This is a genomic window from Microbacterium sp. SA156 (assembly GCF_049065455.1).
Lineage (GTDB): Bacteria > Actinomycetota > Actinomycetes > Actinomycetales > Microbacteriaceae > Microbacterium > Microbacterium barkeri.
Map to the genome: position 1 here is coordinate 1 of NZ_JBAKGU010000014.1, position 99,071 is coordinate 99,071.

Below are 99,071 nucleotides of genomic sequence, written 5' to 3' on the forward strand. Positions count from 1 at the left end.
TTGTGTTGTACGTCGCAGACCTGGGGCGGGGAACCTTCCGGCTCAACCTCACCGCTTGGCGGCGACAAGGGAATACATTACGCCGAACCCCCACCCCCAGCAAACCCACCCACCACCCGGGCGTGTCGCAACCCGGAAGCACGGCCAGCCGGTCCCTGTTCCGCCGAAGGGCGCGCCTCCTCACGGAGACGCGCCCTTCGGCGGAACGCTGGATGTCAGGCGTCGATGAAGACGCCGGCGAGCGCCTTCTTGCCGCGCCGCAGCACCGAGACGCCGCCCGGGAGCGCGCCGTTCACCGTCGCCTCTTCGGAGTCGACCTTCGCGCCGTCCACGGATACGCCGCCCTGGGAGATCGCGCGACGCGCCTCCGATACCGATGACACGAGCCCTGTCTCCACGAGCGCCTGGGTGACGGGCGTGCCTGCCGCGAGCGTCGCATGGGGCAGTTCACGGAGCGCGGAGGCGAGGGTGCCCGCGTCGAGAGCACCGAGATCTCCCTTTCCGAACAGAGCCTCCGACGCGTCGATAGCCGCAGCGGTCGCCTCTGCCCCGTGCACGGCGGTCGTCACCTCGAGCGCCAGCCTCTTCTGCGCCGCACGGCGGAACGGCTCGCTCTCCACGAGAGCTGCGTACTCCTCGATCTCGGCCCGCGTGAGGAATGTGAAGACCTTCAGCAGCTTCACGACGATCGAGTCGTCGGCGTTGAGCCAGAACTGGTACATCGCGTACGGGCTGCACATCTCGGCATCGAGCCAGATCGCGTTGCCCTCGCTCTTGCCGAACTTCTTGCCGTCGGCATCGGTGATGAGCGGTGTGCCGATGGCATGCACGGACGTGCCCTCGACGCGGTGGACGAGGTCGGTGCCGCTCGTGAGGTTGCCCCACTGGTCGGATCCGCCCGTCTGCAGCACACACCCGTACTCGCGGTACAGCTGCAGGAAGTCCATCCCCTGGAGGATCTGGTAGCTGAACTCCGTGTAGCTGATGCCGGATTCCGAGTTCAGGCGCGCGCTCACCGAGTCCTTCTTGAGCATGGTGCCGACCCGGAAGTGCTTGCCGATGTCGCGAAGGAAGTCGATCGCGCTCATCGGAGCGGTCCAGTCGAGGTTGTTGACGATCCGCGCGGCGTTCTCGCCGTCGAAGCTCAGGAAGCGCTCGACCTGCGCACGCAGGCGCGAGACCCACCCGGCGACCGTTGCGCTGTCGTTGAGAGTGCGTTCCGCGGTCGGCTTCGGGTCGCCGATGAGGCCCGTTGCTCCGCCGACGAGCCCGAGCGGACGATGCCCGGCAAGCTGCAGCCGCCGCATGGTGAGCAGCTGCACGAGGTTGCCCAGGTGCAGGCTCGGGGCGGTGGGGTCGAATCCGCAGTAGTAAACGATCGGGTCGCCGCCGAGGAGCTCGCGCAGAGCATCCTGATCAGTCGACACGTGGACGAGGCCACGCCACACCAGCTCGTCGAAGACGTTCTCGAACGTCGGGTCGTTCGCCTGCACGGCGACAGTGGTCACTGCGGTCACGCGTCCAGCCTAAACGGACGCGGGACCTGTCCTCACAAGCCGAGCGCGTGCGCGACGGCCTGCGTCCGTGCGACGAGCTCCGCGCGCTGCTCGGCCACCCGCTCGGGAGCGGTGCCGCCGACACCGGCGCGCGATGCAACCGATCCCTCGATCGACAGCACCTCCCGCACGGCGGGCGTGAGGTGCTCGGACACCTCGGCGAGGAGCTCGTCCGTCGCGTCCTCCAGGCCGATCCCCCGCTCCTCGCAGGCGCGGACGAGCGCACCGGAGATCTCGTGGGCGTCGCGGAACGGGACCCGCTGCGTGACGAGCCACTCCGCGACATCCGTCGCGAGCGAGAATCCCTGCGGCGCGAGCGAGGCCATCCGCTCGGTGTCGAAGCGCAGTGTGGCGACCATCCCTGTGAAGGCGGGAAGAAGCACCTCGAGAGTCGCGACGGAGTCGAACACCGGCTCCTTGTCCTCCTGCAGATCGCGGTTGTACGCGAGGGGCAGCGCCTTGAGCGTCGCGAGCAGGCCGGAGAGGTTGCCGATCAGGCGTCCCGACTTGCCGCGCGCGAGCTCGGCGATGTCGGGGTTCTTCTTCTGCGGCATGATGCTCGAGCCCGTCGAGTACCCATCGTCGAGCGTCACGAAGCCGAACTCGCGGGTGTTCCAGAGGATGATCTCCTCGGCCATGCGCGACAGGTCGATGCCGATCTGCGCCGCGATGTAGGCGAACTCGGCGACGACGTCGCGCGCGGCCGTGCCGTCCATGGAGTTCTCGGCCGGCCGATCGAGGCCGAGTTCGCGGGCGACGAGCGCGGGATCGAGACCGAGGGTCGACCCGGCGAGCGCCCCTCCCCCGTACGGCGACACGCCCGCGCGGGCGCGCCAGTCGCGGAGCCGCTCGAGGTCGCGCACGAGCGGCCATCCGTGTGCCTGGAGGTGATGCGCGAGGAGCACGGGCTGGGCGTGCTGGAGGTGCGTGCGGCCCGGCAGGATGGCCGACGGGTGTGCGTCGGCCTGCGCCACGAGCGCGTCGATGAGCTGGACGAGCTCGCGCGCGATCACACCCGCGTGATCGATGAGGAACAGGCGGATGAGCGTCGCGATCTGGTCGTTGCGGCTCCGGCCTGCGCGCAGTCGGCCGCCGAGCTCGGCGCCCACCTCCTCGAGGAGCGCCGTCTCGAGGGCGCCGTGCACATCCTCATCCGCATCGCGCGGACGCAGACGACCACTTCGCACGCCCTCGGCGAGCGCGTCGAGCCCGGCGTGCATGCGCGCCGCCTCGTCGGCGGTGAGGTAGCCGGCGGCCTCGAGGGCCGCTGCGTGCGCGTGCGAGCCGCGGATGTCGTAGAGCGCGAGCTGCCAGTCGAAGTGCGTCGATCGGCTCAGCGCCTGCAGCTCGGGGCTCGGCCCCCCTGCGAAGCGTCCGCCCCAGAGGGCTCCCTCGTTCGTCCCACGCGTCTCGCCTGTGCTCACCCGTCCAGCGTACTGAAGCGCCAGGACCCGCTCCGACCACCGTCCATGTCTCGCCCACCGCGGGAAAGCCCGTCGCTATCCCACCGCGAGTGAGACACCGCGACGGGACGAGGGCACCATGTCTCGCTCGCCGCGGGAAAGCCCGTACCTATCCAGCCGGTAGTGAGACACCTCGACGAGACGAGGGCACGATCGTGCGGGCGAGCCAGGCGATGCCGGCCTCGAGCGGGCCGCGCCCGACGAGCAGCGACCACAGGCTGCAGCCGACGATCGTCGCGACGGTCAGGGGCCAGAACGGCTCGGTCGCGCGGAACGCCACGAGATCCGACCCGAACTGCAGGACGGTGGGCTCGGGCTGCAGCAGCGCCCACGCGACGAGCTGCGCCGCGTATGCCGTGAGCGGCATCGAGCCCATCGCCCGCAGGGGCCACGCGAGCCAGCGGAGCGGTGTCCTACACACGAGGAGGCATACGCCGATGACCGCCACGGCGAACCCGCCGGAGCCGACCGCCTCGGCGACTCCGCTCGAGTGCGCCGCGTCATCGAGCACGTGCGCCCACACGCTCTCGGGTTCGGCGAGCGACCTCCAGCGGCCCAGCACCCCGTACCCGATGACGGCCGCGGCCGCGCCGCCGAGGACGAGCGCGAACGCCGTCCGCGGCCGACCGAGGCGGAGGCGTCCGATGGCGAGCCCCGCCGCGACGAAGGCGAACCACAGCGCGAACGGATAGTGCCATCCGGTCAGCTGCGCGATGAGCTCGCCGGAGGGCGATTCCCACCCTGCCCATCCGTCGATCGTCCACACCGCGAACGGCGCGATCAGCGCGACCGCGGCGGCGATCGCGAGCAGCATCGCGGGGCGCATCCGCAGCACCGGGAGCGCGAGGAGGAACAGGATGCCGTATGCCGGCAGGATCACGAGCACGGGCGTGTCGAGTGCGACCAGGAGCAGGCCGATCACCCAGATCGCGATCGCCCGCACGACGATCCGGCCGCGCGCGACCGCCATCCGCTCGCCGTCGACCGGGGTCGACCCGCCCGTGACGAGCGCGAGCGAGACGCCGGCGAGCGTCGCGAAGAGGATGGACGAGCGGCCGTTGACGACGTCGATCCAGGTCGCGGGGTCACCCCAGGCGAAGGACGACGTGTCGAGCAGGTGGGCGGCGAACATGCCGATCACCGCGAGGCCGCGCGCGAGGTCGATGCCGGGCGCGCGGCCGGACCCGTCCAGCCGAGCCAGACGGGTCCGGATCCAGCCGGTCAGTCCGCCTGGCGCAGCAGCCAAACGAGGAGGGCCTTCTGCGCGTGCAGGCGGTTCTCCGCCTCGTCCCAGATGACGCTCTGCGGGCCGTCGATGACCTCCGCGTCGACCTCGTAGCCGCGATCGGCGGGGAGGCAGTGGATGAAGATCGCCTTGTCGTCGGCGAGCCCCATGAGCTCGGGCGTCACCTTGTACGCGCCGAGGTCGCGCAGGCGGGCGAGCTTCTCCTCCTCCTTGCCCATCGAGACCCAGGTGTCCGTCACCACGACGTCGGCACCGGCGGCCGCCTCGAGCGGATCGGTGAAGAGGGTGAGCGAGCCGCCGGTCTCGATGCCGATGCGGTCGGCGTCCATCACGATGTCCTCGCGGGGCGCGTAGTCGATGGGCGATGCGATCCGCACGTGCATGCCGGCCATCACGCCCGCGAGCGCGTACGAGTGCGCCATGTTGCTGCGGCCGTCTCCGAAGAACGACAGCGTGAGCCCGCGCAGCTCGCCCTTGTGCTCGCGCACGGTGAGCAGGTCGGCCAGCAGCTGGCACGGATGGAAGTCGTCGCTGAGAGCGTTGACGACGGGCACCCGCGTGCCCTTCGCCATCTCCTCGAGGCCCTGCTGCGCGTACGTGCGCCACACGATCGCGGCGACCTGGCGCTCCAGCACGCGCGCCGTGTCGGCGGGCGTCTCCTTGCCCCCGAGCTGGCTGTTCGCGGTCGAGATGATGAGCGGCGTGCCGCCGAGGTCGGCGATGCCGACGGCGAACGAGACGCGCGTGCGAGTCGACGACTTGTCGAAGATGACCGCCACGGTCTTCGGGCCGGCCAGGGACTTGTCGGCCCAGCGGTCCTTCTTGAGCTCGGCCGCGAGCTCGAGGATCTCGGCCTGCTCGGCCGGCGTGATGTCGTCGTCGCGCAGGAAGTGGCGAGTCATGCGTGGGTCTCCGTCGGGGTCGGGATGGTCGCGGCGACGGCCGAGAGAGCCTCGCCGAACAGGGTGAGGAACTCCTCGATCTCCGCATCGCCGATCGTGTAGGCGGGTGCGATGCGGATGACGTCCGCATCGGGGGCGTTCACGATGAGGCCGCGCTCGTGGGCGGCCGCGCGCACCTCCGCCGCAACCGGCGCGGTCAGCGTGATGCCGATGAGGAGGCCCTCGCCGCGCGTGCCCGAGACGAGCGGGAGCTCGGCGACGGCCGTGCGCAGCTGAGCGCCGCGCGCGGTCACGTTCTCGAGCAGCCCTTCGCTCTCGATGTAGCCGAGCACGGCATTCGCGACCGCGCTGGCGAGCGGGTTGCCGCCGAACGTCGAGTTGTGGGTGCCGGGATAGAACAGGTCGCTCGCTGCGCCGAACGTGATGAGGGCGCCGAGGGGGAATCCCGCGCCGATGCTCTTCGCGAGCGTCACGGCATCGGGGACGATCCCCTCGCGCTGGAAGGCGAACCACTCCCCCGTGCGGCCCGAGCCGGTCTGCACCTCGTCGAGGACGAGGAGCGCGCCGCGCTCGGTCGCGAGCTCGCGAGCCCTCGCGAGGAAGCCGTCGGGCATCGGGACGACGCCGGCCTCGCCCTGGATCGGCTCGACGAAGAGCGCCGCGATCGAGTCATCGAAAGCCGCCTCGAGCGCCTCGAGCGTGGCGTCGATCGAGCGCACGCCCGGCAGGACGGGCTCGAACGGATCGCGGTAGGCGGCCTTGGGGGTGATCGAGAGCGCGCCCATGGTGCGGCCGTGGAACGCGCCGTTGAGCACGAGGATGGTCGACTTGCCGGTCTTCCCGCCGTGCAGGCGGGCGAGCTTGATCGCCATCTCGTTCGCCTCGGTGCCCGAGTTCGAGAGGAACACCCGTCCGTCGTCGCCGGTGCCGGCCAGACGCTTCAGGCGGGCGGCGAGCTCGAGCTGCGCGGGGCTCGCGAAGTAGTTCGAGATGTGCGCGAGCGTCGCCGCCTGCTTCGACACGGCCTCCACGAACACGGGGTGCGCGTGGCCGAGGCAGTTGACGGCGATCCCGCCCAGGAAGTCGAGGTAGCGGCGGTCGTCCGCGTCCCAGACATGCGAGCCCTCGCCCCGGGTGAGGAGCGCGAGGCGCCCGCCCAGGCTCATGAGATCCCGCGATGCGTCGTCCTGCCAGGTGCTCATCCGACCACCACCTCCGTTCCGATTCCCTTGCTGGTGAAGAGCTCGACGAGCACCGAGTGCGGCACGCGCCCGTCGATGATGGCGGCCGTCGGCACGCCGCCGTCGACCGCGTCGAGGCATGCCTGCATCTTCGGGATCATGCCCGACTCGAGCTTCGGCAGCATCTCGCGCAGCTCGTCGGCCTTGATGTGCGACACGAGCGAGTCGCGGTTCGGCCAGTCGGCGTACAAGCCGGGCACATCGGTGAGGACCACGAGCTTCCGCGCGCCGAGCGCCACCGCGAGCGCGGATGCCGCGGCATCCGCGTTGATGTTGAGCGTGTGACCGGGGTGGTCGAGGTCGGGCGCGACACCCGCGACGACCGGGATGCGGTCGGCCTCGAGCTGGTCGATCACGGGAGTCGGGTCGACGCGGACGACGTCGCCCACCCGGCCGAGGCTCTCCTCGACCCCGTCGATGACGACGCCGCGGCGCCGGCCGCCGAAGAGCCCGGCGTCCTCGCCCGAGACGCCCACCGCGAACGGGCCGTGCGAGTTGATCTTGGCGACGAGCTGGGGGTTGATCTGGCCGGTGAGCACCATCCGGACGACCGAGATCGCCTCGGTGCTCGTGACGCGGTAGCCGCCCTTGAACTCGCTCGGGATCGCGAGGCGGTCGAGCATGCTCGAGATCTGCGGCCCGCCGCCGTGCACGACGACGGGCTTGATGCCCACGTAGCGGAGATACGCGATGTCGGCCGCGAACGCGTCCTGGAGCTCCTCCGAGATCATCGCATTGCCGCCGTACTTCACGACGACGATCTGATCGCGGTACTCCTTGAGCCACGGAAGCGACTCGATGAGGGTGGCCGCCTTGAACTCGGCTTCCTCGGGGCTGGTGTCCTGCAGGTCGATCGGTGTCATGAGGAGTACGCGCTGTTCTCGTGGACGTAGTCGTGCGTGAGGTCGTTCGTGAGGATGGTCGCGGTCGCCTCTCCCGCGTGCAGGTCGATGAGCACGTGCGTGTCGCGCGGTGCGAGATCGACCTCCTCGCGGGGGCGGTCCGGGCCGCCCGCGCTGCACACGCGGACGCCGTTCATCGAGACGTCGACCTGGTAGGGATCGAACTCCGCGGAGGTCGTGCCGATCGCCGCCAGCACGCGGCCCCAGTTCGGGTCGTTGCCGAAGATGGCGGCCTTGAAGAGGTTGTTGCGCGCGACCGAGCGGCCCACCTCGACCGCGTCCTGCTCGCTCGCGGCCCCGACGACCTCGATCGCGATCGCATGGCTGGCGCCCTCGGCGTCGGCCTGCAGCTGCCGCGCGAGGTCGGAGCAGACCGCGGCGAGCGCGCTCGCGAACTCCTCCGGGTCGGGGGTCACGCCCGAGGCCCCGCTCACGAGGAGCGTAACCTGGTCGTTCGTCGACATGCATCCGTCGGAGTCGAGCCGGTCGAAGCTGACGTTCGTTGCGGAGCGGAGGTGCGCGTCGGCGGCCGCCGCGTCGAGCACGGCGTCGGTCGTGAGCACGACGAGCATCGTCGCGAGCCCGGGAGCGAGCATCCCCGCGCCCTTCGCCATCCCTCCGATCGACCATCCGCCGCCGCGATGCACCGCGGTCTTGGGAACCGTGTCGGTCGTCATGATCGCGCGTGCCGCGTCGTCTCCGCCGCCGACGCTGAGGGAGGCGATCGCCTTCGCGGTGCCGTCGAGCACCTTCGCGCGGAACACGTCGTCGCCCGTGCCGATGAGGCCGGTCGAGCAGACCTGGATGCCGACGGCTCCGACGCCGAGGAGCTCCGCCGCGCGCTCCGCGGTCTGGTGCGTCGTCTGGAAGCCGAACGCGCCCGTGAAGCAGTTGGCGCCGCCCGAGTTCAGCACGACCGCCTCGATCACGCCGCCCTTGATCGCCTCCTGCGACCACAGGATCGGGTTCGCCTTCGCCCGGTTCGAGGTGAACACGGCGGCGCCGGCCTTGAGCGGCCCGCGGTTGACGACGACCGCGACGTCGGGCTTGCCTGTCGACTTGAGCCCTGCGGCGACTCCGGCCGCCTCGAATCCTGCGGGTGCGGTCACGCTCACGGCGCCACTCCGTTCACGGTGAGAGCGCGGCCCTCCGGCAGGCCGAGCGCGATGTTCATGGACTGGATCGCGGCGCCCGCCGTCCCCTTTGCGAGGTTGTCGACGGCGGTCACGACGACGACCCGGCCGGCCGCGCGGTCGATCGCGAGGCCGATGAGGGCCGTGTTCGCGCCGAGGACGTCGGCCGTGCGCGGCACCTGTCCCTCGGGCAGGAGCTGCATGAAGGTCTCGCCCGCGTACGCCTGCTCCCACGCGTCGCGGATCTGCGCGTCGGTCGCGCCGTCCGCGATGCGCGCCGTCGAGGTCGCGAGGATGCCGCGGGCCATCGGCACGATCACGGGGGTGAAGGAGATGCGGATGTCGCCGGTCGCGCCCGCGGCACGGAGCGCCTGCCGGATCTCGGGGATGTGGCGGTGCGTTCCCCCCACCGCGTACGGGTTCGCCGTTCCGAGGAGCTCAGCGCCGAGAAGATGCGTCTTGAGGCTCTTGCCCGCGCCCGAGGGGCCGACCGCCAGGACGCTCACGATGTCGGACGGGTCGATGACGCCCGCGGCGACGCCGGGCGCGAGGCTGAGACTCACGGTCGACGCGTTGCACCCGGGCGCCGCGATCCGAGTGGCCCCGACGAGACGCTCGCGCTGCTTCGCGCCGCCGACCGGAAGCTCGGGGACGCCGTACGCCCAGGGCTCGTGGAAGGCACCGCCGTAGAACGCGTCCCAGTCCCCCTCGTCGACGAGACGGTGATCGGCGCCGCAGTCGATGACGAGCGCGGCGTCGCCGAGCGCGTCGGTGTACTGGCCGGATTGGCCGTGCGGGAGCGCGAGGAAGACGACATCGTGACCGGCGAGGATCTCCGGCGTCGTGTCCTGCAGGGTGAGGTGCGCGAGCGAGCGGAGGTGCGGCTGATGCTGGATGAGCGGCTGGCCGGCGTTCGAGTGCGCGGTGACCGTGCGGATCTCGACGTCCGGATGTTCGGCGAGCAGACGGAGGAGCTCTCCGCCGGCGTAGCCCGAAGCGCCGGAGACGGCGACCGAATACGACATGACTTCTACCTTATTGTCCGTGGGCGGGGGCCGGAGACGGCGACACCGGCCGACGGACCGCGCGCAGGCGCAGTGTCTCGCGGTGTCGCCTAGATTCGGCGGCCGCTGCGACGTCGGGGCGCGACGAGCGCGCTCGGAGCGAGCGTGCGCGAGGTCGCGGGCGAGGTCATGCCGACGACAGTACCACGGAGCGGATGGTCGGCTCGTCAGTCAGGCAGGTCGGCGAGCGTGGGCGTCGTCCATGAGGGATCGGGGCGCCAGTCGCGCCACGCGGGGTCGAACGGCCAGTCCCCGGCCGCGAACGACGCGATCCTTGCCGCGTTTCGCGGCGATCGGGGCAGAGTTCGCCCCGTTCTGCGGGAACCTCGTCCGACATCCGCCTCGTTCTGAGGCAACCGGCCGGGCGTTCGCCGCGTTCCGCGGCTGGTCTGGCGATGAACGCCGAATCGCCCGACCGGCTCGTGAGGCCCCGCGCACGCGCACGCGCGCGTCTCGCGACCCGGGCCATCCGCGCCCGCGTGCAGATCGCAGCATCGGCGCGCCGCGGCATCTCGGATGCGGCGAGACCCCGCCAGGAGCGGGGTCTCGCCGTGCACGCGCCGTCTCAGTCGCGCAGCTGCGCGCCGAAGCGCTCGCTCGCGACGGCCACTCCGGCGAGCTTCGCGTCGGATGCCTCGGCGGCGGTGAGCGTGCGGTCCGGTGCGCGGAAGCGCAGCGCGAACGTGAGGCTCTTCGACCCCTCGGGAACACCCTGACCGCGGTAGTCGTCCACGAGGCGCAGCGACTCGAGCAGGGAGCCGGCCCCCTCGGCGAGCGCGGCGCGGAGCGAGGCCGCCGGCAGATCGGCCGGGACGATGAGCGAGACGTCCTGCGTCGCGGCGGGGAACGTCGACAGCGACTCGGCGACGACGCGATCGCCCGCGCGATCGAGCACGGCGTCGAGGTCGATCTCGCCGACGGTGACCCGCCCGACGAGGTCGGCCTCGTCGGCGACCTGCGGGAGCAGCTCGCCCACGTACCCCACGACGTCGCCGAGCACGGAGAGCAGGCCGGTGCGGCCCGGGTGCAGCGCCGCGCGCTCGCCCTGGACGACGTCGATCTCGACGCCCGCGGCCGCGGCGATCAGCCGGACCGCGTCGAGGGCGACCTCGAGTCCGGCGGCCTCGGCCGCGCGACCGGGCTGCTTCGGCGCGATGCTGCCCGCGAGCAGGAACGCGATCCGGCGCGGCTGCTCCGGGATGGAGGCGTCGATCGCGGCGAGCGTGGTCGCGTCCGGTCGCACGGCGAGCGGCGGGATGGTGTCGGTCCCGTAGGTCATGCCGGGCTCGGGGAGGAAGACGGTGCCGACCTCGAAGAGCGCCAGATCGGTCAGACCGCGCGCGAGGTTCCGGTGCGCGGTCTGCAGCAGGCCCGGGATGAGCGATCGGCGCAGGTACGGGGCCTGGCCGTCGAGCGCGTTCGCGAGCCGGACGCTCGGCAGGCGCTCTCCCGACGCCGACCCGTGCAGGTCGTTCTGCTCCTGCGTCGTGAACGGGAAGGCGGGGGTCTCCACGAAGCCCGCGGCCGCGAGCGCGTTCGCGACGCGGCGGCGCCCCTGCTGCAGGGGCGTGTAGCCGCGTCCCGACGGCGGAGTCGGGAGGATCGACGGGATGCGGTCGAGCCCGTGGATGCGCGCGACCTCCTCCGCGAGCGTCCACTTGTCGGTGAGATCCGGACGCCAGGACGGCGGGATGACCTGCCATCCGCCATCGACGGCGGCCACCTGGGCGCCGATCATCTCGAGGGCGCCCACGATCTCGTCGTCCGTGTAGTCGACGCCCACGATGCCGGGCACGAAGGCCGCGGGGAGCTCGATCCCCTCGGACACCTGCTCGGCGTACAGCGCGCTGCCCAGCTCGTCCGCCGTCCCGCCTGCGAGCTCGACCATGAGGTCGACCGCGCGCTGCGCCGCCGCGTACGGGATGGCCGGGTCGACCCCGCGCTCGAACCGACGCGACGCATCGCTCGACAGCTTGTGCCGGCGCGCCGTGCGCGCGATCGAGACCGCGTCGAACGTCGCGGCCTCGATGAGGACGTTCCTGGTGTCGTCGCCCATCTCGGTCGTCGCGCCGCCCATCACGCCGGCGAGGCCGATCGGGCCCGACTCATCGGCGATGAGGAGGTCCTCCGGGTCGAGCGTGCGCACCTGGCCGTCGAGCGTCTCGAGCTTCTCGCCCGGCTCCGCTCGGCGGACCGTGATGCCGCCCGTGAGCTTGTCGAGGTCGTAGCCGTGGATCGGGTTGCCGAGCTCGAGCATGACGTAGTTGGTGATGTCCACGAGGATGCCGAGCGAGCGCACACCTGCGAGCGACAGCCGCGCGATCATCCACGGCGGCGTCGGCTTCGATGTGTCGACGTCGCGGACGACCCGCGTGACGAACTCCGTCGCGCCCACGCGCCCCCGGATGGGCCGCGTGTCGACGACCGACACCGGGAAGCCCTCGCCCGACGCGACGTCGGCGAGCTCGGCGGGGTCGCGGAACGCCGCGCCGGTGGCGTGCGCGTACTCGCGTGCGATGCCTCGGATCGACAGCGCGTAGCCGCGGTCGGGCGTGACGTTGACGTCGACCGCCGCGTCATCGAGGCCGAGGAGGGCGATCGCGTCGGCGCCGACCTCCGGGTCGAGGCCGAGCTCGACGAGACGGAGGATGCCGTTGTGCTCGTCGCCCAGGCCGAGCTCGCGCGCGGAGGCGATCATGCCATCCGACAGGTGACCGTAGGTCTTGCGGGCCGCGATCGGGAAGGGTCCGGGCAGGACGGCGCCGGGCAGCGTCGCGACGATCTTGTCGCCGGGGAAGAAGTTGCTCGCGCCGCAGACGATGCCGCGCGGCTCCTCCTCTCCGACGTCGACCTGGCACCAGCGGATCGTCTTGCCGTTCTTCTGCGGCTCCTCCTCGAAGGAGAGCACCCGGCCCACGACGATCGGGCCGGTCAGGTCGAAGCGGACGACATCCTCCTCCTCGAACCCGACGCGCACGAGCGCAGCGAGGACGTCCTCGGGGGTCGCCTCCTGCGGAAGATCGACGTACTCACGCAGCCACGAAAGCGGGACGCGCATCACACCACCATCCCGAACTGCTCGCTGAAGCGCACATCGCCCTCTGCCATGTCGCGCATGTCCTTCACGTCGCTGCGGAACATGAGCGTGCGCTCGATGCCCATGCCGAACGCGAACCCGCTGTAGACCTCCGGATCGATCCCCGCCGCGCGGAGCACGTTGGGGTTGATCATGCCGCAGCCGCCCCACTCGATCCAGCGCGCGCCGCCCTTGAAGGTCGGGTGCCAGAGGTCGAGCTCGGCCGACGGCTCGGTGAACGGGAAGTAGTTGGTGCGCAGGCGGGTCTTCGCCTCCGCGCCGAACAGCTGCCGTGCGACGTGGTCGAGGGTGCCCTTGAGGTGGGCCATCGTGATGCCCTTGTCGACGACCAGGCCCTCGAACTGCGTGAAGACAGGCAGATGCGTCGCGTCGAACTCGTCGGTGCGGTACACGCGGCCGGGGCAGATGACGTAGACCGGCAGGTCGCGCTCGAGCATCGAGCGCACCTGGACGGGGCTCGTGTGCGTGCGCATGACGAGATGGCGCTCGACCGGGTCCACGAAGAACGTGTCCTGCATCTGGCGCGCGGGGTGGTCCTCGTCGAAGTTCAGGGCGTCGAAGTTGAACCACTCGTGCTCGAGCTCGGGTCCCTCCGCGATCTCCCATCCCATGCCGACGAAGATGTCGCCGATCTGCTCCTGCAGGAGCGAGAGCGGATGGCGCGCGCCGGTGCGCGTGCGGCTCGCGACGGCGGTGATGTCGACCCGCTCGGCCTCGAGCCGGGCGGCCAGCTCGGCCTGCGCGAGCTCCTCCTCGCGCGCGGCCAGGGCCTGCGTCACTCGTCCGCGTGCCTGCCCGACGAGCTTGCCGAACTCGGCCTTCTGCTCCTTCGGCACGCTGCGCATCTGCGCGTTGAAGGCGGCCAGGGGCGACCCCTCCCCCGCATGCGCGGCGCGGGCGGCTTTCAGGGCCGCGGTGTCGGGGGCCGCGGCGATCGCGGCGAGCGCGGCCGCGACGGCTGCTTCGACCCCTTCGGGCGTGATCTCGGGAGCATCAGACACGAGAGTCGAGTCTAGTCGGCCGGTCGCCGTGCTCCGCCGCGCTCAGAGCGCGGGCGAGGGCGCGGGATGTGCCCGGCGATCGGCGCATCCGCACCGCGAGCTCCTCGTCCTCCACGCTGTCGAAGGCCGCTCGAGCGGCCTCGACCGCAGGCAGCGCCGCGGTGGTCCAGCGGTAGAGCGCGTCGATGAGGTCCTGCAGCGTTCGACCCAGGGCGCTGATGCGGTACTCCACCGCGACCGGCCGCGTGCTCAGCACGACACGGTCGACCATGCCGTTGCGCTCCATGCGGCGCAGGGCCGTCGTGAGCGACTTCTGGGTGATCGCGGGGATCGCCTGGCGCAGCTCGCTGAAGCGCCGCGGTCGCTCGCAGAGCGTGTCGAGAATCCGCAGCGACCACTTGTCGAGGAGCTGGTCGAGGAGATCGCGGTGCTCTTCGGCGAGTCGGAGCGGGTCGGTATCCGGCATGAAACCTCGTCTCGTTGAAGTGCCTTCTCGGCGGTGAGTACACAGGAGATCCCTGAACGGAAAGGAATCGTGTCGTGACTGTAGAACTGCTGACTCCGGAGGGGATGTTCCAGCCCGTGCCCTACCACCACGTCTCGGTGAGCACCGCGTCGCGTCTCGTCCATGTCGCCGGCCAGATCGCGCGTGACGAGGCCGGCCGCGCCGTGGCGCCGGGCGACCTGGCCGGGCAGCTCGCCCATGCCCTCCGCAACACCGCGCGAGGTCTCGCCGGCGCCGGTGCCACCTTCGGTGACGTCGTGCGCCTGCGCTTCTTCGTGACGCGGTGGACCCCGGAGTCCTATCCGGCATTCATGGAGGGCATCGAGCGGGTCGCCGATGAGCTCGGGATCCCGCAGCCGCTGCCGCCGCTGTCGGCCATCGGGGTGGACTACCTGTTCGAGCCGGACGTCCTCGTCGAGGTCGAGGCCGAGGCGATCCTGGACTGAGCCCCGCGGAGCACGGCGCATCCGGTCGCCGTGCTCCGTCGCGCTCAGAGCGCGGGCGGCTGCGGGCCCCACGACGGCGCGTACATCGCCACGCCCTCGTAGGTCCAGTTCCGGTCGCCCTCGCGCAGCTGCCGCGCCTCCGCGGCATTCGCGGTGTAGAAGTGCTTGCGGAACTTCGCGCTCCAGAAGCGGTGCACCGGCACCGTGTCGCGGTTGGCGGAGGCGGCGGTGCAGAACCCGATGCCCTCGTACGTCCAGTTCCGGTCGGTGGTGCGGACCTTCTGCGCCTCCTGGGCGTTGGTCGTGTAGAAGTGCGATGCGAACGACGACGACCAGAAGCGGTGGACGGCGACCGTTCCGGCGCGGCAGCTCCCGTTGGACACCGGCCACACGCGGAAGTCGGTGCCCTCGTACGTCCAGTTCCGATCGGTCCGGTGGAGCGTCTGCGCCTCGGACCGGTTCACGGTGTAGAAGTGCGCGTTGTCGAACTTCTGGCTCCAGAAGCGGTACACCGCGACGCTGTCGCGCGGGTCGGCCTTGCCGCCCGACCCGCCGCCCGTGGGACCGAACCAGTCGGTGTAGTAGTTGTAGAAGTTCCGGTTGCCGTACGACGCACAGGGGTCGGACGAGGCTCCGTAGCCTGCCGCGAGCGACGCCGCGTTCGGCTGATAAGGCGTGTAATAGTACAGCGCGGCGGTCGCCTTGTTGGCGATCTGGACCGGGCCGGATCCGCAGCTCGCATTCGGGTGCCAGCGCACCTGCGAGGTCTTCCCGACGGGGTACCAGTTGAAGTACGGGTCCTTGGCGTACCGCTGCAGCTGGTACGCCGCCATGTACACCTGGTTCTGGAAGCCGAAGTACCGCTCGTCGCACGACGCGCCGTCAGGGCAGGCGTAGCCCATCGCGATGTCGTAGCGCCAGTCGCTCGGCCAGGTGTGCGTGACGAGGCCCTGCTCCTTCTGGAGCATGACGAGGAGCACCTTCTCGCTCACGCCGCACGCGCGGGAGACCTTGGAGATGATGGTCGCCGCCGACTCGCCCGATGCTCCCTGATACGTCCCGGCGCAGTACGCGTTCGCCTGCTTCGTCGCCGTCCGCTGCGCGAACTCCTTGAGGCACGTGTAGTCCGGATGGCAGTTCGGCACCTTGCCGTTGAGGAACGACTGGATCTGCGCGGCCGACATCGTGCCCGAGGTGTACATCTTCGCGTCGCTGATGAGGTTGCCCGCATTGAAGCCGGCGAGCGTCGCCGCGTCGACCGCGTCGTCCTGCGCGGAGTACTCCCCCGGGTCCGCCTCGTCTTCCGTGGGCGATCCGAGGTAGTCGCCGTCCTCGGGCGTCGGGATGTCGGCGACATCCGTCTCAGCGGCCGCGGAGAGCGCCGCGGAGCGCGGATCGGCGACGGGAGCGGCGACAGAGCCGGCGGCGGGAAGCAGGGCGATCGCGAGGGCGGCCGCGATTCCGAGCGCGACGCGACGCAGAGGGCTCCGGTCGGAGCGCGATGTGGGGAGAGGCACGCGGCCAGTATTCCAGAAGCGGGCCGCGTGCCCGATGCGACGCCGGCCGACGGGCGCCGTGCTCAGGCCGAGCGGCCGCTCGTGCCCTCGCCGAAGGGGTCAGCGCCCTGCTGCGCGATGACCGACGTGACCGTCGCGTCCTCGTGCTGACGCGGATCGGGCGCGCCGCCGCGGACCTTGGGCGAGCTGCTCATCCGCTTCTCGGTGTACCTCGCGATGCCCGAGAGGATGAGGCAGAGGCCGATGTAGATGGCCGCGACGATGATCGTCGCCGGGACGATCGGCGAGTCGAGCGGTGCCCGCGAGCCGATGAAGCGCGCGAAGAACAGCAGCTCCTCGTACGTGATGATGAAGCCGAGGGCCGTGTCCTTGAGGGTGACGACGAGCTGGGCGATGATCACCGGCATCATCGCGCGGATCGCCTGCGGCAGCAGGATGAGGCGCATCACGCCCGACTTGCCGAGTCCGATCGCGTACCCCGCCTCGCTCTGCCCCTTCGGCAGGGCGAGGACGCCGGCCCGGATGACCTCCGCGAGCACGGAGCCGTTGTACGCGATGAGCGAGATGACGACGACCCAGTAGTTCTCCATCCGGATGCCCACGACCGGCAGCCCGTAGTAGAGGAGGAACATCATGACGAGCACGGGGACCGCGCGCAGGAACTCAGTCACGGTGGCGATGGGCCAGCGGATCCAGGCGTGGTTCGACAGGCGGCCGATCGCGAGGAGGAAGCCGAGGATGAGCGCGCCGACCGCCGCGAGGCCGAACGCGGCGAGCGTCCGTCCCGTGGCCGCTGCGATCTGCGCCCACACCGCGGTGTAGGTGAATGCCTCCCACTTGGACGCCGTGAACTGGCCCGTCGCCGCGAGCCGCCACACGAGCCATCCGATCACGGCCGCGACGAGCACGATCGTGAGGGCGCCGATGATCCGGTTCCGGACGATCGCGCGCGGCCCGGGGACGTCGTAGAGAACGCTTCCGCTCATCGCGACACCGTCCAACGCTTCTCGAGCGCCCGCTGCAGCCACGACAGCAGCATGACGAGCGCGACGAACACCACCATCACCCAGATGATCACGACGAGCTGGTTCTCGCCGCGCTCGCTCATCCAGTCGCGCAGCGACCCGAGGTTGAGCACGGAGAAGCCGGCGGCCACCGTCGTGTTCTTGAGGAGCGCGATGAACACGCTCATCATGGGCGGGATCACCGAGCGGAACGCCTGCGGCATGACGACCAGCGTCATGACCTGCCCGAAGCTCAGGCCGATCGCGCGCGCCGCCTCGGCCTGCCCCACGGGCACCGTGTTGATGCCCGAGCGGATGGTCTCGGCCACGTAGGTCGCCGTGTAGATCCCGAGGGCGCAGATGCCGAGCAGCGTGTAGTCCATCCGCACCCCGAGCAGGGGCGGCAGCGCGAACGAGAACCCGAAGAACACGAGGGTGAGCGGCGTGTTGCGGATCGTGTTCACGTACAGCGTGCCGACCGCCCGGGCGATGGGCACGGGCGAGACGCGCATGGCCCCGACGATGATGCCGAGGACGAGCGCGAGCAGCCCGCCGCCGAAGAAGAGCTTGAGGGTGCCGAGCAGCGCCTCGCCCCACAGGTCGAGGTTGTCGGTGATGACGCCCACGGTTCTCCTTCCAGACGATCAGCGTCGAGGGTGCGGGCCGGGGACGCCGCCCCCGGCCCGCGCGGGATCAGTCGACCTCGGGCTGCTCGGCGACGACGCCGGCCGGCTCGAGGTACTGCTCGTACAGGGCGGTCCACACGTCGTTGCCCTCGGTGAAGAGGGTGTTGATGTGCTCCTGGAGCGCCGTGTCGCCGTCGGCGATGCCGACGCCGTAGCGCTCCTCGCTGAAGGGCTCGCCGGCGAGCTTCAGCTCGTCGGGGCGCTCCTGGACGTAGCCCGCGAGGATCGCCTCGTCGGTCGTGATCGCGTCGACCTGGCCCTGGAGCAGGTTCTCGACGCACTCCGAATAGGTGCCGCGCTCGACGACCTCGCCGCCGTACTCCTCGCGGATGCGCTGCAGCGGCGTCGAGCCCGTGACCGAGCAGGTGACCTTGTCGACGAGGTCGTCGGGTCCGTTGATCGAGTCGTCGTCGGCTGCCACGAGCAGGCCCTGGCCGGTGATGAAGTACGGCCCCGCGAAGTCGATGAGCTCGTCGCGCGCGTCGGTCATCGAGTAGGTGCCGACGTAGTAGTCGATGTTGCCGTTGATGATCTCCTGCTCGCGGTTCGCCGAGGGGATCGTCTGGAAGTCGATCTGGTCCTCGCTGAAGCCGAGCGACGCGGCGATCCAGCGTGCGATGTCGACGTCGAAGCCCGTGCGCTCGCCGCTCACCGGGTCCTCGTAGCCGAGCCCCGGCTGGTCGTTCTTGACGCCGATGACGACCTCGCCGGCCTCCGTCATGCGGTCGAAGGTCGGGCTGCCCTCGAGCTGGACGTCGCTCGCGACCTCCCAGAGCGCCTCGTCGCCGCCGTCGCCACCCGCGTCTCCGCCGGTGCCGCCATCACCCGTGGGCGACCCGCTGTTGCAGCCGGCGAGGGCCAGCAGCGCGACGGCCGCGATGCCGACGCCCGCGATGTTCCGGAACTTTCGCATGTGATTTCCTCTCTCGTGGATCAGATCGAGTCGCGTGCGCGTGGCCGCGCGACCCCGGTACGTCACTGGGTGATGAGCTTCGACAGGAAGTCCTTGGCACGGTCCGACCGGGGATTCGTGAAGAACTCCTCGGGCGTCGCCTGCTCGACGATCTGCCCATCCGCCATGAACACGACGCGATTCGCGGCCTTGCGCGCGAATCCCATCTCGTGCGTGACGACGATCATCGTCATGCCCTCGCGTGCGAGACCGACCATGACGTCGAGCACCTCGTTGATCATCTCGGGGTCGAGCGCGCTCGTCGGCTCGTCGAAGAGCATGACCTTCGGATGCATCGCGAGAGCGCGTGCGATCGCGACGCGCTGCTGCTGGCCGCCCGAGAGCTGGGCGGGGAGCTTCGACGCCTGCTGGCCCACGCCGACGCGGTCGAGCAGCGCCCTGGCCTCCTTCTCGGCTTCGGCCTTCTTCATGCCGCGGACCCGGATCGGGCCGAGCGTCACGTTCTCGAGGATCGTGAGGTGCGAGAAGAGGTTGAACGACTGGAACACCATGCCGACCTCGGCGCGGAGATTCGCGAGCGCCTTGCCCTCCTTGGGCAGCTCCTTGCCGTCGATCGTGATCGTGCCGCTCGTGATGGTCTCGAGGCGGTTGATCGTGCGGCACAGCGTCGACTTGCCCGAGCCGGAAGGCCCGATGACGACGACGACCTCGCCCTTGTCGACGGTGAGGTCGATGTCCTTCAGGGCGTGGAAATCTCCGTAGTGCTTCTGCACGTCCTTGATGACGACGAGGGGCTCAGCCATGGGCCCACCCTAGGCGCACTCTGAGCATCGGCTGAACACCGACGCGGGAGCCTTTACCGAGTTGTAACGGGTCGACGGCGGCTCAGCCGGCCGCGCGCTGCGCGAACGCGGTCTCGTAGAGGCACACGCTCGCGGCGGTCGCGAGGTTGAGCGACTCGGCCTTCCCGTAGATCGGGAGGCGCAGCGCGCCGTCGGCGAGGGCGAGCGCCTCGTCGGCGAGCCCGCGCGCCTCGTTCCCGAACAGCCATCCCATCGGGCGAGCGAGCGCACCGCTCTCCCGCGCCGCGAGGAGGTCGTCGCCCTTCACGTCGGCCGCGAGGACGGCGAGTCCCGCGCCCTTCGCGCGCGTGATGACGTCCTCGAGCTCCGCGCCGACCGCGACCGGCACGTGGAAGAGCGACCCGGTGGTCGAGCGGACGACCTTGGGGTTGTACGGGTCGACCGTGCGGCCCGTGAGGATCACGGCGTCCGCGCCCGCGGCATCGGCCGCCCGGATGATCGTGCCCAGGTTGCCGGGATCGCGCACCTCCTCGCAGATCGCGATGAGGCGCGGCTCTGCCGCGAACACGTCCTTCAGCGCCGTGGGGTTCTGCTTCGCCACCGCGACGAACCCCTGCGGCGTGACCGTGTCGGCCATCGACTCGAGGACGGGCTCGGTGACGAACTCGATCTCGACGCCCTCGTCGATCAGCTGAGCACGGAGGTCGGCGTGCTTCTCGAGCGCCGTCGGCGTCGCGAAGAGCTCGACGATCACGTCGGGGCGGTAGGTCACCGCCTCGCGCACGGCCTGCGGCCCCTCCAGGAGGAACAGCCCCGTCTCCTTGCGCGCGACGCGCCTCGCCAGCTTCGCTACGGCCCGCACACGCGGCGACCGGGGATTCTCCAGCACATGTCAAGTCTAGGGACATGACAAGAGGGCGCCCCTCACGGGACGCCCTCCTGCGGAGATCGTGTCAGATCACGCAGCCGACTTCGGCGCGTTCACGTCGCCCGGCAGCGCCTTCTTGGCGACGTCGACGAGCGCGGCGAACGTGGCGGGCTCGTTCACGGCGAGCTCGGCCAGCATGCGGCGGTCCACCTCGACACCCGCGAGGCCGAGGCCCTGGATGAGGCGGTTGTAGGTGAGGCCGTTGGCGCGGCTCGCAGCGTTGATGCGCTGGATCCACAGGCGACGGAAGTCGCCCTTGCGCTGGCGGCGGTCACGGTACGCGTAGACGAGCGAGTGGGTGACCTGCTCCTTCGCCTTCCGGTACAGACGCGAACGCTGTCCGCGGTAGCCCGAGGCGCGCTCGAGGATGACGCGACGCTTCTTCTGCGCATTGACTGCGCGCTTGACTCTAGCCATTCTTCATACTTCCTAACGAACGTGCGTCGCGGTCAGCGACCGAGGAGCTTCTTGACGACCTTGAGGTCGTTGCCAGAGATGACCTGGTCCTGGTTCAGGCGGCGGGTGCGGCGGCTCGACTTGTGCTCGAGGTTGTGACGCATGTTCGCCTGCTGCTTCTTGATCTTGCCGCTGCCGGTGATCTTGAAGCGCTTCTTGCTGCCCGAGTGGGTCTTCTGCTTCGGCATCTTCTTCTTTTCCTTACGTCTGCGCCCCACGGGGCGACGTTGTGTGCAACCCGCCGCGGCGGGAAGTTCTCGGGACTACTCCCCGGCGGGAGCGGCCTTGGCCTCGCGCTGCGCCTGCTTGTTGGCTGCGCGGGCGGCGTTCTGCTCGGCCTTCGCCTCCGACTTGTTCTTGTGCGGAGCGATCACCATCACCATGTTGCGGCCGTCGATCGTCGGGCGCGACTCCACGGAGCCGAACTCCGAGACGTCCTCGGCGAACTTCTGCAGCAGGCGCACGCCCTGATCGGGACGCGACTGCTCGCGTCCGCGGAAGAGGATCATCGCCTTGACCTTGTCGCCGGCCTGCAGGAAGCCCTCGGCACGCTTGCGCTTGGTGTCGTAGTCGTGCTGGTCGATCTTCAGGCGGAAGCGGACCTCCTTGAGGACCGTGTTCGCCTGGTTGCGGCGTGCTTCCTTGGCCTTCTGGGCGGCCTCGTACTTGAACTTCCCGTAGTCCATGATCTTGACCACGGGAGGACGAGAGTTGGGGGCCACCTCGACGAGGTCGAGGTCTGCCTCCTGCGCCAGGCGCAGAGCCACCTCGATACGGACGACGCCGATCTGCTCGCCTGCCGGGCCGACGAGTCGGACCTCTGGCACGCGGATGCGCTCGTTGGTGCGGGGATCGCTGATGCGGAACTCCTTGGGTGCGAGATTCGAGCCTCCGCAGCTGCGAGGGTCGCGGCTGCGGGCGGGAGAGTCTTCAGCATCCACCCGAGCACGACGACACGCATCGGCTCGACACCCTGATCGACTCGCGCAGACGCGAGCGGAGTGTGCATGACCCGGTAGCCTGGAACGGCAAGCGCGGGTGGGAACTGAATCCTCTTTCGTCCGGAGAGCACTCCGGAGCCCGCAGAAGTCTAACAGAGAGCGGACCATGAGCGCCATTCCCGCGGACAACTCCCCCTTCGACCCCGAGCGCCACGCGCGATGGGAGGAGCAGGAGCAGGCGTCGGCGGCGACAGACGCGGTCCGCGACATCGCCGACGTCGCGGCCGTCGAGGTCATCGCGTCCGGCTGCGTGCACCTCATGAGCGCCGCCGCCGTCAAGCTCGGTCTCGCCGACGCGCCGGACGCCGACGACCTCGTCGATCTCGACGAGGCGCGCAAGCTCATCAACGCCCTCGCGGGCCTCGTCACGGCGGCGGCGCCCGAGATCAGCGACATGCACGCGCGGCCGATCCGGGATGGCCTGCGCTCGCTTCAGCTGCGCTTCCGCGAGCTGTCGACGATCCCCGACGCCCCCGGCAAGGGGCCGGGCGAGAAGTGGACGGGGCCGGTCGTCTGACGCCCGACGCGGCGGCCCCACGTCTCAGGCGGCGTCGAGTTTGACCTGGAGCGAGTCGACGAGCACGGCGATCCGGTCGTCGGCGGCCCAGCGACGCGCGAGACGCTGGAGGACGGCGTCGAGCTCGGACCGGTCGAGGCCCGCGATGAGCTTCAGGCGCACGATGAGCTCCGGGCCGGCGAGCCGTGCGCCCGGATCCCCTGCCTCCACGCCGACATCGACGACGGCGAGCTCCCCCACCACGCTGTCCTGCAGCCCGAGGAAGACGTCGGGATTGGCCGGGGCGGGCTCCCACCCCTGATCCTGCGCGATCGCCCACACCGCAGGGCGGCGCACGACGAACTCGGTCGGGCTCGTCGGGTCGAGCACGATGAGGTCGGTGTCCTCGCCCGCCGCCGAGAGCGCAGCGCGCGTGCCCGCAACCGGGATCGGCCGCGCCTTCGGGTCCCACGCGGACATGGTGTCGACGCAGGAGAAGAGCGGAAGCACCTTGCGCCCGTCTGGCGCGGCCACGGTCACGATCGAGAGCTCCTGGGTCTTGTCGACCGTGAGGCCGTTCGGCCCGACGCCCTCGTCGCCCTTCTCCGCGACGAGCGGCACGAGCACGCGCGCCGTCCGCAGGGCGTCGACGACCGCGCGCTGCGAGCCGGACCCGGCACGGAACGACGTCAGCGCCTCCCACAGGGCGGGATCGGCTGAGCCGTCGTCGCCTGCCGCCGGGTTCGGCTGGAACCGGCGACCCTCCCAGGGGACGCCGGCGGAGTCGGCGGAGTTGTCAGTACCCCGCGACATCCAGTGCCTCGGCGAGCGTGAACGCACCGGCGTAGAGCGCCTTGCCCACGATCGCCCCTTCGACGCCGAGCGGCACGAGCTCACGCAGCGCGACGATGTCGTCGAGGCTCGACACGCCACCCGAGGCGACGATCGGCTTGGGCGTGCGCTGCGCCATCTCGCGGAGCAGCTCGATGTTGGGGCCGCGCAGCGTGCCGTCCTTGGTGACGTCCGTGACGACGTAGCGGCTGCAGCCGGCCTCCTCGAGGCGGTCGAGCACCTCCCAGAGGTCGCCGCCGTCCTGGGTCCAGCCGCGCGCGGCCAGCGTCGTCCCGCGCACGTCGAGGCCGACCGCGATCGCCTCGCCGTAGCGGCTGATCACGGAGGCCGTCCACTCGGGGTTCTCGAGGGCCGCCGTGCCGAGGTTGATGCGCTGGGCGCCGCTCTCGAGCGCAGCCTCGAGCGAGGCGTCGTCCCGGATGCCGCCGGACAGCTCGACGTTGACGCCGCGCATGTGCTTGATCACCTTGCGCAGGATGCCGGCGTTGCTGCCGCGGCCGAACGCGGCGTCGAGGTCGACGAGGTGGATCCAGTCCGCCCCCTGGCTCTTCCAGTTCTCCGCGGCCTCGATGGGGTCGCCGTAGCTCGTCTCCGAACCGGCCTCGCCCTGCGTCAGGCGGACGGCCTTGCCGTCCGCGACGTCGACGGCGGGGAGGAGGGTGAGAGCGGGAGTGGATGCGAAATCGTTCATGTCACCTCGTGCTCGCAGGCATCTCCTGCCGACGCACGAGTCAAGAGACTAGACCCGTGCCGCCCCCGACTCCAAGTCGACGCGGCTCAGCCTGCGCGGCGCAGCCCGTCGACCCAGTTGCGGAGCAGGCGGATGCCCGCCTCGCCCGACTTCTCGGGGTGGAACTGCGTCGCGCTGAGCGGTCCGTTCTCGACCGCGGCGAGGAACCGGCCGCCATGCGTCGCCCACGTCAGGACGGGCTGCGGGAACGGCGGATCGACCTCGAGCTCCCACTGCTGCGCGGCGTAGGAGTGCACGAAGTAGAACCGCTCGGACTCGAGCCCCTGGAAGAGGCGCGAGCGCTCCCCCGCCTCGACGGTGTTCCAGCCCATGTGCGGCACGACCGGGGCGTCGAGCTCGGTCACGGTCCCCGGCCACTCCGCGAGGCCCTCCGTCTCGACCCCGCGCTCGATGCCGCGGGCGAAGAGCACCTGCATGCCGACGCAGATCCCGAGGACGGGGCGCCCTCCCGCGAGGCGGCGCTCGATGAGCTCGCCGCCACGGATCGCGTTCAGCTGCTCCATGACCGCCTGGAACGCGCCGACGCCGGGCACGAGCAGCCCGTCGGCCGCGAGCACCGCCTCGCGGTCGCGCGTCAGCTCGACGTCGGCGCCTGCGGCCTCGAGCGCCTTGACGGCGGAGTGCACGTTGCCCGACCCGTAGTCGAGCACCGCGACGGTCGGTCGCTCGTCGCTCACAGTGCGCCCTTGGTCGAGGGAATGCCCTCGACGAGCGGATCGAGGGCCTTGGCCTGACGGAACGCGCGCGCGAAGGCCTTGTACTCCGCTTCGGCGATGTGGTGCGGGTCGCGGCCGTTCAGCACGCGGACGTGCACGGTCAGGCCCGCGTTGAACGCGAGGGCCTCGAACGTGTGGCGCACGAGCGAGCCCGTGAAGTGGCCGCCGATGAGGTGCTGCTCGAAGCCCGCCGGCTCCCCCGTGTGCACGAGGTAGGGACGCCCCGAGATGTCGACGACGGCCTGTGCCAGCGCCTCGTCGAGCGGGACGAGGGCGTCGCCGTAGCGCGAGATCCCGGCCTTGTCGCCCAGCGCCTCGCGGATGGCCTGCCCGAGCACGATCGCCGTGTCCTCGACCGTGTGGTGCGCGTCGATGTGGGTGTCGCCGGTCGCCTTCACGGTGAGATCGGTGAGCGAGTGCTTCGCGAACGCCGTGAGCATGTGGTCGAAGAACGGCACGCTCGTGTCGATGCTGCTCCTGCCCGTTCCGTCGAGGTCGAGCTCGAGCTCGATGCTCGACTCGCTCGTGGAACGGGTGCGGCGCGCGGTACGGGTCATGCTCCGATTCTACCGGCGCGACCCGACCGGGCTCCTCGCGCGCTCAGCGGCCGATCTCGGCGAGCGCGTCGAGGAAGGCGCTCGTCTCGTCCTCGGTCCCCGCGGTCACCCGGAGGTGTCCGGGGATGCCGATGTCGCGGATGAGCACGCCGCGGTCGTAGAGCGCCTGCCAGGTCGCGTGCGGATCCTCCACGCCGCCGAACAGGACGAAGTTCGACCACGTCGGGTACACGGTGTAGCCGAGCGCCTCGAGCGTGGCCGAGATCCGGTCGCGCTGCTCGACGATCTCGTCGACCATCGCGAGCATCGTGTCGGCGTGACGCAGGGCCGCGGAAGCCGCCGCCTGCGTGAGCGCGCTGAGGTGGTACGGGAGGCGGACGAGGCGGAGGGCGTCGACGACCGCGGGGTCCGCGGCGAGGTAGCCGACGCGCGCGCCCGCGAACGCGAACGCCTTGCTCATGGTGCGCGAGACGACGAGCCGGGGCCGCCCGGGCAGCAGCTGGAGCGCCGAGGGCACGTCGCGCGGCGCGAACTCGCGGTACGCCTCGTCGACGATGACGATGCCGTCGGTCGCGTCGTAGACGGCTTCCACGACGTCGTTCTCGAGCGGCGTCCCCGTCGGGTTGTTCGGTGCGCACAGGAACACGACGTCGGGCCGGGCCTCCGCGACCTGCGCGGCCGCGCTCTCGGGCGTGAGGGAGAAGTTCGCCCCCCGCTCTCCCGACACGAACGTCGCGCCGACGCCGCGCGTCAGCAGCGTGTACATCGAGTAGGTGGGGGCGAAGCCGAACGCCGTCCGCCCCGGTCCGGCGAACGCCTGGAGGAGGTGCTGCAGCACCTCGTTCGAGCCGTTCGCGGCCCAGATCTGCTCGGGCTCGAGCCCGTGCCCGAGGTACTCCGCGAACCCTTCGCGGAGCGCCGTGAACTCGCGATCCGGGTAGCGGTTCACATCCCGCAGCGCGAGGGCGACCGAGTCCGCGATGTCGTCGGCGACCTCGTCGGGGATCGGGTGCGTGTTCTCGTTGACGTTCAGCGCGACGGGCAGCGGCGCCTGCGGAGCGCCGTAGGGCTGCTGTCCGCGGAGGTCGTCGCGCAGGGGGAGGTCATCGAGAGAGACGGTCACCCGTCCATGCTAGAGCGCGCGACGGACTCACTCGCCCGTCGAGTAGGCGGCGGGGATGGCGATCTCCTGCCCCGCGGCGATGTCGCTCCCCGGGAGCTGGTTGAGGTGCAGGATCTCGTCGACGACGTCGCGCGGGTCCGCCTCGGGGGCGACCGCCTGCGCGATGTCCCACAGGGTGTCGCCCGCCATGACCGTGACGGTGTCGAAGGTGCCGGCAGGCGCACTGTCCTCGCGCGAGGCGAGGGCCGCGCCGCCGCTGAGCACCCCGAATCCGATCGCCGCGACGAGCGGAGCCGCGGCGAGCGCGGCGAGGACCCGGCGGCCGCGCACCGTGAGGCGGAGGCGGGTCGAGCGTGCCGGAGCGGAGCTGTTCGTGCGCATGGCGGTTCCTTCCTGTAGATCACTTCGAGTCCGTCTGCTCGGCCGGGAGAGACGGACCCGAAGTGATGTTCCGAACCTATCTTCGATGTGGTCGCGGTGTCAAGAACTCTCTTCGAACGGGTTTCGCGACTTCTGCGAGACACGCTCGAACAAATCTCCCGGAATCCCGTCGAGATCCGCTAGCGTCGTCCTGACGGGACCACCACATCACGCACCTCCGACATTCGAGCGGGGCAGCGAAGGAGCACGACATGACGGATGCGGGCACGCGCGAGGAGAAGCCGCGCACGCGGCGGCGCAAGAACCTGAGCGACAAGCAGCTGGCCATCCTCGAGGTCATCCAGCGCTCCATCCAGCACAACGGCTACCCGCCGAGCATGCGCGAGATCGGCGACGCGGTCGGACTGAAGTCGCTCTCGAGCGTGACGCATCAGCTCGGGCAGCTCGAGCTGAGCGGCTACCTGCGTCGCGACCCCGGGAAGACCCGCGCGATGGAGGTGCTCATCGATCTCCCGGGCTCGGCGGCGGAGAACCCGGCCGACTCGGGCCCCGCGGTCGGCGACGCCGCTCTCGTGCCGCTGGTCGGCCGCATCGCCGCCGGCGTCCCGATCACGGCCGAGCAGCAGGTCGAGGAGATCTTCCCCCTCCCCCGACAGCTCGTCGGCAAGGGCGAGCTCTTCATGCTCAAGGTCAGCGGCGAGTCGATGATCGACGCGGCGATCTGCGACGGCGACTGGGTCGTCATCCGGTCGCAGGGCACGGCGGAGAACGGCGACATCGTCGCGGCCATGGTCGACGGCGAGGCGACCGTCAAGACGTTCCGTCAGCGCGACGGCCACACCTGGCTCCTCCCGCGCAACTCGGCGTTCGAGCCGATCCTCGCCGACGACGCTGTGGTCCTCGGCAAGGTCGTCGCTATCCTGCGCGCGGTCTGACGGCGCACACGAGGAGGGCGGGAGCCGGTCGGCTCCCGCCCTCCTCGTGTGCCGGGAGCGAACCGGCGGTCAGGAAGCCGCGGTCTCGCGCAGCGCGACCCCGGCTTCGCGCAGCACCGCGAGCACGGTCTCGTGCTCGTTGAAGGCGTAGAGGTGGATGCCCGGGGCCCCGCCGGCGAGCACCGCGCGCGCGAGGTCCGCCGCGTAGGCGATGCCGATCTCCCTGCGGCCCTCGGGGGTCGGCTCGACCTCGAGCGCGATCGACAGCTCCGACGGCAGGGGCTCGCCCGTGAGCTCGAGCATGCGCGCGAGCTTGGCGGGAGAGGTCACGGGCATGATGCCGGGGAGGATCGGGATGGTCACGCCCGCGGCCCGGGCGCGATCGACGAAGCGCAGGTAGTCGTCGGCATGGAAGAAGAGCTGGGTGATCGCGGCCTCGGCGCCGGCCGCCTGCTTCGCGAGGAGCGCATCGAGGTGCTCGAGCGGATGGCGCGAGCGCGGATGCCCGTTGGGGAAGGCCGCGACGAGCGTGCGCGCACGCGGGGCGCGGTCCACCCGCACCGCCTCGGGAACGCCCGGGATCGTCGTCTCGCCGTAGGGAGCGCGCTCGGCCTGCACGCGGTGGATGAGCTGGACCAGCTCGGCCGAGGTCCGCAGGTCGCCCAGGAACGCGTCGTCCTCGTCCTTCCCGGCGGGCGGGTCGCCGCGGATGGCGAGGAAGCTGAGGATGCCCGCGTCGAGGAACTCGCGGATGAGGGCGCTCGCCGTCGCGTAGTCGTTGCCGACGCACGTGAGGTGAGCGAGCGGCTCGACGTCCGTGTTCTCGCGGATCCACCGCAGCACGCGCAGCGACGCACCGCCCGTGGAGCCGCCCGCGCCGTACGTGACGGAGAGGAAGTCCGGGCCTGCTGCGGCCAGGCGGCGGATGGTCTCCTCGAGAGCCGCGGTGCGCGCGGGCGTGCGCGGCGGGTACAGCTCGAACGAGAACGGCGTGGCCGACGTCGCCATGTCCTTCCTCCGTGCTCTCCGGTCGCCGCGGCGATCCCCTGCCGCCGCATCCGGCCTCTCCTCTCCCGACCGTAGTCGCCCGCGCGCGGGCGCGGGAGCATCTGTGACGCTCCGTGTCGGAACGTCGCCGGTTACCGTGGAGGACATGACGCAGACGCTCCCGTTCGGCTCGTGGCCGTCGCCCATCGCGGCGTCCGACATCGCGGGGAACTCCCCGCGCCTCGGCGACGCGCGGTTCGTAGGCGGCGACGTCTGGTGGGCCGAGGGCGTCGCGGCCGAGCGGGGGCGCACAGCGGTGCTGCGGGCGAGCGACGGCGCGAGCGTTCTTCCCGCGCCCTGGAGCGCGCGGTCTCGCGTCCACGAGTACGGAGGCGGCGCGTGGACCGCGGCCGACGACGGCGCACTCCTCTTCGTCGAGCAGTCGGATCAGCGCGTGTACCTGCGCACGGCCGATGCGGAGCCCATCCCGCTCACGCCCGCGGGCACCGGCATGGCGTTCGGCGACCTCGTCCTCGCGGAGGGCCGACTGTGGGCGGTCCGCGAGACGCAGGGCGCCACGGGGGCTCCCCGTCGCGACATCGTCGCCATCCCGCTCGACGGCAGCGCGGCGGAGGACGCGTCCGCGATCGTGAGCGTCGTCGCAGGGAGCGACTTCGTCGCCTACCCCGCACCGCGCGCTGGCCGGCTCGCGTGGATCGCGTGGGACCATCCGGACATGCCGTGGGATGCCGCGGAGCTGCGCGTCGGGCGCATCGAATCGGATGGGCGCGTGCGCCGCTGGACAACACTCGCCGGCGGGCGCGGCGTCGCGGACGGGCAGGAAGTGTCGGCGCTGCAGCCCGAATGGGCGGCGGACGATGAGCTCCTCTTCGTCGCGGACCCTCCTGCCGCGCCCGGCGGCCCTGCCCGATGGAACCTCCGCCGCGCCCGGCTCGACGCGGCCGGAGGCGCCGTCGTGGAGCCGCTCCTGCCTTCCGACGCCGACACGGGCGGGCCGCTCTGGAATCTCGGGACCCGCTGGTACGCGCGGCTCGAGGACGGTCGGATCGCCGCGGTGCAGACGAACGGACGCGACCGGCTCGTGCTCGTCGATCCCGGAACGCGGGCGGTGACGGAGCTCGAGACGCCGCTCGGGCAGATGCTCGTCAAGGACGTCGACGGCGCGCGCCTGCTGCTGTCGGGCGCCGGCCCGCGGACGCCGGGCGGCATCTGGCTCCTCGACGTCGACGCGCGGACCTTCGCGCCGGTGCGCGGCGGGGAGACCGACCTCGACCCGGCGTGGATGCCCGAGGCTCTGCCGCTGTCGTTCCCCGGGCCGCGCGGGGATGTGCACGCCTTCGCATTTCCGCCGACGAACCCGCTCGCGACGGGCCCCGAGGGCGACCTGCCGCCGTATCTCGTGCTCGTGCACGGGGGCCCGACCGCGCACGTCTCGGGCGACCTCTCCCTCGCGGTCGCGTACTTCACGAGCCGGGGCATCGGCGTGCTCGATGTCAACTACGGCGGATCGACCGGCTACGGGCGCGCGTACCGCGAGCGCCTCAAGGGCGGATGGGGCGTGGTCGACGTCGAGGACGTCGCGGCCGCCGCGCGCGGCATCGCCGAAGCCGGCATCGCCGACCCCGCGCGCCTCGCGGTGCGCGGAGGATCGGCGGGCGGATGGACCGTGCTGTGCGCGATCGCCGACACCGACGTGTTCTCGGCCGGGATCAGCCGCTACGGCGTCGCCGACCTGCGGATGCTCGTCGCCGAGACGCACGATTTCGAGGCGCGCTACATCGACGGCCTCGTCGGCCCGCTCCCCGAGGCGGAGGAGCTGTACGCGAGGCGATCGCCGCTGTCTCGCCCCGAAGCGCTCCGCACGCCCCTCCTCATCCTCCAGGGCGCGGACGACCCGGTCGTGCCGCCCTCGCAGTCCGAGGCGCTGCGCGACGCGCTCGCGGCGAACGGGGTCCCGCACGCCTACCTGCTGTTCGAGGGCGAGGCGCACGGGTTCCGCGGGCGCGAGGCGATCATCCGCTCGTTCGAGGCCGAGGTCGCGTTCCTCGGCGCCGTCCTCGGGTTCGAGACGCCCGGCGTGCCGCCCCTCGAGATCGAGGGCCTGTCCGACCCGCGGGGTACGGTCTGACGCGATGGAACTGACAGCGCTCGTGCTCGCCGCGATCGGCGGCGCCGACCTCATCCGCGCGGCAGCGCCGGGCGCGCGCCTGCGCACGGCGGGCGTGTCCGCCGTGCTCGTCGTCTGCGCGCTCGCCGGCGCGGCGCTCGGCGCCGATCCGCTCGCGTCGCTCGTCCTGGCGCTGGGCCCGGTCGTCGCCGCGCTCGGCTGGCTCGCGACCATGCGCGCCGACGACTCTCCGCTCGGCTTCCTCCCGGTCGTGCTCCTGGGCGGCATCGCCCTGACGGCGATCGTCGTCCCGCCGCCCGCGGTCGCCATCCGCGTCGAGTGGGGGCAGGGCGAGGGCCTTCCCCTGTCGCTCGTCCTCCTCGCGGCCGGCGGCGCCCTGTTCCTGCTCGAGTCGGCGAACCGGGTCGTCCGCACCGCGCTGCGCACGGAGGACGTCCCCGCGGACGGCGACGCCGCCCCGTCGCGGCGGCGGCGCATCTTCGGCCAGCGCGGCGAGCGCGACACGGCGGCGCCCGACCCTCAGGACGTGCACACGCTCCGCGGCGGACGCCTCATCGGACCGCTCGAGCGGATCGTCGTCGGCGGCCTCCTGCTCGCGCACGCCTACCCGGTCGTCGCCGCGCTCATCGCGGCCAAGGGCATCGTGCGCTTCCCCGAGATCTCCCGCGACCGCGAGCGCGGCACGCAGGCGGAGTACTTCCTCGTCGGGAGCATGGTGAGCTGGGCGCAGGCGCTCGCGATCACCGCCCTCGTGTGGCTGGGGTCCGCCGCGCTCGGCTGAGCGAGGCGGACCCCGCGCTCACCCCGCGCTCGAGAAGCGCTCGAGCTCGGCGGCGAGACGCGGCGACACGCGCGCATGGACCCGCGTGCCCCCGGACTCGTGCTCCTGCTCGAGGAAGAGGCCGGTCTCGTGGATGGCCGAGATGAGATCGCCGCGGTCGTAGGGAATGAGGGCGCGCACCTCCACGGCGGGAACGGGGAGCGCCGCCTCCACGACGGCGCGGAGCTCCTCGATGCCCTCGCCCGTGCGGGACGAGACGAACACGGCGTCGGGCTCGAGACCGCGCAGCACGAGGCGCGCGTCCTCATCGATGAGATCGGCCTTGTTGAACACGATGATCTCGCGGATGTCGCGCGCGCCGACATCCGCCATCACGTCGCGGACGGTCGCGATCTGGCCGGCCGGATCCGGGTGGTGCGCGTCGACGACGTGCACGATGACGTCGGCGTCGGCGACCTCCTCGAGCGTCGAGCGGAACGCCTCGACGAGCTGGTGCGGCAGGTTGCGCACGAACCCGACCGTGTCGGCGAACGTGAACACGCGCCCGTCGGATGTCTCGGTGCGCCGCACGGTCGCGTCGAGCGTCGCGAAGAGCGCGTTCTCGACGAGCACCCCCGCGCTCGTGAGGCGGTTCAGAAGCGACGACTTGCCCGCGTTCGTGTACCCGGCGATCGCGACCGACGGGACGGTGTGCCGCTTGCGCTCGGAGCGCTTGGCGTCGCGCGCGGGCGCGAAATCCCTGATCTGCTTGCGCAGCTGCGCCATGCGGGTGCGGATGCGGCGGCGATCGAGCTCGATCTTCGTCTCACCCGGTCCGCGCGAGCCCATGCCCGCTCCGCCCGCGCCGACCTGTCCGCCCGCCTGTCGGCTCATCGACTCGCCCCAGCCGCGCAGACGCGGCAGGAGGTACTCGAGCTGGGCGAGCTCGACCTGGGCCTTGCCCTCTCGGGTCTTCGCGTGCTGGGCGAAGATGTCGAGGATGACGGCGGTCCGGTCGATCACCTTGACCTTGATGACGTCCTCGAGCGCACGCCGCTGGCTCGGGGCGAGCTCGGCGTCGGCGATCACGGTGTCGGCGCCGGCGGACATCACGATGTCCTTGAGCTCCTCCGCCTTGCCGCGCCCGATGTAGGTCGCGGGGTCGGGATGCGGGCGGCGCTGCAGGACGCCGTCGAGCACGGTCGAGCCCGCCGTCTCGGCGAGCGCGGCGAGCTCCCGCAGGGAGTTCTCCGCGTCGACGAGCGAGCCCTGCGCGTACACGCCCACGAGGACGACGTTCTCGAGACGCAGCTGGCGGTACTCGACCTCCGTGACGTCCTCGAGCTCGGTGGACAGACCGGCGACGCGTCGGAGTGCGTGGCGCGCCTCGAGGTCCCACTGGTCGCCGTCGGTCGTCGACCCGGCCGCGGTTCCCGCATCCTGCAGCGCCTGCGCTGCTCCGAAGATGCGGACGCCCGAGCGCGCCTCCGCGTGCGAGAGCACGCGATCGACCGGGTCCGTCGTCGGATCGGTCTGCACGTCGGGATGGAAGGTGTCGGTCAAAGGGTGCCTTTCGTGGTGGTGTGCGCTCCGCGGGCCCGGGTCGGCGTGCGTCCGGGTGCGATGAGCCCTACAGGATACCGCGCGCGGGGATCGCGGGACAGGCGGTTGCGGGAACGAGGGTGTTGCGTGCGACCCGGATGCCTCCGGTAATCTCGAGGATCATGGGGGACCACTACTTCAGCGCGCATCCCTCCGCCCCCGAGCAGCTCCGTCGCATCCGCGTGTCCCTCGCCGACCGCGACGTCGAGGTGACGACCGCGGGCGGGGTCTTCAGCCCGGATCACGTCGACAGCGGCACCCGCGTGCTGCTGTCGAACACCCCTGAGCCTCCCGCCGGCGGCGACTTCCTCGACCTCGGCGCCGGCTGGGGCCCGATCTCCCTGTCGCTGGCCATGCTCTCTCCGCGCGCTCGGATCTGGGCGGTCGACGTCAACGAGCGCGCGCTCGATCTCGTCCGTCGCAATGCCGATGAGCTCGGCCTCGACAATGTCAACGCCGTGCTGCCCGAGGATGTTCCCGACGGGATCTCGTTCCGCACGATCTGGTCGAACCCGCCCATCCGGGTCGGCAAGGCCGTGCTGCACGAGCTCATGGAGACGTGGCTCCCCCGACTCGCCGAGCGCAGCGATGCCTACCTCGTCGTGCAGCGCAACCTGGGCTCCGACTCCCTGCACCGCTGGCTCGACGCCGCTCTCGACGACCGCTTCAGCGTCCACCGCCACGCGACGGCCAAGGGCTTCCGCGTGCTCAAGGTGCGCCGACACGGCAGCCCGGCGACCGGAGCCGTCGAGATCGCCTAGCCGCGCTCGGGCGGCAGCGCGGCGCGCGCGGCCGTGACGACCGCCTCGCGGATGGCCGTGAGCAGCGGCGACCGCAGGTTCCACTGCTGCCAGTAGAGCGGGACGCGCAGCCGCGGCTCGCCCAGCTTCACGAGCAGTCCCGTCTCGATGCCCGGCTTCGCCTGCAGCGGAGGGAGCATCCCCCATCCGAAGCCCAGCCGCACGGCGGCGGCGTAGTCCTCGGATGCCGGGACGTAGTGGCGGGGCGGCCGCGACGGGTCGACGCCGCGCTCGCGCAGCCAGGCCGACTGCACGTCGTCGGCGCGGTCGAAGTCGATCAACGGCGCGCCCGCGAGTGCGCTCGCTGTGACGCCGTCGGGGAGCCACCGAGCGACGTAGCCCGGCGTCGCGACGGCGTCGTAGATCGTGTCGCCCAGGGCGGTGACCGTGCACCCCGCGATCGGCTCGCGCTGCGACGTGACCGCCGCCATGACGGTTCCGGCCTCGAGCAGCGCGGCCGTGCGGTCCTCGTCCTCGCGGCGCAGCTCGAAGGCGACGTCGTGCGTGCGGGTCACCGGCTCCAGCCCCGGCAGCAGCCACGTCGCGAGCGAGTCGGCGTTCACCGCGATCGGCACGCTCATCCGTCCGGGCCCCTCGAGCCCGAGCGCGACGCTCGCATCGTGCGCAAGCAGCCCGTACTGCCGCGCGAGGCGCACGACGACCGCGCCCGCCTCCGTGGCGCGGGCGGGCTTGGAGCGGACGATGAGCACGCGCCCGAGCTGCGCCTCGAGCGACCGCAGCCGCTGGCTGACCGCCGACGGAGTGATCCGCAGCGCGCGAGCGGCGCCCTCGAGGCTCCCCTCATCGACGATCGCGGAGACAGTGCCGGCGAGTTCGGGCGAGATTTGCATAAGCAGAGCTTAACGAGCGTCAGAATCGTTAGATCCGCTTTTCGCTTCTCGCGGCGGGCGCGTAGCGTCGAGAGCATGTTCAGCGCCCTGCTCGCCGGCTTCGGCCTCTGCCTCTCGCTCATCGTGGCGCCCGGTGCGCAGAACGTCTTCCTCCTCAAGATGGGCATCCGCCGCCAGCACGCGGTCGCACTCGCGGTGACCTGCTTCCTCAGCGACGTCGCGCTCGTCGCGGCGGGCGTCGCCGGATTCGGCGTGGTCGTGGAGCACCTGCCCTGGCTCTTCGACGCCGTCAAGTGGGCGGGCGTCGTGTTCCTCGCGGGATACGCTCTCGCGGCGGGGTGGCGCGCCCTCCGGCCGACGGGCGAGACGCTCGCGGTCGCCGAGGAGCCGGGCGTCGACCGCGAACCGGAGTCCTCGGCGGGACCGCGCACGAGCACGGCGACGATCGTCCGTCCGCGCACGGCGACCACGGCGCTCCTGCCGGCCGTCCTCGCGTGCCTCGCGATCACGTGGCTCAACCCGCACACGTATCTCGACACCGTGCTGCTGCTGGGCTCGATCTCCGCGAGCTACGGCGACGCCCGTTGGCTCTTCGGCCTCGGCGCGGTGCTGGGAAGCGCCGTCTGGTTCGCCTTCCTCACGGCGATGGCGCGCGTCGCGGCGCGCTGGCTGCGCTCCCCGCGCTCGTGGCGCGTCCTCGACGGAGCGATCGCGGTGATCATGGCGGCGCTCGCGACGACGCTCGCCTTCGCCTGATCAGGCGAGCGCGACGGTGCCCGAGAACACGAGGGTCGCCGGTCCCGAGAGCGCGACGTGCTCGCCCTCCTCGGTCGGGAACATCCGCACCCCGAGCGTTCCGCCGGGCACGTCGACCCGCCAGAAGTCAGGGGCGTCGGCGCCCGCCCAGTCGCGGACCGCGAGGGCCGCGGCCGCCGTCCCCGTTCCGCAGGAGAGGGTCTCCCCCACGCCGCGCTCGAACACGCGCATGCGGATGCGTCCGATGCCGTCCTTCACGCCCTGCGGGACGACGAACTCGATGTTCGCTCCGTGGGGCGGCACCGGGTCGATGATCGGCTGCACCGTGAGATCCAGGCCGGCGAGCTCCTCCTCGGAGGCGAGCGCCACCACGACGTGCGGGTTGCCGACGTCGATGCCGAGGCCCGGCCGTGCGACGCTGAGGCCCCGCGCGCGCACGAGCGGGTCGCCCGGCTCGGCGCGCCATCGCCCGAGGTCGACCTGGAAGCCCGTCTCGCTGCGTGTGATGTCCTTGACGCCCGCGCGAGTGCCGATCGGCAGCGTCGAGCCCGCCGGCAGGTCGGCGAGGCCGGCATCGAGCAGATAGCGCGCAAACACGCGCGTGCCGTTGCCGCACATCTCGGCCTTCGAGCCGTCGGCGTTGCGGTAGTCCATGAACCACTCGGCGGCCGGTTCCTCGGCGAGCGACGCGGCGCCTTCCGGGAGCGCCGCCGAGCGCACCACGCGCAGCAGGCCGTCCGCGCCGATGCCGAAGCGCCGGTCGCACAGCGCCGCGATCTGGTCGTCCGTGAGGTCCAGCTCGCCTTCCGGGTCGGCGACGATGACGAAGTCGTTGCCCGTGCCGTGTCCCTTGGTGAACTGGATCTCCGTCATCCCCCCAGTCTATGGCCGCGGGATGGCGGCGGCCGGGGCACGGGGACGTCGGGCGGGCTCAGCGCAGGGCGTCGACGAGCGGGACAGCGCCCGCCTCGAACCAGCGCACCTCGGGGTACCGCCGGAACCACGAGACCTGCCGTCGTGCGTAGCGGCGCGTGAGCGCCTGCGTCTCGGCGATCGCGTCCTCCTCGGAGAGGGTGCCGTCCAGCTGCGCGAGCGCCTGGGCGTAGCCGATCGCGCGCCGCGCCGTCGCCCCCTGCTCGAGCCCCTGCGTGCGGAGGTGCTCGACCTCCCCCACGAGACCCTCGTCCCACATCCGCTCGACGCGCCGGTCGAGACGCTCGACGAGGGCCGCCCGCTCGAGGTGGAGCCCGAGGATCGTCGCCGGGCGCCACAGCTCGGGCGCCTCCGGGAGAGCGGCGCCGTGCGTGGACGCGCCCTGCGCGAGGACCTCGAGGGCGCGCACGATGCGGCGGCCGTTGCGCGGGTCGATGCGGGCGGCGGTCTGCGGGTCCTCGTGCTGCAGACGCGCGTAGAGCGCGCCGGGCCCCGAGGTCTCGAGCTCGGCCTCGAGGCGCGCGCGCAGAGCCGGGTCGCGCGGCGGGAAGCGGAAGTCGAAGAGCACGCTCGAGACGTAGAGCCCCGATCCGCCGACGAGGATCGCGTCGTGCCCGCGGGCGAGCGCGGCGTCGATCGCCGCGCGCGCGTCGACCTGGTAGCGCGCGACGGCGGCCTCCTCGGTCACCTCCAGGACGTCGAGGAGGTGATGCGGGATGCCGCGGCGCTCGGCCACGGGGAGCTTGGCCGTGCCGATGTCCATGCCGCGGTAGAGCTGCATGGCGTCGGCGTTCACGATCTCGGCGTGCCGACCCTCCGCGGCGACGGCCTCGGCGATGTCGAGCGAGAGGTCGCTCTTGCCCGTTCCCGTCGCTCCGACGACGGCCCAGAGCCGCGGGGAATCCGCGAGCGTCACACGCCGACGCGGATGGTGGGCAGGCCGAGCCGCACGGCGCCCGAGGCGCTCGCGCCGGGTGCCGCGGGCACCGCGCACGACTCCGCCTGCGAGCGATCCCATGCGTCGCCCGCGCGCGTGCGCCGGATGCGCAGCGGCGCACCATCGGGGCTGTCCGCGAGGAGGTGGAAGGGCGCAGCGTGCGTGATCTCGACGGTCACGACGTCGCCAGGGCGCGGGCGCTCCGAACCTTCCGGCAGCTCGAAGTGCACGAGCCGGTTGTCCTCCGCGCGGCCCGTGAGGCGGTGGGTCGCGGCGTCCTTCTTCCCCTCGCCGGTCGACACGAGCACCTCGACCGACCGGCCGAGCTGCTTGTGGTTCTCCTCGAGCGAGATGCGCTCCTGAAGGGCGATGAGGCGGTCGTAGCGCTCCTGCACGACCTCCTTCGGAACCTGGTTCGGCATGGTCGCCGCCGGCGTGCCCTCGCGGATCGAGTACTGGAACGTGAACGCGTTCGCGAACCGCGCCTGCTCGACGACGCGCAGCGTGTCCTCGAAGTCGGCGTCCGTCTCACCCGGGAAGCCGACGATGATGTCGGTCGAGATCGCGGCGTGCGGGATGCGCTCGCGGACACGATCGAGGATCCCGAGGAACTTGGCGCTGCGGTAGGACCGGCGCATCGCCTTGAGGATGCTGTCGCTGCCCGACTGCAGCGGCATGTGCAGCTGCGGCATGACCGCGGGAGTCTCGGCCATCGCCGCGATGACGTCGTCGGTGAAGGCCGCAGGGTGCGGGCTCGTGAAGCGGATGCGCTCGAGGCCCTCGATCTCGCCGGCGGCGCGGAGCAGCTTCCCGAATGCCTCGCGATCGCCGAACTCGACGCCGTAGGTGTTCACGTTCTGGCCGAGCAGCGTGACCTCGATCGCGCCGTCGTCGACGAGCAGGCGGATCTCGCTGAGGATGTCGCCGGGCCGACGGTCCTTCTCCTTGCCGCGCAGGCTGGGCACGATGCAGAACGTGCAGGTGTTGTTGCACCCGACGGAGATCGAGACCCATCCCGAGTAGGTCGAGTCGCGCTTGGTCGGGAGGGTCGACGGGAACACCTCGAGGGACTCGAGGATCTCGACCTCGGCCTCGCCGTTGTGGCGCGACCGCTCGAGGAGCTCAGGCAGCGAGCCCATGTTGTGGGTTCCGAAGACGACGTCCACCCAGGGCGCGCGCTCGAGAACGGCTTCCTTGTCCATCTGGGCGAGGCAGCCGCCGACCGCAATCTGCATGCCCGCGTGGGCGTCCTTGCGGGACTTGAGATGACCGAGCGTGCCGTAGAGCTTGCCCGACGCGTTCTCGCGGACCGCGCACGTGTTGATGACGACGAGATCGGCCTCCTCGCCGGGCGCCGCCTTGACGTAGCCGGCGCTCTCGAGCGAGCCGGAGAGGCGCTCGGAGTCGTGCACGTTCATCTGGCACCCGAAGGTGCGGACCTCGTACGAGCGAGCGCGTCCCTGTGCGTCGAAGGCTGCGGGCGAGGGCTCGATGAGCGTGGGGGCGCTGGATGGCGTAGTCATGACCAGGACATTCTACGTTCCGCTCCCCGCGGGCGCGCCGAGGGATCGCTCAGCGGAACCGCACGCTGTGACCGCCGCCGCGTGCCTCGTCGAGTGCGCGACGCGCCGCGGTCATCGCGAGCGAGCCGCCGAACCCCCGCCGCGCGAGCTGGCCGACGAGCCGCCGGAGAGCGGTGTCGTCGTCATAGCGCACGAGGCTCCGCGCCTTCCCGCGCGCGAACTCGAGCGCGCGCTCCTCGTCGTCGTCGGGCAGGTCGTCGAGCGCGGCGTCGATCACGTCGCGCGGGATGCCGCGGGACGACAGCGCCTGCGCGATCGCGCGGCGCCCCTGGTTCTTGCGCGTCGTGCCGGCGTGGACGAGCTGCTCCGCGAGGGCGGCGTCATCGAGTGCGCCGAGCCTCTCCAGCCGGTCGATGATCTCGTCGACCAGGCCCGCGTCGACCTCGTCCTTCCGCAGCCGCATGCGCGCCTCGCTCACGGAGAGCGAGCGCGACCGCAGCGCCTTCAGCAGCCGAGCCTCCGCAGCGTCGGCGACCTCCGATGGCCCCCGCTCGTGGTCGGAACCAGCGGGGTCGACGGCAGGCGCGACCTCCACGAACCGCACACCGTCGCGCACGGTCGTCGTGACGGCCGGGACGGGAGCGATGCGCCGCTCGCCGGCCCCGAGATCGCGCCAGGTCGTGTGCCAGCGTTCGCCGGACGCCTCGTCGGACGCTCGGGCGTCATCCGCGTCGTCGCCGCTCGTCGACTCGACGCCGTTCGGGATGACGTCGCCGGGGATGGCGCCGTCCGCCGCGTGCCGGCTCGCCCTCCCAGCCGGATGCGCCGACCTCGCGGGATCGGCGACGCCGGCCGCCCCGCGGTCGGCGTCATCGGATGGGCGCGTGCGGCGCGTGGGGTGGGAGGGTGCCACCGGCCCCCTCCCACCGAAGAGCGGGATCACGGGGGCGAGGTCGCCCTCGCCCCCGTCGGCCACGTCGCTCATGCGCGCCTCACGCCGTGCGGCGGACCGGCTCGACCGCCGCGGGCGCGGACTCTGCCGAGGCCGCGACGCCGCGCTGGCCGATTCCGAGCTTGTCCTTGATCTTGTTCTCGATCTCGAGTGCGATGTCGGTGTTCTGGATGAGGAAGTTGCGCGCGTTCTCCTTGCCCTGCCCGAGCTGGTCGCCGTCGTAGGTGTACCAGGAGCCGGACTTCTTCACGATCCCGTGCTCGACGCCGAAGTCGATGAGGCTGCCCTCGCGCGAGATGCCGACGCCGTAGAGGATGTCGAACTCGGCCTGCTTGAACGGCGGAGCCATCTTGTTCTTGACGACCTTGACGCGCGTGCGGTTGCCGACCGCCTCGGCGCCGTCCTTGAGGGTCTCGATGCGGCGGATGTCCATGCGGACGGACGCGTAGAACTTGAGCGCCTTTCCTCCCGCGGTGGTCTCGGGAGACCCGAAGAACACGCCGATCTTCTCGCGCAGCTGGTTGATGAAGATCGCCGTGGTCTTCGTCTGGTTCAGACCGCCCGTGAGCTTGCGGAGCGCCTGCGACATGAGGCGGGCCTGGAGGCCGACGTGCGAGTCGCCCATCTCGCCCTCGATCTCGGCGCGCGGAACGAGCGCGGCGACCGAGTCGATGACGACGAGGTCGATCGCGCCCGATCGGATGAGCATGTCGGCGATCTCGAGCGCCTGCTCTCCGGTGTCGGGCTGCGACACGAGGAGCTGGTCGATGTCGACGCCGAGCTTCTGCGCGTACTCGGGGTCGAGCGCGTGCTCGGCGTCGATGAACGCGGCGATGCCGCCCGCGCGCTGCACGTTGGCGATCGCGTGGAGCGTGAGCGTCGTCTTTCCCGAGGACTCGGGGCCGTAGATCTCGATGATGCGGCCACGCGGGATCCCGCCCACGCCGAGCGCGACATCGAGCGCGATCGACCCCGTGGGGATGACCTCGACGGGCGCGCGCTCGTCGCTGCCCAGTCGCATGACCGAGCCCTTGCCGAACTGCTTGTCGATCTGTGCGAGGGCCGACTCGAGGGCCTTCTCGCGGTCTGCTGGTGCGGGCATTTCCTGTTCCTTCTCCACTCGTGAACCGCCGCCTGTAGGCTGTCGCGCTCCGACCGGATGGCCGAGGACTGCGACAAGGCGCGTGGCGCTGATGCCGACTCCCACGCTACGGAGGACCACCGACATCGCCGCCGGACCGCCGCATCTGTGGAGGGATATCGTCCCGGAACCACGTTGTGCACGAGACTACGCTCTCTTCGAACGCACCTTCGATGACACGCCGATGAACGCGATCCGAGAATCGAACGGCGGGCGCGGGCTCAGCGTCGCGGTTCGAGCCGGCCGACTCCGTGCCGGCGTGCGGGAGGGACGTCCGTCTCGATGCACAGCGCCTCCCAGATGTCGCGCGGAGGCACGCCGGCATCGAGCGCCTCCTGGGCGGTGCGCCCGATGCCCGTGAGCACCAGATCGTGCACGAGCGATGCCGCGCGACCGCCGAACTCGGCGTCGACGGCGCGCAGGAACTCGCTGCGGCGCATGCGCGGTCAGCGGAAGGACAGCTCTGGCTCGACCTCGGCGATGAGGTCGTCGGGCACGACGTCGGGGAACGCCTGCACGTCGAGTCCCTCGAGCACCGCGATGCGATCGCCCACCGTCCGGTAGATCGTGGAGATGGGCACGTCGAGCGCCTCGGCGACCGAGGCGAGGATCTCGCTCGAGGCCTCCTTCTGGCCCCGCTCGACCTCGCTCAGGTATCCGAGCGCGACGCTCGCCTTGCTCGCGACCTGACGGAGGGTCTGGCCCTTCTGCTGGCGGAAGCCGCGCAGAACGTCGCCGATCTCTTGACGAACCAGGATCATGACTATCCCCTCCTCACTCCACCATCCGACGGATGCATCAGAGTACAACACCGATGAGACCAATTTAATCCCGCTTGACACGGGGCGGGGCGCCGCTCACGCCGAGAATCCGCCCAGTGCCCGCCCTCAGATCTCTGCGACCGCGAGATCGAGGGCCGCGAGCACGGCGCTCGCCCGGATCTCCGCCCGGTCGCCGTCGAACAGGTGCGAGGACACGACGACCCGCTCGGGCGTGGCGACCGCGACGTGCACGGTCCCGACCGGCTGCCCGTCCGGCGACGCCGGGCCGGCGATCCCCGTCGTCGACAGCCCCACCATGGTGTCCTCGTCGGCCAGCGCGAGCGTGCGCCGCGCTCCGGTCGCCATCTCGCGCGCGACGTCCGGGTGCACGGCGCCGTGCTCATCGAGGAGGGCCGCGTCGACGCCTAGCACGCTGTGCTTGATCGCCGTGTCGTAGGCCACCACGCCGCCGCGCATCCGCTGCGACGAGCCGGGCACCTCGATGATCGCCGACGACAGCAGGCCCCCCGTGAGCGACTCCGCGGTCGCGATGCTCCAGTTGCGCGCCGACAGCCGGCGCAGGAGCTCGTTCGCGACCGCGAACGTCTCGCGCTTCACGTCACTCACCGGCGTCCGCCCGCGCTCCGCGGATCTGGGCGAGCACGTAGTCGACGCCGCTCGCCACGGTGAGCACGACGACGATCCACATGAGGATGAGGGTGATGACCGCGAACGCCGGCTCGCCGATGAGAAGCCAGAACGGCAGGAGCGCCCACCCGAGCGCGACGCCCTGGAACGCGGTCTTGACCTTGCCCATCCAGGCGGCGGCCACGACGTGCTGCCGGACGACCACGAAGCGGTGGATCGTGATCCCCCACTCCCGGACGAGGATGACCACGACCATCCACCACGCCATCTCGCCGAGGATCGCGAGCCCGACGAAGGCCGCGCCCGTGAGCAGCTTGTCGGCGATCGGGTCCCAGAGCTTGCCGAAGTCGCTCACGATGTCGTAGCGGCGCGCGAGGTAGCCGTCGACCCAGTCGGTCGAGATCGCGACGATGAAGAGGATGGCCGCCGTCCACCGCAGGGGAAGGCTTCCCTCGCCGAGATGGCCCCCGATGAGCAGGAGCACGAAGAACACGATCGCGAGCGGGATGCGCACGACCGTGATCGCGTTGGGGAGCTGGCGGGGGATGCTCATGGCCTCAGTCTGTCAGGCGCGGGCGTCAGTAGCGCGGCTCGTCGCGCCCGGTCAGACCCCAGGCGTCCTCGGACTCGCTCTCGTCGACGACCTCGCGGCCGGCGAACTGCGCCTCGATGGGGTCGTCGGCATAGCGGTCGTCGGCGTCGGGCGCCGAGGGCGCCTCGGGCGAGGGAGCCGCCGGAGCGGCAGCGGGCGGCTCCTCGCCGCGCAGCTTCGCGAGCACGCCGGGCAGCTGCTCGGGCGTGACGAGCACGTCGCGGGCCTTCGAGCCCTCGGAGGGTCCGACGATCTCTCGCGACTCGAGCAGGTCCATGAGGCGGCCGGCCTTGGCGAAGCCCACGCGCAGCTTGCGCTGGAGCATCGACGTCGAGCCGAACTGGCTCGTGACGATGAGCTCGGCCGCGGCGAGGAGCAGCTCGAGGTCGTCTCCGATGTCCTCGTCGACCTCCTTCTTCTTCGGCTCGAGCGCCTCCGCGACATCCGCGCGGTACTCGGGCCGCGCCTGCCCCGTGACGTGGGCGACGACCTTCTCGATCTCCTCCTCGGTCACCCACGCGCCCTGCACGCGGAGCGCCTTCGACGAGCCCATGGGCGAGAACAGGGCGTCGCCCTGGCCGATGAGCTTGTCGGCGCCCGGCTGGTCGAGGATGACGCGGCTGTCGGTGACGCTCGTGACCGCGAACGCGAGGCGCGAGGGCACATTGGCCTTGATGAGGCCGGTGACGACGTCGACCGACGGCCGCTGCGTGGCGAGGACGAGATGGATGCCGGACGCGCGTGCGAGCTGCGTGATGCGGACGATCGAGTCCTCGACGTCGCGGGGAGCCACCATCATCAGGTCGGCGAGCTCGTCGACGACGACGAGGAGGTAGGGGTACGGCTTCAGCACGCGCTCGCTGCCGGCTGGCACGTCGACCTCGCCCGCGACGACCGCGCGGTTGAAGTCGTCGATGTGGCGGAATCCGAACGACGCGAGGTCGTCGTACCGCATGTCCATCTCCTTCACGACCCACTGGAGAGCCTCTGCGGCCTTCTTCGCGTTCGTGATGATCGGGGTGATGAGATGCGGCACGCCCGCGTAGTTCGTGAGCTCGACCCGCTTCGGGTCGATCAGCACCATGCGCACCTCGCTCGGCTTGGCGCGCATGAGGAGGCTCGTGATCATCGAGTTCACGAAGCTCGACTTTCCGGAGCCCGTCGAACCCGCGACCAGGAGGTGGGGCATCTTCGCGAGGTTCGCCACGACGAAGCCGCCGCCGACGTCCTTGCCGACGCCGATCGTGAGCGGATGCGTCGACTTCTGGGCCGCGGCAGAGCGGAGCACGTCGCCGAGCGCGACCGTCTCGCGGTCGGCGTTCGGGATCTCCACGCCGATCGCGCTCTTGCCCGGGATCGGGGCGAGGATGCGCACGTCGTTCGACGCGACGGCGTAGGCGATGTTGTTCGAGAGCTGGGTGATCTTCTCGACCTTGACGCCGGGTCCGAGCTCGATCTCGTACTGCGTCACGGTCGGGCCGCGCGAGAACCCGGTGACCTGCGCGTCGACCTTGAACTGCTCGAAGACGCTCGTGATCTGGGCGACCACGCGGTCGTTGGCCTCGGAGCGCGCGACGGCCGGAGGGCCCGACGCGAGTGCCGTCGGCGACGGCAGCACGTACGGCTGGGAGGGCGGCTGCGGCCCGCGGCCGCCGGGGCCGTCGGTCCCGAAGCCGGTGAATCCCGGCAGGTCGTCGGTCTCGTCGTCGAGGTCGTCCCCGTCGCCCACGAGGCCCGTGCGCCGCTCGGCGCCGTCGCCGCGCAGCCCGGCGAGCACCGAGGAGGTGAGCACCTCCGTCACCGCGTCGTCCGGGTCGTCCGTGCGGATGTCGTCGGCCGCCGGCGCAGACGTCACGATCGCCTGGTCGTAGCCGCGATCGGTCTGGTCGGTGAGCAGCTCGGTGAGGTCCTGCGGCTCCGAGACGACCTCGGGGTCCTCCTCGCGGCCGGACTTGTTCCGCCGCCACCACGGCACGCCCGCGTCCTTGCCCTCGTCGGCCTCGTCGCCCTCGAGCACCTTCGTCGGGGCCGTCGCGCCCTTGGCGGGCTTCTCGCGGCTCTCCGGCGCGGTGCGCTCGGCGTCGAACATCCACAGGTAGAGGTCGCCGAGCCGCTGGCCGATGCGGTTCGGCGGCGTCTTGGTGAGGATGAGCACGCTGAGCACGGCGAGCAGGGACAGCACGACGTATGCGCCGACGTCCGTGATGAGGAAGGCCATGGCCTCGGCGACGAGCCACCCGAAGACGCCGCCCGCCTCGCTCAGGGCGAGCACGCCCTCGACCGGCTTGGGGCGCCCGCCTGCCACGTGCAGGAAGCCCGCGATCGTCACGGTGAGCATGCCGAAGCCGATCCCCACGCGCCCGTTGTCGTTCACCGAGGACGGATGGCGGAAGAACCAGCCGGCCAGCAGGAGCAGGAGGATCGGGAAGATGAAGGCCGCACGGCCGATCAGCAGGCCGAACGAGTAGGCGCTGATCTGAACGGCGATCTCGTTGCCGATGAAGAACCACTCGTTGACGGCCCCCGCGATCGCGAGCAGCACGAGCAGGAGCGGGAAGCCGTCGCGGCGCTGGTCCTTCTCGAGGACCTCGGGCCCGAACGCGCGGAAGAGGCCGCCCACCGCGCGCGCGAGGCCGTTCCATCCCCGGACGAGCAGGGGCTGCCGCTCGGCCTCGTCGACATAGCGCTTGGGAGCCGGATCGGCCTTCTTGCGCGGGCGCGGAGCGGCCACGGCCTCATCCTTCGAGGCCCCGCGGGTGCTTCTGGTTCCCGGGTTCTTCGACGCGGCGGACGTACGTGGCATTGCTCCACGGTACGTCGCCGGGCCGACATCCGGCCGGAACGACGCGGATCGGCGCGGAATCCCGCGCCGATCCGGCGTCCACGACGGCGCTCGCGCCCTCAGGCCTCGATGACGAGCGGCACGATCATCGGCCGGCGGCGCAGCGACTGGTTCACCCAGCGGCCGATCGTCCGACGCACCGTCTGCGAGAGCGCGTGGTTGTCGCGCACGCCCTTCTGGGCGGCCTCCTCGAGGGCAGCGACGATCTTCGGCTTGACCTTGTCGAAGACCCGGTCCTCCTCCGCGATGCCTCGCGCGTGGATCTCGGGGCCCGTGATGATCCTGCCGGTCTGCGAGTCGACCACGACGATCACCGACACGAAGCCCTCCTCGCCGAGCGTCCGGCGGTCCTTGAGGTCGGCATCGGTGATGGCGCCCACGCTCGAGCCGTCCACGTAGACGAAGCCCAGGTCGAGCTGGCCCACGACGCGCGCCTCGCCGTCCTTGAGGTCGACGACCGTGCCGTTCGAGCCGATGATGGTGCGCTCGGCGTCGATGCCCGTGTCCTGCGCGAGCCGGGCGTTCGCCATCAGGTGCCGGTACTCGCCGTGGACGGGCAGCACGTTGCGGGGCTTGAGGATGTTGTAGCAGTAGATGAGCTCGCCGGCCGCGGCGTGGCCCGACACGTGCACCTTCGCGTTGGCCTTGTGCACGACGTGTGCGCCGAGCTTCGTGAGCCCGTCGATGACGCGGTAGACGGCGTTCTCGTTGCCCGGGATGAGGCTCGAGGCGAGGATGACGGTGTCGCCCTCCCCCGGCTCGATCTCGTGGTCGAGGTTCGCCATGCGGCTCAGCACGGCCATCGGCTCGCCCTGCGACCCCGTCGACATGTAGACGATCTGGTGGTCGGGCACATCGCGTGCCTTCTTGTAGTCGATGAGCACGCCGTCGGGCACGTTGAGGTACCCCAGGTCGGCCGCGATCGTCATGTTGCGCACCATGCTGCGGCCGAGCAGCGCGACGCGCCGCCCGTTCGCGGCCGCGGCGTCGAGCACCTGCTGCACGCGATGCACGTGGCTCGAGAAGCTCGCGACGATGACGCGCCCCGGCGTCTTCGAGATGACCTGGTCGAGCACGGGCCCGATCGAGCGCTCGGTCGGCGTGAAGCCGGGCACGTCGGCATTGGTCGAGTCGGGCAGGAAGAGATCGACGCCCTCCTCGCCGAGCCGCGCGAAGGCGCGCAGATCGGTGATGCGGCCGTCGAGCGGCAGCTGGTCCATCTTGAAGTCGCCCGTGTGGAGCACGAGGCCGGCGTCCGTGCGCACGGCGACCGCGAGCGCGTCCGGGATCGAGTGGTTCACCGCGACGAACTCGAGCTCGAACGGCCCGGCCTCCCACGTCTCGCCCTCCTTCACGACGTGCGCGACGGGGGTGATCCGGTGTTCCTTGAGCTTCGCTGCGGTGAGCGCGAGCGTGAGCGCGGAGCCGATGATCGGGATGTCGGGGCGCTGCTTGAGGAGGTACGGGACGGCGCCGATGTGGTCCTCGTGCCCGTGGGTGAGCACCACGCCCACGACGTCGTCGAGACGTCCGCGCAGCGGCTCCATGTCGGGCAGGATCAGGTCGACGCCCGGCTGGTGCTCCTCGGGGAAGAGCACGCCGCAGTCGATGATGAGGATCTCGCCGTCGATCTCGTACGTGGTCATGTTGCGGCCGACCTCGCCGAGACCGCCCAGGGGCGTCACCCGAAGGGTCCCCGGGGTGAGATCTGCGGGCTCGAGAACCTGTGTGGACATCGTCCGCCTTCCGGGATGCCCTGCGGCATCCGGTTCGTCGTATTCGGTGTTGTCGCGACGACCGGTGCCGCCGCGGGAGATCAGCGGGTGGTGCCGGGCACCTTCGGCAGCGCGCCGCCCGCGGCCGCGTTGCGGTCGGGGCGGAAGTTCGAGAAGTCGACCCCGTCGACGTCCTTGACGAGCGCGAGCTCGTCCTCGATGAGCGCGGCCTCCCATTCCTCGGGACCGACGAGCGGCAGGCGCACGCGCGGGCTCGAGATCCGGCCGAGGCCGTGCAGCACGTACTTCGTCGCGACCGTGCCGGGCACGTGCGTCATGAGCGCGCGCACGAGCGGCTCGAGGCGCTTGTGCTGGTCGGTCGCCGTGGCGAGGTCGCCGCGGTTCACCGCGTCGACGATCGTGCGGTACGGGCCGGAGGCCACGTTGGCGGTCACGCCGATGAGGCCCGTGGCGCCGATCGCGAGCTCGGGGAGCACGTTGGCGTCGTCACCCGAGAAGTACATGAGGTCGGTCTGGTTGAGCACGCGGCTCACCTCGCTGAGATCGCCCTTGGCGTCCTTGACCGCGAGGATGTTCGGGTGCTTCGCGAGGCGCAGGATCGTCTCGTAGCGGATCGGGATGCCCGTGCGCCCGGGGATGTCGTAGAGGATCACGGGGAGGTCGGTCGAGTCGGCGATGAGCCGGAAGTGCGTGAGGACACCCGCCTGCGTCGGCTTGTTGTAGTACGGCGTGACGATCATGATGCCGTCGGCGCCGGCCTTCTCGCTCTTCTGGTAGAGGTCGATCGCGTGCGCGGTCTCGTTCGAGCCGCCGCCCGTGATGATCTTCGCGCGCCCGGCCGAGACGTCCTTGCCGACCTCGACGAGGCGCAGCTTCTCGGCGTCGGTCAGGGTCGACGTCTCCCCCGTCGTGCCCGTGACGACGATCCCGTCGGCGCCCTGGGCGATGCACGCGTCGATGTGCTTCTCGACGCCGGGCCAGTCCACTTCGCCGTCCGCCGTCATCGGCGTGACGAGCGCGACGAGAACCTGTCCGAAGGGATTGCCCGTGTGCGTCATGGCATCAAGGCTATCGCCTCGACGACGGCGCCGCCTTCGTCGTGGCCCTCAGCACGAGGCGCGCGGGGCTCACGAGGTGCCGCGGCGCGAAGTCCGCGCGCGCCATCCGCGCCTCGAGCGTCTCGACCGCCTGCTCGACGATCCAGCGGGAGCCGGGATCGACCGTCGACAGCCCGCCGGCGATATGGCGGCTGATCCCGACGTCGTCGAACCCGATCACCTGCACGTCCCCCGGCACCGCGACGCCCGCGTCGGCGAGCCCCGCGAGCACGCCGAAGGCGATCTGGTCGGTGACCGCGAAGACGGCGTCGACGCCGAGGCCGTCCCGCACCGCGCGCGCGATGGCGTCGCGCGCGCCGTCGACGGCCGGCTCGCGCACCTCCAAGACGAGCTCGGGATCCGCGGCGAGCCCCGCGTCCGCGTGCGCCGCGCGCCATCCGTCCGTGCGCTGGCTCGACATCGTCACGCCGCGCGACGCGCGCGCACCGCCGACGATCGCGACGCGCCGCGCGCCGCTCCCGATGAGGTGGGCGACCGCCATCCGCGCGCCCTCGGCGTTCGCCATGGTGACGTGGTCGAAGCGCTCGGGCACCTGCTGCTCGCCGAGCATGACGATGGGCGTGGGGATGGCGATGCGGTCGAGGTCGGGCGCGCCGAGCCCCACAGGGCTCAGGATCACGCCGTCGTACATGCGCAGGCGCGCGAGCGACAGCGCGGACAGCTCGCCCTCGACGCTCGCACCGCTCTGCTCGACGACGAGGTGGCGCCCCCGAAGGGCGAACGCCTCGGCGAACGCGGCCGCGAGGTCGCCGAAGTACGCGTGGTCGAAGCGCGGCACGATGAGCGCGACCGTGTCGGTGCGCCCCGCGCGCAGGCGCCGGGCCGTGAGGTCGATCTCGTACCCGATCTCCCGCACCTTCTCGAGCACCCGCAGCCGTGTCTCGGCGCTCACCCGCCCGCGGTCGTTGAGCACGTTCGACACCGTCATGACCGACACCCCGGCCGCGCGCGCCACGTCGCTCATCGTCGCCATGGCCGCCTCCTTCGCGCTCGCGCCGCTCGGATCGACCCTATGCGAATCCGCTCTTCCCCCGGAGCCCGCCCGGATGTATCGTTACATCACTTCTCTCACCCGGAAAGGCTCCCATGTCCTCCACCCGCGTCGTCATCGACCTCGACCTCCCCGGCCCCACGATCAGCCGCCACCTCTACGGGCACTTCGCCGAGCACCTGGGGCGGTGCATCTACGGCGGCTTCTTCGTCGGCGAGGACTCCGACATCCCGAACGAGGGCGGCATCCGCCTCGACGTCGTCGAGGCGCTCCGCGAGCTCGCGATCCCGAACCTGCGCTGGCCGGGCGGCTGCTTCGCCGACGACTACCACTGGCGCGACGGCATCGGCCCGCGCGAGAGCCGCCCGCGCATGGTCAACTCCCACTGGGGCGACGTCGTCGAGGACAACTCCTTCGGAACGCACGAGTTCATGCAGCTCTGCGAGATGCTCGGCGCCGACGCCTACGTGAACGGCAACGTCGGCTCGGGCACCGTGCGCGAGATGAGCGAGTGGATCGAGTACCTCACACGGGCCGACGACTCCCCCATGGCCGCGCTGCGCCGCGAGAACGGCCGCGACGAGCCCTGGAAGGTGCCGTTCTTCGGCATCGGCAACGAGGCCTGGGGCTGCGGCGGCAACATGCGCGCCGAGGCGTACGCGGACCTCGCCCGCCAGTACGCGACGTACGTGCGCGACCACGGCGGCAACACGGTGTACCGGATCGCGGCGGGCGCGAACGCCGACGACCTCGAGTGGACCGAGACCCTCATGAAGGCGCTCGGATGCCTCGGCTGCGACGGCCAGGGATCCTCGCCCTATCAGGCGGTCTCGCTGCACTACTACACGATGTCGGGCTCGTGGCAGAGCAAGGGCTCGGCGACCGAGTTCGACGAGGACGAGTGGTACCTCGCGCTCTCCCGCGCCTTCCACATCGAGCAGCTCCTCACGCGGCACAGCACCGTGATGGACCGGCACGATCCGCGCCGGCGCGTGGGCCTCGTCCTCGACGAGTGGGGCACGTGGTGGGATGTCGAGCCCGGCACGAACCCCGGGTTCCTCTACCAGCAGAACACCCTGCGCGACGCGCTCGTCGCGAGCGTGCACTTCGACGCGTTCCACCGCCACGCCGACCGCCTGGTCATGGCGAACATCGCGCAGACCGTCAACGTGCTGCAGGCGATGCTCCTCACCGACCCCGACACCGGAGCGCTCGTGAAGACCCCCACGTTCCACGTGTTCGCGATGAACGTCGGCCACCACGACGCACAGGCGCTCGAGGCGCATGTCGTCGACGGCGAGACCCGCGCGGTCGACGGGCGCGACCTGCCGATGATCTCGGCGTCGGCGTCGACCAAGGACGCCGCGGCGCTCGTGTCCCTGTCGAACCTCGACGCCGACCAGCCGCGCACGGTCGTCCTCGACCTGCGCGGCAGGTCGGTCGAGGGCTGGTCGGCCCGCCTGCTCACGGCCGAGAGCACGGCCGCGCACAACGTGCCCGGTCAGCCGGAGAACGTCGCGCCGGTCGACTTCGACGGCGTCCGCACGCACGCGCGCGGCCTCGAGGTCGAGCTCCCGCCGCACTCGTACGCCACGGTCAGCCTCCAGCTGGGCGCGTGAGCCGAGCCGCTGGGCCCCCGCAGCGGGGGCTCAGCGGCGCCGGTACACGACGAAGCGGTAGCGGGTGCCCGTTCGGCTCGTGAGCCACTCCGCGGCGCCATCGGGCTCCGACCGGACGACCCGCCACTCCTCGCCGATCTCGGGCGCGTAGGCGTCGCCATCCGCGTCGACGTCGACCTCGGTGACCCACAGCTCGTCGACGACGTCCATGGCCTGCGCGTAGATCTGCGCGCCGCCGATCACCCAGACCTCGTCGTCGATCCGCCCCGCGGCCTCGAGGGCGTCCTCGAGCGAGTGCACGACCTGCGCGCCCTCCGCCGCGAAGCTCTCGTCGCGCGTGACGACGATGTTGGGCCGGTCGGGAAGCGGGCGGAAGCGCTCGGGGAACGACAGCCACGTCTTCCGCCCCATCACGACCGGCGTTCCCGTCGTGGCGCGCTTGAAGAAGGCCATGTCCTCGGGCAGCTGCCACAGCATGCCCCCGTCGGACCCGATCGCGCGGGTGCGCGACTGCGCCCAGATCGAGCGGATGGTCACGGCTCAGACCGCCACGGCCGCGCGGATCGCGGGATGGTGGCGGTACTCCTCCACGACGAAGTCGTCGTACGCGTAGTCGAACAGCGACTCCGGCTTCCGGGCGAATCGCAGCGCGGGGTACGGGTAGGGCTCGCGCGAGAGCTGCTCGACGACCTGCTCCCGATGGTTGTCGTAGATGTGGCAGTCGCCGCCGGTCCACACGAAGTCGCCCGGCTCGAGCCCGGTCTGCTGGGCGACCATGAGCGTGAGGAGCGCGTACGACGCGATGTTGAAGGGCACGCCGAGGAAGAGGTCGGCGCTGCGCTGGTAGAGCTGGCAGCTGAGCCGGCCGTCCGCGACGTAGAACTGGAAGAGGGCGTGGCACGGCGGCAGCGCCATGTCGTCGACCTCGGCCGGGTTCCACGCCGTCACGATGTGCCGACGGCTGTCGGGGTTCGCCTTCAGCTGAGCGACGACCTTCGCGATCTGGTCGATGCTCTCGCCGCTCGGGGTCGGCCACGAGCGCCACTGCACGCCGTAGACCGGCCCGAGCTCGCCGTCCTCATCAGCCCACTCGTCCCAGATCGACACGCCGTGCTCCTGGAGCCAGCGCACGTTCGAGTCGCCGCGCAGGAACCACAGCAGCTCGTAGGCGATCGACTTGAAGTGCACGCGCTTCGTCGTGATGAGCGGGAAGCCCGCGCTGAGGTCGTATCGGATCTGCCGCCCGAACACGCTCGTCGTCCCGGTGCCCGTGCGGTCATCCTTGTGCGTGCCGTTCGCGAGCACGTCGCGAAGGAGATCCTCGTACGGGGTGGGGATGGCGCCGCTCATGACGTCAAGGCTAGTCGGGATGGCGCGCGCCGGCTCAGGCGGCGCGCTCGCGTCCGACGATGCCCGCGCGCTGCAGGAGGAGGTAGATCTGGCAGCCGAGGCAGAAGCCGAATGCCGCGTTGAGGAACGCGGCGACGAACGCCGCGGCCGCCGCGATCGGCAGCGCCCAGGGCACGGCCGCGAGATGCAGGACGAGGCCGAGCCCCGTGACGAACAGGCCGACGCCCTGCGCGAAGCGCGGCGGGCGCGGGTCCTCGAGCTCCGCAGGAGGCCCGAGTCGAGGGCGGACCACGCGGCGGAAGAGCACGCCCCACGGCGCGGTGCGCGGCGAGACGACGCTCCAGAGGAAGAGCAGCGCGACGACGAGCACCGCGAGGAAGCCGGGATCCGCCGCGCGCTCGAAGACGGAGGCGGCGCCGATCCCCGGCGTGAAGATCGCACCGCTCGCGGGCTGGTGGGCGAACCAGCCGAACGACGCCGCCGTGCGCGTCGAGACCCCCGTGAAGGCGAGGAACGTCGCGACGAGCAGCAGCGCGCTCGTGATGGCGGCGGCGAAGCGAGGGCCGCGCGGATCGATCCCTGCGGGTGCGTCAGGCATGGGTCTTCCCTTCGATGGCGTCGAGCTCGGCCATCACCGTGTCGCGGGTCGGAGCTCCGGTGATGCGGGCGCGCGGGACGCCGCGCGCGTCGAGGACGAGGGTCGTGGGCGTCTGGAGCACGTGGAAGCGCCGGGCGATCTCGACGCGGTGCGTGACGTCGACGTCGACGTGCGCGACGCCATCCCTCTCCCCCGCCACGTCGGAGAGCAGCCGCCGCACCGCGGGGCACCGGGCGCACAGCTCGGTGCTGAACTGCACGAGCGTCGCATGCTCTCCGAACGCGCCCGGGGCGAGCCCGAGCGCCGTCGGGGCGACGGCATCCGCCCGGACCGCCCGAGCGCGGCCCTCGCGCCGCCGCAGGAGCACGCCGAGAGCCGTCGCGACGAGGACGATCGCGACGAGGGCGGCGAGAGCGGCGGCGGGGGTCATCGGAACCACGGTAGATCCGTCGCCGTGCCGACGGACCCGAGGTGGCGGAATATGACATGAAGGGCGCCGGCGCAAGGCGTTCCCCGTGTCGGGCCGCGCCGTTAGGCTGGCCGCGGACCATCCGCCCCCGATCAGGAGGAACGACAATGACCGTCACCAGCGAAGCCAGCACCTCGTGGCAGGGATCCCTCTTCGAGGGCTCCGGCACCGTCTCGTTCTCGACCGGCGTCGGGACGTTCCCCGTGAACTGGAAGGCCCGCAGCGAGGGCTCCGACACGACGACCACCCCCGAGGAGCTCATCGCGGCAGCGCACTCGTCGTGCTTCAGCATGGCGCTCTCGAACGCGCTCGCCGAGAACGGCACCCCGCCGGAGAAGATCGACACGACCGCGTCGGTCACCTTCAAGCCCGGCACCGGCATCACCGGGAGCCACCTCAACGTCAACGCCGTCGTCCCCGGCATCGACGCCGAGCGCTTCCAGCAGATCGCCGAGGAGGCCAAGGCGGGCTGCCCCGTCTCGCAGGCGCTCGCGGGCATCGAGATCTCGCTCGAGGCGACGCTCGCGTAGCCCAGGATGACCGCCTCCTCGCTCACGCGCGTCATCGTCGCCGGCTCGTCGGGCCTCCTCGGCCAGGGCGTCGTCGACGACCTCCGCGCGGCGGGCGTGGAGGTGACGCGTCTCGTCCGCCGCGCCCCGAGCGCCGCGGACGAGACGCGCTGGCTCGACGCTCCTCATCTCGATCCCGCTGTCCTCCGAGGCGCGGACGCCGTCGTGAACCTCTGCGGCGCGAGCGTGGGGCGCATCCCCTGGACGCCCGCGTACCGGCGACGCCTGCACTCCTCGCGGCTCACGCCAACGCGCGTCCTCGCCCGCGCGATCTCCCAGCTCGACGAGCCGCCTCTCCTCGTCTCGGCGAGCGCCGCGGGCTGGTACGGGTCCTCACCCGATGGCCCCGTCACCGAGGACGCACCTCGTGGGAGCGGATTCCTCGCCGACCTCTGCGGCGCGTGGGAGCAGGCCGCGCACGGCGCCGGGCCCCGCGTCGCGCTCCTCCGCACCGCGCCGGTCGTGCATCCCGACGGCGTCCTGCGCCCGCTCATCCCCCTGACGCGAACAGGTCTCGCCGGTCCGCTCGGCTCGGGGCGCCAGGTGTGGGCCTGGATCTCCTTCGAGGACGCGATCGCGGCCATCCGCCACGTCCTCGAGCACCGGCTGACTGGGCCGGTCAACCTGGCTGCCCCGGTCGCGACGACCGCGAACGACTTCGGGCGTGCGCTCGCACGTCGGCTGCGGCGCCCTTTCGCCCTGCCGGCGCCCGCATGGGCTCTCCGCGCCGCGCTCGGGCGCGACTTCGCCGACGACATGCTCCTCGTCGACGCCGACATCGTGCCGCGAGCGCTGCAGTCCACCGGCTTCTCGTTCGCCCACCCGGCTCTCGAGGACGCGATCGCCGCGGTCGTCCCCGAGCGCTGAACGGCTGCAGCGGGCGTCCGCGCCGGGTGCTAGACGGGGCTGTGCGCGGCCCGTTCGCGGCGGATGGCCTCGCGCACCGCGGATCGCGCGCGCTTCGTATCGCCCGCAGCGGCGTACGCGAGGCTCAGCCGGTACCACGCGCGCCAGTCGGTCTCGTCGGCTTCGACCTCGGCGCGGTACGTCGGGAAGAGCGCCTCGCCATCCGCCCGCGCCGGGCGCCCGCTCGGCGACGTGCTGACCTCCTCGGTCGGCAGCCCGCCCTCGCTCTCGAGACGGCGTGCAAGGCGCTCGGCGCGCCATCCGAACAGGAGCTCGCGGCCGAGCCCCCACAGCGCGATGAGCGGGAGCACGATCATCGCGCCGCCCATGACAGCGAGGATCGGCTCGCCGGTCGAGATGCCGATCGACAGAGCCGACACGGCCTTCTGCCCCACGACGAGGATGTAGAGCAGCAGGAGCGCCGTCATGACGGCGACGCCGACGCGCAGTCTCATGCGCCCGTGGCCCGCGCGGCCTGGCCCGCGACCGTCGCACCGTCGTCGACGGGCTCGGCCGCAGCGGGGCGCGGCGTGCCGATGCCGATGTCGATGAAGTTCTCCAGGCCCACGACGACGCCGCGCACGCCGGTCGCGGCCTCGACGGCGATGCGGATGCCCGGCGCGTACGCGGCGGCCGGGTCGATCGTGTCGTGCACGAGGGAGAGCGACTCGCCGGGCCCGGAGAGGATCGTCTCCTGTCGGGCTACCACCCCGGGGCGGCGCAGGGAGTGCACGGGCACGCTCGCGACCTGCTGCCCACGTGCGCGCTGGTCGACGAACGGCGCGTCGACGGGCGTCTCGCGGGCCGCCGCGATGAGCTCGGCCGTGCGGACCGCCGTGCCCGACGGGGAGTCGATCTTCGTGTCGCGATGCGTCTCGACGATCTCGACGGACGGGAAGAACCGCGCGGAGGCCGCGGCGAGTGCCGTGCCGAGCACGGATCCGAGCGAGAAGTTCGGGATGAAGACCGCGCCGGTCCCAGCCGCCTCCACGAGCGGGGGCACGAGCGCGACGCGCTCCGCGGACCATCCGCTCGTGCCGACGAGAACCTGGGCGCCGCGCTCGATCGCCGCGCGCACGACGTCGATGCTCACGGCCGGAGTCGAGGCGTCGATGACGAGATCCGCGCCGTCGAGCTCGGCGAGGTCGCTGCTCGATCCGAGCACCGCGACGATCTCGAACCCGTCCATCCCGTCGACGACCTCGCGGATGATGCTGCCGAGCTTGCCGCTGCCGCCGACCAGTGCCACGCGTGTCGTCATGCCACCATCCTAGGCGGGACGGCCAGGACGACCGCCGGAGTGCGGCGTGCTCCGGAATGCGGCCGGCTCCGGAATCGGACCCGTGGTGCCGAAGTCGACTCCCGGGGCCGACACGCCCACACCCGCCCCAGCCATCCGAACCCCGACACCCCGCACGCCGCCCCGCTCTCGGAGTGCCGTACCCCGAATCGGACCCGTGGTGCTGAAGTCGTCTCCTGAGACCGACGCGCGCGCACCCGCCCCAGCCATCCGAATCCCGACACCCCGCACACGCCGCCCCGCCCTCGCCCATCCGTCCCCCGCATCGGACCCACCCCCTGGGCGTCTCGCGCCGACACCTCGTGCACAGGCGGACGACACGCGCGCACCGGCACGAGCACACGCGCTGTGCCGGTGGCGGGCCCGCGGGCCGACGAGGCTGGCGGGATGTATCCGACGGAGATCGCCGCTCGCATCGATGCACGTCACGGAGTGGCCCGCGCATCGACGCTGCGGATGGCGGGCGCGTCTGCGCGCGACATCCGGCGCGCGCTTGTGACCGGATCGATCTGGAAGGTGCGCCCCGGGGTCTATGCGACTCCGGACGTGAGCGCGGACATCGTCACGGCGGCGCGGCACGGCGGCGCACTCTGCTGCGCATCTGCGCTCGCCCAGCTCGGCGTATGGGTTCTCGACGCCGACGCGATTCACGTCGCGATGGGACCGCACGGGCGCCAGCGCGAGCACGCAGGGTGCGCGTGCATCCCGCACTGGGATGAAGGCGCGACGGGCTTCGGGCGCGTCGACATCGTCCGCGCTCTCGTCCAGCTCGCGCGCTGCCAGGGCGATGAGGCGTTCTTCGCCGCGTTCGAATCCGCGTGGCACCGGGGGCTGCTGTCTCGACGTGACCGTCTCGCGGTGCGCGCACGTCTGGATGCGCGGCAGCGGCGACTCGTCGACGCAGCGCGATCGGACTCGGAGAGCGGGCTCGAGTCGCTCCTCAGGATCCGGCTGCTCCGCATGGGCATCGTGCTCCGCTGCCAGGTGCGCATCCGCACGGTCGGACGCGTCGACTTCGTCGTCGGCGACCGGATCATCCTCGAAGTGGACGGGCGCGAGAACCACGACGGGGAGAGCCACCGGCACCGCGACCTCGTCCGAGACGCGAATGCTGCCGCGCTCGGCTACCGAACCCTCCGGTTCGACTACGCGCTCGTCATCCACGACTGGCCGCGCGTGGAGCGCGCGATCGTCGGCGCCCTCCGCCGCAGGGCGTGACCGCAGGCGCCCCGGGGCCCGAATGCACGGCCGTCTGTCACCGTGCGTGTGCGCGGAATCGGATCCGTGGGGCGTGTGTCGCTCCCTGAGGTCGACACGCGCACATCGGCCCCGGCGATCCGAATCCCGGGACAGCTCGGCGCATCCGAACCGGCCCGGCACAACTCGGCTTGGCACATCCCGGGATGGCCCGGCACGGCGGCCCGGCACCTCCCGGCCCGTCCTGGCGGACTCAGACCGGCGGGGTCTCCGGCAGCCCGGTGCGCAGCTCGAACGGCAGGTGCGCGAGGTCGTTGTGGGCGATGAGCGTCCACGGGCGGCCCTGCTTCTGCGAGATGATCGTGAGCCCGCAGTTCGCCTGGTTCAGCGTCATCCAGCGCCAGTCGGGGGCGCCGAGCACCTCGCGCACGAACCACGCGATCACGAAGTTGTGCGTGATGAGCAGCTCGTGGACGTCGCCGTTCTTGCGCACGAGGAACTCGTTCATCGCGTCGGCCATCTGGGCCCTGCCCGCCTCGACCTCCTCCTCGGTGATCCCGCCGAAGAAGGGCTCGAACACGCTCGGCGTCTCGTCGGTCATGCCCGTCGGGACGCAGTCGAACAGGAGCGCGTGCGGCTGCGGATCGATCGCGGGCATCCGCTCGGCGACGATGCGCGCGGTCTCCGCGGCGCGTGCGAGGGGCGAGTGCCACACGTTGTCGAACGGCACGCCAGAGAGCCGGTCGGCGAGCAGCGCCGCCTGCCGCTCTCCGCGCGCGGAGAGCGGCCCGTCCTCGAGCCCGTGCTCGGCGTGCTGGTGCTCTCCGTGGCGGACGAGGTAGATGTAGTGCGTCATCCGAACCCCCTCATCGTCCGCACCTGGAGCCCGCAGGGCGGGCGTCCTCCAGCCTAGGTCACGCCTCGGCGGACGCGCCGTGCGGTTACGCCATCGGCGGAATAATGGTCAGTCCGCGGCCTTCGCGAGGTCGGCGCGATGCCCGCGTCCGAGCTGCACGCCCACCCCCTGCACGAGCTCGTCGACGTGCCCCGGCGTGAAGGCGTTGACGATCGGGGCGACCACGCTCCGCTGCGCGAGGAGCCACGCGACGGCGACCGCCGCGTGCGGGAGCTGCAGCTCCGCGGCGACGGCGTCGAGCGCCTTGAGCGCCCGCGCTCCTCGGCGGTTGAGGAGCCTCGACAGCTGCTCCGACCTCGTGCCCTGGCCGATCGTCTGACGCGAGCGATGCAGTCCGGAGAGGAACCCGTGCTCGAGGGCGTGCGACGGCGTCACGGCGAGGCCCTGGGCGTCGGACACGAGCCGCAGGTCGCCCTCGTACTCCCCGCGGCGCATGAGGTTGTACGGCACGTCGAGCGCCTCGATCCGCGGGTACCCGGCCGACGACAGGATCCGCGCCTCGACGAGCTGGTCCGCGGTGAACCCGTAGGCCCCGACCGCGCGCGCCTTTCCCGCCTCGACGAGCCACTCGGCCGTCGCGAGCGCGTCTTCGAGGGACGTCAGCGGGTAGCTCGCCGCATCGAGGTAGAGGATGTCGATGCGATCGGTTCCGAGGCGCTCGAGCGACGACTCCACGGCGCGGACGAGGTTGACCGAGCCGAGGCCCGGGTTGTCGGGATGGCCGCCGACGCGCACCGCGAGGACGATGTCGTCGCGCACGCCGCGCGAGGCGACCCACTGGCCGAGGATGAACTCGCTGCGCCCCGCGCCGAAGCGGTCGGAGGTGTGCAGCGCGTTGCCGCCGAGCTCGGCGTAGCGGTCGAGCACGGCAAATCCCGCGGCGCGGTCGAGGTTCCACCCGAACTCGGCCCCGCCGAGCATGAGCGGGAACACCTCGACGCCCGACGTCCCGATCGGCGAGCGCAGGCCCGCGCCGATCCCCGGGCCGAGCTCGGGGACGGGCGCCGACGGATGACCGGGGAGCCGGATGGGCTGAGTCGGCACGTCCGCGGACGCATCGGATGTGCGGATGGCCGCGCCGTCGCGCCGCTCCGGCGGTGACGCTGCATCCATGTCGCTCCCTCACGGAGGGTGCGACGAACCGCGGTCCTCCCGTGCCTCCATTGAACCGGAACCCGCGGCGCGCGCCGCGCCGCGGGTCGTAACTGTTTCATCACGGACGCGGAACGGCCCGGCCGCACCGTGTGCGACCGGGCCGTTCCGTGAGCCGATCAGGCCTCGGCGGGAGCCTCGGCCGGGGCCTCCGACGCGTCGGACGCGCCCTCGCCGGCCTCGTCGACGATCTCGAGCGAGAGCTTGCCGCGGTCGTCGATCTTCGAGATGCGGACGAGGATCTTCTGACCCACGCTCACGACGTCCTCGATGTTCTCGACGCGCTTGCCGCCGTTGAGCTTGCGCAGCTCGGTGACGTGCAGCAGGCCGTCCTTGCCCGGCAGGAGCGAGACGAACACGCCGAACTTGGCGATGTTCACGGCCGTGCCGAGGAACTGATCGCCGATCTCGGGGTTCGTCGGGTTCGCGATCGCGTTGACCGCGGCCCGCGCCGCCTCGGCCGAGGGGCCGTCGGTCGCGCCGATGTAGACGGTGCCGTCGTCCTCGATCGAGATCTGGGCGCCGGTGTCGTCCTGGATCGAGTTGATCGTCTTGCCCTTGGGGCCGATGAGCTCGCCGATCTTGTCGACCGGGATCTGCACGCTGATGACGCGCGGCGCGGTCGGCGCCATCTCGTCCGGAGCGTCGATCGCCGCGTTCAGGACCTCGAGGATGCGCAGACGCGCGTCCTTCGCCTGCGTGAGCGCGCCGGCGAGCACCTCGGAGGGGATGCCGTCGAGCTTCGTGTCGAGCTGGATCGCCGTGACGAACTCGCTCGTGCCGGCCACCTTGAAGTCCATGTCGCCGAGGGCGTCCTCCGCGCCGAGGATGTCGGTCAGCGCGGCGTACCGCGTCTGGCCGTCGACCTCGTCGGAGACGAGGCCCATCGCGATGCCGGCGACGGGGGCGCGCAGCGGCACACCCGCGTTGAGCAGCGACAGGGTCGAGGCGCACACGGAGCCCATCGAGGTCGAGCCGTTCGACCCGAGCGCCTCGGACACCTGGCGGATGGCGTACGGGAACTCCTCGCGGCTGGGCAGCACGGGAGCGAGCGCGCGCTCGGCCAGGAACCCGTGGCCGATCTCACGCCGCTTCGGGCTGCCCACACGGCCGGTCTCGCCGGTCGAGTAGGGCGGGAAGTTGTAGTGGTGCATGTAGCGCTTGCTCGTCGTGGGCGACAGCGAGTCGATCTGCTGCTCCATCTTGAGCATGTTGAGCGTCGTGACACCCAGGATCTGCGTCTCGCCGCGCTGGAAGATGGCCGAGCCGTGGACGCGCGGGATGACCTGCACCTCGGCGTCGAGCGGGCGGATGTCGGCGAGGCCGCGGCCGTCCATGCGGACGCCCTCCGTGAGGATGCGGCCGCGCACGATCTTCTTCGTGACGGACTTGTAGGCGGCGCCGAACTCGAGCGGAGCGGCCGCGGGCAGCTCGCCCGCCTCCACCTTCTCGATGAGGGCGGCCTTGACGCGGGCCTTGACCTCGTCATCCGCGGCCTGGCGCTGCTGCTTGTCGGCGATGACGTAGACCTTCTCGAGGTCCGCGTGCGCCTCGGCGGCGACGAAGTCGTACGTCTCCTGGCTGTAGGCCGGGAACACGGGGAACTCGAGCGGCTCCTTCGACGACTTCGCGGCCATCTCGGCCTGCGCCGCGACGAGCTGCTTGATGAAGGGCTTGGCGGCCTCGAGACCCTGCGCGACGATCTCCTCGCTGGGCTTCGTGGCGCCGGCCTTGATGAGGTTCCAGCTCGCCTCGGTCGCCTCGGCCTCGACCATCATGATCGCGACATCCTCGGAGCCGTCGGCTCCCGTGACGACGCGACCGGCGACGACGAGGTCGAACACGGCGGACTCGAGGAGCTCGGCGTTCGGGAACGCGACCCACTGGTCGTCGTTGCCCGCCTGGCCGGGGATGAGCGCGAGGCGCACGCCGGCGATCGGGCCCGAGAACGGCAGGCCGGAGATCTGGGTCGACGCCGACGCCGCGTTGATCGCGAGCGCGTCGTAGAACTCGCCCGGCGCGATGGAGAGCACCGTGACGACGATCTGGATCTCGTTGCGCAGGCCGTCGACGAACGACGGGCGCAGCGGACGGTCGATGAGGCGGCACACGAGGATGGCCTCGGTCGAGGGGCGGCCCTCGCGGCGGAAGAACGAGCCGGGGATCTTGCCCGCGGCGTACGAGCGCTCCTCGACGTCGACCGTCAGCGGGAAGAAGTCGAAGCCCTCGCGAGGGCTCTTCGACGCGCTCGTGGCCGAGAGGAGCATCGTCTCCTCGTCGAGGTACGCGGCGACGGCGCCCTGCGCCTGCTGCGCGAGACGGCCGGTCTCGAACCGGATGGTGCGGGTGCCGAAGCGGCCGTTGTCGAGAACGGCCTCGGCGGCGGTGATTTCAGGACCTTCCAAGAGGTCTCTCCTTCTTTGTTTAACCTCGCCGGTCCATGTGACGGACGAGTCATGCGAAGGAGCAGGAACAGGCAGATATAGGCCGCACGGCCAGAACCGAAGCTTCACGCTCGCCTGCGCTGGCCACCAGGAGAAATCCACCGGATGCGCGGCACCCGGGAGACCACTTCAGGGGACCAGCTTCCTGCCAGCCTGCTCCATGTCGTGTTCAGTTGTGCGGACGCGCACGGGCGCGTCCACGGCCACCCTACCAGCGCGGGCCGTGGACGCACCCCTGCGACTCCTACTTCACCGCGCCCTCGGTGAGGCCGCCGCGCCAGAAGCGCTGCAGCACGATCATCGCGATCGCGAGCGGGATGACCGAGAGCAGCACTCCCCCGGTCGTCAACTCGTAGAACTCGGGCAGGCGATCCACCTGCGCGCGCCAGTTGTTGAGGCCGAGGGTGATCGGGTACAGGCTCTGGTCGGCGAGCATCACGAGGGGCAGGAAGTAGTTGTTCCAGATGCCCACGAGCTGGAAGAGGAAGACCGTCACGAGCGCGGGCGTCAGGATCCGCAGCCCGACCGTGTGGAAGATCCGCAGCTCCCCCGCGCCGTCGAGCCGCGCGGCCTCCATGAGCGAGTCGTCGACGGTCGCATCGGCGTAGATGCGGCAGAGGAACAGCCCGAACGGCGACACGAGCGACGGGATCAGCACGCTCCAGTAGGTGTTCGCGAGCCCCAGCTGGCTGAACAGGAGGAAGAGCGGCAGCGCCGTGGCGGTGGCCGGCACGAGGACGCCCCCGAGGATGGTCCCGAAGACGAGGTCGCGCCCGCGGAAGCGGTACTTCGCCAGCGCGTAGCCGCCAGCCGCGGCGAAGTAGGTCGCCAGGACGGCGCCGACTCCCGCGTAGAGGATCGAGTTGAGGAACCACCGCACGAAGATGCCGCCGTCGTACGCGAGGACCTGGCCGAGGTTCTCGAGGAGGTGGACGTCCGACCCGAACCAGAAGCCGAAGGTGGAGAAGAGGTCCTCCGTGGACTTCGTGGCCGCGACGACCACCCAGTAGACGGGGATGAGGAAGTACAGGGCGGCGACGACGAGGATGCCCGTCACGATGATCTTCGACGCCCGCGACCGGCGATGGGCGGCCGACGACCCCGTCGGGTTGACCGCGGCGAGCGTCTGCGTGCGCACGGGATCCGTGCGCGGCTGGGTGAGGGTCATCGGCCGCTCCTGTTCGTGACGCGGAGGAAGAGGAAGGACAGCACGAACGCCGCGAGGGCGATGAGCACGGCCTGCGCCGCGGCGACGTTGTAGTCGTTGTAGGCGAAGGCCGTCGTGTACGCCGACAGGTTCGGCGTGTACTGCGTGTCGATCGCCGGCGCGACGGTCTTCAGGACCTCCGCCTCGGCGAACAGCTGCAGCGTCCCGATGATGCTGAACACGGTCGTCAGGACGAGGGCCGGCGCGATGAGGGGCAGCTGGATGCTCGTCGCGATGCGGAACGCGGAGGCGCCGTCGATGCGCGCCGCCTCGTACAGCTCCCCCGGGATGGCCTTGAGCTGGGCGACGATGATGAGCATGTTGTAGCCGACGTACGTCCAGGTCACGATGTTCGCGATCGACCAGAGCACGGATCCCGCTCCGAGGAAGTCGATCTCGATGCCCATCCAGGACGCCACGTCCACGACCGGGCTCAGCCCGGGCACGTAGAGGAACGACCAGAGGATGGTCGCGATGACGCCCGGGATGCCGTAGGGCATGAAGTACACCGCGCGGAAGAAGCCCGGCCACATCGCCGAGGCCGACTCGAGCAGAAGCGCGAGGAGGGTGGCCGCGACGATCATGACGGGCACCTGGACCACACCGAACAGGAGCATCCGCCCGATGGAGGCGATGAAGTTGCCGTCGGCGAGCGCGAGCGCGTAGTTCTCGAACCACGCGAACGAGCTCGTCACGCCCTCCTCGCCGAACAGCCCGCCGCGCTGGACGCGCGTGAAGCTCGACCCGATCGCGACGAGGATCGGGAGGATGAAGGTGAGGACGAAGAGCGCCAGGAACGGCGCGAGGAGGATCCACGGCGCCCGGCTGACGGCGGCCTGACGCACGCCGGGGCGCCGGCGCACCCGGGCGTCGCCCGTGACGATCGTGCGCGTCTCGCTCATGATGTCGCCTTCCGGATGCGCAGGCCCTTGTTCCGGAAGACCCGCGTGATCTGCTCCTCCGCCTGTCGGACCGATTCGACGAGGCTCTGACCGGACGCCTTCCGCCGGAAGCCGTCGGAGAGGATGTTGAAGGACTGCTGCGTGATCGGCCACCAGACCCAGTCCGGGTTCTGCGCCTTCGAGGCGGGCACGAACACCTCCTCGTTGTAGTTCTGGCCGCTGAAGAAGTCGGATGGCCGCTGCCGCTGCGATCCGATGTAGTCGGCTGCCGGCGACCATCCGATCCCGCTGTGCTCGATCATCGCGTCGATGCCCTCGGGCGACGTCGTCATCCAGACGGCGAAGTCCATCGCCTCCTTGGGGTGGCGGCTGTTCGCGAGCACGGCAGCCGTCGATCCGCCCTGGTAGCTCGACCCGTACCCCATGTCCGGCCAGACCGGCATGGGCGCCACGCGCCATCTGCCCTCGCCTCCGGCGACGCCCTGGATGAGCGCGTCGGCCCAGCTCGCGCCGGTGACCGCGGCGATCCCGCCGTCGGCGGCGGCCGCGAACCACGCGGGCGTGAAGTTGCCGTAGGCGGTCGTGACGAGCTCGTCATCGACGACGCGGTCCCAGAAGTCCGCGACCTCGAGGGTCGCGTCGTCAGTCATGTCGATCTCCCAGCCGTCCTCACCCACCCGCAGCCACGACGCGCCCGCCTGCGTGGCGTACATCGCGAACACGGATGCGTCGCCGATCGGGAAGGTGTCGAGGTACGCGCCCGCAGCGCGCGCCTCGACCGCCAGCTCGCGCCACTCGGACCAGGTCGTGGGCGGCGGCGATCCGATCTGCTCGAGGGTGGGGTGCTGGTAGTACCAGGCCATGGGGCCGGAGTCCTGCGGGATGGCGTACACGCCGCCGTCGAAGCTCACCTGACCCCACAGGGTCGGGTCGAACTTCGCCGCGTGGTCGGCGGCCCCGTAGCGCGACAGGTCGACGAGGCCGTTCACGAGCATGAACTCGGGGATCGAGCGCATCTCGACCTGGGCGATGTCCGGCCCGCCACCCGCCGCGAGGGCGGAGTAGATCTTCTGGTATCCGCCCGCGTTGCCGCCGGGGATCCAGACGGCCTCGACCTGGACATCCGGGTTCTGCGCGTTCCAGACGTCGGCGACCTTCTGCAGGTCCTTCAGCCAGGCCCAGTAGGTGAGGGTGATCCTCTTGCCCGTCGCCGGCGGGATGGTCGGCTCGACGTTGACCGAGGTCGTCCCCGGTGTCGAGCAGCCGGCGAGCATGCCCGCCGCCACCGCGCCGAGCCCTGCGCCCAGCAGCTGTCTGCGCGTGATCGCGCCCATCTGACCTCCACGTCTCTGTGAAAGCGGCCACGTCGGCGTGGTCCGTGCGAGCCGTGCGCCCGCGTGGCGACGAAGCTACCACAGGATTCGAGTACGTACTCGAAATTCGTGGCGCCGGTCTAGCATTCCGACATGGACGAGGATGTTCCGCGCAAGCGCGGCCCGTATGCGCGATCGGCCGAGCGACGCCGCGCGATCGTCGACGCCGCGCTCGAGGTCTTCGCCGCCAAGGGCTATCTCGCCGGGTCGCTCCAGGACATCGCCGACCGCATCGGCGTGTCGCAGACGAGCCTGCTCCACTACTTCCCCCGGAAGCGCGACCTCCTCCTCGCGGTCCTCGACCAGCGGGACGCGGTGGACAAGCCGCCGGCAGGGCTGTCCTTCCCCGACGACGTCCTCGCGCAGGCGGATCTCAACGCGCGGCACCACGGGCTCCCCGAGCTCTACACCGTGCTGTGCGGCGAGTCCGTCACCGAGGGCCACCCCGCGCGCGAGCACTTCGCCCGCCGGTTCGCGTCGCTGCGAGACCAGTACGCCGACGAGCTGCGTGGGCTCGCCGAGGAGGGCCGACTCCGCCCGGGGATCGAGCCGTCGATCGCGGCGACCGGGCTCATCGCGATCTGGGACGGGCTGCAGACGCAGTGGCTGCTCGACCCCGACGTCGACGTGACGGCCGGCCTCCGGGCCTACCTCGCCCTGATCCTCGTCGACGCACCGGAGTCGGAGGCATCGGTGACGCCGCGCTGAACGGCCGCCCGGCTCAGGTGAACAGCCGGCGAAGGTCGGGAGAAGTCGGCCCCGCGCGCGTCCCGCGCCCGGGACCCTGGACACGTGAGAGTCGCACTCTTCGCGGAATCCTTCCTCCCCCACATGAACGGGGTCACGAACTCCGTTCTGCAGGTCGTGCGCCATCTCGAGGAGCAGGGCCACGAGACCCTCGTCATCGCTCCGCGCGCGGCGGGGCAGAAGGCCGACTCGCTGGGCTCGCGCACCGCGCTCGTCGCGTCGATGCCCCTCCCCTCGTACCCCGACGTGCGGGTCGCCCTCGCGCCGACCTGGCGGATCCGCCGCCTCCTCGAGGAGTTCCGGCCCGACGTCGTGCACCTCGCGTCCCCGTTCGTGCTCGGATGGCAGGCGCTCGTCGCCGCGGACGCCCTGCGGATCCCGGTCGTCGCGATCTACCAGACCGACGTCGTCTCCTACACCGAGCGCTACGGGGTCGCCGGCGCGGCCGCCGCCGCCGCCAATCACGTCGCCCGGCTGCACCGGCGCTCGACGCTCACGCTCGCGCCGTCGTCGGCCGCTCAGGCGCAGCTCGAGCAGCTCGGCGTGGACCGGATCTGGCGATGGGGCCGCGGCGTCGACGCCGACCGGTTCTCCCCGGCCCGACGCTCCGAGTCCTGGCGGGCACGGATCGCCCCCGGCGAGCGCATCATCGGCTACGTGGGCCGTCTCGCGGCGGAGAAGCAGGTCGAGGACCTGCACGTGCTCTCGGACCTGCCCGGAGCGCGGCTCGTGATCGTGGGCGACGGCCCCGAGCGCGCACGGCTCGAAGCGCGGCTGCCGGAGGCGGTGTTCACGGGCTTCCTCGGCGGAGACGAGCTCGCGGAGGCGCTCGCGAGCTTCGACGTCTTCGTGCACCCCGGCGAGAGCGAGACCTTCTGCCAGACGGTGCAGGAGGCCCTCGCGAGCGGCGTGCCCGTCGTCGCAACGGGGCGCGGCGGGCCGCTCGACCTCGTCCGCAGCAGCGTCGACGGCTGGCTCTACCGGCCCGGCGACCTGGACGACCTGCGGGCCCGCGTCGCGGACCTCCTCGGCGACGACGCCAAGCGACGGTCCTTCGGCCAGGCGGCGCTCGAGAGCGTCCGCGCGCGCACCTGGAGCGCGCTCACGGAGCAGCTCGTGAGCCACTACGCCGAGGCCGCGCGGCTGCGGCGCTTCGACGACGCGCTCCTCGCCCGCGGTGCCACCCGGCCGCTGCCGCCGACGTCGGCGCCTGCGACGCGGCGCTGGTCGAGCTTCGTCGCCCTGGGCGACTCGCTCACCGAGGGCCTGTGCGACACATCGCGCATGCGCGAGGGCGAGTACCGGGGATGGGCCGACCGACTCGCCTCCCTGCTCGCCCAGCGCAGCGGCGCGGACACGCCGTTCCGCTACGCGAACCTCGCCGTGCGCAGTCGGCGGGTGCGCGACCTGGTGAGCGAGCAGGGCCCCCGCGCGATCGCGATGCGCCCCGACCTCGTGTCCATCCTCATGGGCGCGAACGACCTCGTCGGGCACGGGGCCGACCCCGTCGCCCTCGCGCGCGATCTCGAGCGGGTGGTCCGCGACATCCGCGCGACGGGAGCCGACGTGCTCCTCGTCACCCCGTTCCTCCCCCGTCGCCGCGCCGCGATGATCTTCGCGCGCCGCTTCGCGGCCTTCGCGCACGAGATCCGGCGGATCGCAGCCGAGACCGGGGCCATCCTGCTCGACGTGGAGGCCCTTCCGGAGCTCGGAGACCTGTCGATGTACGCCGAGGACCGCGTGCACCTCGGGTCGCGAGGCCACCGGCTCCTCGCGTACCGTGCGGCCGAGGTGCTCGGCATCCCCGACGCGGGAGCACTCGGCGACCTCGACGACGCGCTGCACGCCGACGCGCCGCCCGCGAGCGGATGGCTGCGCCGCCACGCGCTCCCCTGGGTCTGGCGCCGCATGCGCGGGCGGACAGCGGGCGACGGCCTCGTCGCGAAGCACGACGCACTCGTCGAGCTCGCGGGGCGCCGCGCCCAGACCGGCGATGGCAGCGAGCTGTCGAGTCCGCCGCTTCCCTGATGTTCGCGCGGCGTTCACTCCGACGGAGCAGACTGCCGGGATGATCGACGAGTTCGTCTCCGCCCTCGCCGCGAACCCGTGGGCGCTCGCGGCGCTGTTCGGGCTCGTGCTCGCCGACGCGTTCCTCGTGGTCGTCCCGGGCGAGATCGCCGTGACGGTTCTCGCCTCGGTGTCGTTCACGCCGTCGGGGCCGCCGCTGTGGTGCGTGATCCTCGTCGCGGCGGCGGCCGCGTTCGCGGGCGACGCCGCCTGCTACGCGCTCGGGCGCGCGTTCCACCCCCAGCGCTGGCGCGTCATGCGGCATCCGCGCTTCCAGCGCGTCTTCGCGTGGGCCCAGACGCGTCTGCGCTCGCACGTTGCGGCCGCGATCTTCACGGTCCGGTTCATCCCGTTCGCGCGGCTCGCGGTGAACCTCACCGCAGGAGCGACGCGCATTCCCGCCGTGCGCTACCTGCCGGTGGCGGCGGGCGCCGCGACCGCATGGGCGGCCTACCAGGCCCTCGTCGGCGCCGCCGTCGGCGCGATCGTGCCCGGTGGGCCCGTCGTCGCCGTGCTCGTGTCGATCGCGGTCGCGCTCGTCCTCGGCTGGATCACCGACGCGCTCATCGCCCGCTTCGCGCCGCGCGGCGCGACCGGGCGCTGAAAGGGGCCGGCGCGCGGCCGGCCCCGCTCGTCAGCGCCCGAGGCCCTCGAGAAGGCTCTCGAACGATCCGCCCTCGCCAAGGTAGCTCTCGGGCGAGAAGGGATCGACCCTCTCGACCGCGGTGCGGCCGGCGACCGCATCGGCGAGCTCGCGCGCGGCGCGGTCGACGCGCTTCTGGAGCGGCGCCACGCTGTCGGCGCCCTGGCCCCAGTCGTCGGCGGCGGCGAACACCCCGGTCGAGACCGGCTCGGCGTGCAGATAGGTGAACAGCGGTCGGATGGCATAGTCGATCGCGAGCGAGTGCCGCGGCGTGCCGGCCGTCGCGCCCAGCAGGACCGGGGTGCCCTCGATCGCCTCGCGGTCGAGCACGTCGATGAACGACTTGAAGAGGCCCGAGTACGAGGTCGAGAAGATCGGCGTCACCGCGATGAGGGCGTCGGCCGCCGCGACCCGCTCCATCACCTCCGCGAGGCCCTTCGGCGGGAAGCCGGTGAGCATCGCGTTCATGATGTCGTGCGCATGGTCGCGCAGCTCGACGACGGAGACGTCGGTCTCCACGCCGCGCGAGGCGAGATCGTCGATCACGGTCCGCGTGAGCCGGTCCGCGAGGAGCCGCGTGGAGGACGGCTCCGAGATGCCGGCCGAGAGGACGACGATGCGGGTGGCGCTCATGGCGGTCACGCTCCCTTCCGGGCTGCCGCGCCGAAGGCCGCTCCGGGCTTCGACGCCGTGTCGGTGTCCTGATACGGCGAACCGCCCGTGACGTTGTCGCCGCGGTTCGGGTTGGGGCGCGGCTGGCGCGGCTCGGCGTCGCCGTATCGGGCCTTCACCCGCGCGGCGTGCGTCGGGGCGTCGGGCACGTTCGCCGGACGGTTCTGCGCGAGCTCCTTCCGGAGCACGGGCACGACGTCCTCGCCGAGGAAGTCGATCTGCTCGAGCACGGTCTTGAGCGGGAGCCCGGCGTGGTCGGTCAGGAACAGCTGGCGCTGGTAGTCGCCGAACGTGTCGCGCATCGCCGCGTAGCGGTCGATGACCTGCTGCGGAGAGCCGACCGTGAGCGGCGTCATCTCGGTGAAGTCCTCCATCGACGGCCCGTTGCCGTACACCGGCGCCGAGTCGAAGTACGGCCGGAACTGCCGGACGGCGTCCTGCGAGTTCCTCGCGATGAACACCTGGCCGCCGAGCCCCACGATCGCCTGCTCGGGCGCGCCGTGACCGTAGTGCGCATAGCGCTGGCGGTACAGCGAGATGAGGCGCTGGTAGTGCTCCTTGGGCCAGAAGATGTTGTTCGCGAAGAAGCCGTCGCCGTAGTAGGCCGCCTGCTCGGCGATCTCGGGCGTGCGGATCGAGCCGTGCCACACGAATGGCTTGACGTCGTCGAGCGGACGCGGTGTGGACGTGAAGCCCTGCAGCGGCGTGCGGAACGCGCCCTCCCAGTCGACGACGTCCTCGGTCCAGAGGCGGTGCAGGAGGTTGTAGTTCTCGATCGCGAGCTGGAGCCCCTGGCGGATGTCCTTGCCGAACCACGGGTAGACGGGGCCCGTGTTGCCGCGCCCCATCATGAGGTCCATGCGACCGCCCGACACGTGCTGGAGCATCGCGTAGTCCTCGGCGATGCGCACCGGGTCGTTCGTCGTGATCAGCGTCGTCGAGGTCGAGACGATGAGCCGCTCGGTCTGCGCCGCGATGTACGCGAGCGTGGTCGTCGGCGACGACGAGAAGAACGGCGGGTTGTGGTGCTCGCCCAGTGCGAACACGTCGAGCCCCGCCTCCTCGGCGTGCTTCGCGATCGCGATGACGTCGCGGATGCGCTCGGCCTCGCTCGGCGTGTATCCGGTCGTGGGGTCGCGCGTGATGTCGCTCACGGACATGAGCCCGAACTGCATCCCGCTCCACGAGGTCGTGTCGCTCACCAGATCCTCCGATTCCGCGCGCGGATTCCCGCCCGCCGATTGCATGCAAGTGAATATACCCGGTTCAACGGCTCCCGAGCGAATCTATTCCCCGCGGCGCGGATCCTCGAGGGGGCCTCGCGCATCGGTAGCGTAGAGCGCGATGACGAGCGAGGCAGTGCCGCCGGTCACGGCGTCGACGGGGACCATCCGGCAGAAGCGGCGCGTGCCGTTCTGGGACAACGCGCGCTTCGCGTGCATCGTGCTCGTCGTGCTCGGCCACGCGATCCAGCGCCTCATCTACGACTCGGACGTCGCCTACGCGTTCTACCTCGCGTTCTACGCCTTCCACATGCCGGCGTTCGCGATCATCTCGGGCTACTTCTCGAAGTCCGACCCGCCGTCTCGTCGGCAGATGGTGCGCCTCATCACCGACGTGCTCCTGCCGTACCTCGTCTTCGAGGCCCTGTGGTGGTTCACGAAGTGGCTCGTCGAGGGCCAGGTCGACCCCAACCTCACCAAGCCGTCGTGGACCCTGTGGTTCCTGCTCGCGCTCGGCATCTTCCGGCTCGTGCTGCCCTACCTCGCCCTGCTGCGCTGGCCGCTCCTGTGGTCGGTGCTCATCTCGGTGGGCGTCGGATACCTGCCGAACGTCGACAGCACCTTCTCGCTGTCGCGCACCCTCGGCTTCCTGCCCTTCTTCGTGCTCGGATGGTGGCTGCGCGAGCACGACATCGTCGAGCGGCTCGGCCTCCTGCGCCACCGCCCCTGGTGGGCGTACGCGGGCGCGCTCGCCCTGTTCGCGATCGACGGATGGCTCGCCTGGACCGGAATCGAGACATGGCGCGAGATGGAGCTGCGCTACTGGTTCTTCTACGACGACGCGTACGTCGATCTGCTCTCGCACAGCGTCTGGTGGGCGGGCGCCATGCGCCTCGCGACGCTCGCGATCGGGCTCGTCCTCTCGGCGGCGTTCTTTGTGCTCATCCCCCGTCGGCAGACCCCCTGGACGCGCCTCGGACAGTACACGATGTACGTCTACCTGCTCCACTCGTTCGTGCTGTACCCGTTCCGCGAGTCCGGCGTGCTGCGCGATCTCGAGCCGACCTGGATCTGGCTGCCGACAGTCGCCATCCTCTCGGTCGCGGTCACGGTGCTCCTCTCGACCCGGCCGGTGCGCTGGCTGACGGGGCCGCTCGTCGAGCCGCGCGCCCGCTGGCTCTTCCAGGACCCTGCCCTGCTCCCCGGCCGACGGAACGACCCGACCGGCTCACGCCGGCCGAAGCCCTGATCCGCCGCGTACGACCCCGGGTACAGCGAAGGCCCGTCCCACCGGGGACGGGCCTTCGAGAAGACGATTGAACGCTGGTCGCGCTCTGCCTTATCGGCGCAGACCGAGACGCTCGATCAGCGCACGGTAGCGTGCGATGTCGATGTCCTGGAGGTAGCCGAGCAGGCGGCGGCGCTGACCGACGAGCAGGAACAGGCCACGACGCGAGTGGTGGTCGTGCTTGTGCTCCTTGAGGTGCTCGGTGAGGTCCTTGATGCGCTGCGTCAGCAGCGCGACCTGCACCTCGGGGGATCCGGTGTCACCGGGGTGCGTCGCGTACTCTTCGATGATCGCCTTCTTGACGTCTGCTTCCAGAGCCATAGATTCGATCCCCTCTCTCCTCGTTGCGCGGCGCCCGTCGCCTGATGCGCGAGCTCTCTTCATCCGCGGCCGATCGAACGGCAACCACCAGAGTCTACCCCATCCGCGGGGCACGGAAGAGCGGATAGCCTCTCCCCGATGTCCTCGCGCGTGCTCCTCGACCTGCGTCCCCTGACGCAGAGCCCCGCGTTCGCGCGCTTGTGGGTCGGATCCACGCTGGGCGGGCTCGGCGGGCAGCTCACGATCACCGCGGTCATGCTGCACATGTACGAGCTGACCGGGTCGACGTTCGCCGTGTCGATGATCGCGGTGGCAGGCCTCGCGCCGATGATCGTGGCGGGCCTCTACGGAGGCATGCTCGCCGACTGGTTCGACCGGCGGACGGTCGCCCTCGCGGCGGCCACGGCCACGTGGCTCACGACGGCCCTTCTCGCGGTGCTCGCGTGGACCGGGCACATCGACGCGGGATGGCTCTACGCGCTCTCGATCGTGAACTCGGCCGCGAACTCGATCGTGTCGGCGACGAAGATGGCGATCACGCCGCGCCTCGTCGGCGCTGAGCTGATCCCCGCCGCCGCCGCGCTCAACGGCATCACCGTGGGGATCATGGTCATGGTGGGGCCGGCGCTCGGCGGCGTCCTCGTCGCGCTCTTCGGCTACCCCCTGACCTACACGCTCGACGTCGTCCTCATGCTGTCGCTGTTCCTCGGTCTGTGGACGCTCCCCCGTCTGCGCCCCGAGGGCGCGACGGCGCGCCCGGGGCTCGCCTCCCTCGCAGACGGATGGCGCTTCCTGCGTCGCGCCCCGAACATCCGGATCCAGTTCCTCCTCGACATCGTCGCGATGACCTTCGGGAACCCCCTCGCGCTGTTCCCCGCGATCGGCGCGATCGTCCTCGGCGGCGGAGAGATCACGACGGGCCTGCTCGTCGCGGCGAACGCAGTCGGCGCGTTCGCGTCGAGCCTCTTCTCCGGGCGCATCTCGGCGTACCGCTTCCACGGCCTGGGGATCACGCGCGCGATCCAGGTGTTCGGCGTCGTGACCGCGGTGTTCGGCCTCGTGCTCGCGGCGGCCGCGGCCGGATGGCTCGGCCCCGGCGACGTCGGGCCGAGCAGCCCGAACGTGCCGCTCATCGTGATCGCGATGCTCTGTCTCGCGTGCACCGGCGCCGCCGACAACGTCAGCTCGATCTACCGGCAGACGATGCTGCAGTCCGCCGTGCCCGATGCCATCCGCGGTCGCCTGCAGGGCGTGTTCATCGTCGTGGTGACGGGCGGCCCGCGCATCGGCGCACTCTACGCGGGCGGTCTCGCGACCGCCGCCTCGGGGTGGCTCGGCGAGGCAGGGAGCGCGTGGCTCCCGCCGCTGCTCGGCGGGCTGCTCGTCGTCGCGATCACGACCGCGATCGTCCGCGCGCACCCCCGATTCCGGGCCTACGACGCCGAGGCTCCCGAGCTCTGACACAGCAGGAGGGCCGGCCCCGCGGGGCCAGCCCTCCTGCTGCGTACGACGTCAGGCCGCGAGCGCGCCCTGGAGGTCGAGGGTGATCTTGACGTCCTTGCCGACGAGGACGCCGCCGGTCTCGAGCGCGGCGTTCCAGGTGAGGCCGAAGTCCTCGCGGTTGATCGTGGCCTTGGCCGTCGCGCCGGCCTTGTAGTTGCCCCACGGGTCCGTGCCGAACCCGCCGAGCTCGAGCTCGAAGGTGACCGGGCGGGTGACGCCCTTGATCGTGAGGTCGCCGTCGACGTAGAACTCGCCGTTCTCGTGACGCACGCCCGTGCTCGCGAACGTGAGCGCCGGGTGGTTCTCGACGTCGAAGAAGTCCGCCGAGCGGAGATGCTGATCGCGGCCCTCGTCGTTCGTGTCGAGCGACGCGGCGTCGGCGCTCGCGGTGACGGACGCCTCGAGCACGTTCTCAGGGAGGACGATCGTGGCCGACTTGACCGTGAAGGCGCCGCGCACCTTCGAGATCATCATGTGGCGCACCTCGAAGCCGACCTCGCTGTGCGCGGGGTCGAGGTTGTAGGTGCCGGGACGGTAGCCGGGGATGTCGATGGTCATGGATGCTCCTCAGATGGTCGGGCCGCTCCGAGCGGCGTCACAGAGGAACAATACGCATTCACCTGAATATATTCCACCCGAGGCGCTGAACATCGCGTGAGCGTCGCCTGAACGCGCGGAGCGCCCTGCGGATTCCTCCGCAGGGCGCTCCCGGATCGGATCGCGTCAGGCGACGTCGATGAGGTCGATGATGAAGATGAGGGTCTTGCCGCTCAGGAAGTGCCCCGAGCCCGCGGGACCGTAGGCGAGGTGCGGGGGGATCACGAGCTCGCGGCGTCCGCCGACCTTCATGCCGGGGATGCCGTCCTGCCACCCCTGGATGAGACCGCGCAGCGGGAACTGGATGCTCTCGCCGCGGTTCCACGACGAGTCGAACTCGTCGCCGGTCTCGTACTCGACACCGGCGTAGTGGACGGTGACGGTGTCGCCCGCCTTCGCCTCTGCGCCGTCGCCGACGATGATGTCGCGGATGGCGAGCTCGGAGGGAGCGGGGCCCTCGGGCGCGTCGAATTCGGGCTTGGTGCGTTCTGCGCTCATGCCTCCATCTTGCCCGCTCTGGCCGAGATCCGCTCCCGGCGTGCGCGATCATCGCCCCGGGGACGCGCGTCGCGGAGCAGAATGAGCACGTGAGCGGTTCAGCAACGGCTCCCGTACCCGGGGAGGAGCCGAACGCCGAGCGCGTCGGCGCGCGCGTCTACCGCGCGCTCGCGCGACGCTCGTGGGAAGCAGCGCTCGCACTCGTCGAAGAGAACTGGTCGCAGCTGCTCGCCTCCGATGTCACCGCGATCCGCGCGGTCGTGAGCACCGTGCCTCCACCACTGCTCGATGCAGACGGCCGCTGGCCGCGGGTGCGGGAGTACCTCGCCGCGGTCCCGCGCGCGCGGCCCTCCGCGCCGTCGCACGCACGACCCACCTCGCTCACGCGTGTGATCGTCCTGACCGATCACGCACGCGACGCGGCCCGCGAGGGCGATGACCGGACCGCCCTGCTGTGCGCACGCGAGGCCAAGGCCGCGTACGCCTCCGCGCCGTCGGGCGAGCGAGACGGCATCGGCGCGGACCTGCCGTGGCTCCTGCTCACCTGGGGCGCGGCCGAGCTCGCGAGCGGCGATCCGCTCGCCGCTCGCGAGGATCTCACCTACGCCTACTCGGCCGCGCGCGCCGTGGGCGCGCCGCGCGTCGCCCTCGCGGCCGCTGCAGAGCTCGCGTGGCACCACGCGCTCGACGGCCGCGCCGCAGCGCGCGACGAATGGGAGGAGAGCGGCACGGCCCTTCTGCACGCGAGCCCCCAGGACACGCCGGTGCCCGTCCTCCTCCGGCTCACCCGCGCACTCGCTCTGTTCGACGCGCTCGCGCTCGACGCCGCGCGCCGCGAACTCGCGGCGGCCCGCCGCGCCGCTCGCGGCCGGGCGCGCGACGTGGAGATCCTCGCCGCGATGATCGACGCCAAGACCCCCGGCCGCGAGACAGTGTCAGCCGGCGCCGAGGCGGCCCTGCCTCCCGCGGCGGGTCGGGCCGGCGAGCTCGCGGGGGCCAGGGCACAGCTGCTCGCGCACGTGGGCCGGGTCGAGCGCGCCCGACAGGGGCTCGACGCCGTCGCGGCCACACACGCGCCCAGCGGTCGCGCACGCCGCGCAGCCGTGAACCTCGCGCGCGGAGCCCTGGAGTCCGCCGAGCAGGACGCGCACGTGGCCCTGAGCGACCTCGGCCGTCCGCGCTCTGCGGTGGAGGCCCTGGTGGTTCTCGCCGCGGTGCAGCTCCGCCGCGGGCAGGACCCGGCACGCACGTTCCTGGGCGCCGTCGCGATCGCGGACGCGCACCGCATCCCCGTCGCGCTCACGATGATCCCCCGCGGCGACTTCGCCGCTCTGTCGCAGGCGGTCTCCCCGGGGAGCGCCAGTCTCGCCGCCCTCGCGGCGGCGGACATCCGGTTCCCGCCCGACTCGGGTGCGGCGCAGCTGCGCCTGACTCCGCAGGAGATCTCCATCCTGCGGCTCCTCGCCGAGGGCGCGACGAGTGCGCACGCGGCGAGCGCCCTCGGCGTCAGCGTCAACACGATCAAGACCTTCACGCGCCGCATCTACGCCAAGCTGGGCGTTTCGAGCAGGGCCGACATGACGGCGGCCGCCGGCGAGCACGGGCTGCTCTGAGAGAGGACGGCGGGCATGGACGACGCGGCAGCGCGAGTGCGGGATCTCTCTGCGCGGATCTTCGACGCGCTCGCCGACGAGCGCTGGACGGACGCCATGGGGATCGCGGAGGAGGGCATCCCCGAGCTCCTCAGCTTCGCCCCAGCGATGATCCGGATCGTCGCGGACGCCGTCCCCTCCGCGACGCTGCGACGACGCCCGCGGTGGTTCGCGCTGCGTCAGTACGTCGCGCATCTGCTCGCCTCCCCCGGGAAGCCGCCGATCTTCCCGGGCGTCGACGTCGAGACGCCGGAGCACGTCCCTGCCGCCGACCGGATCCCGCTGCTCACGGGTCGCGCGGCCTCGCTGCGCACGCAGGGCCGCTTCGACGAGGCCGCTGCGGTCGCCCAGTCCGCGCACGACGCGGCCCAGGCACTGCCAGACGCCGATGCCCGAGACCTCCGCGTCCACCTCCCGGTCCTCCTCCTGCAGTGGGGCGTCACGCTCGCCGCCGCGGGCAACCTGCTGCGCGCCGCGAGTCTCGTGCAGGAGGCCCACACGGCGGCGGAGGAGACCGGCAACGTGCGCGCCGCACGGGAGGCGTGCGGAGAGCTCGCCTGGATCCACGCTCTCCTCGGCGCAGGCGCCGAAGCCGACCTCTGGCTCGCGCGCGCCGAACGCCTCGCTGCCCGGCACCCCGAGATACGCCTCGTGCGGTGCGGCGCTGAGCTCGCGGCCGCCTACCGTGCGAGCGATCGCCTCGACTTCGCGGGCTGCCTCGAAGCGCTCGACGAGGACGGCGCGTCGTTCGAGGAGCTGTGGCTGCTCGCGTCCGCCCTGCGCGCGATCGTCTCGGCTCGGGCGCGCTCGCTCGACCCGCTCGTCGCGCTCAGCGGACTCGAGGTCGACGTGGAGAGCTCGCGCGCGCGCTTCGCCCGCGGCGGGCTCAACGCGCAGTCGCTGGCCGTCGCCCGCGGCACGCTGCGCACGTACCAGGGCCTCCACGAGGCGGCGCTGCTCGCGCTCGCCGCCGTACCCGACCGACCGCGCTCGGGCGAGGGCCTCATGCGCACGCGGCGGGCCGTGGCCATGCTCGGTCTCGGCGACTCGGCCGGCGCCCTGCGCGAGGCCTCCCGGGAACGCGCGAATCCCGCTCCGCGCGTCCGGGCGGAGGCGTTCGTCGTGCGCGCCGCCGCGCTGCTGCGGATCGGCGATGAGGAGGGCGCACGCGCTGATGTCCGAACCGCACGCACGATCGTGGACGCGAACGGACTGCCCGCGTCGCTGGCCGTCGTCTCGGCTCCTGACCTCGCGTCGCTCGCGCGGGTCACCGAAGCCCCGCTGGCCTTCGACGACTCCCTCATGCACGAGCGCGTGCGCACCCCCGCTGCGGCCTATCGCTACGAGCGGCTCACGACACGTCAGCTCGTGCTGCTCAGGGCGGTCGCCCGACACGAGAGACTCGCGGACGCCGCGGCCGAGGTCGGCGTGAGCCTCAACACCGCCAAGTCGCACGTACGCGCCGCGTACCGGAGGCTGGGCGTCTCCGACCGCCCGAGCGCCCTCGCCGAGGGGCACCGACGAGGACTCCTATAGGCCCCGGAGCAGAACTCAGCGCCCGGGCCGCGGCGATGCCTGCGAGACTTCCGAGCGCTGAGTGGATCTGACTCAAGGATGCTCCGGGCGCTCCGGCCGTGTCAAGAGCCGATTCCCGATCAGTACGACAGCAGCTCCCTGCGGGCGTGCGCGGCCCGCGCGAGGAGCGCCCTCTCATCCGACGCCGCGTGCGGGTCGCGCCCCGACACCGCGCGCTGGCGGGTCGCGGCGAGCGCGGTCGCGTCCCGGATGAACGCGCGCATGAGATCGGATCGGTCGCCGCGCAGGGTCCGCGCCCACGCCATCCCCGCGCGCCGGCCGGCCGGGGTCGCGAGCATCTCGACCTCCTGCGGCGTGAACCATCCGGCCGCCGCGTACTCGCCCAGCCGCTGCTTCGTGAGGCGCTCCTCCTCGCGTCGGAGCCGCACCAGCACGAGCGTGAAGATGACGAACAGCGGCACCTGCAGGACGACGTAGAGGTGGAGGAAGCCCTCGAGGTCGGTGAACGTGGCCGAGCCGTTCCAGAGCGCGTGCAGGGCCATCGCGCCGAGCAGTCCGCCGAGCCACGGGCCGAGCGCGGCCCCGAACGACGCACCGCGGCGCACCGCGCGCCCGAGCGCGTAGCCGGTGACCGCGGTGAACATCGCGTGCGCGAAGGGCGAGAGGAGCCCGCGCAGCACGAACGTCCAGGTGAGCGACGCGGCGCCGCCCTCGATCACCGACACCGCGAAGTACTGGATGTTCTCGGTGAATGCGAACCCCGCCCCCACGAGCGCGCCGTACACCACGCCATCCACAGGGCCGTCGAACGCGCGGCGCCCCATGACGAGGATGAGGAGCAGCCCCGCCCCCTTCGCGAGCTCCTCGACGATCGGCGCCTGCACGACCGTGCCGAGGAGGTCGAGCGCGGGCGACCGCGGGAGCGTCATCTGCACCCCCAGGTCGAAGAGCAGAGCGAAGCCCACGGAGGCGATCGCTCCCCACGCGAGCGCGAACACGACAAGGCTCCGCGGCTCGGGCTCCCAGCGGTCGACCCACAGCATCGCCGACACGACGAGCGCGAACGGCACGAGGGCAAGCACGAGGCCCACGATCGACGCGGCCGTCCCGAGCGCGCTCGTGAAGTACGACGCGAGGCCGAACAGCAGCACCGCGAGGACGGCCCACAGCCAGATCCACGCACCGCGCCCTCGGCGCGTGGGCACGGGAAGGCGGGGAAGGTGCGGCTGCGTGTGGCCGCCGACCGGGATGGCCGCGCCCGGCGCGCGCTCCGGCTGATCGAAGGGCGTCGAGAACGGCTGCTGCGACGGCGGCGTGAGCCCGGTGCCGTAGGTCATGTCACACAGCCTATGGCTCCGCTTTTGTGCAGATCCGTCCCAGGATCGTGCACGGGCGGCCGATAGCCTGGATTCCATGCGCTTCGCCCACGTGACCTTCCCCGGGGGCGTCGCCCCTTCCCTCGCGCTCGTCGACGACGACGGCGCCGTCGCGGTCGCCGAGCTCGTCGATGGCGCGCCCGACACGATCGAGCAGCTCATCGCGGGCGGACCGGAGCTCCTGGAGCGGGTCAGGGCCGCCGCCGGCGCAGGGCAGCGGACGCCGGTGTCGGAGCTCGACTTCGCACCGGCCCTGCTCACCCCGCCGACCATGCTCGCCGTCGGGCTCAACTACGCCGCGCACTCGGGCGAGCTCAACCTCAAGACCGACGACACCCCGACGGTGTTCACGTTCTGGCCCAACTCGCTCCAGGGCCACGGGCAGACCACCACGTGGTCGCGTCGCATGAGCGAGGCCGTGGACTACGAGGCCGAGCTCGGCGTCGTGATCGGCCGCCCGGCGAAGGACGTCTCCGAGGAGGACGCCCTCGACTACGTGTTCGGGTACACGGTCGTCAACGACATCTCGGCGCGGAACATCCAGTACTCCGAGGCGCAGTGGTGCCGCTGCAAGTCGCTCGACGGCTTCACGCCCGTCGGGCCGTACATCGTCACGGCCGACGAGATCGCGGACCCGCAGGACCTGCACATCTGGACGCGCGTGGACGGGCACATGATGCAGGACGCGTCGACCGGGCAGATGGTGCGCACGGTCGCGAAGCTCATCTCGCACCTGTCGCAGGGGATCACGCTCCTGCCGGGCACGCTCATCTCGACCGGCAGCCCCGGCGGCTCGGGGTTCTCGCGGACGCCGCAGGTGCTCCTGCGCGACCGCTCGACCGTGACCGTGGGGATCGACGGCATCGGCGAGCTCACGACGCACTGCCGCATGACGGACTGATCGCTTGATGCGAAGGCCCCCGCTCCGGTTCCGGAGCGGGGGCCTTCGCATGCCGGGCGCTACGCCTGGGTCGGCACGTCCTCCGGCGCGATCACGGGCATGACCGACGTCACCGGCTCGAGGCCGGACAGGCGCGACGGGCTGAGCTGCTTCTCGACCTCGTCGCGGTCCATGAGACCGGCCTCGACGACGAGGTCGGCGACGTTGCGGTTCGTCAGCAGCGCGGTCTTCGCGAGGGCCGCCGCGGCCGAGTAACCGATGAACGGCGTGAGCGCCGTGATGACGCCCACGCTCGAGCCCACCATCGCACCCAGGCGCGCGCGGTTCGCCGTGATCCCGTCGACGCAGTTGACGCGCAGCGTGCGCATCGCCTGGCGCATCCAGATGATCGACTGGAAGATCGAGTGCGCGATCACCGGCTCGAACGCGTTGAGCTGCAGCTGACCGGCCTCGACCGCCATCGTGACCGTGACATCCGCTCCCGCGACCGCGAACGCGACCTGGTTCACGACCTCGGGGATCACGGGGTTCACCTTGCCGGGCATGATGCTGGATCCCGCCTGGCGCGCCGGAAGGTTGATCTCGCCGAACCCGGCCTGCGGGCCCGAGGAGAGCAGGCGCAGGTCGTTGCAGATCTTCGACAGCTTGATCGCGTTGCGCTTGAGCGACGCGGAGAACGACATGAACGAGCCGGTGTCGCTCGTGGACTCGACGAGGTCGCTCGCCGTCTCGAGGTCGAGTCCCGTGATGTCGCGGAGATGCCGCTCGACGGCCTTCGCGTACCCGGGGTGCGTCGTGATGCCGGTGCCGATCGCCGTCGCGCCCATGTTGATCTCGTGCAGGAGCACGGCGTTCTCGTTGAGCCGCTGGTAGTCGGCCTCGAGCGTCGTCGCGAAGCCGTGGAACTCCTGCCCGAGCGTCATGGGGACGGCGTCCTGCAGCTGCGTGCGTCCGACCTTGAGCACATCGTGGAACTCGACGGCCTTGCCGAGGAACGACCGCCGCAGGAGGTCGAGCTCCTCGAGGAGGGAGCGCAGCGACAGCGAGAGCCCGATCTTGATCGACGTCGGGTACACGTCGTTCGTCGACTGGCTGCGGTTGGTGTGGTCGATCGGCGAGAGGTACGCGTAGTCGCCGCGCTCGCGTCCCGCGAGCTCGAGGGCGATGTTGGTGATGACCTCGTTCGCGTTCATGTTCGTCGAGGTCCCCGCACCGCCCTGGATGACGCCGACGCGGAACTCGTCGTGGAACTGCCCGTCGATCACCAGCTGCGCGGCGCGATCGATGAGGTCGGCCCGGTGCGCGTCGAGCACGCCGATCTCGGCGTTCGCGCGGGCAGCCGCCTGCTTCACCATGGCCAGCGCGACGACGAGCTCGGGGTAGACCGAGATCGGGCGCTTCGTGATGTCGAAGTTCTCCATCGCCCGCGCGGTGTGGATGCCCCAGTACGCCTCGCGGGGGATCTCCATGGACCCCAGGGAGTCGGTCTCGGTGCGGGTGGGGGTTGCGTCCTGAACCATGTGCGTCTTCCTCGTGGGTCTTCACGTCGATGTGAGCGGGATGTGCACGATCCTACTCAGGGCAGGTGCGCTCGGTTCTCGACATCGCGTACAGGGCATTCGCGTCCGATGTACAGAGCGTACAAGTGCCATGTCCTCCCCCGCGAGAGCGCTCGTCCGCATTAGCGTGGACCCGTGACCCCCGATGCGCAGACCGCGCCCCCCATCGCCCCGACCGCCCCGCGACGCCCTGTCGTCCGCACGCATCACGGCGACGTGGTCGAGGACGGCTACGAGTGGCTGCGCGCGAAGGACGACGCCGAGGTGAGGGCGCACCTCGAGGCGGAGAACGCGTACACCGACGCCCGTCTCGCCCACCTCGAGCCGCTGCGCGAGACGATCTTCCAGGAGATCAAGGGCCGCGTGCGCGAGACGGACCTGACGGTCCCCGTGCGCCAGGGCGGATGGTGGTACTACGGCCGCTCGCTCGAGGGCCGGCAGTACGGCCTCCAGTGCCGCGCGCCGCTCGCGAGCGAGGACGACTGGACTCCCCCGAAGCTCGACGTCGACGTCGAGGTGCCGGGCGAGCAGGTGCTGCTCGACGGCAACGTCGAGGCGGAGGGACACGAGTACTTCGCACTCGGGGCGTTCAGTGTGACGACCGACGGCTCGCGCATGCTGTGGGGCGTCGACACGCAGGGCGACGAGCGATACACCGTCCGCGTGAAGGACATCGCGACCGGCGAGCTCCTGCCCGACGGGCTCGAGGGACTCGGCGGCGGGGCGCGCTTCACCCCGGACGGGCGCTTCATCCTCTACTCGACCGTGGACGATGCATGGCGCCCCGACGGCGTCTGGCTCCACCGCGTGGGCGAGCCGACCCGCGAGCACGACGTTGAGATCGCGCACGAGGACGACGACGCGTTCTGGATCGGAGCGGGCTTCACCCGCAGCCGGCAGTACCTCGTGATCGAGTCGGCGTCGAACACGACGAGCGAGATCCAGGTGCTGCCCGTCGCCGACCTGCCCCGCCTCGCCGAGGATCCGGCAGCCGTCCCCCGCACGACCATCTGGAGCCGCTCGGAGCGCATCGAGTACTCCGTCGACCACGCCGTCGTCGACGGTGCGGACTGGCTCTACGTGCTCCACAACCGCGGCGCGCTCGACTTCGAGCTCGTGCGCGTGCCCGCCGACGCCCCCGACGCTGAGCCCGAGGTCGTCATCCCCCACTCCCCCGGCACGCGCCTCGAGAGCGTCGACTGCCTGCGCGACTTCGCGATCGTCGAGTACCGGTCCGGCGGCATCCCGCGGGTCGGCATCCTCGACTACCGGACCCACGCCGTGCGCGAGATCGCGTTCGACGAGCCGCTGTACAACGCGGGGTCCGGAGGCAACCCCGAGTGGGCGCAGCCCGTCGTCCGACTGAGCTACGGCTCGTTCACGACACCTGGCACGGTGTTCGACTACGTGGTCGAGACCGGCGAGCTGCGCGAGCTCAAGCACGTCGAGGTGCTCGGCGGCTACGACCCCGCCGACTACGGCCAGGAGCGACTGTGGGCGCCGGCGGCCGACGGCACGCTCATCCCCGTCTCCGTCGTGTGGAAGCGATCCTTCGGCGACCCGGGCGCCGCACCCCGCCCGCTGCACCTGTACGGCTACGGCTCGTACGAGCACTCGATCGACCCCGGCTTCTCGTACGCGCGCCTGTCGGAGCTCGACCGGGGCGTCGTCTTCGCTGTCGCCCATGTGCGCGGCGGCGGCGAGATGGGCCGCGCGTGGTACGAGGACGGCAAGCTCGCGAACAAGCGCAACTCGTTCACCGACTTCGTCGACGTCGCGCGCTTCCTCGTGGACGGCGGGTACACCTCGCCGGACCGGATGGTCGCCGAGGGCGGGTCCGCCGGCGGTCTGCTGATGGGCGCGGTCGCGAATCTCGCCCCCGAGCTGTTCGCGGGCATCCTCGCCGATGTCCCCTTCGTGGACGCGCTCACGACCATCCTCGACCCGTCCCTCCCGCTCACCGTGATCGAGTGGGAGGAGTGGGGCGACCCGCTGCACGACCCCGAGGTCTACGCGTACATGAAGTCGTACACGCCGTACGAGAACGTCCGCGAGGGCGTACGCTACCCGCGCATCCTCGCGATGACGTCGCTCAACGACACGCGCGTGCTGTACGTCGAGCCGGCGAAGTGGGTCGCGCGCCTGCGCGAGGTCGACGCGGACGCGCTCCTGCGGTGCGAGATGACCGCAGGGCACGGCGGCGTGAGCGGCCGCTACAACGCGTGGCGCGAGCGCGCGTTCCAGCTCGCGTGGATGTTCGACGTCCTGGGGATCGCCGACGAGGCCTCAGACCGGCTTGCGTGAGAAGCGCTCGAGCCGCTCCTGCGGGGTGAGCGCGGCCATCTCGGCGTACCACGCGGGGGTGAAGTAGTCGCCCGGGTCGGCTGACGCGACCGGCACGACCGAGTGGGTGATCGTGTCGTCGTAGACGTGCACGAGGTGGAACGCCTGGCCCGCGTCCATCCCGTTCACGCTCTGCGCCGGGAGCGCGATGTCCATCGTGTAGCAGGAGGCCGATGCGACGCTCACGGGGATGCCCGCGAAGGTGCCGCTCGTCGAGTAGTGCAGATGCCCCGCGAGGATGGCGCGGACGTCCGACCCGCGCAGGACGCGCGCGAGCTCATCCTGGCGGCGCAGCTCGAGGATGTCGAACAGCGGGATGTGGCTGGGCAGCGGCGGATGGTGGAGCGCGAGGACGGTGCCGAGCGGCGCGGGTGTCGCGAGCTGCTCCGCGAGCCACTCGAGCTGGCCGTCGTCGAGATCGCCGTGGTGCCATCCGGGGACCGATGAGTCGAGCGCGATGAGACGCAGCCCGCCGACATCCCATGCGCCGGTCACCGCCTCCTGCGTCGCGGGCAGGCCGAGCAGGTCGCGGCGCAGCTCGGGGCGCTCGTCGTGGTTGCCCGCGACCCAGACGACGGGAGCGCCCAGACGCTCGGCCACGGGGTCGACGAGGGCGCGCAGGCGGGTGTAGGCCTCGGGCTCGCCGAGGTCGGCGAGGTCGCCGGTGAAGACGAGCGCGTCGACGCCGCCCGCGAGGCGCTCGACGCGCTCCAGGGTCTGCACGAGGTTGGCGTCGGTGTCGATCGCGCCGTTGAGCAGGCGCCCGCCCGCGAGCAGGTGGGTGTCGCTCAGGTGGACGATCGTGCGCCGCGCGGGCGCATGCCTGCCGAACTGCTCCATGCCGCCAGCCTAGGGGTCGCCCCTGACGGCGGCGCAACGAGCCCGTCTCCTGACGCGAGGACCCCATCGCCTGACGCGAGGGCCGCATGTCTCACTTCGCGCGGGAATTCGCGTCCCATGCCCGCAGCAATCGAGACATGCACCGCCCGCTACCGCACCCGTGTCTCACTTCGCGCGGGAATTCGCCTCCCATGACCGCAGCAATCGAGACATGCACGGCCCGCGCTGAACACGTGTCTCACTTCGCGCGGGAATTCGCCTCCCATGACCGCAGCAATCGAGACATGCACGGCCCGGTCCCGCCCCGTGTCTCACTTCGCGCGGGAATCGCACGGCGAAAGCCGCAAGAGATGAGACATGGATGGCACGCCGGACGACCCCGGGCGAGCGCCGGACGACCCCGGACACCCGCGCAACGACGGCGACACCGCGTGCACAGGGCGGGGGCGCGCCGGATCGGCGCCGATCCGCGCGCGCAGGCGCCGCTCCGGTCGGCTCCGTCGGGCCATCCTGCCGCTATGTCGCGTCGTCCTGAGCCTCTCCCCCTCGACTTGGCCACTGCGCCGTTCCACGTGCGTGACGCGCTCGATCGCGGCATCTCGACCGCACGGCTCCGGGCCCTCGACCTCGACCGCCCCTATCCCGGGGTGCGGACGCCGCGCGCCCTCGCCCCCGAGAGCCTCCGCGAGAGATGCCTCGAGTATGCGCCGCGGCTGAAGCCCGGCGAGTTCTACAGCCACGACACCGCGCTCGGCCTCATTGGAGGGCCGGTGCCGGCTCGGGCGAACGCGCAGCTGCACGTGTCGGTGCACCGGCCATCCCATCCGCCCCGCATCGCGGGGATCCGCGGCCATCGACTGCAGCGACGCGAGGCTCTCCTGTACCCAGATGCCGAGCTCCCGCTGGAGTCGCCCGCCCGCGCCTGGCGCCAGGTCGGCGGGCTCTGGACGCTGGACGAGCTCGTCGTCGCGGCCGATCACCTCGCCGGTCGCCGCCACGGGGTGCTCACCCTCGCGGATCTCGCGGCGGAGGTCGAGATCATGGGCGACGTGCGCGGCCGCCGCCTGGCGAAGGCGCTCGCCCTCACCCGGCCGGGAGCGGAGTCGCCCGGCGAGACGCGGACGAGGCTCGCGATCTGGCGGGGCGGCCTGCCCGAGCCGGAGCTGAACTGGGATCTCCACGACGCCGACGGCACGCACGTCGCGCGGTTCGACATGGCCTACCTGCGGCGACGGGTGTGCGTCGAGTACGACGGACGCGTGCACGCGCAGGACGCACGGCAGTTCGAGCGCGACGCGGACCGCTGGGAGGCCGTGCGCAGGCGCGGATGGCTCATGGTGCGGATCCTGCGGCATCACCTCGCCGGACCGAGCCCGGCTGCGGCCGGGCTCGTCGCGGCCGCGCTGCGGGAACGCGGATGGCGCCCCGGTGCCCCCGCGTGACGCGTGTCTCATTCTCGGCGGGAACGCGGCAGCGATTCCCGCCGAGAATGAGACACGGGAGGAGGGAGGATCAGCCGAAGAGGGCTGCGGCCTCCTCGTAGCGGGCGAGCGGCACGGTGTGCAGCTCGCCGAGCGCCTCCGTGAACGGCACTCGCACGATGTCGGTGCCCTGCATCGCGACCATCTGGCCCCACGCGCCATCCACGACGGCGTCGGCGGCGTGCAGCCCGAGGCGCGTCGCGAGCACGCGGTCGAAGCCCGAGGGGGCGCCGCCGCGCTGGATGTGGCCGAGCACGGTCGAGCGGGTCTCGATCCCGGTCGCCTGCTCGATGAGCGGTGCCAGCACCTCGCTGATGCCCCCGAGGCGGGGGCGGTTGAACGCGTCGAGGCCCTTGTCGCTGTACGCCTCTTCCTGGCCCTTCAGCTTGAAGCCCTCGGCGACCACGACGAGCGGGGCGCGACCGCGCTCCGCGGCGGCGAGCACGTGCTCGGTGATCTCCTCGAGCGACAGCGGCACCTCGGGGATGCAGATGATGTGCGCGCCGGCGGCCATGCCCGAGTGCAGGGCGATCCAGCCCACGTGACGGCCCATGACCTCGGCCACCATGCAGCGCTGGTGCGAGTCGCCCGTCGTGCGGAGCCGGTCCATCGCGTCCGTCGCGATGTTCACGGCCGTGTCGAAGCCGAACGAGTAGTCGGTCGCGCGCAGGTCGTTGTCGATGGTCTTGGGGACGCCGAGGACGGGGATCCCGTCGTTGTTGAGGCGCTGCGCGGCCGCGAGAGTGCCCTCGCCGCCGATCGCGATGATGCCGTCGAGCTTGTGCCCGTAAAGCGTCTTCGCGATGTTCTCGGCACCGCCGCGGTCGCCCTCGTAGGGGTTCGTGCGGCTCGTCCCGAGGATCGTCCCGCCGACCTTCGAGAGGCCCTTGACGTCGCGTCGCGTGAGGGGGAAGAAGTCCGCCTCCACGAGCCCCTTCCAGCCGTCGCGGATGCCGACGAACTCCATGTCGTACGCCTCGGTGCCCTTGAGCACCGCACCACGGATGACTGCATTGAGGCCGGGGCAGTCGCCACCACTCGTCAGAACGCCGATCTTCATGACAACAACGCTAGGGCATCCGGGAGGGTGTCCTTTCCCCTCCCGGGCGCCGCATGCGGTGGGAGCCTAGTCGTCGCCCAGAGCCTGGCGGAGCAGGTGCATGAGCGCGGCCAGCTGGACCGAGTCGCTCGACGTCTCGTCGAAGGCCTCGCCGTCGAGCGCGCGGCCCGCCAGACCCTGCTTGCGGTCGATGAGCTCGGCGATCTTCGTGTCGATCGTGTGCGCGGCGATGATCCGCCACGCGGTGACCGGCTCGTCCTGCCCGATGCGGTGGACGCGGTCGATCGCCTGCGTCTGCTCGGCGGCCGTCCAGCTCAGCTCCGCGAGCACGACGTTCGACGAGACCTGCATGTTCACGCCCACGCCCGCAGCCGTCAGCGAGCAGACCGCGATGCCGACCTCGGGATCGTTGTTGAACGCGTCGATCGCCGCCTGGCGCACGGCGCCGGTCTGCTCTCCGCGCACCGAGACCGCCTTGATGCCTGCCGCGGCGAAGTGCGCCTCCGCCTGGTCCATGACGTCGATGTGCTTGGCGAAGAAGACGACCTTGCCGACCGAGCGCTGCAGCTGCGCGGCGTAGTCCGCCGCGAGCAGGGCCTTCGCCTGGCCGATCCGCCGCACCATCGCGAACACGTTGTCGCCGCTTGTGCCCGCGGCCTTCGACTCGTCGAGCTCGCCCTGCGCGACGAGGCGCACGATGTCGTCGTCGATCTCGCCCGCCTCGAGCCCGCGCTCGCCGCGCGCCTCGATGATCCGGCGGTAGCGAGCGGCGAGACGCTCCCCGAGCTCGCGCTCGGCGGCGCGGATGCTGCGCCCGAACTCGTCGTCGAGCTGCACGGGCAGATCGGCGATGAGCTTGTCGGGCAGGTCGGCCGCGACATCCTTCTTGCGACGTCGCACGATGCCCATCGAGATGACGGCCTCGCGCGCCTCGGGGTAGAACGCCTTGTCGGCCGGGGTGAGCCCCGTCGCGTCGAGCTTCTCCATGAGCTCCGGACCGGGCTTCTCGCCGTTCGTCCACCCGAGGAAGCGCCAGATCGCGTCGAAGTCCTCCACGTCGTTGATGAGCGGCGTGCCGGTGAGGGCGAGGAGGAGCGGCTTGCCGCCGGGCGTCGACTCGCGGATGCTCTGCGACAGCGCGAGCACGTTCTGCGAGCGCTGCGACGACAGGTTCTTGATGAAGTGGGCCTCGTCGACGACCATCCCCCGCAGCCCGAGCGTCGCGAGCCATCCGATGTGCCGGTCGAGGATCTCGTAGTTCACGATGAAGACGTCGGCGAAGGCGTCGACGTCCTGCCCGTCGCCGTTGATGACCGTCGCGCGGCGCTGCGGCGTCCAGCGCTCCACCTCGCGCGCCCAGTTCATCTTGACGACGTTGGGCACGACCACCACGAGCGGGTACGCCTCGGCGACCGACGCCGCGAGCACCGACTCGGCCGTCTTCCCGAGACCGGGCTCGTCGGCGAGGAGGAACTCGCGGTGACCCGCGCGCACCGCCTCGAGGAACCGGGACTGATGCGGCATGATCTCGAGCCCCTTGGGCGAGAGCCGGTCGAACTCGGGCACGGGCGGGAGGGGCATCGTGGCGGCCCCGCCGCCGGCGCCCAGCTCGAACGCCTTGTAGAGCGGCCCCATGAGCTCCCAGCCGTCGAGCCGTCGACGCGGCGTCGGGCCGGCGGGCACGCGCGAGAGGTCGGGTGCGAGGAAGGGGTTCGCCTCGCGGCGCGCCTCGATCTGCGGCGGCGTCACGGCGCGCTCGGAGACGACGGGCGCGACGACGGTCGCGGGCAGCGCGGGCTTCTCGTCGGTGATGACGAGCTCCTCGGGCGGCAGCTCCGCACCCGACTCGAGCAGCCAGTCGCGGCGCATCCGGCGCGCGACGGGCGACGTCGCGTGGTCGGCCTCGAGGAGCTGGATGAGGGAGGTGTCGCGTGCCGCGGTCTTCGCGAGGATGGTCGCGACGCCGTCGAGCCGCTTGAGCAGCTCGGCGCGCGCGGCGTCGGAGAGCGCGTCGTCGGCCTTGACGCGGGCGCGCTCCTCGCGCACGAGGAACGCGATGACCTGGAACTTGACCCGGTTGGTCGGGCCGAGCTTGTTGCGCTGCGCCTTGGCCTCGATCTCGCGCACCTTGCGCGCGAGGATCGGGATGATCGGGGCCTCGTCGTCGCGTCGTGCGGACGAGGACTTCTTGCGCTGTCGCGCGGGTGCCGTGGTCGGCATGCTCCTCCTGAGCGTCGCTGCCGGCAGCCGCTGGTGCCTGGCCGGTCGAAGTCGTGCGTGCGTCACGCCCTGCCGGACTGCGGCGGCGCCGACCGCCTGGATCGACGGACGGCGACCGAACAGCGCGCGCACTCCGGCGTCCGGTGACGCGGCCCGCTCCTCCGGCGCTGTCGCGTCGAACGGATGAGCGGAAGCCTCACGGGCATTCTACGCCATCGCGCGCCGGATCCCACCAGGCGCGGTCACATCCAGAGCGTCGCGATGAGGTCGTCGGTGTACTGGGGCTCGAAGTCGGCGTTCAGCCAGTGCGTCGCGGCCCACCCGCCTCCGCCGAGCACGTGCACCTCGCCGGTCGCTCCGGGCACCTCCCCGGTCAGCTCCGTCTCGAGCTCGCAGCGAGTGACGACCTCGCGCTCCTCGCAGGTGAAGCCCTCGGCGAGCAGCGCGGTGCGGATGGTCTCGGTCTGGGCCTCGTCGACGGCGGCGAGGGTCGTCGCGATGCCGACCTCGCTCGCGAGCCCCCACGTGCAGCGCAGCGGCTCGACGGCGTCGAGCACCTCGAGGGCGGGGACCACCTCGGTCGAGAGCATCGTGAGACCCGGGTCGTTCAGCGCGCCGGCCTCCTCGCTGAGGATCGAGAGCGCCTCGCGCGACCAGGCCTGCTCGCACGAGGCAGGCATCGTGAACACGCCGGGCGCGGTCGTGGGCACGGATGTCGTCGGCGCGGTCGTCGGAGTGGAGGTCGCTGAGGGCGTGCGATCGGGCTCCGTGCCCTGGCCGGTGCCGACGCTGCTCGCGCATCCTGCGAGAGAGAGGAGGACGCCCGCTGCGAGGAGGGGGGCGAGTGCACGGCGCATCATGCTCTCGACGCTATCCGAGCGGATGGCGCGCAGGCGACGACGCACGCCGATCGTGATGCAATCGCGCCGCACCGGCCTCGGGCGGCGGCCCGGCAGGCGAAGGTAGGCTGGGCGCATGGCCATCGAGCTCACCGAGGCGGCTGTCGCCGCCGCCATCGACCACGCGATCCTCAAGCCCGACTTCACGCGCGCCGACGTCGATCGCGAACTCGACATCGCGGCCGAGTGGAAGGTGTTCAGCGTGTGCGTGCGCCCGTCCGACGTCGCGTACGCCGTGCGCCGGCTCGAGGGCTCTGGCGTCGCCGTCGGCACCGTGATCGGCTTCCCGAACGGCACGACGTCGACCGCCGCCAAGGTCGCCGAGCTGCGTCAGGCGCGCGAGGACGGGGCCACCGAGTTCGACATGGTCGTGCACATCGGCGCCCTGCGCGGCGGCGAGGACGACCGGGTCGAGGCGGACATCCGCGCCGTCGTCGACGCCGCAGACGGCCTCGTCACGAAGGTCATTCTCGAGACGAGCCTCCTCGACGAGGAGCAGATCGCGCGCGGCAGCCGGCTCACGGAGGCCGGCGGCGCGACGTTCGTCAAGACGTCGACGGGCTTCGCCGGCGGCGGCGCCACGGTGCCGCACGTCGAGCTCATGCGCCGCAGCGTCTCCTCCGCCGTCCAGGTGAAGGCGTCGGGCGGCGTCCGCGGGCTGGACGCCGCGATCGCGATGCTCGAGGCCGGCGCGACCCGCCTCGGGACGAGCGCGAGCGCGACGATCCTCGGCGAGCTGCGGGCGCGCGCCGCGGGAGGCGTCGCCACGGGCGCCGAGGACTCCACCTCGTACTGAGCGTCAGCCGCCCGCGAGGATCTCGCGCACGCGCGCGACGTCGTCGGTCATCTGGATGATGAGCTTCTCGATGCCCTCGAACGCGACCATCCCTCGGATGCGCGCCGCGAACTGCACCTCGACCCTCAGCCCGTAGAGGTCGAGGTCGTCCTCGTCGAGCACGTACGCCTCGACCTGGCGCTGCGCGACGTCGTCGAAGGTCGGGTTCGTGCCGACCGAGATCGCCGCGGGGTACCGCACGACCGAGCCGAGCTCTCCGCGCGGGACGACGAGCCATCCCGCGTACACGCCGTCGGCGGGAATGAACCCCTCGGCGTCCTGCGCGAGGTTCGCCGTCGGGAAGCCCAGCTCGCGCCCGCGCTTCAGCCCGTGCACGATCTCGCCGCGCACGGCGTGCCGGCGACCGAGCAGCTTCGCGGCGCGCTCGACGTCGCCCGCGTCGAGGAGCTCGCGGATCCACGACGACGACACGCGGCGCCCGTCGCCCGAGCTGGCGATGTCGGGCATGATCTCGACCGAGAACCCGTGCTCGGCGCCCATCCGCTCGAGCAGCGCGGCGTCGCCCGCTCCCCCGCGCCCGAAGCGGAAGTCGCTCCCCACGAGGACCCGCTGCGCGCGCAGCGCGCCGACGAGCACGCGCTCGACGAAGCTCTCCGCGGGCTCCGCCGCGAGCTGCTCGTCGAACGCGAGCAGCAGCGTCGCGTCGACGCCCGTGCGCTCGAGGAGGTCGACCTTCTGCTGCACGCTCACGAGCGGCTGCGGGCAGCGGGCAGGCGCGATGAGCGCGAGCGGGTTCCGATCGAACGTGACAGCCACCGTGCGGGCGTCCGTGCCCGCGGCATCGACGAGCATCCGCTCGATGAGCGCGCGGTGCCCCGCGTGCACGCCGTCGAACTTGCCGATCGCGACGACGGAGGGCCCGAACCCCTCCGGCACCTCGCCGGCGTCGCGGAAGAGCATCATCGGGCGACCTCCGCGGCCTGCCGCGAGCGGGCGGGGCGGTGCGTCGCGAGCCACCAGATGCCGAAGAACGGCAGCACGAGCGGGATCCAGACGTATCCGCTTCCGTAGAGCGACCACACGGTCGGGTGCTGGAACAGGGCGGGGAGCGCGATGCTCAGGGAGCCCACGATGATGACGCCCGCGAGCTCGAAGATCACCGACACCCACGCGACGCGGTACCACGCGTCGCTCTTCGAGAACATCAGCGCGAGAGTCGCGAGGATGTACACGACGGCCGACGCCGCCGACAGGGTGTAGGCCACGGGCGCCTCGTCGAACGCGCGCACGATCTGCACGAACGACCGCCCGGTGGCGGCCAGCGCCATCACGCCGTACACGAACACGAGGACGATGCCCACGCCGGTCATCCGGCGGGTGCGCGCTGGCTCTGTCATAACGGCTCCATTTTAGGCGGCGCACCTGCGCGCGGGCCGCGCGAGAGCGCGGTCAGGCCACCTGGATCGTCCAGATCACGTGCATGCGGTACACCATCACGGCGACGGCGAGCCCGAGCACCCCCATGACGACGACGCTCCAGCGACTGCGGTCGATGAAGGCCCACACGACGCCCGCGACGGGAAGGAGCGCGGCCGACACGAGGTAGGTCCAGAACTCGAGCAGGTCGCCCGTGGGCGGGTTGCCTGCGAGCGGCGCGATGATCGCGATGACGATCTGCACGACGAGGAGCACCTGCACGAGAGCCATGGCGCCCACGGAGAGGTCGCTCGGGCGCCGTCCGGCGAGTCCGAGGATGACGCACAGCGCGCCCGCGAGGCTCGCGACGGCGACCTGCGCGATCGTGAACCACGCGATCATGCGGCGCCTCCCTGAGGCTCCGGCATGTTCATGGCGCTCTTGAGGGCGGATCCGCGCTTCTCGACGATCCCGATGAGCGCGCCATCCGGACCGATGGCGGCAGCGAGAGCGCCGGGGACGCGTGCGGCCGCGCCGGCGAGCCGCTTGCCGTGGCGCAGGTCTCGCGCCTCGTCGACGGTCGCGTCGAAGCGGCCGAGGACGCTGGCGGCCACGTCGGCGGGCGGAAGGAGGGGCGCGTCGGCGAGCCGGTCGTCGACCGCGGCCGCGTCCGCGACGTCGAACGGCCCGACGTGCGTGCGACGCAGCGCGGTGAGGTGCCCGCCAACTCCGAGCGCGACGCCGAGGTCGCGCGCGAGGGCGCGGATGTACGTTCCCGACGAGCAGTCCACGGCGACGTCGAGATCGATCGCCCCCTCGGATCGGCGCACGGCGTCGATCTCGAAGCGCGAGATCGTGACCTCGCGCGCCGCGAGCTCGACCTCCTCGCCCGCCCGCACCCGGTCGTACGCCCGGCGTCCGTCGACCTTGATCGCGGACACCGCGCTCGGCACCTGCGAGATCGGGCCGGTCAGCGCGGCGACGCCGCGTGCGATGTCCGCGTCCGCGACGGCAGCGAGGGTCTCCGGCGAGACGGATGCGGTGACGTCGCCCTCGGCGTCGTCCGTCGTCGTGGACTGCCCGAGCCGGATGGTCGCGGTATAGGTCTTGTCGAGGCCCACGAGATACGTCAGCAGGCGCGTCGACCCCTCGATCCCGAGGACGAGGAGCCCCGTCGCCATCGGGTCGAGCGTTCCGGCGTGGCCGATCCTCCGGGTTCCGAAGGCGCGCCGTGAGCGCGCGACCACGTCATGGCTCGTCAGGCCTCCCGGTTTGTCGACGAGCAGGATGCCTCCGGCCTGGGGAACGCGTGACGCCATCCCTCCAGCGTATTGCGTCTGCCGAGTGCCCCGCGGACGGGTCAGGCGCAGGCCTCGTACGCAGGGGTCTCGAGCGTCGTGACCGCCACCCGGGTCGCCCCGTCCTGTCCGTCCGCGTACTGGAAGAACACGGATCCGTCCGACGCGTCGTCGTCGTCGATCCGCAGGAACGAGATGCCCTCGATCGGCGAGTCGACCTCGACGGCGTCGGGGTGCACCGCGAGGACGTCCTCGCGCGTCGCGCCCACACCGAGGCCGTCCTCGGTCCGCGGGCCGATCCCCGACCGGTCGCTCAGCGACTCGACGGTCGCGGCGATGACGGGGCCGGCGCCCTCGGCGTCGCGCTGGAACGACACGAGGTACGTGCCGTCGGGTGCGCTCCAGTACGCGACCCACGCGCAGCTGTCGTCGTTCACCCAGTCGCCGGGGAGCGACGCCACGACCTCGTCGAAGTCGTCGCCGAGCTCGATCGGGCCGAGCTCGCCGTCCTCGATCTCCCACGTGGCGGGGTCAGCCGGGTCCTCGGCGTCCTGCCCGGGCGTCGTGGGGGTGGGCGGCGGCGTGCTCGGCGTCTGCGAGGGCGACGCGCTCTCGCTCGGCGAGGGCGACGTCGGCTCCGCGGTGTCGGCCGGATCTCCCTCCGAAGCGCAGCCGGCCATCGCGAGCGCCAGCACCCCGGTCAGAGCGATTCCCGCTCGGATGCGCATCATGATGATCTCCTCTCAGCTGCCCCTCTTCGACGGTAGTGCCCGGATCGGCGGGGTCGGTAACGGTTAGGACGCCGTCCGATAACGCTTCGGTCGCGCCCCGATGCGAAGCACCTGAACGGGTGCGCACGGAGCGCGGATGAGCGCGTCATAGGCTGAGACGATGCCCACCCTCGACCTCGCCGACAGGCTCGTGCCGTGGTTCCGCGCGCACGCGCGCGATCTGCCGTGGCGCCGCCCGGGATACGGGGCTTGGGGCACGCTCGTGAGCGAGTTCATGCTCCAGCAGACCCCGGTCGCGCGCGTGATCCCGCACCTCGAGGCATGGCTCGAGCGCTGGCCGACGCCGACCGCGCTCGCCGACGACGCTCCGGCCGAGGCGGTGCGGCAGTGGGCGAACCTCGGCTACCCGCGCCGCGCACTCTGGCTGCACCGCGCCGCGGTCGAGATCCGCGACCGCCACGAGGGCGTCGTCCCGCGTGACGTGGACGCGCTCCTCGCGCTCACGGGCATCGGGGACTACACGGCGCGGGCCGTCGCGGTCTTCGCGTACGGCGACCGCCATCCCGTCGTCGACACGAACACCCGGCGCGTCATCGCGCGCGCCGTGGACGGCCGCGCGCAGCCGGGTCCTCCCCACCGCCGCGACCTCGAGGCGATGACCGCGCTCCTGCCGGAGACCCCGGCCGAGGCAGCGGCGATGAACGCCGCGGCGATGGAGCTCGGTCAGGTCGTGTGCACGGCGCGCGCCCCGCGATGCGACGAGTGCCCGGTCCGCGCGTCGTGCGCGTGGCTGGCGGCGGGGCGGCCCGAGACGCCGGACACGCGGCGACGGCAGGCCCGGTACGAGGGCAGCGACCGTCAGGCCCGCGGCGCCGTGCTGCGCCGGCTCCGCGAGGCCGGCCCGGATGGCGCCCCGCAGGACGCCGTGATCGCGGAATGGCCCGACCGCGCTCAGCGCGACCGGGCCATCCTCTCGCTGCTGTCCGACGGACTCGTCGAGACCGACGGAGAGCTGCTGCGCCTGCCTCGGTGAGGCTCAGGCGTCGTCTTCGTCCGCCGTCTCACGCGGCTTGACGTAGGGGTCCTCCCCCGCCGCCCACTGCGCGCCAGCGGCGAGCCCGGCGACCGCCTCGTCGCGCTCGCGCGCCTCGCGCAGGAGCGCGGTGAGGTGGTCGGCCGTCTCCGGCAGCGCGTCGGGGATGAACTCGAGCGACGGCGTGAGCCGCGTGTTGAGCTGCTTCCCGACCTCGCGGCGGAGCATGCCGGTGGCGGCTTTGAGGGCCGCGCCGCTCGCGACGCGCTCCTCGTCGGAGCCGTACACCGTGTAGAAGACCGACGCGTGCTGCAGGTCACCCGACACGCGCACGTCCGTGATCGTCACGAAGCCGAGCCGCGGATCGCGCAGGCCCTTCTCGAGGCGCTCGGCGAGGATGACGCGGATGCGATCCGCGAGCCGCGCCTGACGTTCCTGTCCGGCCATGTTGTCCTCCTTGGATGAGACGGCCCTGCCGAGCGGCCAAAGCCGCCCGACAGGGCCGGTGGGTGAGATCCGCGTCAGCCGCGCGGCTTCTCGACCATCTCGGTCGTCTCGATCTCGTCGCCGACCTGGATGTCGTTGTACTTGCCGAGGCCGATGCCCGCCTCGAAGTCCGTGCGGACCTCGGTGACGTCGTCCTTGAAGCGGCGCAGCGACTCGATCGCCAGGCCGTCCGCGATGACCACGCCGTCGCGGATGACGCGCGCCTTGGCGTTGCGCGTGATCGTGCCGGAGCGGACGATGACACCCGCGATGTTGCCGAACTTGGAGGAGCGGAAGACCTCGCGGATCTCCGCGACGCCCGACTGGACCTCCTCGTACTCCGGCTTGAGCATGCCCTTGAGCGACTGCTCGACATCGTCGATCGCGTTGTAGATGACCGAGTAGAACCGGACGTCCACGCCCTCGCGAGCCGCGGCCTCGCGGGCCTTGGCGTCGGGGCGGACGTTGAAGCCGATCACGATCGCGTTGTCGATCGTGGCCAGGTTGACGTCGGACTCCGTGATCGCGCCGACACCGCGGTGGATGATCCGCAGCTGGACGCTCTCGTCGACCTCGATCTTGAGCAGCGACTCCTCCAGCGCCTCGACGGCACCGGCGACGTCGCCCTTGATGATGAGGTTGAGCGACTCGACCTTGCCCTCTTCGAGCGCACGCGTGAACTCCTCGAGCGACATGCGCTTGCGGGCCTTGGCCAGCTGGGCGTTGCGCTCGACGGCCTCGCGCTTCTCGGCGATCTGACGCGCCGTGCGGTCGTCGTCCGTGACGATGAAGGTGTCGCCGGCCCGGGGAACCGAGCTGAGACCCTGCACCTGCACGGGCCGCGAGGGAGCGGCCTCGGTGACGGCGTCGCCGTTCTCGTCGATCATCGCGCGGACGCGGCCGTACGCCGTGCCGGCGACGATCGGGTCGCCGACGCGCAGCGTCCCCGCCTGGACGAGCACGGTCGCCACCGAGCCGCGGCCCTTGTCGAGCTTCGCCTCGATCGCGACACCGCGCGCCGCCTTGTTCGGGTTCGCGCGCAGGTCGAGACCCGCGTCCGCCGTGAGGAGGACGGCGTCCAGGAGGTCCTGGATGCCGATGTTCTGACGCGCGGAGACGTCGACGAACATGACGTCGCCGCCGTACTCCTCAGCCACGAGACCGTACTCGGTCAGCTGCTGGCGCACCTTGGCCGGGTTCGCCTCGGGCTTGTCGACCTTGTTGACCGCGACGACGATCGGCACGCCGGCCGCCTGCGCGTGGTTCAGGGCCTCGACCGTCTGCGGCATGATGCCGTCGTCGGCCGCGACCACGAGGATCGCGATGTCGGTCACCTCGGCACCGCGGGCGCGCATGGCCGTGAAGGCCTCGTGACCCGGGGTGTCGATGAAGGTGATCGCGCGCTCGAAGCCCTCGTGCTCGGTCCACACCTGGTACGCGCCGATGTGCTGCGTGATGCCGCCGGCCTCGCCCGCGACGACGTTCGTCTTGCGGATGGCGTCGAGCAGTCGCGTCTTTCCGTGGTCGACGTGACCCATGACCGTGACCACCGGGGGACGGATCTCGAGGTCGGCGTCGTCCTCCTCGAGCTCCTCCTTCTCGAGGTCGAGGCCGAAGCCCTCGAGGAGCTCCTTGTCCTCGTCCTCGGGCGAGACGATCTGGATCTTGTAGCCGAGCTCGGAGCCCAGCACCTCGAACGTGGCCTCGTCGAGCGACTCCGTCGCGGTCGCCATCTCACCGAGGTGGAACAGCACCGTGACGAGGTTGCCCGGCTGGACGCTCATGCCGGTGATCGACTCGATCTTGTCGGCGAAGTCGGAGATCGATGCGCCGCGGCGCATCCGGATGACGGTGTTGCCGTCGCCGCGCGGGACCTTGACGCCGCCGACGATCGGCGCCTCCCGCATCTCGAACTCTTGACGCTTCGCCCGACGCGACTTGCGCTGCTTGGACTTGCCGCCGCCCTTGCCGAAAGCGCCGGCCGTGCCGCCGCGACCGCGGCCGCCGGGACCGGGACGGCCGGCGAAGCCGCCGCCGCCGGGTGCGCCGCCGGGACGGAAGCCGCCGCCGGCACCGGGGCCGCCAGGGCGACCCCAAGGGCCTCGGTCACGCGGTGCTGCGCGCCCAGG

The 99,071-nt window shown here is 71.5% G+C and carries 95 protein-coding genes; 23 read left to right on the forward strand and 72 right to left on the reverse strand.

Going from position 1 to position 99,071, the window contains the following annotated elements:
- Nucleotides 1-215: 215 nt before the first annotated feature.
- The 11 genes from tyrS to ACOWU6_RS13200 all read right to left on the reverse strand — a co-directional run bounded on the left by tyrS (nucleotide 216) and on the right by ACOWU6_RS13200 (nucleotide 14,071).
- Entirely contained in the window at nucleotides 216-1,517 is a 1,302-nt protein-coding gene (tyrS, locus tag ACOWU6_RS13150; protein ID WP_421075968.1) for a tyrosine--tRNA ligase, read from the reverse strand.
- 32 nt (nucleotides 1,518-1,549) lie between these two features.
- On the reverse strand, nucleotides 1,550-2,980 hold the full coding sequence (gene argH, locus ACOWU6_RS13155; RefSeq protein ID WP_324011906.1) for an argininosuccinate lyase: 1,431 nt from the start codon (nucleotides 2,978-2,980) through the stop codon (nucleotides 1,550-1,552).
- Nucleotides 2,981-3,128: 148 nt separating this feature from the next.
- Nucleotides 3,129-4,265 (reverse strand): heparan-alpha-glucosaminide N-acetyltransferase domain-containing protein, encoded by a 1,137-nt coding sequence (locus ACOWU6_RS13160; RefSeq protein WP_421075969.1) that lies wholly within the window; start codon nucleotides 4,263-4,265, stop codon nucleotides 3,129-3,131.
- Nucleotides 4,241-5,167 carry an ornithine carbamoyltransferase gene (argF, locus tag ACOWU6_RS13165; protein ID WP_271174283.1) on the reverse strand — a complete coding sequence of 309 codons (927 nt, stop codon included), beginning with the start codon at nucleotides 5,165-5,167 and terminating at the stop codon, nucleotides 4,241-4,243. The genes ACOWU6_RS13160 and argF overlap by 25 nt, the downstream gene beginning before the upstream one ends.
- Entirely contained in the window at nucleotides 5,164-6,369 is a 1,206-nt protein-coding gene (locus tag ACOWU6_RS13170) for an acetylornithine transaminase (protein ID WP_271174282.1), read from the reverse strand. Before ACOWU6_RS13170 ends, argF begins: the two co-directional genes overlap by 4 nt.
- A complete protein-coding gene (gene argB / locus ACOWU6_RS13175; protein ID WP_271174281.1) occupies nucleotides 6,366-7,271 on the reverse strand; it encodes an acetylglutamate kinase in 906 nt (301 codons plus the stop codon). The genes ACOWU6_RS13170 and argB overlap by 4 nt, the downstream gene beginning before the upstream one ends.
- Nucleotides 7,268-8,425 (reverse strand): bifunctional glutamate N-acetyltransferase/amino-acid acetyltransferase ArgJ, encoded by a 1,158-nt coding sequence (argJ, locus tag ACOWU6_RS13180; RefSeq protein ID WP_271174280.1) that lies wholly within the window; start codon nucleotides 8,423-8,425, stop codon nucleotides 7,268-7,270. Before argJ ends, argB begins: the two co-directional genes overlap by 4 nt.
- Nucleotides 8,422-9,468: an N-acetyl-gamma-glutamyl-phosphate reductase gene (argC, locus tag ACOWU6_RS13185; RefSeq protein WP_421075970.1), complete on the reverse strand. Its 1,047-nt coding sequence runs from the start codon at nucleotides 9,466-9,468 to the stop codon at nucleotides 8,422-8,424. Before argC ends, argJ begins: the two co-directional genes overlap by 4 nt.
- 604 nt (nucleotides 9,469-10,072) lie before the next feature.
- On the reverse strand, nucleotides 10,073-12,565 hold the full coding sequence (gene pheT / locus ACOWU6_RS13190) for a phenylalanine--tRNA ligase subunit beta (protein WP_421075971.1): 2,493 nt from the start codon (nucleotides 12,563-12,565) through the stop codon (nucleotides 10,073-10,075).
- A complete protein-coding gene (gene pheS, locus ACOWU6_RS13195) occupies nucleotides 12,565-13,605 on the reverse strand; it encodes a phenylalanine--tRNA ligase subunit alpha (RefSeq protein WP_271174276.1) in 1,041 nt (346 codons plus the stop codon). The genes pheT and pheS overlap by 1 nt, the downstream gene beginning before the upstream one ends.
- The gene (locus tag ACOWU6_RS13200) at nucleotides 13,598-14,071 is read right to left on the reverse strand and encodes a winged helix-turn-helix transcriptional regulator (RefSeq protein WP_282980039.1); all 474 of its coding nucleotides are present in this window, start codon (nucleotides 14,069-14,071) and stop codon (nucleotides 13,598-13,600) included. The genes pheS and ACOWU6_RS13200 overlap by 8 nt, the downstream gene beginning before the upstream one ends.
- Before the next feature lie 74 nt (nucleotides 14,072-14,145).
- On the opposite strand from ACOWU6_RS13200, the gene ACOWU6_RS13205 reads away from it, so the two are divergent.
- On the forward strand, nucleotides 14,146-14,556 hold the full coding sequence (locus ACOWU6_RS13205; protein WP_421075972.1) for a RidA family protein: 411 nt from the start codon (nucleotides 14,146-14,148) through the stop codon (nucleotides 14,554-14,556).
- Between the two features lie 44 nt (nucleotides 14,557-14,600).
- Here the strand turns inward: ACOWU6_RS13205 and ACOWU6_RS13210 are convergent, their stop codons facing one another.
- The 9 genes from ACOWU6_RS13210 to infC all read right to left on the reverse strand — a co-directional run bounded on the left by ACOWU6_RS13210 (nucleotide 14,601) and on the right by infC (nucleotide 21,723).
- On the reverse strand, nucleotides 14,601-16,073 hold the full coding sequence (locus ACOWU6_RS13210; protein ID WP_421075973.1) for a hypothetical protein: 1,473 nt from the start codon (nucleotides 16,071-16,073) through the stop codon (nucleotides 14,601-14,603).
- Between the two features lie 62 nt (nucleotides 16,074-16,135).
- Complete coding sequence (locus ACOWU6_RS13215) at nucleotides 16,136-17,059, reverse strand: amino acid ABC transporter permease (RefSeq protein WP_421075974.1); 924 nt, start codon at nucleotides 17,057-17,059, stop codon at nucleotides 16,136-16,138.
- The gene (locus tag ACOWU6_RS13220) at nucleotides 17,056-17,703 is read right to left on the reverse strand and encodes an amino acid ABC transporter permease (RefSeq protein ID WP_271174271.1); all 648 of its coding nucleotides are present in this window, start codon (nucleotides 17,701-17,703) and stop codon (nucleotides 17,056-17,058) included. The genes ACOWU6_RS13215 and ACOWU6_RS13220 overlap by 4 nt, the downstream gene beginning before the upstream one ends.
- 67 nt (nucleotides 17,704-17,770) lie before the next feature.
- Entirely contained in the window at nucleotides 17,771-18,676 is a 906-nt protein-coding gene (locus ACOWU6_RS13225; RefSeq protein ID WP_271174270.1) for a glutamate ABC transporter substrate-binding protein, read from the reverse strand.
- 62 nt (nucleotides 18,677-18,738) lie between these two features.
- Nucleotides 18,739-19,479 (reverse strand): amino acid ABC transporter ATP-binding protein, encoded by a 741-nt coding sequence (locus ACOWU6_RS13230; protein WP_421075975.1) that lies wholly within the window; start codon nucleotides 19,477-19,479, stop codon nucleotides 18,739-18,741.
- Between the two features lie 82 nt (nucleotides 19,480-19,561).
- A complete protein-coding gene (locus ACOWU6_RS13235; protein ID WP_282980034.1) occupies nucleotides 19,562-20,368 on the reverse strand; it encodes a TrmH family RNA methyltransferase in 807 nt (268 codons plus the stop codon).
- A 69-nt stretch (nucleotides 20,369-20,437) separates the two neighbouring features.
- A complete protein-coding gene (rplT, locus tag ACOWU6_RS13240; protein ID WP_271174267.1) occupies nucleotides 20,438-20,824 on the reverse strand; it encodes a 50S ribosomal protein L20 in 387 nt (128 codons plus the stop codon).
- Between the two features lie 32 nt (nucleotides 20,825-20,856).
- Nucleotides 20,857-21,051 (reverse strand): 50S ribosomal protein L35, encoded by a 195-nt coding sequence (gene rpmI, locus ACOWU6_RS13245; protein ID WP_259606271.1) that lies wholly within the window; start codon nucleotides 21,049-21,051, stop codon nucleotides 20,857-20,859.
- Nucleotides 21,052-21,126: 75 nt separating this feature from the next.
- Nucleotides 21,127-21,723: a translation initiation factor IF-3 gene (gene infC / locus ACOWU6_RS13250; RefSeq protein WP_310090211.1), complete on the reverse strand. Its 597-nt coding sequence runs from the start codon at nucleotides 21,721-21,723 to the stop codon at nucleotides 21,127-21,129.
- Between the two features lie 247 nt (nucleotides 21,724-21,970).
- Here infC and ACOWU6_RS13255 point away from each other — a divergent pair, with 247 nt between their 5' ends.
- Entirely contained in the window at nucleotides 21,971-22,381 is a 411-nt protein-coding gene (locus ACOWU6_RS13255) for a DUF1844 domain-containing protein (protein ID WP_282980032.1), read from the forward strand.
- 24 nt (nucleotides 22,382-22,405) lie between these two features.
- Here the strand turns inward: ACOWU6_RS13255 and ACOWU6_RS13260 are convergent, their stop codons facing one another.
- From ACOWU6_RS13260 to ACOWU6_RS13285, 6 genes are all read right to left on the reverse strand, one after another.
- Nucleotides 22,406-23,173, reverse strand: a complete 768-nt coding sequence (locus ACOWU6_RS13260) for an SseB family protein (protein ID WP_421075976.1) — start codon at nucleotides 23,171-23,173, stop codon at nucleotides 22,406-22,408.
- On the reverse strand, nucleotides 23,157-23,903 hold the full coding sequence (priA, locus tag ACOWU6_RS13265; RefSeq protein WP_271174263.1) for a bifunctional 1-(5-phosphoribosyl)-5-((5-phosphoribosylamino)methylideneamino)imidazole-4-carboxamide isomerase/phosphoribosylanthranilate isomerase PriA: 747 nt from the start codon (nucleotides 23,901-23,903) through the stop codon (nucleotides 23,157-23,159). Before priA ends, ACOWU6_RS13260 begins: the two co-directional genes overlap by 17 nt.
- A gap of 86 nt (nucleotides 23,904-23,989) precedes the next feature.
- Nucleotides 23,990-24,640: an imidazole glycerol phosphate synthase subunit HisH gene (gene hisH / locus ACOWU6_RS13270; RefSeq protein ID WP_282980028.1), complete on the reverse strand. Its 651-nt coding sequence runs from the start codon at nucleotides 24,638-24,640 to the stop codon at nucleotides 23,990-23,992.
- Nucleotides 24,637-25,236: an imidazoleglycerol-phosphate dehydratase HisB gene (gene hisB / locus ACOWU6_RS13275; protein WP_271174261.1), complete on the reverse strand. Its 600-nt coding sequence runs from the start codon at nucleotides 25,234-25,236 to the stop codon at nucleotides 24,637-24,639. Before hisB ends, hisH begins: the two co-directional genes overlap by 4 nt.
- Nucleotides 25,237-25,279: 43 nt before the next feature.
- Nucleotides 25,280-26,359: a histidinol-phosphate transaminase gene (locus tag ACOWU6_RS13280; protein ID WP_282980027.1), complete on the reverse strand. Its 1,080-nt coding sequence runs from the start codon at nucleotides 26,357-26,359 to the stop codon at nucleotides 25,280-25,282.
- 27 nt (nucleotides 26,360-26,386) lie between these two features.
- On the reverse strand, nucleotides 26,387-26,740 hold the full coding sequence (locus tag ACOWU6_RS13285; RefSeq protein WP_282980026.1) for a LysM peptidoglycan-binding domain-containing protein: 354 nt from the start codon (nucleotides 26,738-26,740) through the stop codon (nucleotides 26,387-26,389).
- A gap of 251 nt (nucleotides 26,741-26,991) precedes the next feature.
- Here ACOWU6_RS13285 and lexA point away from each other — a divergent pair, with 251 nt between their 5' ends.
- Nucleotides 26,992-27,675 carry a transcriptional repressor LexA gene (gene lexA, locus ACOWU6_RS13290; protein WP_271174258.1) on the forward strand — a complete coding sequence of 228 codons (684 nt, stop codon included), beginning with the start codon at nucleotides 26,992-26,994 and terminating at the stop codon, nucleotides 27,673-27,675.
- A 69-nt stretch (nucleotides 27,676-27,744) separates the two neighbouring features.
- Here the strand turns inward: lexA and ACOWU6_RS13295 are convergent, their stop codons facing one another.
- Nucleotides 27,745-28,683 (reverse strand): methylenetetrahydrofolate reductase, encoded by a 939-nt coding sequence (locus tag ACOWU6_RS13295; RefSeq protein ID WP_271174257.1) that lies wholly within the window; start codon nucleotides 28,681-28,683, stop codon nucleotides 27,745-27,747.
- Nucleotides 28,684-28,828: 145 nt separating this feature from the next.
- On the opposite strand from ACOWU6_RS13295, the gene ACOWU6_RS13300 reads away from it, so the two are divergent.
- Both ACOWU6_RS13300 and ACOWU6_RS13305 read left to right on the forward strand, forming a co-directional pair.
- On the forward strand, nucleotides 28,829-30,811 hold the full coding sequence (locus ACOWU6_RS13300; RefSeq protein ID WP_421075977.1) for an alpha/beta hydrolase family protein: 1,983 nt from the start codon (nucleotides 28,829-28,831) through the stop codon (nucleotides 30,809-30,811).
- A gap of 4 nt (nucleotides 30,812-30,815) precedes the next feature.
- The gene (locus tag ACOWU6_RS13305; protein WP_421075978.1) at nucleotides 30,816-31,592 is read left to right on the forward strand and encodes a hypothetical protein; all 777 of its coding nucleotides are present in this window, start codon (nucleotides 30,816-30,818) and stop codon (nucleotides 31,590-31,592) included.
- Between the two features lie 18 nt (nucleotides 31,593-31,610).
- Here ACOWU6_RS13305 and hflX read toward each other — a convergent pair whose 3' ends face one another.
- Nucleotides 31,611-33,134 carry a GTPase HflX gene (hflX, locus tag ACOWU6_RS13310; RefSeq protein ID WP_421075979.1) on the reverse strand — a complete coding sequence of 508 codons (1,524 nt, stop codon included), beginning with the start codon at nucleotides 33,132-33,134 and terminating at the stop codon, nucleotides 31,611-31,613.
- A gap of 161 nt (nucleotides 33,135-33,295) precedes the next feature.
- Between hflX and ACOWU6_RS13315 the strand changes: the two genes are divergently transcribed.
- Nucleotides 33,296-33,934 (forward strand): class I SAM-dependent methyltransferase, encoded by a 639-nt coding sequence (locus ACOWU6_RS13315; protein WP_271174253.1) that lies wholly within the window; start codon nucleotides 33,296-33,298, stop codon nucleotides 33,932-33,934.
- Here the strand turns inward: ACOWU6_RS13315 and ACOWU6_RS13320 are convergent.
- The gene (locus ACOWU6_RS13320) at nucleotides 33,931-34,824 is read right to left on the reverse strand and encodes a LysR family transcriptional regulator ArgP (RefSeq protein ID WP_271174252.1); all 894 of its coding nucleotides are present in this window, start codon (nucleotides 34,822-34,824) and stop codon (nucleotides 33,931-33,933) included. The two genes, ACOWU6_RS13315 and ACOWU6_RS13320, sit on opposite strands and share 4 nt — an antisense overlap.
- Before the next feature lie 75 nt (nucleotides 34,825-34,899).
- Here ACOWU6_RS13320 and ACOWU6_RS13325 point away from each other — a divergent pair, with 75 nt between their 5' ends.
- Nucleotides 34,900-35,580, forward strand: a complete 681-nt coding sequence (locus ACOWU6_RS13325; protein ID WP_421075980.1) for a LysE/ArgO family amino acid transporter — start codon at nucleotides 34,900-34,902, stop codon at nucleotides 35,578-35,580.
- Here the strand turns inward: ACOWU6_RS13325 and dapF are convergent, their stop codons facing one another.
- The 13 genes from dapF to ACOWU6_RS13390 form a co-directional block, all read right to left on the reverse strand.
- Nucleotides 35,581-36,453, reverse strand: coding sequence for a diaminopimelate epimerase (gene dapF / locus ACOWU6_RS13330; protein WP_282980016.1), 873 nt, complete (start codon nucleotides 36,451-36,453; stop codon nucleotides 35,581-35,583). It lies immediately after the preceding gene.
- Between the two features lie 58 nt (nucleotides 36,454-36,511).
- Nucleotides 36,512-37,429, reverse strand: coding sequence for a tRNA (adenosine(37)-N6)-dimethylallyltransferase MiaA (gene miaA / locus ACOWU6_RS13335; RefSeq protein WP_421075981.1), 918 nt, complete (start codon nucleotides 37,427-37,429; stop codon nucleotides 36,512-36,514).
- Nucleotides 37,426-38,973 (reverse strand): tRNA (N6-isopentenyl adenosine(37)-C2)-methylthiotransferase MiaB, encoded by a 1,548-nt coding sequence (miaB, locus tag ACOWU6_RS13340; RefSeq protein WP_421075982.1) that lies wholly within the window; start codon nucleotides 38,971-38,973, stop codon nucleotides 37,426-37,428. The genes miaA and miaB overlap by 4 nt, the downstream gene beginning before the upstream one ends.
- 49 nt (nucleotides 38,974-39,022) lie before the next feature.
- Nucleotides 39,023-39,958, reverse strand: a complete 936-nt coding sequence (locus ACOWU6_RS13345) for a regulatory protein RecX (protein ID WP_421075983.1) — start codon at nucleotides 39,956-39,958, stop codon at nucleotides 39,023-39,025.
- 7 nt (nucleotides 39,959-39,965) lie between these two features.
- Complete coding sequence (gene recA, locus ACOWU6_RS13350) at nucleotides 39,966-41,027, reverse strand: recombinase RecA (protein ID WP_271174246.1); 1,062 nt, start codon at nucleotides 41,025-41,027, stop codon at nucleotides 39,966-39,968.
- Between the two features lie 260 nt (nucleotides 41,028-41,287).
- Nucleotides 41,288-41,506, reverse strand: a complete 219-nt coding sequence (locus tag ACOWU6_RS13355; RefSeq protein WP_421075984.1) for a DUF3046 domain-containing protein — start codon at nucleotides 41,504-41,506, stop codon at nucleotides 41,288-41,290.
- Between the two features lie 6 nt (nucleotides 41,507-41,512).
- Nucleotides 41,513-41,827, reverse strand: coding sequence for a helix-turn-helix domain-containing protein (locus ACOWU6_RS13360; protein WP_271174244.1), 315 nt, complete (start codon nucleotides 41,825-41,827; stop codon nucleotides 41,513-41,515).
- A gap of 126 nt (nucleotides 41,828-41,953) precedes the next feature.
- Nucleotides 41,954-42,454 carry a CinA family protein gene (locus tag ACOWU6_RS13365; protein ID WP_282980007.1) on the reverse strand — a complete coding sequence of 167 codons (501 nt, stop codon included), beginning with the start codon at nucleotides 42,452-42,454 and terminating at the stop codon, nucleotides 41,954-41,956.
- Nucleotides 42,447-43,028, reverse strand: a complete 582-nt coding sequence (gene pgsA / locus ACOWU6_RS13370) for a CDP-diacylglycerol--glycerol-3-phosphate 3-phosphatidyltransferase (RefSeq protein ID WP_282980006.1) — start codon at nucleotides 43,026-43,028, stop codon at nucleotides 42,447-42,449. Before pgsA ends, ACOWU6_RS13365 begins: the two co-directional genes overlap by 8 nt.
- 25 nt (nucleotides 43,029-43,053) lie before the next feature.
- Nucleotides 43,054-45,870, reverse strand: coding sequence for a DNA translocase FtsK (locus ACOWU6_RS13375; protein WP_282980005.1), 2,817 nt, complete (start codon nucleotides 45,868-45,870; stop codon nucleotides 43,054-43,056).
- Between the two features lie 98 nt (nucleotides 45,871-45,968).
- The gene (locus ACOWU6_RS13380; RefSeq protein WP_421075985.1) at nucleotides 45,969-47,645 is read right to left on the reverse strand and encodes a ribonuclease J; all 1,677 of its coding nucleotides are present in this window, start codon (nucleotides 47,643-47,645) and stop codon (nucleotides 45,969-45,971) included.
- Between the two features lie 80 nt (nucleotides 47,646-47,725).
- A complete protein-coding gene (gene dapA / locus ACOWU6_RS13385) occupies nucleotides 47,726-48,703 on the reverse strand; it encodes a 4-hydroxy-tetrahydrodipicolinate synthase (protein ID WP_282980002.1) in 978 nt (325 codons plus the stop codon).
- Between the two features lie 10 nt (nucleotides 48,704-48,713).
- A complete protein-coding gene (locus ACOWU6_RS13390) occupies nucleotides 48,714-49,736 on the reverse strand; it encodes a LacI family DNA-binding transcriptional regulator (protein ID WP_282980001.1) in 1,023 nt (340 codons plus the stop codon).
- 113 nt (nucleotides 49,737-49,849) lie between these two features.
- On the opposite strand from ACOWU6_RS13390, the gene ACOWU6_RS13395 reads away from it, so the two are divergent.
- Nucleotides 49,850-51,373, forward strand: coding sequence for an alpha-N-arabinofuranosidase (locus tag ACOWU6_RS13395; RefSeq protein WP_421075986.1), 1,524 nt, complete (start codon nucleotides 49,850-49,852; stop codon nucleotides 51,371-51,373).
- 30 nt (nucleotides 51,374-51,403) lie between these two features.
- Here the strand turns inward: ACOWU6_RS13395 and ACOWU6_RS13400 are convergent, their stop codons facing one another.
- The 4 genes from ACOWU6_RS13400 to ACOWU6_RS13415 are packed head-to-tail and all read right to left on the reverse strand — an operon-like array spanning nucleotide 51,404 to nucleotide 53,751.
- The gene (locus ACOWU6_RS13400; RefSeq protein ID WP_421075987.1) at nucleotides 51,404-51,910 is read right to left on the reverse strand and encodes a dihydrofolate reductase; all 507 of its coding nucleotides are present in this window, start codon (nucleotides 51,908-51,910) and stop codon (nucleotides 51,404-51,406) included.
- Nucleotides 51,911-51,913: 3 nt separating this feature from the next.
- Nucleotides 51,914-52,723 carry a thymidylate synthase gene (locus ACOWU6_RS13405; protein WP_421075988.1) on the reverse strand — a complete coding sequence of 270 codons (810 nt, stop codon included), beginning with the start codon at nucleotides 52,721-52,723 and terminating at the stop codon, nucleotides 51,914-51,916.
- Nucleotides 52,724-52,757: 34 nt separating this feature from the next.
- Nucleotides 52,758-53,321: a DUF4395 domain-containing protein gene (locus ACOWU6_RS13410; protein ID WP_421075989.1), complete on the reverse strand. Its 564-nt coding sequence runs from the start codon at nucleotides 53,319-53,321 to the stop codon at nucleotides 52,758-52,760.
- Nucleotides 53,314-53,751: a thioredoxin family protein gene (locus tag ACOWU6_RS13415; RefSeq protein ID WP_421075990.1), complete on the reverse strand. Its 438-nt coding sequence runs from the start codon at nucleotides 53,749-53,751 to the stop codon at nucleotides 53,314-53,316. The genes ACOWU6_RS13410 and ACOWU6_RS13415 overlap by 8 nt, the downstream gene beginning before the upstream one ends.
- A gap of 146 nt (nucleotides 53,752-53,897) precedes the next feature.
- On the opposite strand from ACOWU6_RS13415, the gene ACOWU6_RS13420 reads away from it, so the two are divergent.
- The gene (locus ACOWU6_RS13420) at nucleotides 53,898-54,320 is read left to right on the forward strand and encodes an OsmC family protein (protein WP_271174233.1); all 423 of its coding nucleotides are present in this window, start codon (nucleotides 53,898-53,900) and stop codon (nucleotides 54,318-54,320) included.
- A gap of 6 nt (nucleotides 54,321-54,326) precedes the next feature.
- Complete coding sequence (locus ACOWU6_RS13425) at nucleotides 54,327-55,226, forward strand: TIGR01777 family oxidoreductase (protein ID WP_421075991.1); 900 nt, start codon at nucleotides 54,327-54,329, stop codon at nucleotides 55,224-55,226.
- A 29-nt stretch (nucleotides 55,227-55,255) separates the two neighbouring features.
- Here ACOWU6_RS13425 and ACOWU6_RS13430 read toward each other — a convergent pair whose 3' ends face one another.
- Both ACOWU6_RS13430 and dapB read right to left on the reverse strand, forming a co-directional pair.
- Nucleotides 55,256-55,720: a hypothetical protein gene (locus tag ACOWU6_RS13430; RefSeq protein ID WP_421075992.1), complete on the reverse strand. Its 465-nt coding sequence runs from the start codon at nucleotides 55,718-55,720 to the stop codon at nucleotides 55,256-55,258.
- Nucleotides 55,717-56,526 (reverse strand): 4-hydroxy-tetrahydrodipicolinate reductase, encoded by an 810-nt coding sequence (gene dapB / locus ACOWU6_RS13435; RefSeq protein WP_421075993.1) that lies wholly within the window; start codon nucleotides 56,524-56,526, stop codon nucleotides 55,717-55,719. The genes ACOWU6_RS13430 and dapB overlap by 4 nt, the downstream gene beginning before the upstream one ends.
- A 426-nt stretch (nucleotides 56,527-56,952) precedes the next feature.
- Between dapB and ACOWU6_RS13440 the strand changes: the two genes are divergently transcribed.
- Nucleotides 56,953-57,783 carry an endonuclease domain-containing protein gene (locus ACOWU6_RS13440; protein WP_271174229.1) on the forward strand — a complete coding sequence of 277 codons (831 nt, stop codon included), beginning with the start codon at nucleotides 56,953-56,955 and terminating at the stop codon, nucleotides 57,781-57,783.
- 232 nt (nucleotides 57,784-58,015) lie between these two features.
- Here the strand turns inward: ACOWU6_RS13440 and ACOWU6_RS13445 are convergent, their stop codons facing one another.
- The 6 genes from ACOWU6_RS13445 to ACOWU6_RS13470 all read right to left on the reverse strand — a co-directional run bounded on the left by ACOWU6_RS13445 (nucleotide 58,016) and on the right by ACOWU6_RS13470 (nucleotide 65,717).
- Nucleotides 58,016-58,618: a histidine phosphatase family protein gene (locus ACOWU6_RS13445; protein ID WP_282979995.1), complete on the reverse strand. Its 603-nt coding sequence runs from the start codon at nucleotides 58,616-58,618 to the stop codon at nucleotides 58,016-58,018.
- A gap of 108 nt (nucleotides 58,619-58,726) precedes the next feature.
- Nucleotides 58,727-59,791: an aldo/keto reductase gene (locus ACOWU6_RS13450; protein WP_271174227.1), complete on the reverse strand. Its 1,065-nt coding sequence runs from the start codon at nucleotides 59,789-59,791 to the stop codon at nucleotides 58,727-58,729.
- 158 nt (nucleotides 59,792-59,949) lie between these two features.
- The gene (locus ACOWU6_RS13455) at nucleotides 59,950-62,235 is read right to left on the reverse strand and encodes a polyribonucleotide nucleotidyltransferase (protein WP_271174226.1); all 2,286 of its coding nucleotides are present in this window, start codon (nucleotides 62,233-62,235) and stop codon (nucleotides 59,950-59,952) included.
- Between the two features lie 283 nt (nucleotides 62,236-62,518).
- Entirely contained in the window at nucleotides 62,519-63,442 is a 924-nt protein-coding gene (locus ACOWU6_RS13460) for a carbohydrate ABC transporter permease (RefSeq protein ID WP_282979993.1), read from the reverse strand.
- Entirely contained in the window at nucleotides 63,439-64,383 is a 945-nt protein-coding gene (locus ACOWU6_RS13465; protein ID WP_271174224.1) for a carbohydrate ABC transporter permease, read from the reverse strand. The genes ACOWU6_RS13460 and ACOWU6_RS13465 overlap by 4 nt, the downstream gene beginning before the upstream one ends.
- A complete protein-coding gene (locus ACOWU6_RS13470) occupies nucleotides 64,380-65,717 on the reverse strand; it encodes an ABC transporter substrate-binding protein (protein WP_421075994.1) in 1,338 nt (445 codons plus the stop codon). The genes ACOWU6_RS13465 and ACOWU6_RS13470 overlap by 4 nt, the downstream gene beginning before the upstream one ends.
- Nucleotides 65,718-65,849: 132 nt before the next feature.
- Here ACOWU6_RS13470 and ACOWU6_RS13475 point away from each other — a divergent pair, with 132 nt between their 5' ends.
- The 3 genes from ACOWU6_RS13475 to ACOWU6_RS13485 all read left to right on the forward strand — a co-directional run bounded on the left by ACOWU6_RS13475 (nucleotide 65,850) and on the right by ACOWU6_RS13485 (nucleotide 69,174).
- Nucleotides 65,850-66,464 carry a TetR/AcrR family transcriptional regulator gene (locus tag ACOWU6_RS13475; protein WP_282979992.1) on the forward strand — a complete coding sequence of 205 codons (615 nt, stop codon included), beginning with the start codon at nucleotides 65,850-65,852 and terminating at the stop codon, nucleotides 66,462-66,464.
- Between the two features lie 84 nt (nucleotides 66,465-66,548).
- Nucleotides 66,549-68,531: a glycosyltransferase gene (locus ACOWU6_RS13480; RefSeq protein WP_271174221.1), complete on the forward strand. Its 1,983-nt coding sequence runs from the start codon at nucleotides 66,549-66,551 to the stop codon at nucleotides 68,529-68,531.
- A gap of 40 nt (nucleotides 68,532-68,571) precedes the next feature.
- The gene (locus ACOWU6_RS13485) at nucleotides 68,572-69,174 is read left to right on the forward strand and encodes a DedA family protein (RefSeq protein ID WP_421075995.1); all 603 of its coding nucleotides are present in this window, start codon (nucleotides 68,572-68,574) and stop codon (nucleotides 69,172-69,174) included.
- A gap of 30 nt (nucleotides 69,175-69,204) precedes the next feature.
- Here ACOWU6_RS13485 and ACOWU6_RS13490 read toward each other — a convergent pair whose 3' ends face one another.
- Nucleotides 69,205-69,846, reverse strand: a complete 642-nt coding sequence (locus tag ACOWU6_RS13490; protein ID WP_271174219.1) for an FMN reductase — start codon at nucleotides 69,844-69,846, stop codon at nucleotides 69,205-69,207.
- Nucleotides 69,847-69,851: 5 nt separating this feature from the next.
- Nucleotides 69,852-71,060, reverse strand: coding sequence for an LLM class flavin-dependent oxidoreductase (locus ACOWU6_RS13495; protein WP_271174287.1), 1,209 nt, complete (start codon nucleotides 71,058-71,060; stop codon nucleotides 69,852-69,854).
- A gap of 169 nt (nucleotides 71,061-71,229) precedes the next feature.
- On the opposite strand from ACOWU6_RS13495, the gene ACOWU6_RS13500 reads away from it, so the two are divergent.
- The gene (locus tag ACOWU6_RS13500) at nucleotides 71,230-72,357 is read left to right on the forward strand and encodes an acyltransferase family protein (protein ID WP_271174218.1); all 1,128 of its coding nucleotides are present in this window, start codon (nucleotides 71,230-71,232) and stop codon (nucleotides 72,355-72,357) included.
- Nucleotides 72,358-72,447: 90 nt separating this feature from the next.
- Here the strand turns inward: ACOWU6_RS13500 and rpsO are convergent, their stop codons facing one another.
- Nucleotides 72,448-72,717 (reverse strand): 30S ribosomal protein S15, encoded by a 270-nt coding sequence (rpsO, locus tag ACOWU6_RS13505; RefSeq protein ID WP_271174217.1) that lies wholly within the window; start codon nucleotides 72,715-72,717, stop codon nucleotides 72,448-72,450.
- A gap of 138 nt (nucleotides 72,718-72,855) precedes the next feature.
- Here rpsO and ACOWU6_RS13510 point away from each other — a divergent pair, with 138 nt between their 5' ends.
- On the forward strand, nucleotides 72,856-74,178 hold the full coding sequence (locus ACOWU6_RS13510) for an MFS transporter (RefSeq protein WP_271174216.1): 1,323 nt from the start codon (nucleotides 72,856-72,858) through the stop codon (nucleotides 74,176-74,178).
- A gap of 51 nt (nucleotides 74,179-74,229) precedes the next feature.
- On the opposite strand, the gene ACOWU6_RS13515 is transcribed toward ACOWU6_RS13510, so the two are convergent.
- Nucleotides 74,230-74,778, reverse strand: a complete 549-nt coding sequence (locus ACOWU6_RS13515; RefSeq protein ID WP_271174215.1) for a YceI family protein — start codon at nucleotides 74,776-74,778, stop codon at nucleotides 74,230-74,232.
- A gap of 165 nt (nucleotides 74,779-74,943) precedes the next feature.
- On the reverse strand, nucleotides 74,944-75,315 hold the full coding sequence (locus ACOWU6_RS13520) for an FKBP-type peptidyl-prolyl cis-trans isomerase (RefSeq protein ID WP_271174214.1): 372 nt from the start codon (nucleotides 75,313-75,315) through the stop codon (nucleotides 74,944-74,946).
- An 89-nt stretch (nucleotides 75,316-75,404) separates the two neighbouring features.
- Here ACOWU6_RS13520 and ACOWU6_RS13525 point away from each other — a divergent pair, with 89 nt between their 5' ends.
- Both ACOWU6_RS13525 and ACOWU6_RS13530 read left to right on the forward strand, forming a co-directional pair.
- Nucleotides 75,405-76,928 carry a LuxR C-terminal-related transcriptional regulator gene (locus ACOWU6_RS13525; protein ID WP_421075996.1) on the forward strand — a complete coding sequence of 508 codons (1,524 nt, stop codon included), beginning with the start codon at nucleotides 75,405-75,407 and terminating at the stop codon, nucleotides 76,926-76,928.
- 15 nt (nucleotides 76,929-76,943) lie between these two features.
- Nucleotides 76,944-78,503 carry a hypothetical protein gene (locus ACOWU6_RS13530; RefSeq protein ID WP_271174212.1) on the forward strand — a complete coding sequence of 520 codons (1,560 nt, stop codon included), beginning with the start codon at nucleotides 76,944-76,946 and terminating at the stop codon, nucleotides 78,501-78,503.
- Nucleotides 78,504-78,622: 119 nt separating this feature from the next.
- Here the strand turns inward: ACOWU6_RS13530 and ACOWU6_RS13535 are convergent, their stop codons facing one another.
- Nucleotides 78,623-79,840, reverse strand: coding sequence for a PrsW family intramembrane metalloprotease (locus ACOWU6_RS13535; RefSeq protein WP_271174211.1), 1,218 nt, complete (start codon nucleotides 79,838-79,840; stop codon nucleotides 78,623-78,625).
- 76 nt (nucleotides 79,841-79,916) lie between these two features.
- On the opposite strand from ACOWU6_RS13535, the gene ACOWU6_RS13540 reads away from it, so the two are divergent.
- Entirely contained in the window at nucleotides 79,917-80,780 is an 864-nt protein-coding gene (locus tag ACOWU6_RS13540; RefSeq protein ID WP_421075997.1) for a fumarylacetoacetate hydrolase family protein, read from the forward strand.
- A 59-nt stretch (nucleotides 80,781-80,839) separates the two neighbouring features.
- Here ACOWU6_RS13540 and ACOWU6_RS13545 read toward each other — a convergent pair whose 3' ends face one another.
- Nucleotides 80,840-82,300: an aspartate ammonia-lyase gene (locus ACOWU6_RS13545; RefSeq protein ID WP_271174209.1), complete on the reverse strand. Its 1,461-nt coding sequence runs from the start codon at nucleotides 82,298-82,300 to the stop codon at nucleotides 80,840-80,842.
- A 174-nt stretch (nucleotides 82,301-82,474) separates the two neighbouring features.
- Here ACOWU6_RS13545 and ACOWU6_RS13550 point away from each other — a divergent pair, with 174 nt between their 5' ends.
- A complete protein-coding gene (locus tag ACOWU6_RS13550) occupies nucleotides 82,475-84,643 on the forward strand; it encodes a S9 family peptidase (RefSeq protein WP_421075998.1) in 2,169 nt (722 codons plus the stop codon).
- Here ACOWU6_RS13550 and ACOWU6_RS13555 read toward each other — a convergent pair.
- Nucleotides 84,626-85,522 (reverse strand): phosphodiesterase, encoded by an 897-nt coding sequence (locus tag ACOWU6_RS13555; RefSeq protein ID WP_324011980.1) that lies wholly within the window; start codon nucleotides 85,520-85,522, stop codon nucleotides 84,626-84,628. The two genes, ACOWU6_RS13550 and ACOWU6_RS13555, sit on opposite strands and share 18 nt — an antisense overlap.
- Nucleotides 85,523-86,073: 551 nt before the next feature.
- Here ACOWU6_RS13555 and ACOWU6_RS13560 point away from each other — a divergent pair.
- On the forward strand, nucleotides 86,074-86,964 hold the full coding sequence (locus ACOWU6_RS13560) for a hypothetical protein (protein ID WP_421075999.1): 891 nt from the start codon (nucleotides 86,074-86,076) through the stop codon (nucleotides 86,962-86,964).
- 70 nt (nucleotides 86,965-87,034) lie between these two features.
- On the opposite strand, the gene ACOWU6_RS13565 is transcribed toward ACOWU6_RS13560, so the two are convergent.
- The 3 genes from ACOWU6_RS13565 to ACOWU6_RS13575 all read right to left on the reverse strand — a co-directional run bounded on the left by ACOWU6_RS13565 (nucleotide 87,035) and on the right by ACOWU6_RS13575 (nucleotide 91,143).
- Nucleotides 87,035-88,063, reverse strand: coding sequence for a 6-phosphofructokinase (locus ACOWU6_RS13565; protein WP_282979975.1), 1,029 nt, complete (start codon nucleotides 88,061-88,063; stop codon nucleotides 87,035-87,037).
- A gap of 66 nt (nucleotides 88,064-88,129) precedes the next feature.
- The gene (locus tag ACOWU6_RS13570) at nucleotides 88,130-90,283 is read right to left on the reverse strand and encodes a DEAD/DEAH box helicase (protein WP_271174204.1); all 2,154 of its coding nucleotides are present in this window, start codon (nucleotides 90,281-90,283) and stop codon (nucleotides 88,130-88,132) included.
- A gap of 242 nt (nucleotides 90,284-90,525) precedes the next feature.
- Nucleotides 90,526-91,143, reverse strand: coding sequence for a hypothetical protein (locus ACOWU6_RS13575; protein WP_421076000.1), 618 nt, complete (start codon nucleotides 91,141-91,143; stop codon nucleotides 90,526-90,528).
- A gap of 115 nt (nucleotides 91,144-91,258) precedes the next feature.
- On the opposite strand from ACOWU6_RS13575, the gene deoC reads away from it, so the two are divergent.
- On the forward strand, nucleotides 91,259-91,978 hold the full coding sequence (deoC, locus tag ACOWU6_RS13580; protein WP_421076001.1) for a deoxyribose-phosphate aldolase: 720 nt from the start codon (nucleotides 91,259-91,261) through the stop codon (nucleotides 91,976-91,978).
- 3 nt (nucleotides 91,979-91,981) lie between these two features.
- On the opposite strand, the gene ACOWU6_RS13585 is transcribed toward deoC, so the two are convergent.
- The 5 genes from ACOWU6_RS13585 to ACOWU6_RS13605 are packed head-to-tail and all read right to left on the reverse strand — an operon-like array spanning nucleotide 91,982 to nucleotide 95,423.
- Nucleotides 91,982-92,941 carry a bifunctional riboflavin kinase/FAD synthetase gene (locus ACOWU6_RS13585; protein ID WP_421076002.1) on the reverse strand — a complete coding sequence of 320 codons (960 nt, stop codon included), beginning with the start codon at nucleotides 92,939-92,941 and terminating at the stop codon, nucleotides 91,982-91,984.
- Nucleotides 92,938-93,375, reverse strand: coding sequence for a hypothetical protein (locus ACOWU6_RS13590; protein WP_324011991.1), 438 nt, complete (start codon nucleotides 93,373-93,375; stop codon nucleotides 92,938-92,940). Before ACOWU6_RS13590 ends, ACOWU6_RS13585 begins: the two co-directional genes overlap by 4 nt.
- 52 nt (nucleotides 93,376-93,427) lie before the next feature.
- Nucleotides 93,428-93,796 carry a hypothetical protein gene (locus ACOWU6_RS13595; RefSeq protein WP_421076003.1) on the reverse strand — a complete coding sequence of 123 codons (369 nt, stop codon included), beginning with the start codon at nucleotides 93,794-93,796 and terminating at the stop codon, nucleotides 93,428-93,430.
- Complete coding sequence (gene truB, locus ACOWU6_RS13600) at nucleotides 93,793-94,713, reverse strand: tRNA pseudouridine(55) synthase TruB (protein WP_421076004.1); 921 nt, start codon at nucleotides 94,711-94,713, stop codon at nucleotides 93,793-93,795. Before truB ends, ACOWU6_RS13595 begins: the two co-directional genes overlap by 4 nt.
- 41 nt (nucleotides 94,714-94,754) lie before the next feature.
- A complete protein-coding gene (locus ACOWU6_RS13605; RefSeq protein WP_421076005.1) occupies nucleotides 94,755-95,423 on the reverse strand; it encodes a hypothetical protein in 669 nt (222 codons plus the stop codon).
- Nucleotides 95,424-95,583: 160 nt separating this feature from the next.
- Between ACOWU6_RS13605 and ACOWU6_RS13610 the strand changes: the two genes are divergently transcribed.
- Complete coding sequence (locus ACOWU6_RS13610; RefSeq protein WP_421076006.1) at nucleotides 95,584-96,456, forward strand: A/G-specific adenine glycosylase; 873 nt, start codon at nucleotides 95,584-95,586, stop codon at nucleotides 96,454-96,456.
- Between the two features lie 3 nt (nucleotides 96,457-96,459).
- Here ACOWU6_RS13610 and rbfA read toward each other — a convergent pair whose 3' ends face one another.
- Nucleotides 96,460-96,903, reverse strand: coding sequence for a 30S ribosome-binding factor RbfA (gene rbfA / locus ACOWU6_RS13615; protein WP_271174195.1), 444 nt, complete (start codon nucleotides 96,901-96,903; stop codon nucleotides 96,460-96,462).
- A 74-nt stretch (nucleotides 96,904-96,977) separates the two neighbouring features.
- The coding region (gene infB / locus ACOWU6_RS13620) for a translation initiation factor IF-2 (protein ID WP_421076007.1) at nucleotides 96,978-99,071 on the reverse strand (2,094 nt) is incomplete at its 5' end.

What these genes read in the sequence shown, in the direction of transcription:
- argF (WP_271174283.1), bottom strand. Translation starts at nt 5,167, where the DNA reads ATGACTCGCCACTTCCTGCGCGACGACGACATCACGCCGGCCGAGCAG.
- ACOWU6_RS13170 (WP_271174282.1), bottom strand. Translation starts at nt 6,369, where the DNA reads ATGAGCACCTGGCAGGACGACGCATCGCGGGATCTCATGAGCCTGGGC.
- argB (WP_271174281.1), bottom strand. Translation starts at nt 7,271, where the DNA reads ATGACACCGATCGACCTGCAGGACACCAGCCCCGAGGAAGCCGAGTTC.
- argC (WP_421075970.1), bottom strand. Translation starts at nt 9,468, where the DNA reads ATGTCGTATTCGGTCGCCGTCTCCGGCGCTTCGGGCTACGCCGGCGGA.
- pheT (WP_421075971.1), bottom strand. Translation starts at nt 12,565, where the DNA reads ATGCGCGTCCCGCTTTCGTGGCTGCGTGAGTACGTCGATCTTCCGCAG.
- ACOWU6_RS13200 (WP_282980039.1), bottom strand. Translation starts at nt 14,071, where the DNA reads ATGCCGGATACCGACCCGCTCCGACTCGCCGAAGAGCACCGCGATCTC.
- ACOWU6_RS13215 (WP_421075974.1), bottom strand. Translation starts at nt 17,059, where the DNA reads ATGAGCGGAAGCGTTCTCTACGACGTCCCCGGGCCGCGCGCGATCGTC.
- ACOWU6_RS13225 (WP_271174270.1), bottom strand. Translation starts at nt 18,676, where the DNA reads ATGCGAAAGTTCCGGAACATCGCGGGCGTCGGCATCGCGGCCGTCGCG.
- ACOWU6_RS13230 (WP_421075975.1), bottom strand. Translation starts at nt 19,479, where the DNA reads ATGGCTGAGCCCCTCGTCGTCATCAAGGACGTGCAGAAGCACTACGGA.
- rplT (WP_271174267.1), bottom strand. Translation starts at nt 20,824, where the DNA reads ATGGCTAGAGTCAAGCGCGCAGTCAATGCGCAGAAGAAGCGTCGCGTC.
- rpmI (WP_259606271.1), bottom strand. Translation starts at nt 21,051, where the DNA reads ATGCCGAAGCAGAAGACCCACTCGGGCAGCAAGAAGCGCTTCAAGATC.
- ACOWU6_RS13255 (WP_282980032.1), top strand. Translation starts at nt 21,971, where the DNA reads ATGAGCGCCATTCCCGCGGACAACTCCCCCTTCGACCCCGAGCGCCAC.
- ACOWU6_RS13260 (WP_421075976.1), bottom strand. Translation starts at nt 23,173, where the DNA reads ATGTCGCGGGGTACTGACAACTCCGCCGACTCCGCCGGCGTCCCCTGG.
- priA (WP_271174263.1), bottom strand. Translation starts at nt 23,903, where the DNA reads ATGAACGATTTCGCATCCACTCCCGCTCTCACCCTCCTCCCCGCCGTC.
- hisB (WP_271174261.1), bottom strand. Translation starts at nt 25,236, where the DNA reads ATGACCCGTACCGCGCGCCGCACCCGTTCCACGAGCGAGTCGAGCATC.
- ACOWU6_RS13285 (WP_282980026.1), bottom strand. Translation starts at nt 26,740, where the DNA reads ATGCGCACGAACAGCTCCGCTCCGGCACGCTCGACCCGCCTCCGCCTC.
- lexA (WP_271174258.1), top strand. Translation starts at nt 26,992, where the DNA reads ATGACGGATGCGGGCACGCGCGAGGAGAAGCCGCGCACGCGGCGGCGC.
- ACOWU6_RS13295 (WP_271174257.1), bottom strand. Translation starts at nt 28,683, where the DNA reads ATGGCGACGTCGGCCACGCCGTTCTCGTTCGAGCTGTACCCGCCGCGC.
- ACOWU6_RS13300 (WP_421075977.1), top strand. Translation starts at nt 28,829, where the DNA reads ATGACGCAGACGCTCCCGTTCGGCTCGTGGCCGTCGCCCATCGCGGCG.
- ACOWU6_RS13305 (WP_421075978.1), top strand. Translation starts at nt 30,816, where the DNA reads ATGGAACTGACAGCGCTCGTGCTCGCCGCGATCGGCGGCGCCGACCTC.
- ACOWU6_RS13315 (WP_271174253.1), top strand. Translation starts at nt 33,296, where the DNA reads ATGGGGGACCACTACTTCAGCGCGCATCCCTCCGCCCCCGAGCAGCTC.
- ACOWU6_RS13320 (WP_271174252.1), bottom strand. Translation starts at nt 34,824, where the DNA reads ATGCAAATCTCGCCCGAACTCGCCGGCACTGTCTCCGCGATCGTCGAT.
- ACOWU6_RS13325 (WP_421075980.1), top strand. Translation starts at nt 34,900, where the DNA reads ATGTTCAGCGCCCTGCTCGCCGGCTTCGGCCTCTGCCTCTCGCTCATC.
- dapF (WP_282980016.1), bottom strand. Translation starts at nt 36,453, where the DNA reads ATGACGGAGATCCAGTTCACCAAGGGACACGGCACGGGCAACGACTTC.
- miaB (WP_421075982.1), bottom strand. Translation starts at nt 38,973, where the DNA reads ATGACTACGCCATCCAGCGCCCCCACGCTCATCGAGCCCTCGCCCGCA.
- ACOWU6_RS13345 (WP_421075983.1), bottom strand. Translation starts at nt 39,958, where the DNA reads ATGAGCGACGTGGCCGACGGGGGCGAGGGCGACCTCGCCCCCGTGATC.
- recA (WP_271174246.1), bottom strand. Translation starts at nt 41,027, where the DNA reads ATGCCCGCACCAGCAGACCGCGAGAAGGCCCTCGAGTCGGCCCTCGCA.
- ACOWU6_RS13355 (WP_421075984.1), bottom strand. Translation starts at nt 41,506, where the DNA reads ATGCGCCGCAGCGAGTTCCTGCGCGCCGTCGACGCCGAGTTCGGCGGT.
- ACOWU6_RS13360 (WP_271174244.1), bottom strand. Translation starts at nt 41,827, where the DNA reads ATGATCCTGGTTCGTCAAGAGATCGGCGACGTTCTGCGCGGCTTCCGC.
- pgsA (WP_282980006.1), bottom strand. Translation starts at nt 43,028, where the DNA reads ATGAGCATCCCCCGCCAGCTCCCCAACGCGATCACGGTCGTGCGCATC.
- ACOWU6_RS13375 (WP_282980005.1), bottom strand. Translation starts at nt 45,870, where the DNA reads ATGCCACGTACGTCCGCCGCGTCGAAGAACCCGGGAACCAGAAGCACC.
- ACOWU6_RS13380 (WP_421075985.1), bottom strand. Translation starts at nt 47,645, where the DNA reads ATGTCCACACAGGTTCTCGAGCCCGCAGATCTCACCCCGGGGACCCTT.
- dapA (WP_282980002.1), bottom strand. Translation starts at nt 48,703, where the DNA reads ATGACGCACACGGGCAATCCCTTCGGACAGGTTCTCGTCGCGCTCGTC.
- ACOWU6_RS13390 (WP_282980001.1), bottom strand. Translation starts at nt 49,736, where the DNA reads ATGGCGACGATGAGCGACGTGGCGCGCGCGGCCGGGGTGTCGGTCATG.
- ACOWU6_RS13395 (WP_421075986.1), top strand. Translation starts at nt 49,850, where the DNA reads ATGTCCTCCACCCGCGTCGTCATCGACCTCGACCTCCCCGGCCCCACG.
- ACOWU6_RS13405 (WP_421075988.1), bottom strand. Translation starts at nt 52,723, where the DNA reads ATGAGCGGCGCCATCCCCACCCCGTACGAGGATCTCCTTCGCGACGTG.
- ACOWU6_RS13410 (WP_421075989.1), bottom strand. Translation starts at nt 53,321, where the DNA reads ATGCCTGACGCACCCGCAGGGATCGATCCGCGCGGCCCTCGCTTCGCC.
- ACOWU6_RS13415 (WP_421075990.1), bottom strand. Translation starts at nt 53,751, where the DNA reads ATGACCCCCGCCGCCGCTCTCGCCGCCCTCGTCGCGATCGTCCTCGTC.
- ACOWU6_RS13420 (WP_271174233.1), top strand. Translation starts at nt 53,898, where the DNA reads ATGACCGTCACCAGCGAAGCCAGCACCTCGTGGCAGGGATCCCTCTTC.
- ACOWU6_RS13425 (WP_421075991.1), top strand. Translation starts at nt 54,327, where the DNA reads ATGACCGCCTCCTCGCTCACGCGCGTCATCGTCGCCGGCTCGTCGGGC.
- ACOWU6_RS13430 (WP_421075992.1), bottom strand. Translation starts at nt 55,720, where the DNA reads ATGAGACTGCGCGTCGGCGTCGCCGTCATGACGGCGCTCCTGCTGCTC.
- dapB (WP_421075993.1), bottom strand. Translation starts at nt 56,526, where the DNA reads ATGACGACACGCGTGGCACTGGTCGGCGGCAGCGGCAAGCTCGGCAGC.
- ACOWU6_RS13440 (WP_271174229.1), top strand. Translation starts at nt 56,953, where the DNA reads ATGTATCCGACGGAGATCGCCGCTCGCATCGATGCACGTCACGGAGTG.
- ACOWU6_RS13445 (WP_282979995.1), bottom strand. Translation starts at nt 58,618, where the DNA reads ATGACGCACTACATCTACCTCGTCCGCCACGGAGAGCACCAGCACGCC.
- ACOWU6_RS13450 (WP_271174227.1), bottom strand. Translation starts at nt 59,791, where the DNA reads ATGGATGCAGCGTCACCGCCGGAGCGGCGCGACGGCGCGGCCATCCGC.
- ACOWU6_RS13460 (WP_282979993.1), bottom strand. Translation starts at nt 63,442, where the DNA reads ATGACCCTCACCCAGCCGCGCACGGATCCCGTGCGCACGCAGACGCTC.
- ACOWU6_RS13465 (WP_271174224.1), bottom strand. Translation starts at nt 64,383, where the DNA reads ATGAGCGAGACGCGCACGATCGTCACGGGCGACGCCCGGGTGCGCCGG.
- ACOWU6_RS13470 (WP_421075994.1), bottom strand. Translation starts at nt 65,717, where the DNA reads ATGGGCGCGATCACGCGCAGACAGCTGCTGGGCGCAGGGCTCGGCGCG.
- ACOWU6_RS13475 (WP_282979992.1), top strand. Translation starts at nt 65,850, where the DNA reads ATGGACGAGGATGTTCCGCGCAAGCGCGGCCCGTATGCGCGATCGGCC.
- ACOWU6_RS13485 (WP_421075995.1), top strand. Translation starts at nt 68,572, where the DNA reads ATGATCGACGAGTTCGTCTCCGCCCTCGCCGCGAACCCGTGGGCGCTC.
- ACOWU6_RS13490 (WP_271174219.1), bottom strand. Translation starts at nt 69,846, where the DNA reads ATGAGCGCCACCCGCATCGTCGTCCTCTCGGCCGGCATCTCGGAGCCG.
- ACOWU6_RS13495 (WP_271174287.1), bottom strand. Translation starts at nt 71,060, where the DNA reads ATGCAGTTCGGGCTCATGTCCGTGAGCGACATCACGCGCGACCCCACG.
- ACOWU6_RS13500 (WP_271174218.1), top strand. Translation starts at nt 71,230, where the DNA reads ATGACGAGCGAGGCAGTGCCGCCGGTCACGGCGTCGACGGGGACCATC.
- rpsO (WP_271174217.1), bottom strand. Translation starts at nt 72,717, where the DNA reads ATGGCTCTGGAAGCAGACGTCAAGAAGGCGATCATCGAAGAGTACGCG.
- ACOWU6_RS13510 (WP_271174216.1), top strand. Translation starts at nt 72,856, where the DNA reads ATGTCCTCGCGCGTGCTCCTCGACCTGCGTCCCCTGACGCAGAGCCCC.
- ACOWU6_RS13515 (WP_271174215.1), bottom strand. Translation starts at nt 74,778, where the DNA reads ATGACCATCGACATCCCCGGCTACCGTCCCGGCACCTACAACCTCGAC.
- ACOWU6_RS13520 (WP_271174214.1), bottom strand. Translation starts at nt 75,315, where the DNA reads ATGAGCGCAGAACGCACCAAGCCCGAATTCGACGCGCCCGAGGGCCCC.
- ACOWU6_RS13530 (WP_271174212.1), top strand. Translation starts at nt 76,944, where the DNA reads ATGGACGACGCGGCAGCGCGAGTGCGGGATCTCTCTGCGCGGATCTTC.
- ACOWU6_RS13535 (WP_271174211.1), bottom strand. Translation starts at nt 79,840, where the DNA reads ATGACCTACGGCACCGGGCTCACGCCGCCGTCGCAGCAGCCGTTCTCG.
- ACOWU6_RS13540 (WP_421075997.1), top strand. Translation starts at nt 79,917, where the DNA reads ATGCGCTTCGCCCACGTGACCTTCCCCGGGGGCGTCGCCCCTTCCCTC.
- ACOWU6_RS13545 (WP_271174209.1), bottom strand. Translation starts at nt 82,300, where the DNA reads ATGGTTCAGGACGCAACCCCCACCCGCACCGAGACCGACTCCCTGGGG.
- ACOWU6_RS13555 (WP_324011980.1), bottom strand. Translation starts at nt 85,522, where the DNA reads ATGGAGCAGTTCGGCAGGCATGCGCCCGCGCGGCGCACGATCGTCCAC.
- ACOWU6_RS13565 (WP_282979975.1), bottom strand. Translation starts at nt 88,063, where the DNA reads ATGAAGATCGGCGTTCTGACGAGTGGTGGCGACTGCCCCGGCCTCAAT.
- ACOWU6_RS13570 (WP_271174204.1), bottom strand. Translation starts at nt 90,283, where the DNA reads ATGCCGACCACGGCACCCGCGCGACAGCGCAAGAAGTCCTCGTCCGCA.
- ACOWU6_RS13575 (WP_421076000.1), bottom strand. Translation starts at nt 91,143, where the DNA reads ATGATGCGCCGTGCACTCGCCCCCCTCCTCGCAGCGGGCGTCCTCCTC.
- deoC (WP_421076001.1), top strand. Translation starts at nt 91,259, where the DNA reads ATGGCCATCGAGCTCACCGAGGCGGCTGTCGCCGCCGCCATCGACCAC.
- ACOWU6_RS13585 (WP_421076002.1), bottom strand. Translation starts at nt 92,941, where the DNA reads ATGATGCTCTTCCGCGACGCCGGCGAGGTGCCGGAGGGGTTCGGGCCC.
- ACOWU6_RS13590 (WP_324011991.1), bottom strand. Translation starts at nt 93,375, where the DNA reads ATGACAGAGCCAGCGCGCACCCGCCGGATGACCGGCGTGGGCATCGTC.
- ACOWU6_RS13595 (WP_421076003.1), bottom strand. Translation starts at nt 93,796, where the DNA reads ATGATCGCGTGGTTCACGATCGCGCAGGTCGCCGTCGCGAGCCTCGCG.
- truB (WP_421076004.1), bottom strand. Translation starts at nt 94,713, where the DNA reads ATGGCGTCACGCGTTCCCCAGGCCGGAGGCATCCTGCTCGTCGACAAA.
- ACOWU6_RS13605 (WP_421076005.1), bottom strand. Translation starts at nt 95,423, where the DNA reads ATGATGCGCATCCGAGCGGGAATCGCTCTGACCGGGGTGCTGGCGCTC.
- ACOWU6_RS13610 (WP_421076006.1), top strand. Translation starts at nt 95,584, where the DNA reads ATGCCCACCCTCGACCTCGCCGACAGGCTCGTGCCGTGGTTCCGCGCG.
- rbfA (WP_271174195.1), bottom strand. Translation starts at nt 96,903, where the DNA reads ATGGCCGGACAGGAACGTCAGGCGCGGCTCGCGGATCGCATCCGCGTC.